Annotated in this window: 104 protein-coding genes, 1 tRNA gene, 1 other RNA gene and 1 riboswitch (1 of these 107 cut by a window edge); of the genes, 44 read left to right on the top strand and 62 right to left on the bottom strand. The window is 60.6% G+C overall.

Going from position 1 to position 113,853, the window contains the following annotated elements:
- The 4 genes from IEX27_RS12200 to IEX27_RS12215 all read left to right on the top strand — a co-directional run.
- Positions 1-1,188, top strand: partial view of an NADP-dependent malic enzyme gene (locus tag IEX27_RS12200; RefSeq protein ID WP_188721343.1) — the 3' portion only. 1,125 nt of this gene lie to the left of the window's left edge; 1,188 of the gene's 2,313 nt are visible here — the last part of the coding sequence; the start codon falls outside the window, past its left edge; it ends in the stop codon at positions 1,186-1,188.
- Between the two features lie 142 nt (positions 1,189-1,330).
- Positions 1,331-1,876 carry an SspB family protein gene (locus IEX27_RS12205; RefSeq protein WP_188721533.1) on the top strand — a complete coding sequence of 182 codons (546 nt, stop codon included), beginning with the start codon at positions 1,331-1,333 and terminating at the stop codon, positions 1,874-1,876.
- 2 nt (positions 1,877-1,878) lie between these two features.
- The gene (locus IEX27_RS12210; protein WP_188721344.1) at positions 1,879-2,085 is read left to right on the top strand and encodes a DUF4169 family protein; all 207 of its coding nucleotides are present in this window, start codon (positions 1,879-1,881) and stop codon (positions 2,083-2,085) included.
- Between the two features lie 2 nt (positions 2,086-2,087).
- Positions 2,088-2,315: a ribbon-helix-helix domain-containing protein gene (locus IEX27_RS12215; protein WP_188721534.1), complete on the top strand. Its 228-nt coding sequence runs from the start codon at positions 2,088-2,090 to the stop codon at positions 2,313-2,315.
- Here IEX27_RS12215 and IEX27_RS12220 read toward each other — a convergent pair.
- Positions 2,302-6,117 carry an AsmA family protein gene (locus IEX27_RS12220; RefSeq protein ID WP_280516490.1) on the bottom strand — a complete coding sequence of 1,272 codons (3,816 nt, stop codon included), beginning with the start codon at positions 6,115-6,117 and terminating at the stop codon, positions 2,302-2,304. The two genes, IEX27_RS12215 and IEX27_RS12220, sit on opposite strands and share 14 nt — an antisense overlap.
- Before the next feature lie 470 nt (positions 6,118-6,587).
- On the opposite strand from IEX27_RS12220, the gene IEX27_RS12225 reads away from it, so the two are divergent.
- Positions 6,588-6,800, top strand: coding sequence for a hypothetical protein (locus IEX27_RS12225; RefSeq protein WP_188721346.1), 213 nt, complete (start codon positions 6,588-6,590; stop codon positions 6,798-6,800).
- A gap of 249 nt (positions 6,801-7,049) precedes the next feature.
- Positions 7,050-9,560, top strand: coding sequence for an ATP-dependent helicase (locus IEX27_RS12230; RefSeq protein ID WP_188721347.1), 2,511 nt, complete (start codon positions 7,050-7,052; stop codon positions 9,558-9,560).
- Positions 9,561-9,836: 276 nt separating this feature from the next.
- Here the strand turns inward: IEX27_RS12230 and IEX27_RS12235 are convergent, their stop codons facing one another.
- Positions 9,837-10,319, bottom strand: coding sequence for a hypothetical protein (locus tag IEX27_RS12235; protein WP_188721348.1), 483 nt, complete (start codon positions 10,317-10,319; stop codon positions 9,837-9,839).
- A 604-nt stretch (positions 10,320-10,923) separates the two neighbouring features.
- Entirely contained in the window at positions 10,924-11,550 is a 627-nt protein-coding gene (locus IEX27_RS12240) for a DapH/DapD/GlmU-related protein (protein WP_188721349.1), read from the bottom strand.
- A gap of 158 nt (positions 11,551-11,708) precedes the next feature.
- Between IEX27_RS12240 and IEX27_RS12245 the strand changes: the two genes are divergently transcribed.
- Genes IEX27_RS12245 through IEX27_RS12255 form a run of 3 tightly spaced genes read left to right on the top strand, consistent with a single transcriptional unit; the run spans position 11,709 to position 13,355 of the window.
- Entirely contained in the window at positions 11,709-11,852 is a 144-nt protein-coding gene (locus tag IEX27_RS12245) for a hypothetical protein (RefSeq protein WP_188721350.1), read from the top strand.
- A 28-nt stretch (positions 11,853-11,880) separates the two neighbouring features.
- Complete coding sequence (locus IEX27_RS12250) at positions 11,881-12,459, top strand: SCO family protein (protein WP_188721351.1); 579 nt, start codon at positions 11,881-11,883, stop codon at positions 12,457-12,459.
- Positions 12,460-12,479: 20 nt separating this feature from the next.
- Complete coding sequence (locus IEX27_RS12255) at positions 12,480-13,355, top strand: 50S ribosomal protein L11 methyltransferase (protein WP_188721352.1); 876 nt, start codon at positions 12,480-12,482, stop codon at positions 13,353-13,355.
- Between the two features lie 148 nt (positions 13,356-13,503).
- Here IEX27_RS12255 and IEX27_RS12260 read toward each other — a convergent pair whose 3' ends face one another.
- A complete protein-coding gene (locus IEX27_RS12260; RefSeq protein ID WP_188721353.1) occupies positions 13,504-13,647 on the bottom strand; it encodes a hypothetical protein in 144 nt (47 codons plus the stop codon).
- A 296-nt stretch (positions 13,648-13,943) separates the two neighbouring features.
- Between IEX27_RS12260 and IEX27_RS12265 the strand changes: the two genes are divergently transcribed.
- Positions 13,944-15,770: an aminopeptidase P family protein gene (locus tag IEX27_RS12265; RefSeq protein WP_188721354.1), complete on the top strand. Its 1,827-nt coding sequence runs from the start codon at positions 13,944-13,946 to the stop codon at positions 15,768-15,770.
- 12 nt (positions 15,771-15,782) lie between these two features.
- Here the strand turns inward: IEX27_RS12265 and IEX27_RS12270 are convergent, their stop codons facing one another.
- The 29 genes from IEX27_RS12270 to IEX27_RS12405 form a co-directional block, all read right to left on the bottom strand.
- Entirely contained in the window at positions 15,783-16,082 is a 300-nt protein-coding gene (locus tag IEX27_RS12270; RefSeq protein ID WP_188721355.1) for an AzlD family protein, read from the bottom strand.
- Positions 16,079-16,825: an AzlC family ABC transporter permease gene (locus IEX27_RS12275; protein WP_188721356.1), complete on the bottom strand. Its 747-nt coding sequence runs from the start codon at positions 16,823-16,825 to the stop codon at positions 16,079-16,081. Before IEX27_RS12275 ends, IEX27_RS12270 begins: the two co-directional genes overlap by 4 nt.
- 95 nt (positions 16,826-16,920) lie before the next feature.
- Entirely contained in the window at positions 16,921-17,412 is a 492-nt protein-coding gene (locus IEX27_RS12280) for a GNAT family N-acetyltransferase (protein WP_244630349.1), read from the bottom strand.
- A 38-nt stretch (positions 17,413-17,450) separates the two neighbouring features.
- Positions 17,451-19,613 carry an NAD-dependent DNA ligase LigA gene (gene ligA, locus IEX27_RS12285; protein ID WP_188721358.1) on the bottom strand — a complete coding sequence of 721 codons (2,163 nt, stop codon included), beginning with the start codon at positions 19,611-19,613 and terminating at the stop codon, positions 17,451-17,453.
- Between the two features lie 61 nt (positions 19,614-19,674).
- On the bottom strand, positions 19,675-21,351 hold the full coding sequence (gene recN, locus IEX27_RS12290) for a DNA repair protein RecN (protein WP_188721359.1): 1,677 nt from the start codon (positions 21,349-21,351) through the stop codon (positions 19,675-19,677).
- A gap of 13 nt (positions 21,352-21,364) precedes the next feature.
- Positions 21,365-22,231 carry an outer membrane protein assembly factor BamD gene (locus IEX27_RS12295; RefSeq protein WP_188721360.1) on the bottom strand — a complete coding sequence of 289 codons (867 nt, stop codon included), beginning with the start codon at positions 22,229-22,231 and terminating at the stop codon, positions 21,365-21,367.
- A gap of 247 nt (positions 22,232-22,478) precedes the next feature.
- Entirely contained in the window at positions 22,479-23,393 is a 915-nt protein-coding gene (lpxC, locus tag IEX27_RS12300; protein WP_188721535.1) for a UDP-3-O-acyl-N-acetylglucosamine deacetylase, read from the bottom strand.
- A gap of 149 nt (positions 23,394-23,542) precedes the next feature.
- Positions 23,543-25,282: a cell division protein FtsZ gene (ftsZ, locus tag IEX27_RS12305; RefSeq protein ID WP_188721361.1), complete on the bottom strand. Its 1,740-nt coding sequence runs from the start codon at positions 25,280-25,282 to the stop codon at positions 23,543-23,545.
- A 54-nt stretch (positions 25,283-25,336) separates the two neighbouring features.
- Complete coding sequence (gene ftsA, locus IEX27_RS12310; RefSeq protein ID WP_188721362.1) at positions 25,337-26,647, bottom strand: cell division protein FtsA; 1,311 nt, start codon at positions 26,645-26,647, stop codon at positions 25,337-25,339.
- Positions 26,644-27,543: a cell division protein FtsQ/DivIB gene (locus IEX27_RS12315; protein WP_244630350.1), complete on the bottom strand. Its 900-nt coding sequence runs from the start codon at positions 27,541-27,543 to the stop codon at positions 26,644-26,646. The genes ftsA and IEX27_RS12315 overlap by 4 nt, the downstream gene beginning before the upstream one ends.
- The gene (locus IEX27_RS12320) at positions 27,531-28,457 is read right to left on the bottom strand and encodes a D-alanine--D-alanine ligase (RefSeq protein ID WP_188721363.1); all 927 of its coding nucleotides are present in this window, start codon (positions 28,455-28,457) and stop codon (positions 27,531-27,533) included. The genes IEX27_RS12315 and IEX27_RS12320 overlap by 13 nt, the downstream gene beginning before the upstream one ends.
- Positions 28,458-28,848: 391 nt before the next feature.
- The gene (gene murB, locus IEX27_RS12325) at positions 28,849-29,814 is read right to left on the bottom strand and encodes a UDP-N-acetylmuramate dehydrogenase (protein ID WP_188721364.1); all 966 of its coding nucleotides are present in this window, start codon (positions 29,812-29,814) and stop codon (positions 28,849-28,851) included.
- A complete protein-coding gene (murC, locus tag IEX27_RS12330) occupies positions 29,811-31,208 on the bottom strand; it encodes a UDP-N-acetylmuramate--L-alanine ligase (RefSeq protein ID WP_188721365.1) in 1,398 nt (465 codons plus the stop codon). The genes murB and murC overlap by 4 nt, the downstream gene beginning before the upstream one ends.
- On the bottom strand, positions 31,205-32,329 hold the full coding sequence (gene murG / locus IEX27_RS12335; RefSeq protein ID WP_188721366.1) for an undecaprenyldiphospho-muramoylpentapeptide beta-N-acetylglucosaminyltransferase: 1,125 nt from the start codon (positions 32,327-32,329) through the stop codon (positions 31,205-31,207). The genes murC and murG overlap by 4 nt, the downstream gene beginning before the upstream one ends.
- A 2-nt stretch (positions 32,330-32,331) precedes the next feature.
- A complete protein-coding gene (gene ftsW, locus IEX27_RS12340; protein ID WP_188721537.1) occupies positions 32,332-33,489 on the bottom strand; it encodes a putative lipid II flippase FtsW in 1,158 nt (385 codons plus the stop codon).
- The gene (gene murD / locus IEX27_RS12345) at positions 33,489-34,889 is read right to left on the bottom strand and encodes a UDP-N-acetylmuramoyl-L-alanine--D-glutamate ligase (RefSeq protein ID WP_188721367.1); all 1,401 of its coding nucleotides are present in this window, start codon (positions 34,887-34,889) and stop codon (positions 33,489-33,491) included. Before murD ends, ftsW begins: the two co-directional genes overlap by 1 nt.
- A 26-nt stretch (positions 34,890-34,915) precedes the next feature.
- Complete coding sequence (mraY, locus tag IEX27_RS12350; protein ID WP_188721368.1) at positions 34,916-35,998, bottom strand: phospho-N-acetylmuramoyl-pentapeptide-transferase; 1,083 nt, start codon at positions 35,996-35,998, stop codon at positions 34,916-34,918.
- Positions 35,999-36,025: 27 nt separating this feature from the next.
- On the bottom strand, positions 36,026-37,459 hold the full coding sequence (locus IEX27_RS12355; protein ID WP_188721369.1) for a UDP-N-acetylmuramoylalanyl-D-glutamyl-2,6-diaminopimelate--D-alanyl-D-alanine ligase: 1,434 nt from the start codon (positions 37,457-37,459) through the stop codon (positions 36,026-36,028).
- Entirely contained in the window at positions 37,456-38,910 is a 1,455-nt protein-coding gene (locus tag IEX27_RS12360) for a UDP-N-acetylmuramoyl-L-alanyl-D-glutamate--2,6-diaminopimelate ligase (protein WP_373869881.1), read from the bottom strand. Before IEX27_RS12360 ends, IEX27_RS12355 begins: the two co-directional genes overlap by 4 nt.
- 48 nt (positions 38,911-38,958) lie before the next feature.
- Positions 38,959-40,671, bottom strand: a complete 1,713-nt coding sequence (locus IEX27_RS12365; RefSeq protein WP_188721370.1) for a peptidoglycan D,D-transpeptidase FtsI family protein — start codon at positions 40,669-40,671, stop codon at positions 38,959-38,961.
- Entirely contained in the window at positions 40,668-41,030 is a 363-nt protein-coding gene (gene ftsL, locus IEX27_RS12370) for a cell division protein FtsL (RefSeq protein WP_188721371.1), read from the bottom strand. The genes IEX27_RS12365 and ftsL overlap by 4 nt, the downstream gene beginning before the upstream one ends.
- A gap of 1 nt (position 41,031) precedes the next feature.
- Positions 41,032-42,051 carry a 16S rRNA (cytosine(1402)-N(4))-methyltransferase RsmH gene (rsmH, locus tag IEX27_RS12375; RefSeq protein ID WP_244630352.1) on the bottom strand — a complete coding sequence of 340 codons (1,020 nt, stop codon included), beginning with the start codon at positions 42,049-42,051 and terminating at the stop codon, positions 41,032-41,034.
- The gene (gene mraZ, locus IEX27_RS21385; protein ID WP_244630353.1) at positions 42,048-42,512 is read right to left on the bottom strand and encodes a division/cell wall cluster transcriptional repressor MraZ; all 465 of its coding nucleotides are present in this window, start codon (positions 42,510-42,512) and stop codon (positions 42,048-42,050) included. The genes rsmH and mraZ overlap by 4 nt, the downstream gene beginning before the upstream one ends.
- 426 nt (positions 42,513-42,938) lie before the next feature.
- Positions 42,939-43,330, bottom strand: an RNA gene (gene rnpB, locus IEX27_RS12380) — RNase P RNA component class A.
- Positions 43,331-43,411: 81 nt separating this feature from the next.
- The gene (locus tag IEX27_RS12385) at positions 43,412-44,083 is read right to left on the bottom strand and encodes a lytic transglycosylase domain-containing protein (RefSeq protein ID WP_188721373.1); all 672 of its coding nucleotides are present in this window, start codon (positions 44,081-44,083) and stop codon (positions 43,412-43,414) included.
- Positions 44,084-44,253: 170 nt separating this feature from the next.
- The gene (locus IEX27_RS12390; RefSeq protein ID WP_188721374.1) at positions 44,254-45,015 is read right to left on the bottom strand and encodes an N-acetylmuramoyl-L-alanine amidase; all 762 of its coding nucleotides are present in this window, start codon (positions 45,013-45,015) and stop codon (positions 44,254-44,256) included.
- Positions 45,000-45,707, bottom strand: coding sequence for a J domain-containing protein (locus tag IEX27_RS12395; protein WP_188721375.1), 708 nt, complete (start codon positions 45,705-45,707; stop codon positions 45,000-45,002). The genes IEX27_RS12390 and IEX27_RS12395 overlap by 16 nt, the downstream gene beginning before the upstream one ends.
- Before the next feature lie 119 nt (positions 45,708-45,826).
- Positions 45,827-46,027 carry a hypothetical protein gene (locus tag IEX27_RS12400; RefSeq protein WP_188721376.1) on the bottom strand — a complete coding sequence of 67 codons (201 nt, stop codon included), beginning with the start codon at positions 46,025-46,027 and terminating at the stop codon, positions 45,827-45,829.
- A gap of 236 nt (positions 46,028-46,263) precedes the next feature.
- Entirely contained in the window at positions 46,264-48,582 is a 2,319-nt protein-coding gene (locus tag IEX27_RS12405; protein WP_188721377.1) for a Tex family protein, read from the bottom strand.
- 310 nt (positions 48,583-48,892) lie between these two features.
- On the opposite strand from IEX27_RS12405, the gene IEX27_RS12410 reads away from it, so the two are divergent.
- Positions 48,893-49,702 carry a glycoside hydrolase family 25 protein gene (locus IEX27_RS12410; RefSeq protein WP_373869880.1) on the top strand — a complete coding sequence of 270 codons (810 nt, stop codon included), beginning with the start codon at positions 48,893-48,895 and terminating at the stop codon, positions 49,700-49,702.
- Between the two features lie 107 nt (positions 49,703-49,809).
- A complete protein-coding gene (locus IEX27_RS12415) occupies positions 49,810-50,751 on the top strand; it encodes a DMT family transporter (RefSeq protein WP_188721378.1) in 942 nt (313 codons plus the stop codon).
- A 347-nt stretch (positions 50,752-51,098) separates the two neighbouring features.
- Here IEX27_RS12415 and metF read toward each other — a convergent pair whose 3' ends face one another.
- The gene (gene metF / locus IEX27_RS12420; RefSeq protein WP_188721379.1) at positions 51,099-52,016 is read right to left on the bottom strand and encodes a methylenetetrahydrofolate reductase [NAD(P)H]; all 918 of its coding nucleotides are present in this window, start codon (positions 52,014-52,016) and stop codon (positions 51,099-51,101) included.
- The gene (locus tag IEX27_RS12425; protein WP_188721540.1) at positions 52,016-53,002 is read right to left on the bottom strand and encodes an ArsR/SmtB family transcription factor; all 987 of its coding nucleotides are present in this window, start codon (positions 53,000-53,002) and stop codon (positions 52,016-52,018) included. Before IEX27_RS12425 ends, metF begins: the two co-directional genes overlap by 1 nt.
- A 127-nt stretch (positions 53,003-53,129) precedes the next feature.
- Between IEX27_RS12425 and IEX27_RS12430 the strand changes: the two genes are divergently transcribed.
- On the top strand, positions 53,130-53,450 hold the full coding sequence (locus IEX27_RS12430) for a DUF2293 domain-containing protein (RefSeq protein WP_188721380.1): 321 nt from the start codon (positions 53,130-53,132) through the stop codon (positions 53,448-53,450).
- Between the two features lie 26 nt (positions 53,451-53,476).
- Here the strand turns inward: IEX27_RS12430 and IEX27_RS12435 are convergent, their stop codons facing one another.
- Positions 53,477-53,842: a response regulator gene (locus IEX27_RS12435; protein WP_244630354.1), complete on the bottom strand. Its 366-nt coding sequence runs from the start codon at positions 53,840-53,842 to the stop codon at positions 53,477-53,479.
- 149 nt (positions 53,843-53,991) lie between these two features.
- On the bottom strand, positions 53,992-55,641 hold the full coding sequence (gene ettA / locus IEX27_RS12440) for an energy-dependent translational throttle protein EttA (protein ID WP_188721381.1): 1,650 nt from the start codon (positions 55,639-55,641) through the stop codon (positions 53,992-53,994).
- A gap of 176 nt (positions 55,642-55,817) precedes the next feature.
- On the opposite strand from ettA, the gene IEX27_RS12445 reads away from it, so the two are divergent.
- From IEX27_RS12445 to IEX27_RS12455, 3 genes are all read left to right on the top strand, one after another.
- On the top strand, positions 55,818-56,459 hold the full coding sequence (locus IEX27_RS12445) for an alpha/beta hydrolase (RefSeq protein ID WP_188721382.1): 642 nt from the start codon (positions 55,818-55,820) through the stop codon (positions 56,457-56,459).
- Between the two features lie 82 nt (positions 56,460-56,541).
- Positions 56,542-57,870, top strand: coding sequence for an omega-aminotransferase AptA (gene aptA / locus IEX27_RS12450; RefSeq protein WP_188721383.1), 1,329 nt, complete (start codon positions 56,542-56,544; stop codon positions 57,868-57,870).
- Positions 57,871-58,283: 413 nt separating this feature from the next.
- Positions 58,284-58,517 carry a hypothetical protein gene (locus IEX27_RS12455; RefSeq protein ID WP_188721384.1) on the top strand — a complete coding sequence of 78 codons (234 nt, stop codon included), beginning with the start codon at positions 58,284-58,286 and terminating at the stop codon, positions 58,515-58,517.
- A 7-nt stretch (positions 58,518-58,524) separates the two neighbouring features.
- Here IEX27_RS12455 and IEX27_RS12460 read toward each other — a convergent pair whose 3' ends face one another.
- Positions 58,525-59,457, bottom strand: coding sequence for a helix-turn-helix domain-containing protein (locus IEX27_RS12460; protein WP_188721385.1), 933 nt, complete (start codon positions 59,455-59,457; stop codon positions 58,525-58,527).
- Positions 59,458-59,565: 108 nt separating this feature from the next.
- Here IEX27_RS12460 and pobA point away from each other — a divergent pair, with 108 nt between their 5' ends.
- The 10 genes from pobA to IEX27_RS12510 all read left to right on the top strand — a co-directional run bounded on the left by pobA (position 59,566) and on the right by IEX27_RS12510 (position 69,627).
- The gene (gene pobA / locus IEX27_RS12465; RefSeq protein ID WP_188721386.1) at positions 59,566-60,735 is read left to right on the top strand and encodes a 4-hydroxybenzoate 3-monooxygenase; all 1,170 of its coding nucleotides are present in this window, start codon (positions 59,566-59,568) and stop codon (positions 60,733-60,735) included.
- Between the two features lie 31 nt (positions 60,736-60,766).
- The gene (pcaC, locus tag IEX27_RS12470) at positions 60,767-61,180 is read left to right on the top strand and encodes a 4-carboxymuconolactone decarboxylase (protein WP_188721387.1); all 414 of its coding nucleotides are present in this window, start codon (positions 60,767-60,769) and stop codon (positions 61,178-61,180) included.
- A 37-nt stretch (positions 61,181-61,217) separates the two neighbouring features.
- Complete coding sequence (gene pcaH, locus IEX27_RS12475) at positions 61,218-61,958, top strand: protocatechuate 3,4-dioxygenase subunit beta (RefSeq protein WP_188721388.1); 741 nt, start codon at positions 61,218-61,220, stop codon at positions 61,956-61,958.
- Positions 61,959-61,960: 2 nt separating this feature from the next.
- Complete coding sequence (gene pcaG, locus IEX27_RS12480) at positions 61,961-62,575, top strand: protocatechuate 3,4-dioxygenase subunit alpha (protein WP_188721389.1); 615 nt, start codon at positions 61,961-61,963, stop codon at positions 62,573-62,575.
- 149 nt (positions 62,576-62,724) lie between these two features.
- Positions 62,725-63,795, top strand: a complete 1,071-nt coding sequence (locus IEX27_RS12485) for a 3-carboxy-cis,cis-muconate cycloisomerase (protein ID WP_188721390.1) — start codon at positions 62,725-62,727, stop codon at positions 63,793-63,795.
- A gap of 38 nt (positions 63,796-63,833) precedes the next feature.
- Positions 63,834-64,032: riboswitch (cobalamin riboswitch) on the top strand.
- A 121-nt stretch (positions 64,033-64,153) separates the two neighbouring features.
- Entirely contained in the window at positions 64,154-66,037 is a 1,884-nt protein-coding gene (locus tag IEX27_RS12490; protein WP_188721391.1) for a TonB-dependent receptor plug domain-containing protein, read from the top strand.
- Positions 66,038-66,047: 10 nt separating this feature from the next.
- Positions 66,048-66,929, top strand: coding sequence for an ABC transporter substrate-binding protein (locus tag IEX27_RS12495; RefSeq protein ID WP_188721392.1), 882 nt, complete (start codon positions 66,048-66,050; stop codon positions 66,927-66,929).
- Positions 66,926-67,915, top strand: a complete 990-nt coding sequence (locus IEX27_RS12500) for a FecCD family ABC transporter permease (protein WP_188721393.1) — start codon at positions 66,926-66,928, stop codon at positions 67,913-67,915. Before IEX27_RS12495 ends, IEX27_RS12500 begins: the two co-directional genes overlap by 4 nt.
- A complete protein-coding gene (locus tag IEX27_RS12505; protein WP_244630355.1) occupies positions 67,915-68,685 on the top strand; it encodes an ABC transporter ATP-binding protein in 771 nt (256 codons plus the stop codon). The genes IEX27_RS12500 and IEX27_RS12505 overlap by 1 nt, the downstream gene beginning before the upstream one ends.
- A 222-nt stretch (positions 68,686-68,907) precedes the next feature.
- Positions 68,908-69,627 (top strand): outer membrane protein, encoded by a 720-nt coding sequence (locus IEX27_RS12510; RefSeq protein WP_188721395.1) that lies wholly within the window; start codon positions 68,908-68,910, stop codon positions 69,625-69,627.
- A 74-nt stretch (positions 69,628-69,701) separates the two neighbouring features.
- Here IEX27_RS12510 and IEX27_RS12515 read toward each other — a convergent pair whose 3' ends face one another.
- Complete coding sequence (locus tag IEX27_RS12515; protein WP_188721396.1) at positions 69,702-70,304, bottom strand: hypothetical protein; 603 nt, start codon at positions 70,302-70,304, stop codon at positions 69,702-69,704.
- Positions 70,305-70,554: 250 nt separating this feature from the next.
- Complete coding sequence (locus tag IEX27_RS12520; protein ID WP_188721397.1) at positions 70,555-72,585, bottom strand: OmpA family protein; 2,031 nt, start codon at positions 72,583-72,585, stop codon at positions 70,555-70,557.
- Positions 72,586-72,700: 115 nt separating this feature from the next.
- On the opposite strand from IEX27_RS12520, the gene IEX27_RS12525 reads away from it, so the two are divergent.
- The 3 genes from IEX27_RS12525 (at position 72,701) to IEX27_RS12535 (ending at position 73,998) form a co-directional block, all read left to right on the top strand.
- Positions 72,701-73,147 (top strand): YcgN family cysteine cluster protein, encoded by a 447-nt coding sequence (locus IEX27_RS12525; RefSeq protein ID WP_188721542.1) that lies wholly within the window; start codon positions 72,701-72,703, stop codon positions 73,145-73,147.
- Positions 73,144-73,551, top strand: a complete 408-nt coding sequence (locus IEX27_RS12530) for a ketosteroid isomerase-related protein (RefSeq protein WP_188721398.1) — start codon at positions 73,144-73,146, stop codon at positions 73,549-73,551. Before IEX27_RS12525 ends, IEX27_RS12530 begins: the two co-directional genes overlap by 4 nt.
- An 87-nt stretch (positions 73,552-73,638) precedes the next feature.
- Positions 73,639-73,998 (top strand): hypothetical protein, encoded by a 360-nt coding sequence (locus IEX27_RS12535; protein ID WP_188721399.1) that lies wholly within the window; start codon positions 73,639-73,641, stop codon positions 73,996-73,998.
- Positions 73,999-74,073: 75 nt separating this feature from the next.
- Here IEX27_RS12535 and IEX27_RS12540 read toward each other — a convergent pair whose 3' ends face one another.
- The gene (locus IEX27_RS12540; protein ID WP_188721400.1) at positions 74,074-74,838 is read right to left on the bottom strand and encodes an SIMPL domain-containing protein; all 765 of its coding nucleotides are present in this window, start codon (positions 74,836-74,838) and stop codon (positions 74,074-74,076) included.
- A 122-nt stretch (positions 74,839-74,960) separates the two neighbouring features.
- Here IEX27_RS12540 and IEX27_RS12545 point away from each other — a divergent pair.
- A tRNA-Ile gene (locus IEX27_RS12545) sits at positions 74,961-75,036 on the top strand.
- 259 nt (positions 75,037-75,295) lie between these two features.
- On the opposite strand, the gene IEX27_RS12550 is transcribed toward IEX27_RS12545, so the two are convergent.
- A complete protein-coding gene (locus tag IEX27_RS12550; RefSeq protein ID WP_188721401.1) occupies positions 75,296-76,060 on the bottom strand; it encodes an outer membrane protein in 765 nt (254 codons plus the stop codon).
- A gap of 510 nt (positions 76,061-76,570) precedes the next feature.
- Here IEX27_RS12550 and IEX27_RS12555 point away from each other — a divergent pair.
- Positions 76,571-77,605 (top strand): polysaccharide deacetylase family protein, encoded by a 1,035-nt coding sequence (locus tag IEX27_RS12555; protein ID WP_188721402.1) that lies wholly within the window; start codon positions 76,571-76,573, stop codon positions 77,603-77,605.
- Between the two features lie 10 nt (positions 77,606-77,615).
- Here IEX27_RS12555 and IEX27_RS12560 read toward each other — a convergent pair whose 3' ends face one another.
- Both IEX27_RS12560 and IEX27_RS12565 read right to left on the bottom strand, forming a co-directional pair.
- On the bottom strand, positions 77,616-79,007 hold the full coding sequence (locus IEX27_RS12560) for a basic amino acid/polyamine antiporter (protein ID WP_280516487.1): 1,392 nt from the start codon (positions 79,005-79,007) through the stop codon (positions 77,616-77,618).
- 121 nt (positions 79,008-79,128) lie between these two features.
- Positions 79,129-80,547, bottom strand: a complete 1,419-nt coding sequence (locus IEX27_RS12565) for a helix-turn-helix domain-containing protein (RefSeq protein WP_188721403.1) — start codon at positions 80,545-80,547, stop codon at positions 79,129-79,131.
- Positions 80,548-80,799: 252 nt separating this feature from the next.
- Between IEX27_RS12565 and IEX27_RS12570 the strand changes: the two genes are divergently transcribed.
- Positions 80,800-81,045: an SMc00767 family acetate metabolism repressor gene (locus tag IEX27_RS12570; protein WP_188721404.1), complete on the top strand. Its 246-nt coding sequence runs from the start codon at positions 80,800-80,802 to the stop codon at positions 81,043-81,045.
- Positions 81,046-81,147: 102 nt separating this feature from the next.
- Here IEX27_RS12570 and IEX27_RS12575 read toward each other — a convergent pair whose 3' ends face one another.
- Both IEX27_RS12575 and pyrC read right to left on the bottom strand, forming a co-directional pair.
- Complete coding sequence (locus IEX27_RS12575; protein WP_188721405.1) at positions 81,148-81,849, bottom strand: orotate phosphoribosyltransferase; 702 nt, start codon at positions 81,847-81,849, stop codon at positions 81,148-81,150.
- Positions 81,850-81,876: 27 nt separating this feature from the next.
- Positions 81,877-82,923, bottom strand: coding sequence for a dihydroorotase (pyrC, locus tag IEX27_RS12580; protein WP_188721406.1), 1,047 nt, complete (start codon positions 82,921-82,923; stop codon positions 81,877-81,879).
- Between the two features lie 139 nt (positions 82,924-83,062).
- Between pyrC and IEX27_RS12585 the strand changes: the two genes are divergently transcribed.
- The 4 genes from IEX27_RS12585 (at position 83,063) to IEX27_RS12600 (ending at position 85,890) form a co-directional block, all read left to right on the top strand.
- The gene (locus tag IEX27_RS12585; protein ID WP_188721407.1) at positions 83,063-83,437 is read left to right on the top strand and encodes a YciI family protein; all 375 of its coding nucleotides are present in this window, start codon (positions 83,063-83,065) and stop codon (positions 83,435-83,437) included.
- Entirely contained in the window at positions 83,434-84,690 is a 1,257-nt protein-coding gene (locus IEX27_RS12590) for an RNA polymerase sigma factor (protein ID WP_188721408.1), read from the top strand. The genes IEX27_RS12585 and IEX27_RS12590 overlap by 4 nt, the downstream gene beginning before the upstream one ends.
- Positions 84,691-84,767: 77 nt before the next feature.
- Positions 84,768-85,181 carry a VOC family protein gene (locus tag IEX27_RS12595; protein ID WP_188721409.1) on the top strand — a complete coding sequence of 138 codons (414 nt, stop codon included), beginning with the start codon at positions 84,768-84,770 and terminating at the stop codon, positions 85,179-85,181.
- Positions 85,182-85,431: 250 nt separating this feature from the next.
- On the top strand, positions 85,432-85,890 hold the full coding sequence (locus tag IEX27_RS12600) for an FKBP-type peptidyl-prolyl cis-trans isomerase (RefSeq protein WP_188721410.1): 459 nt from the start codon (positions 85,432-85,434) through the stop codon (positions 85,888-85,890).
- A gap of 73 nt (positions 85,891-85,963) precedes the next feature.
- Here the strand turns inward: IEX27_RS12600 and IEX27_RS12605 are convergent, their stop codons facing one another.
- Positions 85,964-86,374 (bottom strand): VOC family protein, encoded by a 411-nt coding sequence (locus IEX27_RS12605; protein ID WP_188721411.1) that lies wholly within the window; start codon positions 86,372-86,374, stop codon positions 85,964-85,966.
- Between the two features lie 71 nt (positions 86,375-86,445).
- Between IEX27_RS12605 and IEX27_RS12610 the strand changes: the two genes are divergently transcribed.
- Positions 86,446-87,045, top strand: coding sequence for a TetR/AcrR family transcriptional regulator (locus IEX27_RS12610; RefSeq protein WP_188721412.1), 600 nt, complete (start codon positions 86,446-86,448; stop codon positions 87,043-87,045).
- Between the two features lie 11 nt (positions 87,046-87,056).
- Here IEX27_RS12610 and IEX27_RS12615 read toward each other — a convergent pair whose 3' ends face one another.
- From IEX27_RS12615 to IEX27_RS12635, 5 genes are all read right to left on the bottom strand, one after another.
- Complete coding sequence (locus IEX27_RS12615) at positions 87,057-87,353, bottom strand: HlyU family transcriptional regulator (protein ID WP_188721413.1); 297 nt, start codon at positions 87,351-87,353, stop codon at positions 87,057-87,059.
- Positions 87,354-87,413: 60 nt separating this feature from the next.
- On the bottom strand, positions 87,414-87,836 hold the full coding sequence (locus IEX27_RS12620) for a secondary thiamine-phosphate synthase enzyme YjbQ (RefSeq protein WP_188721414.1): 423 nt from the start codon (positions 87,834-87,836) through the stop codon (positions 87,414-87,416).
- 72 nt (positions 87,837-87,908) lie between these two features.
- Positions 87,909-89,915, bottom strand: a complete 2,007-nt coding sequence (gene rpoD / locus IEX27_RS12625) for an RNA polymerase sigma factor RpoD (RefSeq protein WP_188721415.1) — start codon at positions 89,913-89,915, stop codon at positions 87,909-87,911.
- Positions 89,916-90,205: 290 nt separating this feature from the next.
- Positions 90,206-92,152 (bottom strand): DNA primase, encoded by a 1,947-nt coding sequence (gene dnaG, locus IEX27_RS12630; RefSeq protein WP_188721544.1) that lies wholly within the window; start codon positions 92,150-92,152, stop codon positions 90,206-90,208.
- 165 nt (positions 92,153-92,317) lie between these two features.
- The gene (locus IEX27_RS12635; RefSeq protein WP_188721545.1) at positions 92,318-92,767 is read right to left on the bottom strand and encodes a GatB/YqeY domain-containing protein; all 450 of its coding nucleotides are present in this window, start codon (positions 92,765-92,767) and stop codon (positions 92,318-92,320) included.
- Positions 92,768-93,053: 286 nt separating this feature from the next.
- Between IEX27_RS12635 and carA the strand changes: the two genes are divergently transcribed.
- The gene (gene carA / locus IEX27_RS12640) at positions 93,054-94,253 is read left to right on the top strand and encodes a glutamine-hydrolyzing carbamoyl-phosphate synthase small subunit (RefSeq protein WP_188721416.1); all 1,200 of its coding nucleotides are present in this window, start codon (positions 93,054-93,056) and stop codon (positions 94,251-94,253) included.
- Positions 94,254-94,268: 15 nt separating this feature from the next.
- Here carA and IEX27_RS12645 read toward each other — a convergent pair whose 3' ends face one another.
- Complete coding sequence (locus IEX27_RS12645; RefSeq protein WP_244630356.1) at positions 94,269-94,757, bottom strand: DUF2937 family protein; 489 nt, start codon at positions 94,755-94,757, stop codon at positions 94,269-94,271.
- Positions 94,758-94,787: 30 nt separating this feature from the next.
- Positions 94,788-95,675 carry a KPN_02809 family neutral zinc metallopeptidase gene (ypfJ, locus tag IEX27_RS12650; protein ID WP_188721418.1) on the bottom strand — a complete coding sequence of 296 codons (888 nt, stop codon included), beginning with the start codon at positions 95,673-95,675 and terminating at the stop codon, positions 94,788-94,790.
- 238 nt (positions 95,676-95,913) lie between these two features.
- On the opposite strand from ypfJ, the gene IEX27_RS12655 reads away from it, so the two are divergent.
- Entirely contained in the window at positions 95,914-96,924 is a 1,011-nt protein-coding gene (locus IEX27_RS12655) for an ATP-binding cassette domain-containing protein (RefSeq protein ID WP_188721419.1), read from the top strand.
- Positions 96,921-97,724, top strand: coding sequence for an ABC transporter permease (locus IEX27_RS12660; RefSeq protein WP_188721420.1), 804 nt, complete (start codon positions 96,921-96,923; stop codon positions 97,722-97,724). The genes IEX27_RS12655 and IEX27_RS12660 overlap by 4 nt, the downstream gene beginning before the upstream one ends.
- Here IEX27_RS12660 and IEX27_RS12665 read toward each other — a convergent pair.
- The 3 genes from IEX27_RS12665 to IEX27_RS12675 all read right to left on the bottom strand — a co-directional run bounded on the left by IEX27_RS12665 (position 97,706) and on the right by IEX27_RS12675 (position 104,073).
- Positions 97,706-99,166 (bottom strand): ArnT family glycosyltransferase, encoded by a 1,461-nt coding sequence (locus IEX27_RS12665; protein ID WP_188721421.1) that lies wholly within the window; start codon positions 99,164-99,166, stop codon positions 97,706-97,708. The genes IEX27_RS12660 and IEX27_RS12665 overlap by 19 nt on opposite strands.
- Positions 99,167-99,461: 295 nt before the next feature.
- The gene (carB, locus tag IEX27_RS12670) at positions 99,462-102,962 is read right to left on the bottom strand and encodes a carbamoyl-phosphate synthase large subunit (RefSeq protein ID WP_188721422.1); all 3,501 of its coding nucleotides are present in this window, start codon (positions 102,960-102,962) and stop codon (positions 99,462-99,464) included.
- A 196-nt stretch (positions 102,963-103,158) separates the two neighbouring features.
- Positions 103,159-104,073 (bottom strand): transglycosylase SLT domain-containing protein, encoded by a 915-nt coding sequence (locus tag IEX27_RS12675; RefSeq protein WP_308642616.1) that lies wholly within the window; start codon positions 104,071-104,073, stop codon positions 103,159-103,161.
- 298 nt (positions 104,074-104,371) lie between these two features.
- On the opposite strand from IEX27_RS12675, the gene IEX27_RS12680 reads away from it, so the two are divergent.
- Complete coding sequence (locus IEX27_RS12680; RefSeq protein WP_188721423.1) at positions 104,372-104,605, top strand: hypothetical protein; 234 nt, start codon at positions 104,372-104,374, stop codon at positions 104,603-104,605.
- Here IEX27_RS12680 and IEX27_RS12685 read toward each other — a convergent pair.
- Both IEX27_RS12685 and IEX27_RS12690 read right to left on the bottom strand, forming a co-directional pair.
- A complete protein-coding gene (locus IEX27_RS12685; RefSeq protein ID WP_188721424.1) occupies positions 104,602-105,240 on the bottom strand; it encodes a glutathione S-transferase family protein in 639 nt (212 codons plus the stop codon). The genes IEX27_RS12680 and IEX27_RS12685 overlap by 4 nt on opposite strands.
- Positions 105,241-105,319: 79 nt before the next feature.
- Positions 105,320-106,210, bottom strand: a complete 891-nt coding sequence (locus tag IEX27_RS12690) for an EAL domain-containing protein (protein ID WP_188721425.1) — start codon at positions 106,208-106,210, stop codon at positions 105,320-105,322.
- A 248-nt stretch (positions 106,211-106,458) separates the two neighbouring features.
- Between IEX27_RS12690 and IEX27_RS12695 the strand changes: the two genes are divergently transcribed.
- The gene (locus IEX27_RS12695; protein ID WP_188721426.1) at positions 106,459-107,661 is read left to right on the top strand and encodes a pyridoxal phosphate-dependent aminotransferase; all 1,203 of its coding nucleotides are present in this window, start codon (positions 106,459-106,461) and stop codon (positions 107,659-107,661) included.
- A gap of 209 nt (positions 107,662-107,870) precedes the next feature.
- Positions 107,871-109,880, top strand: a complete 2,010-nt coding sequence (locus IEX27_RS12700; protein ID WP_188721427.1) for an elongation factor G — start codon at positions 107,871-107,873, stop codon at positions 109,878-109,880.
- A gap of 403 nt (positions 109,881-110,283) precedes the next feature.
- Here IEX27_RS12700 and IEX27_RS12705 read toward each other — a convergent pair whose 3' ends face one another.
- Both IEX27_RS12705 and trxB read right to left on the bottom strand, forming a co-directional pair.
- Complete coding sequence (locus tag IEX27_RS12705) at positions 110,284-111,174, bottom strand: LysR family transcriptional regulator (RefSeq protein WP_188721428.1); 891 nt, start codon at positions 111,172-111,174, stop codon at positions 110,284-110,286.
- Positions 111,175-111,324: 150 nt separating this feature from the next.
- On the bottom strand, positions 111,325-112,299 hold the full coding sequence (gene trxB / locus IEX27_RS12710; protein WP_188721429.1) for a thioredoxin-disulfide reductase: 975 nt from the start codon (positions 112,297-112,299) through the stop codon (positions 111,325-111,327).
- Positions 112,300-112,534: 235 nt separating this feature from the next.
- On the opposite strand from trxB, the gene IEX27_RS12715 reads away from it, so the two are divergent.
- A complete protein-coding gene (locus tag IEX27_RS12715) occupies positions 112,535-113,008 on the top strand; it encodes an Lrp/AsnC family transcriptional regulator (protein ID WP_188721430.1) in 474 nt (157 codons plus the stop codon).
- 11 nt (positions 113,009-113,019) lie between these two features.
- Here the strand turns inward: IEX27_RS12715 and IEX27_RS12720 are convergent, their stop codons facing one another.
- Positions 113,020-113,823, bottom strand: a complete 804-nt coding sequence (locus IEX27_RS12720; RefSeq protein ID WP_188721431.1) for a glycosyltransferase family 25 protein — start codon at positions 113,821-113,823, stop codon at positions 113,020-113,022.
- Positions 113,824-113,853 lie beyond the last annotated feature (30 nt).

The following is a 113,853-nucleotide window of genomic DNA, read 5'->3' on the forward strand; positions in this document are numbered from 1 at the left end:
TCAGGCGAGACGCCGATCTTCGGACCGGAGTTCCTGATCCCCTCGCCCTTCGATCCACGTCTCATCCTGCGCGTTGCACCGGCTGTCGCCAAGGCTGCAATGGAAACCGGCGTCGCCACGCGCCCGATCGAGGACATGGACGCCTATCTGGACAAGCTCAACCGCTTTGTGTTCCGCACCGGCTTCGTGATGAAGCCCGTGTTCTCGGCCGCCAAGCAGGCCAATCGCCAGCGCGTCATCTATGCGGATGGCGAGGACGAGCGCGTGCTGCGCGCCGCGCAGGTCGCACACGAAGAAGGCATCGCCTATCCGGTACTGATCGGCCGTCCGCATGTCATCGAGACGCGTCTCAAGCGCTATGGCCTGAAGATACGCGCGGGCAGCGAGTTCGACATCATCAACCCCGAGGACGATCCGCGCTACCGCGACTATGTGGAGCTGCTCATCCGCCTGACCGGGCGTCGCGGCGTCAACACGGAAGCAGCCCGCCTGCTGGTGCGCACCAACAACACGGTGATCGCCGCACTTGCCATGATGCGCGACGAAGCCGACGCGATGCTCTGCGGCCTGGAAGGCCGGTTCGAACGGCACCTGCGCTATGTCGACATGATCATCGGTCGCGGCGAAGGGGTGAAGGAACTCTCGGCCCTTTCCATGCTGATCATGCAGCGCGGTGTTACATTCTTCACCGACACTTTCGTGACGCACAATCCGACAGCCGAAGAAATCGTCGAGATGACGCTGCTCGCGGCCAAGGAGATCCGCCGCTTCGGCATCGAACCCAAGGCAGCGCTGCTGTCGCATTCCAACTTCGGCTCGCGCGATTCCGAAAGCGCGCTCAAGATGCGCCGCGCGGTGAGCACGCTGCACCAGGTGGCGCCGGAACTGGCCGTCGAAGGCGAGATGAACGGCGATGCCGCGCTGAACGAGGCGTTGCGTCAGCGCATCTATCCGCATGCGAACATGAGCGGCGAAGCGAACCTGCTCGTCTTCCCCGACCTCGATTCAGCGAACATCACGCTTACGACGGTGAAGACGATGACGGATGCGCTCCATGTGGGCCCGATCCTGCTCGGCGTGGCGAAGCCAGCGCATATCCTCACCCCGTCGGTCACCTCGCGCGGCATCGTGAACATGACGGCTTTCGCAGCCGTTGAAGCCTGGAACGCAAAAAACGGCGTGGCTTAAGAAGCGGACCGGATGGAAACCAGCTGGCGATATACCCAAATAATCGCCAGCTGTGCTTCTCACCAATTAACCGGTTTACGTCTTCTGCAAGCTTCTTTAGAGCTATTCGCGAAGACAACGCGTGAAAGAGACTGCTGTAATTATGGCCGACGATCGCATCCGCTACGACATTCTTGTGCAGGAAGCTGCACGCGGCGTCATACGCAAAGTGCTGCAGGAAACAGCGCAGGCTGGCCTGCCGGGCGAGCATCATTTCTTCATTACCTTCGTCACGACGGCGCCGGGTGTGCGCATTTCCAGCGCGTTGCGCGAGCGTTACCCCGAGCAGATGACAATCGTCATCCAGCACCAGTACTGGGACCTGAAGGCGCACGAAAAGGGTTTCGAGATCGTGCTTTCCTTCTCCGACGTTCCGGAGAAGCTCGAGATCCCCTACTCGGCCATCCGCGGCTTCTACGATCCGCATGCGAACTTCGAGATGGAGTTCGACGACGTCCGTCCGGCTGTTGCCGACGAGGCTCCCGTGCAGGAATTCCAGCCGCGTGACGCTGAGGCTGGCAAGGCCGCTGACAAGCCCAAGAAGGCGAAGCAGCCGAAGAAAGCGGACGCTGAAGACAAACCTGATGCGGACGGTTCCGGCAACAAGGGCGCCGAAGTCGTCTCATTGGATGCCTTCCGGAAGAAATAAGGATGGGCGAAGTCGTCAACCTCAGGGCACGACGAAAGGCCAAGGCGCGGTCTGACAAGGAACGTCAGGCCGAGGAGAACCGGATCAAGTTCGGCCGCACGCTCGCCGAGCGTGATCGCGCCAAAAAACTAAGTGAAATCGAGAAGAAGAGGCTCGATTCTCACCTTCTGCAGGAAGACACCCCACCCGAGGACGACGCTGAGAAATGAGCCTGCAGCGCAAACGTTCGGTGACCCTTCACGGCCACCGCACGAGCTTTTCGCTTGAGGATGAATTCTTCGAGGAAATCCAGCGTATCGCGCGTGAGCGCAGTCAGGCCGTCGCTGCCCTGATCGCGGAGATCGACGATGCCCGTCCCCGCGAAATCAACCTCTCGTCCGCCCTGCGCCTCTTCGTGCTCAACGACCTAAAGGCGAAGGTCTCCGTCAACGCGAATTGAACAGCTCGAAAAGCCGGCGGCGGTTCTCGTCAGGCGTCAGCCTGCGGGTGCCCTGCGTTTCGCCGGAGTTGTAGTTGAGCATGGAGTTGGACCCACCCCCAGCCGGCGATGGAGTGACGGGTGCAACAAGGCCCTGGGGCGGGATCCTGATCTGGGGGATCTGCTGCTGCTCCCGCTCCATCTGCTTCTGGACTTCCAGCCGACGCTTTTCCTCAGCAGCCCGACGCGCTGCCTCCGCCGCCTTGCGCTTTTCTTCTGCAGCGCGGCGTTCTGCCTCCTCGCGCTGCCGGCGCGCCTCTTCCGCCGCCTTGCGGCTACGTTCGGCCTCGCGCTCAATGCGGATACGCTCAGCCTCTTCCGCCGCACGGATCGCCGCCTGCTGCTCATAATAGCGCTGTTCACGGCGCAGCCGCTGCGTCTCCAGCAGAACCGCCTGCATGTGTTCGACGCGGTCCTGCTCGCGCTCCAGAGCGCGCTGGGTCAGGAACTGAGCGAGCGGCTCGGTGTCGAGCGTGCTGGCCGCTTCTCCCAGCGGGCCGGACAGGCTGAAGCGTACGGTCGGGTCCGCACCTGCCACCGCATCGATACCCGGTTCAAAGGTGAGACTTCCCGAGGCAGAAACGCTGCGGTCGCGGAAGTTTGCCGACCCTTCAACGCTCATGCGTGCCCCTTCGTTGGCGAGCTGCAGCGGCGGGAAACGGGCAACGCCATTGGCCACAGTGAAGGCAAGTTCGGCTGAGCCCGCCTCGAATTTACCGTTCCTGATGATGTCAGGTGCGAAGGTTTCGATATGAGATGCATCGACCTCGGGGCCAAGCTCATCGGCCTTTTCGAGCAACAGCTTGAACGCCTGTGGGTTAAGGCCTGAGATGGCTATATCCTTGAGCGTGGCCGACCCCGAGCCGGACAGCGCTACAACGAGCGCGTTGACCGATTTGCCGGTGGCGCTGACGGTCGCATTCACGTTGGCGGAACCGGACAGACCACTCTCCGGCAGCAGCTTCAAGAGCGGCACTTCTTCGAGCTCGAACTGGGCAGAGAGAAGCCCGGTTCCCTGATCATTGCGCAGCTCCGTCAGTCCCTTCACGCGGCCACCAAAAAGCGTACCGGACACGTTGGAAAGCGCCAGGCGTTCGGTGTCGAGCCGCAGCTGCATGTTGGCAGACTCAGCGGCTGTCCAGTCGCCCAGCCAAAGGCGCTCGGTCGTCAGATCCACATCGGCCGTGAAGGGCATGCTCGGCTGGCGTTGAAGCGAGGCTTCGGGCCATGTACCCTCCCCCGGTTGCAGCGCCTCGCTACCGGTCACCATCTCCACGGCAAGCGCAAGATCAAGCGTGCCCAGGTGGAGCTCGCCGGTGACGTGCGGGATGCTGTTGCGCATCTCGGCGTTGAGATCCCCGTGAAGGCTCGAACCGGCGATCTGGCCCGTCACATCGCTGATTACGGCGAGCTTCTCGCCCACGTCGATCGAGGCTCTGATTTCCGCCGGAAGACCATAGCCAAAGCCCGGCAACGCAATGCCGGCAGCAGACAGCCAAGGTTCCAGGTCTCCGGATCTTAGCTCCACTTCGCCACGGGAGTTGAACTGGTCCTCGTCGCGGGCCACCGTGCCGTTAAACGTCGCGGCAAGATCCTCGCCCTTGAAGGTCACCGTGGTAGCCGCACCGTCTGCGAGCTTTCCGGAAAGGCTTGCTTCAAGCGTGGCGTCCCCAGCAAATCCCAAGGGCAGTCCCGGCAGACCCACCAGCGCGTAGAGATTTGCAGGCTCGGCATTGCGTGCCGTCAGCTGCAGTTCAATCGGTGTATCAGCGCCAAGGGCAAGATCCTGCGCGCTTCCGTTCAGCGTGAAGTCGGTGCCGCCCGCGACACCTTTCACAGTCAGATTGCTGGAGCCATCGACAGAACGGCCAGCGAGAATGTCCACCTTCCCCTCTTCCAGCAGGCCCGGATAGAGGGAGGCATTGCGCGCGAGGAGCTGGATCGGCCGGACATCCGGCAGGTTCTGGGCAAGCAGACTCACGAAGGGAGCTAGATCGACGGCGACGATGGTGGCGTCGACGCTGCCGGCGGGATTCGCCGAGAGGGTCTCGATGCGTCCCGTGGCGCTGACATTTGCGCCCGCCAGGCCGGTTGCGGAGAAGCGATCAATTTCCAGCACCTGCTCGCGCAGGCGAAGCTCCGTCTCGATACGCTCGGCTTCAATGCCGCGCGACACGACGGGTCCGGCAGCAAACTCTACGTCGACATCGTGATCGGCGACGCGGTTCTGCCCCTGTTCATCGATGAAAAGCGAGGCAAAGGCCCGCAGCCCGTCGACATCCAGACGTCCGCCATCGAGCGAGACGAGGATCGATGCACGGCGATCAGCCGGACTCTGCCGCTCCAGACGCCCGCCAAACCGTGCTTCGCCCAGGATGAGCTCAAGGTTCTCGAAAGTCTGCTGGGTGGCGCTCAGCGTCACATCGGCGCTGAAGCCAGCGGCCGGAAGACGGCGGATTGCGTCATCCACATCGCGGGCCACCCACATGGCAAACCCCGAGGGCTGGGAGATGGCGAGCAACATCTTGCCGGCAAACGAGACCTCGTCACCTACGGCGAGAAGCCCCTTGCCTTCAAAGCGGGTGCGGCCCGGCAGGGTCGCGGCGACGGAGCTGATGCTCCAGCCTTCCGCCACAGGTTCGGCCTGAACCTTGATGTCTCGGATTGTCGTATCGCCCGCCACGATCGCCGGGAGGTTGACCGAAACGGTGCCCGGGATGGACGGCTTCGGCAGGCCAGACACGAAATTCGCAAAGGCAGCGATGCGTTCACCCGCCGTGATCAACGACTTGTCCGCCTGATCGGCCGAACCCTCCCAGCGCAACTGCGCCCCGTCCGCGACAATCGAGAAGGATGGATCGATGCCGAAGGCAAGCTCTGCATGACCATCCGCCGTATAAGGATCTTCTGCCGTTCCCGAAACCAGTCGGAACTCGTCAATGCCCAGGCGTTGGTGGCTGAGGTTGAACTTGCCGGTCACTCGGTTCGCTATCACCGGTGGCGCTGGATTTTCCGCGTTTGTCTGAACATCGGCAAAGGAGCGCAGATCGAAATTGCCCGCATATTGGGCCTTGCCTTCGCTGACGCTTGCCTGACCGTCGACATCCAGCGCGAAAGGCAGGCCCTCCGGCTGGGCCGAAACGCGAATGCGGATGCCCTCGGCGCTTCCTGTTCCGGTGGAACCCGAGACCCTCATTGGCAGTCCGTCAACCTTCAACTGGCCCTGCACCCGCCATGGCCCTGCGAGAGAGCGAGCGGAGAGTTCGCTGTTGATGTCGCTCAGCACGATACTACGCTGGTTGGCGCCACGATGAACCGTAATGCTTCCGTCAGTTACGGTCAGCCGCTCCAGGCTTACCTGCTGCGGATCGAAGGGCGAGGATGGCCGCATGGCCCAATCAACGCGCCCTTCGTCGTCGATGCGGATGTTGGCGCGGGGCCGTACCAAGCGCATGTCGAAGATCAGCACCTCACCGCTCAGGAATGGAGCGAGCTCCGCATCCATCGAAAATTCTTCGATGGTCATTGCTGGCTCGTCAGGCGTCGTACCGGCAACGACCACGTCGCTGAAGGTGACAGAAGGGAATGGCAGGAGCCGTGCGCGGGCAGACCCTTCCACGCGAACGTCACGGCCCAGGATGATCCCGGCCTGGCGTTCGAAGTCGGCACGGTAATTGGCCCAATCGATGAAATAGGGAGCCACGAGCGCAGCTGTCAGCAGCAGCACCACAAGCCCGCCTAAGAAGACGAAGAGCCTAGCCAGTTTTCAACTCCCTACGTTTCATCACCACGCAAGCGCACTGCGAATTTTTCAGTACGACAAGACTAACAGCAATCCTGGGCCACAACGAGACAAACCAAAGAGGGTTCACCATCCGCGAAAAATGTGTTGGCCCCGATATAGCGGCACAGATGCAGTTGTGCAGCCTCTGAACAATTATCCCACAACGAGTTATATTTTGGTGCGAATTGCCATTCTGAACAATCGTGGATTTTACGCAGCTACAGGCCTGATCAGAACAAAGCACGGCATTCGGCACCCATAAGCCAGTAGCAACACATAAACACTCGCGGGTCACGTTTCCTAGGCCAGCAGTTACGGCAACATTGGCTGTCAGCTAACCATAAACGCCTTTGCAACCCGCGACCGCTGGGTTTCACTCAACCTGACAGGACATGCGCCGCTCCACGGAGGAGCTATGCCATGCGAGTTGGAGCTGACCGGAGGCAACGGTGAAGATTGACGTGCAGAAGATGTCGCAGAACCTCGCCGAGGACCCCCGCATCAGCAACTACAAGCTTGCACGCGCCTTCAAGCGCCTGGATGAAGAGCTGAGAGCCATCAAGGGGCGGAACGGGGCAATACCGATGGAAATCATTTTTGCCCGGGCCATCCTGCGCCGCGCCCGGGAATTGCGCACCAACGACGAGCGCAAGCAGCAGTAGGCGCAGCCCCCCCAATCGCAAGACTACCCTCCTTTCTGGCCGGCGCCTGCCATTGAAGGCTCGGGTCTCCGCGTCTATCTACGTCGCACCGGAGCGCCATCGAAGCGCCACGGGAACGTGCGAACAATTGCCCTGACCACTTCCAACTAAGCTTCGTGGATTTCGACGTTAAGCCTTGGCCCGGATGCCACAAACCGGTACAAAAGGAAAACGTCGTGCCGTCTCGGCCGAAAACTAGATGCGGAATACATGACAGGTTACCCGGACGATCTGCCGTTTTTCGGCGATGAAGACAATTTCGTACCAGCCGCGCCGGCACCGCGCCAAGGCGGCATCGCAGCCCGCGCCATGGCGGCGCGCAATGCTGCGCCGCGCTATCTCGACGGGCTCAACCAGGAGCAGCGGCAGGCGGTCGAAACGACCGAAGGACCAGTTCTTGTGCTCGCAGGTGCTGGAACGGGCAAGACCCGTGTGCTCACCACGCGTATTGCGCATATTCTGGCCACCGGACGCGCCTATCCTTCGCAGATCCTCGCGGTGACCTTTACCAACAAGGCCGCACGCGAAATGAAGGTGCGTATCGGCGTTCTCGTCGGCGAAGCCGTCGAAGGCATGCCCTGGCTCGGCACCTTCCACTCGATCGGCGTGAAGATCCTTCGCCGCCATGCGGAGCTCGTCGGTCTCTCCTCCACATTCTCGATCCTTGATACCGACGACCAGATCCGGCTCCTGAAGCAGCTCATCCAGGCTGAGGGCCTGGACGACAAGCGCTGGCCCGCTCGCCAGATGGCGGGGCTCATCGACGGCTGGAAAAACAAGGGACTCGCCCCCGCAGAAATCCCGGAAGGCGACGCGCGCGCATTCGGCAACGGCAAGGGCCGCCTGCTCTACCAGGCTTACCAGGACCGGCTGAAGACCCTCAACGCTACAGATTTCGGCGACCTGCTGATGCTGCCGATTCGCATCTTCCGCGAACATCCGGACGTGCTACGCGAGTATCATTCGAAATTCCGCTACATCCTGGTGGATGAGTATCAGGACACCAATACGGCTCAGTACATGTGGCTGCGCCTGCTCGCCCAGCGGCGACAGGCCGATGACGGCAGCCGCATGCCGGTCAACATCTGCTGCGTCGGTGACGACGACCAGTCGATCTACGGCTGGCGCGGCGCGGAGGTGGACAACATCCTGCGCTTCGAGAAGGATTTTCCGGGTGCGACCGTCATCCGCCTGGAACGCAATTACCGTTCGACCGCGCACATACTTGGCGCGGCGTCCCACCTGATTGCGCACAACGAGGGCCGTCTCGGGAAGACGCTGTTCACGGAACGCAGCGATCCCGACGATGCACGCGTCAAGGTTCATGCCGCCTGGGATTCCGACGAGGAGGCCCGCGCCATCGGCGAAGAGGTCGAGGCCCTGCAGAGCAAGAGCCATGCGCTGAATGACATGGCGATCCTCGTGCGCGCTTCCTTCCAGATGCGCGCCTTCGAAGATCGCTTCGTCACGCTCGGCCTTAACTATCGCGTCATAGGCGGTCCCCGCTTCTATGAGCGGCAGGAAATCCGCGATGCCCTGGCCTATTTCCGCGTGGTTGCGCAGGGAGCCGATGATCTGGCGCTCGAACGCATCATCAACGTGCCGAAGCGCGGGCTTGGTGAGGCTGCTCTCCGCCTGATGCACGATACCGCTCGCGCCCGTGGGACCACCTTGCTGCAGGCAGCGCGCGATCTCATCGGCACCGAGGAAATGAAGCCGAAGCCGCGCGCCGCGCTGAGAAACCTCGTGGAATCGTTTGAGCGTTGGCAGGGGCTGATCGACCGCACGCCGCATACGGAACTGGCCGAGCTGATCCTCGAAGAGTCCGGCTACGTGGACATGTGGAAGAACGATCGCACCCCGGAGGCACCGGGACGGCTCGAGAACCTCAAGGAGCTCATCACCAATATGGAGAGCTATGAGAGCCTGCGAGCGTTCCTCGAACACGTCTCACTGGTGATGGACGCCGAGCAGAACGACGAGCAGGACGCGATCAGCCTGATGACGCTCCACTCGGCTAAAGGTCTCGAGTTCGACACCGTCTTCCTGCCTGGCTGGGAGGAAGGCCTTTTCCCGCACCAGAGGGCGCTCGACGAGGGCGGCCGTACAGGTCTCGAGGAAGAGCGGCGGCTCGCCTATGTGGGCGTTACCCGCGCCAAGAAGAACCTGCACATCTGGTTTACCTCAAACCGGCGTATCCATGGTCTGTGGCAGTCGACCATACCCTCGCGGTTCCTGGACGAGCTTCCAGAAAGTCACGTGGAAGTGGTCGAGGCCGGCGGCGCCTATGGCGGATACGGCCATTCCGGCTATCCCGGAAGGCCAAACCCATACGGCGCTTCGCGTTTCGATGATGCGAGCCCGGCCTTTTCAAACACATACAGCACGCCCGGCTGGCAGCGCGCGCAAAAGAACCGCAACGAGGCCACGTCCCGCAACTGGGGGTCACGCTCAGGCCATCAGGTGGAGCGCATTGGCTACGGCGAAACGGATTCCGGCTATGGCGCAGGCCGCGGCTCGGTCAAAGGCAAGACGATCGATGGTGAACTCGTCGCCAAGTCGGTTGCGACGGAGCCCTCCCGCTTCAAGGTGGGTGACAGGGTATTCCACCTGAAATTCGGCAATGGAAACATCGCCTCGATCGAAGGTAACAAGCTTACCATCGACTTCGACAAGGCGGGCCAGAAGCGGGTTCTGGACGGGTTCGTGGAGCCTGTTTGAGGCTTGTTCGCACTATCTCTCACTGTGAGCTGCACAAATCTCACAGTGAGAACGGCCAAGCTCGCGCCGCCGGCAAGTCGTCTGTTAACCCGTTTTCCATCCGCGGGCTGCGCCATCCGCGCACGTCCGGAAAGAGCGATCAGTCGTAGCCTGACGTACCTGTCGGCACCGGCCCCTGAAGGGCCGAGTGGGTCCAATCGCAATTAAACCTACGATCCGCCGAGCGACCTGGCGGATATCCATTCGATGCCGATGGCCTTAACCGAAAGCTTAAGCCTACTTGAAATAGGCGAACTTTCCTTCGGCGTTCTTGTCCCGCTTCAGTACTCCGCTGGCCGCATAGCGCGAAAGCGGTCCGGAGAAGGCGTTAGATTTGTAGCGCACGCCAAAATCTTCTTCACACTTCTTCACAACGTCGCCAATCGTCCGCTTCTCGGTGAAGAAGTCGCTATCGACCAACCGAGCCAGTGCGGCAACGGCGCCGCTGGCGCTCGGCGTGGCCGCTTCGCCACCGCGCTTGCCTCCCCCACGTGACTGGCCACGCGACGGGGATGAAGCCGGAGCGCTCCTCGGCTCCGCGACTGGGCCAGCTTCATAGGAATTGGCCTCCTCGGCCATTCCCGAAGTTCCGACTGTACCCGATGTCTGGTTGAACAACAGCTCGACGATCCGCAATTGCACTGCTTCAGAGTCGAACCTGTTTATCGTTTCCGACAGTTCATTCAGCTGCTGTTTCAGTTCAACAAAGTTCTTGTTCATGACGGCGCCCCAACCTAGTTACATGCCTTAAAGGCTGTAATCCTGCGCATTTGGCTACATAATCGATCGCGGTGTCAATACTCGCCATGCGCCAGTAAGTATCCACTCCGGGCTGCCCCGAAATACAGCCACAACCAAGGCGTGCAGTTCGATAACATATATTATGATTTTCTGAATTTCCCGATATTTATAGCATAATTGAATACTTCAAAGTAAGTATGTATCAACAACAAATTGATGCTTTCCATATCAATTTGCTGCTCTAAAGCACGAATGATCATTCCACAGCTGTTTCTCTGGCGATCAAAGACAGACGGGCGCGAAGCTGTATTTGATAACACGTTCACTACCTGAAGACTCCCTAGAATAGATTTTCGCAATCAATCTTGCCTCCGAGCCATCTCTATCAACTGTCGCCAGTTCAATATCCAGCACAGATACTCAACCAGGTACACCTGCAAGTTGCGGTAAAAATAAATGAACTTTTAACACTATACCGCTTTAACTGTGAACACGTGACCCTGCCTATCGGACACGAATCGCGGAAACGCGATGACCTCCAGTCCCTTCCGCTGCCGTTCAGCGGAAGGGAACTTCCGAAAGACTAGGCGTCAGTCCACTTCGCGACGAACTCTTCAGCAGACAGCGTCTGCATATCCGGGACGGCAGTAAACAGCTTTTCTAACGGCCAGTCCCACCATGCCAGGCCCATGAGCTTTCTGGCCGTCTCCGGTGCAAAACGAGGGCGGATTACCCGCGCCGGCACTCCCCCAACCACCGTATAGGGTGCAACGTCGCGGGTAACCACCGCATTTGCTCCTATCACGGCACCGTCGCCGATCGTCACACCCGGCATGATGACCGCACCGTGGCCTATCCAGACATCATTGCCGATGGTGACGGGCTTCTCCATGCGGCGCCTGCGGAAGTCCGCATCCAGCTTCTGAAAGCGGAAATACTCATTCGGCCGATAGCTCACCTTGTGGGTGGTGATGCGTTCCATCGGGTGCTCGAGCGCATTGATGCGGACGTTGGCCGCTATCGAACAGAACTTGCCGATGGTGGCGTATATCCCTTCGGAATGACGCTGGATGTAGCTGAAGTCGCCCATGGTTACATTGGCGAGGCTCACGCGCTCTCCAACTGAGCAATAGCGCCCCATGCGGCACCCCCGCAACTCGGCCGTCGTATGGATCTTGGGCTGCGGGTCTGTAAAGCGGGTGTCTTCCATGGCGTCCTTCCGAGCGCGGCTACCGGTGCGGATCCGACCGGTCATGTGTGGTCTAGGGTCGCCAGCGAAGAGACGCAAGCTGTTCACGCATTTGCGACCGTTTGCACCTTTGCTTATTAGACAGCAAAGACTATCTTGAAGCCATGAGAACCGCCCAGTTGACATATCCAACCCTCTTCAAGATCGCCGCCGCAGGGATCGTGCTGGCCATGATCGGCGGCTGGGGGATGGGCATGTGGTTCGAGCGCGGCGCCGCTCTGTTTCTCGCCCTGGCGGAAACGGGCCTTGCCTGGTGCCTTTGACAATCCTCTTCCTCGGGTCTGAAGAACAATGCGTTATATCGTACTGTGCGTGACTGCAGTTCTGGTGCTTGCCGCAGGCGTGGCCACCTATCTGTGGACGCAGTCGGGTTCCTCCAAGGTTGTCGCCTTCGGCGCACCGTTCGAGCTGGTTGACCACAACGGGGAAAAGATCACCGAGCAGGCTTTCCGCGGCAAGCCGACGGCTGTGTTCTTCGGCTTCACGCATTGCCCGGAAGTCTGCCCCACGACGCTCTTCGAGCTCGGCGGCTGGATCGAGCAGCTCGGCTCCGACGCCGACAAGATGGGCGCCTATTTCGTTTCCATCGACCCGGAGCGTGATACGCCAGAGGTGATGAAAGCCTATCTCGGAAACTTTTCCGGCCACATCACAGGCATCACCGGCGAGCCTGCCAAGGTGATGGAGATGGCGAAAGACTTCCGCATCTTCGCCAAGAAGGTTGAGCTGGAAAACGGTGACTACACCATGGATCACACCGCATCGGTGCTGCTGCTGGACAGCGATGGCGACTTCTTCGGCACGATCGCCTACCAGGAAAATCCTGAAACAGCTTTAGCGAAGCTCAAGAGGCTGATAAGGGAAGGCTGATTCAACCGGACCTTACGACCATGCCGCAGACCCGTCTCTTCTTCCAAGCTCTCGGCCCTCAGGCCACGCAGGCATTCCAGCATCTGGAAAGGGCACTCGAGGAAGACGGGGTTCCGATTTCCATGTGGGAGGTCGATGAAGACGCCGACCTGCACGAGGTCTCGGTCTATGTGCTCGATGGCGACACCCAGCCGCTCCGCACCCGGATGCAAAGCCTGCTGGCCGACCTCCCCTTCTCTGTCAAGATCGGCGAAGAAGAAGTGCCCGACATCGACTGGGTCACTCATTCGCTGGAGGGTCTGCATGCAGTCCGCGCCGGCCGCTTCTTCATCCATGGGTCGCATGATAGCGACAAGGTGAACTCGGGAGATCTGGCCATCCAGATCGACGCGGGTTTGGCGTTCGGCACCGGGCATCATGGCACCACGTCCGGATGCCTTGAAATGATTGACCGGGTGCTGAAGCGTGAGAACCCGCGTAATGCGCTCGACCTCGGCACGGGCAGCGCCGTGCTCGCCATTGCCATCGCGAAGCTGCGCCGCATTCCGGTGCTCGCAACCGACATCGATCCCGTTGCCGTCCGGGTGGCGCGTGAAAATGTTGCCATCAATGAAGTGTCCGCTTGGGTGGAGACCGCGACTGCGCCGGGCTTTCACAACCCGATCTTCGGTCAGCGAAAGCCGTTCGGACTGATCGTCGCCAATATTCTCGCGCGCCCGCTGATGAAGCTTGCGCCGGATATGGCCCGCCACCTGAAGCCAGGCGGCTCGATCATTCTGTCAGGGATATTGGACAAGCAGCGCGATCAGGTGGTCGCGGCCTATGTCGGCCAGGGATTCCGTCACATCACGACCCTTCATCGCGAAGGCTGGGTGACGATCCACATGAAGCGCTGAGCTTTTTAAGGGAGAGCGGGAAAAGGTTTCCCGTAGATACTTCCATCGAGAACCGGGGCTGTGCCCTCTCAGTTCTTCTGCCGGAGCCTGCCGCAACCCATGAGTTACCGGTTGCGGCCTAGCATTTTTCCGGCCTGCGCATATCAGATTATTTCTGCTTGGCTGCGCGGGTCTGCTGCATGTCGTTGTCGAGCATGGCGCGAGCCTGACGGACGTAACGGGCTGCCTGTGCTTCGCGTGCTGCGATCATCGAGTCCAGCATGGACCGAAAAATTCCCTTAGAATTGGCCATTTTGCATTCTCCTTCTCTGTTGTCTGCATCATCAATATAGGTAGACGAGCTGCCGGTAACCAACGATTTCGCTGCATGGCAGCATTGTTATTTTGCATTGCACAAAACGCCGCAACTTCAGACGCTTCCGCAGAGAAATAAAACTGAGATCAGGCCGCGGGCGTCGTTTCCATTCGGGTGCGAAATGGTCTAAGTTTCACGCCCTGCATCACCGTTCTGGATCACGGGTCCAACGGCGAAAATCCTGATCCGACCTTCTGGGTCTTCTCGCTCTAAGCTTTCGTGCGGAGTAGCAAATGTTCCAATCCTTCAAGACAACCTCCGATCCGTCCCAGGCCAAGCCGCGCCTCGCAAGGCTGCGTGCACTTATGGCCGAAGAAGGGCTGGATGCGCTTCTCGTGCCGCGCGCTGATCAGCACCAGGGTGAGTACGTCGCCCCCTGCTCCGAACGTCTCGCCTGGATCACCGGCTTCACCGGGTCGGCAGGCGCCGCCGTTATCCTGAAGGATCGCGCCGTTCTCTTCGTTGACGGACGCTATACGGTTCAGGCCGGTGAGCAGACCGATCCGGCCCTCTTCGAGGTCGATAGCCTTGTCGACAACCCGCCGCGCGAGTGGATGAAGAGCAATCTTTCCACGGGAGCGAAGGTTGGCTTCGACCCCTGGCTGCACACCGTTGGCGAAGTGCGCGCCCTGCAGAAGGCGCTGGCAAAGGCTGGAGCTTCAGCCGTTCCGCTCAAGCGCAACCTGATCGATGCCGTCTGGGAGGATCGTCCAGACGAGCCTGTCGGCCCGGTCATCGTCCACCCGCTGAAATATGCCGGTGTTGCCGCCGAGGAAAAGCTCGCGACGTTGGCAGGCAAGCTCAAGGCAGAGGGCGTGGACCACACGGTGCTGACCGATCCGGCGTCGCTTGCCTGGGCCTTCAACATCCGCGGCAGTGACGTACCGCACACGCCGCTGGCATTGGGCTTTGTCATCCTGTCGGCTTCGGCCAAGCCCAAGCTCTTCCTGGACGAGCGGAAGCTTGATCAGGAGGCGAAGGCTCACCTCACCAGCCTCGCGGAGCTATATGCGCCATCCGCGCTCACCACCGAGCTGGCAGCCCTTGCGAAGGCCGGAGCCAAGGTCGGCCTGGACGAGAACCTGGCGGCGGATCTGCTGCGGGAAGTCGTTGAGGAGAACGGCGGAACGGTCGTTCACTTTGCTGATCCGGCGGCCCTTCCCCGCGCCATGAAGAACGAGACGGAACTCGCCGGTACGCGCAAGGCGCATGTGCGCGATGGTGCAGCAATTACCGAGTTCCTTGCCTGGCTGGATGCGCAGGATGCCGGTTCGCTCACCGAGATCAAGGTGGTCGAGCAGCTTGAGGCAATTCGCGTGAAGGTGGGTGAAGCGATGCAGATGCCGCTGAAGGATATCTCCTTTGGCACGATCTGCGGCGAGGGTCCGAACGCCGCCCTGCCCCACTACCGCGTGACCGAGCAGAGCAACCGCAAGTCAGCGCCCGGCGAACTGCTGCTGGTCGATTCCGGCGGCCAGTTCTTCGATGGCACCACCGACATCACGCGCACCGTCGCCGTGGGCCAGCCGACCGAAGAGATGCGCAAGCGCTTCACGCTGGTGCTCAAGGGCATGATCGCCATCTCGCTCCTGCGTTTCCCCGAGGGCACGCGCGGAGCGGACATCGACGCGTTCGCGCGCAATGCGCTCTGGCGGCATGGCCTCGACTACAACCACGGCACCGGCCACGGCGTCGGCTCCTACCTCTCCGTGCATGAAGGCCCACAGCGTATTGCCAAGACCGGTGTGACCAAGCTTGCGCCCGGCATGATCCTTTCGAATGAGCCCGGCTACTACAAGCCCGGCCACTACGGCATCCGCATCGAGAATCTGATCATCGTCTCACCGGCAGAGCCCGTCGAAGGCGGCGACATCCCGATGCATTCGTTCGAGACGCTGACGCTGGCGCCCATCGACCGCAGGCTCATTGAGCCAGCGCTGCTGACGGAAGAAGAGCGGGCATGGCTCAACGCCTACCACCGCCGGGTCTATCAGGAGATCTCGCCGTTGGTCGCGCCAGAGACAGCCAAGTGGCTGGAACAGGCAACTGCCGTCATCTGACGGCAGTGCGCTCTAACCGAAGAACTGACGCAGGATCACGAGCAGTCCTGCGCCGACCAGGAACATGAGGAGGAAGCTGCCGCCGGTGAAAGCAATCACGGCGGCGGCCGCAAGGGCGATCCACTCCGCCGGGCCACCTTCCACGACAGCGGGCGCGAAAAGCGTCGTCAGAACCGCGACGGGCACCGCGTTCAATCCGGCTTCGACGCGCGGATGAAGCCGCTCGAAACGCGAAATCACGAGATGACCGCCGATGCGGGTCAGGTAGGTCAGCACCCCCCCGGCCAAGATGATCCAGAATGTGGTGCTCACGGATTACGCTCTCCGGTGTGGTCGTGCTCGGCTGCTTCGTCTTTCGCGGCAACGGGCGGAAGGAAGGCGCCGACGAAAACGCCAACGAAGGCGCCCACCGTTACATGCCAGGGCGAGCCGATGGTCTTGTAACCCAGAATGGCGCCCAATGCGCTTGACGCGGCTATCGGGAACCAGTTGTGGCGCGTGCGCAACGTCAGCACGATGCAGAAGAAATAGATCGTCAGAAGGAAATCGATGCCAAACACGTGAGGATCGGGGATGAACTGCCCGAACACGGCACCGAGATAGGTGGAGATGAGCCATGTGACGTAAACGGTCAGCGCCATCCCCATGTACCAGGCGAAGTGCAGCGGAACCCCGCTCGATGTCCGCCGCTCCGACTCCGCGAACAGCTGATCGACCAGAAAGAAGTATCCAATGATCTGCTTGCCGATCGGCCAGCGCGCCAGATAGCGCCCCACGGCCGCTGAATAGAGCACGAGCCGGAAGTTCACGGCAAAGATGGACAGCACGATCAACCATGGCGCGACGTGGGAACCGAACAGTTCTATACCCACCAGCTGGCTTGCGCCCGCATAGATGAATGCGCTCATGAACATGGCCTCGCCCACCGAGAAATTGTGTTCGACGGCCAGCATTCCAAACAATGCACCAAAGGGTGCCACACCAACGAGAACTGGAAGGCTGAGTGCGATACCTTCCAGAAACTGGTCACGTGGGGTTGCCTGTTGTGCCGACATCCCGACTCCTGCCGTTTCGATTTCACACGCATTGCTAGCGAAAGACCCGTCCGCTAGCCATGGCTGATTTCAAAACGTCTGATCAGTTATTTTGATCAAGCAGGATTTTCTGCAAGTATCCTCGTCATATAGACCGCGTCGCATCCATAAGTCTCGAGCTTGGCGGCCAGTTCGGGTACCTGAAAGATCCGGAACCCCTGCTGCACCCAAAACCCCGTCGAATTGTTTACGGAGACAAGCGCCATCCGTTCAAATCCAAGCTCACGCGCATGCGCCTCAATCATCCGAGATGCAGTGTGCCCGGCCCGCAGTCCTCGAGCAGCAGGCAGAAGGGCAATGTCGTGGATGTAGTAGACTTCGGGCTCAGGCAACTCGCCAATGAGCCTATCCAGGTCCGGGGCATCCGCAGCCTTCCAAGGGTGGCTGAACAGATATCCGAGTGTCGTACCATCAGCCGAATTTGACAGGATGAAACAGCCCTCCGGGTGCAGCTTCAGCTTTTCCGCAAGAACATCCCGGTCCTCGGGTAACCCGGGGTGGACGATCTGCGCGATCCTGTCCACCTCATCCACGTCCTCAGGTGTCATCGCCCTCCAATGTGCAGATTCAACACTGCCAACCATAGTTACTCTTCTCCAACAAGAAGGAACCAGGCATCCTCGTCGATGACCTCAATGCCGAGTTCCTGCGCCTTAGCAAGCTTAGACCCAGCCCCCGGCCCCGCTACCAGCAGATCCGTCTTCTTGGAGACGGACCCTGCAGTCTTCGCCCCGTAGCGCTCGGCCATGGCCTTGGCCTCGTCACGGGACATTCGTTCAAGCGACCCGGTGAAGACAATCGTCTTGCCAGCCACGGGAGAACCTTCCGCCACCTCCAGCTTTTCATCCTGCGGCGTCACTTCCTGCAGCAGGGCGTCCAGCACTTCCCGGTTGTGCGGCTCGTTAAAGAATTCGACAACGGCTTCCGCCACGACGGAGCCGATCCCTTCCACGCCGATCAACTCCTGCCAGGCCTCGTTGCCCCGGTCGGTGCGATTACCCTCGCTCGGCGGCATCGCATCGCGCGCCACACGCTCAAAGGCCGCATAGGAGCCGAAGGCGCGGGCAAAGCGCTTCGCGTTCACCTCGCCCACGTGGCGCATGCCAAGGGCGTAAAGGAAGCGGCTCAGCGCGATCGACCGGCGCGCGTCGATGGCTTCATAGAGCTTCCGGACCGACACCGTGCCGAAGCCGTCGATCTTTTCCAGCTTGCGCAGCGACGCCTGCTGGCGCTTCTGCAAGGTGAAGATGTCGGCGGGTGTGCGGATCGACAGTGATGGATCATCGGCGTTGAAGAAGAACTCGACCTGCTTTTCGCCCAGGCCCTCGATGTCGAAGGCATTGCGCGACACGAAGTGGCGGATGCGCTCCACCGCCTGCGCCGAGCAGATGAGACCCCCCGTGCAGCGGCGCACCGCCTCGCCTTCCTCGCGCACCGCATGGCTTCCGCAGACCGGACAGGTGCGCGGGAATTCATAGGGCTTCGCTTCGCTCGGGCGCTTCTCCAGCACCACGTCAACGATCTGCGGGATCACGTCACCAGCCCGCTGGACGATGACGGTATCACCGACGCGGATATCGCGGCCCTCGCGGATGGGCTGGCCGTTCAGGCCGATGCCCTTGATGTAATCCTCGTTGTGGAGCGTCGCATTGGTGACGACCACACCGCCGACGGTGATGGGTTCCAGACGCGCCACGGGCGTCAGCGCGCCGGTACGGCCAACCTGAATGTCGATGCCGCGCAGAATCGTGAAAGCCTGCTCTGCGGGAAACTTGTGCGCGATCGCCCAACGCGGGCTGCGCGAGCGGAAGCCAAGGCGGTTCTGCAGATCGAGACGGTCAACCTTGTAGACGACGCCATCGATGTCATAATCGAGCTTCGGGCGCTCAAGCCCAATCTCGCGGTAGTGTTCGAGGAGTTCCTGAACGCTGCTGACACGCTTCATCAGCGGATTGACCGGGAAGCCCCAGGACTTGAACGTCTCCACAAAGCCCATCTGGGTATCCGCCAGCGTTTCAGACATCTCGCCCCAGGCGTAGGCGAAGAAGCGAAGCTTGCGGCCTGCCGTCACGCGGGCATCGAGCTGGCGAAGCGATCCCGCCGCCGTGTTGCGCGGATTGACGAAGGTCTGCTTGCCTTGAGCCGCCAGCTGCTCGTTCAGAGCCAGGAAGTCGCTCTTGGCCATATAGATTTCGCCGCGCACCTCGACGACATCCGGCGCGCCCTTAGGTAGCCGCTTCGGGATCTCGTTGATGGTCAGAATATTGGCCGTCACGTTTTCGCCGGTGGCACCATCGCCACGCGTGGCGGCGCGAACCAGAATGCCGTTCTCGTAGCGGATCGACATGGAAAGGCCGTCGATCTTCGGCTCTGCCGTAAACACGATGGAGTTGTCCGGCAGCATGCCCAGAAAGCGGTAGACGCTGCCGACAAAGTCCTGCACGTCCTCATCGCTGAAGGCGTTGCCAAGCGATAACATCGGGCGCGAATGGGTTACCGGCGCAAAGGTTGGCAACGGCGCAGCACCCACGCGGAGCGACGGGCTGTCCGGCCGCACCAGATGCGGGAAGCGCAGTTCGATGGCCTCGTTGCGCGCTTTCAGCGCATCATATTCCGCGTCGGAAATGACCGGCGCATCTTCCCCATGATAGTGCTTGTCATGCACGGCGATCTCTGCGGCCAGACGGGCAAGCTCTTCCCTAGCTTGTTCCTCGGTCAACTGATCGACAGCTATCTGTGATGTGCTCATAAGGAAGAATCCTACAACGGCCTGCATTCTAGTGGGTGCGAAGCAGGCGGGGATAAACCGCCTAGCTGGCTACGGCAAGGTTCTCGCGCAGCAGACGTTCCGCCGCAGCCCGCGCTTCATCGGTAACAGTGGCGCCGGCGAGCATGCGGGCAATCTCTTCCTGCCGCGCCTCAATATCCATCACGGCGACGCGGGTGGTCACCAGATCCTCGTTGCCAGCCTTCGAGATCAGGTAGTGGGTGCGGGCACGGGCTGCGACCTGCGGCGCGTGCGTGACCGCCAGCACCTGCACATTGGCGGAAAGACGAGCGAGACGCTGGCCGATCGCATCGGCTACAGCACCGCCCACGCCGGTATCGATCTCGTCGAAGACCAGCGTCGGGGCCGAGCCGCGATCCGCGAGCGCCACCTTGAGAGCCAACAGAAAACGCGAGAGCTCGCCACCGGAAGCGACCTTCATCATAGAACCGGGGCGCGTGCCAGGGTTCGTCTGCACCCAGAATTCGACGATGTCGATACCGCTTTCCTGACGCTCTTCCGCATTGGTCTCGATGTGAACGATGAAGCGGGCACGCTCAAGTTTCAGCGCCGGCAACTCTGCCATGACGGCATCAGCCAAAGCGCTTGAAGCTGCGTGCCGGGCCTCGGAAAGAGACGCGGCGGCCGCATCATATGCGACGCGCAGGTCTTCAACTGCCTTTTCGAGCGCGATAAGGCGTTCCTCGCCTGCGTCGAGATCGGCAAGATCTGCATCCATCCGGTCGCGCAGCGCCGGCAGTTCCGAAACAGGGACGCTGTACTTGCGGCCAGCGGCACGCAGCGCGAACAGACGCTCCTCGGCCTGCTCCAGACGCTTCGGGTCAAACTCGGTCGCACGCATGGCAGTGTCGACTGCGCTCTGCGCAGCGTCGAGGTTGAGCATGGCTACGTCGAGGCACTGGATGATCTCGTCCAGAAGACCCGGCACCTCAGCTGCCTTGCGCTGCAGACGACGCAGCAGGCTCGAAAGAGCCGGCACAGGAGAACTCTGTCCAGACAGAACTTCCTCTGCGTCTGAAATGTCGGAAGCGATCTTTTCCGCGCGCATCATCTTGGCGCGCTCTTCGGCGAGTTCGTCTTCCTCGCCTGGCTGAGGGTCGAGCTTGCCCAGTTCTTCCACGGAAGCCCTGAGGTAGTCCGCCTCACGCGCCGCAGCCTCGACGCGGGCGCGGTGGCGGGAAAGCTCCTGCACTGCGCTGCGATAGCCGCGATAGGCGTTCGCGACCTCTTCCGTCAGCGCCTTGAGCCCGCCAAAGGCGTCGAGCAGATCGCGATGAGCGTCAGCTTCCACCAGCGCGCGGTCGTCGTGCTGACCATGGATCTCGACCAGATGATGGCCGATCTGGCGCAGCAGCGAAACGCTTGATGGCTGGTCGTTGATGAAGACGCGTGAGCGGCCGTCGCCGCTCTGGATGCGGCGAAGGATGATGTCGCCATCGTCCTCCATGCCGTTTTCGCGCAGGAGTTCGCGTGCGGGGTGATCCATCGGCACGTCGAAGACGGCCGTCACCTGCCCCTGCTGGGCTCCATGGCGTACGAGCGAAGCGTCGCCGCGCGCGCCAAGCGCCAGCGAAAGCGAATCGAGCAGAATCGACTTGCCGGCACCCGTTTCACCGGTGAGGACCGAGAGACCCGTGGCGAAATCAATATCGAGCCGTTCAATCAGGACAATGTCACGGATCGAGATGTGGGAAAGCATTCCCTGCCCCTGGTCAGCTTCCTACGACTGATTTGACCGCCTTGGAGATCCAGGAGCCGCGGTTCTCGCGTGGCTCCAGACCGCCCGACTGCAGCAGCTTGTAGGAATCCTTGTACCACTGGCTGTCGGGATAGTTGTGGCCGAGCACGGCAGCCGCGGTCTGTGCTTCCGACGAGATGCCCATCGCGAGATAGGTTTCCGTCAGGCGGGCGAGCGCCTCTTCCACGTGGCGGGTATTGCCGTAGTTTTCGACAACGCCACGGAAACGGCGAATCGCAGCGATATATTCATGGCGCTCGAGATAGTAGCGGCCAACCTGCATTTCCTTGCCGGCGAGCTGATCGCGAGCAACGCGGATCTTGTCCTTTGCGTCGGCGACGTACTGGGAGTCCGGCCAGCGCTGCACCACCTCTTCCATCGCCTCGATGGTGCGGCGGGCATCGCCCTGGTCTTGCGTCACGTCCTTGATCTGACGGAAGTAGCTCAGACCAATCAGGTACTGCGCATAAGCCGCATCCTGATCGCTCGGGTAGAGGTTCACGAAGCGCTTGCCGCTGTTGATCGCCTCAACATACTTGCCCTGGCGGTAATTGGTGAAGGTGCCCATGATGAGCGCCTTGCGCGCATATTCCGAATAGGGATGCTGCTTGTCGACCGCCTCGAACTTCTTCGAAGCTTCGGTCAGGCGACCGGCCTCAAGATTGGCGAGTGCCTGGTTGTAGAGAACGTCCGCTGGTTCCGTGCTCTCAACGTAGGACGAAAGATCGAGATCCTTCTCCGCGTTGCAACCTGCAAGGAACAGTGGAACTGCAATAGCCGCTGTCGCCAACTTCGCAAAGTTAAGCGGAAGATGGATCTTGGCTGCGCGTCTAAAACTCATTCTCAATCGCCCTCTCGGCGTTAGGACAAACACTTCCGCATGCGCTTATGCAATACGCATAATCGGGAACCCCGGCAATGCTATCCTTGCCCAATCGCACATTTTTAAGGCGGATGACAACAGGCACAAGGCTTTGAGCCACATATCCACCTTCCATAAGCCTGCAGGCAAAGCAAACGTCAGGCTTCGTTTCCGCTGAACTTCGGATATTGCAGAACCTGCAAAGTGATTCCCGAAGTTTTCGAGCCTATTCTGCGCGCGTAATGTCCTCGTAGCCAGTCCCTGCCCTGCGGGCTTCCACAATCTCAAAGGCAGATGGATCGGCGAGCACTTCCTTCACGACCGTTCCGTTCAGCCGGTGGCCGCTTCGGTAGGAGCGGAAGCAGCCGATGATCGGTCCGCCAATCACAGCCAGATCGCCGATGGCATCAAGCGTCTTGTGGCGGACGAATTCGTCCGGGTAGCGCAGCCCCGCGGCGTTGACGACGCGATCGTCCTCGCCGATCACAACCGAATTCTCGAGCGACGAGCCGAGCGCCAGGCCTGCCGCCCAGAGCCATTCGACATCCTTGATGAAGCCGAAGGTGCGGGCATGGGAGATTTCTCGCGAGTAGATTCTTGCGCTAAGATCGAGGCCGATCTTCTGCCGGCCAATGGCCGGCGTTGCAAAGTCGATCTCAACTTCAAAGCGCGTGCCATTATAGGGAACAAGCTCGGCCCATGCCTCGCCAGCTTCGACCCGCACGGGCTTCAGGATGCGGATGAAACGCCGGCTGGCTGGCAGGGTCTCGATCCCTGCCTCCACAAACGCATCGAGGAACATGATCGAACTGCCATCGAGAATCGGAACCTCGGAGTTGTCGATCTCAATCAGGAGATTGTCGATGCCAAGCCCGGACACGGCGGACATCAGGTGCTCGATGGTCATCACCTGGTCGCCATCGTTGTTTCCGATCACGGTGCAGAGGTCGGTCTTGGCGACTTGCGAAGCGTGAGCACGGATCAAGCGTCCCTCGGCGCCCGAATCGACGCGCTTGAAGACGATGCCCTCGCCCGCCGTGGCAGGGTTGAAATGGACAGTGACCGGTTTGCCGCTATGTACGCCGACGCCGGACAGGCTGACGCGCTTCTTCAATGTTGTCTGCTGATCCACGGTACCGATCCTGTGTCTGTCATCGATCTGTGGACGTCATAAACCCAAAATCGGGCAGGACGCAAAAGGCGGAAGAAAATAGTCGGCCGCGATAATGGAAAAAGAAATGGGCGCCGAGGCGCCCACTTCAAAATCAAGCGGAAAAGATAGCAGCGGTACTAGTTGGCCTGACGGCGCAGGAATGCGGGGATCTCCAGCTGATCCTCTTCCTGCTGGTGGCGCGTCTGCTGAACCAGACGGCCCTGGTCGTCGAGCTGGCCGCGAGCCGGTGCATAGAACTGGCTCTCCTGACGGCGCGGCTCGGCCTGACGCAGGCGCGGCTCCGGCGGCGTTGCGGTGTGGTCGTCTTCTTCGCGGCGGGACAGACCAGCCGTCAGGCGCTTCAGGAGACCCATCGGACCACGGTCTTCATGCTCGGGAGCCGGGGCCGGCGCACGGTTGATCTCAGCCTGAACCTGCGGCGGGAAATCGGTGACCTGCGGCATGCGCGGCTGCTGCTGCTGTACGGGAGCCTGATGGTGCTGCGGCTGCGGAGCTGCGGCGACCGGCTGCTGCTGCGGAGCAACGGCGGCGGGACGCAGAACCTGCGGCTGAACCGGCTGCTGCACGTGCTGCTGCGGCTGTACCTGCTGTACCTGCGGCTGAACCGGAGCGCGCGGTGCTACTTCCGGCTGAACCGGACGGAATAGGTTGCTCTGCGGCTGGAAGGCCGGTGCGGCAGGCTGGTGAGCCGGCTGAACCGAACGGGCAACTTCCTCGATCTGCTGCTCGATGAGCGAAGCTTCGCTCGGCTCAGGCTGGAAGGCTGCGGGGCGAACCGGAACCTGCGGCTGCTGTGCAACCTGAACAGCAGGCTTCGGCTGCGGCTGCATCTGTACGGCCGGACGCGGGGTGGCGCGGATAGCCGTCGGAGCTGCAGCAATGTCGGCAGCCGACTTGTCGATGCCGGTGGCGACAACCGACACGCGGATAACGCCCTCGAGGTCTTCGTCGAAAGTCGCACCGAGGATGATGTTGGCGTCCGGATCGACCTCTTCGCGGATGCGGGTTGCTGCTTCGTCGACCTCGAACAGGGTCATGTCGCGACCACCGGTGATCGAGATCAGGAGGCCCTTGGCGCCCTTCATTGACGTCTCGTCGAGCAGCGGGTTGGCGATCGCAGCCTCAGCCGCAGCCATTGCACGACCGCTGCCGGAAGCTTCGCCGGTGCCCATCATGGCCTTGCCCATCTCGCGCATTACCGAACGAACGTCGGCGAAGTCGAGGTTGATCAGGCCTTCCTTGACCATCAGGTCGGTGATGCAGGCAACGCCCGAGTAGAGCACCTGGTCGGCCATCGCGAATGCGTCGGCGAAGGTGGTCTTGTCGTTGGCGATGCGGAACAGGTTCTGGTTCGGGATGACGATCAGGGTGTCGACGCAAGCCTGAAGCTCTTCGATGCCCTGCTCTGCAGTGCGCATGCGGCGCTGGCCTTCAAAGTGGAAAGGCTTGGTCACAACGCCGACGGTCAGAATGCCACGCTCACGGGCTGCGCGAGCGACGACCGGAGCCGCACCCGTACCCGTACCACCACCCATGCCGGCGGTGACGAAGCACATGTGCGTGCTTGTCAGCTGGTCAAGGATCTCGTCAATGCATTCTTCGGCAGCAGCACGGCCCACTTCCGGCTGGGATCCGGCGCCCAGGCCTTCCGTCACGTTCGCACCGAGCTGGATTACCCGCTCTGCCTTGGACATGGCCAAAGCCTGCGCATCGGTGTTTGCGCAGACAAATTCCACGCCGCGCAAACCGGCGTTGATCATGTTGTTTACGGCGTTACCGCCGCCGCCTCCAACGCCAAAAACCGTGATCCTCGGCTTTAGCTCGGTTATGTCCGGCTTCCGCAAGTTGATCGTCATTATCCTCGTCCTTTCCGCCTTTTCTGCCGGGCCCGCTGCTGGCCGTCCCCCGGATCAAAAACTGTCACGCAACCACTGACTCACACGCTGAAGGCGACCACCCGTCCCGGTGGCGCGCATCAGGAAACCACCCCGAACGTTGCGGCTCTCGAAGCCTGCAACCTGCGGGTAAATAAGAAGACCGACCGGAGCCGCGAAAGCTGCACCCTTGGCAGCTTCAGGCAGGCCGGTAACGCCCAGCGGACGACCGAGGCGAACATTCCGCCCCATCAGACGACGCGCCGCTTCGGGAAGTCCCGCAAGCTGGCTCGCACCACCCGTCAACACCACACGACGTCCTACAAGATGACCGTAGCCCGAACGGTTCAGCCGATCGCGAACCAGTTCAAGCGTCTCTTCAACACGCGCCCTGATGATCCGCGACATGACCGAGCGCGGCACCTGCAGGGGCTGATCATGCTCATCCGCACCCATGGGCAGGATCGAAACAACGCTGCGATCGTCGGCGCTCGCCGGCAGGGCCGAACCGTGCATGACCTTCAGCCGCTCTGCATCATCGAGGCGGGTCGACAGGCCACGCGCCAGATCCATCGTCACGTGATTGCCGCCGATCGGAAGCGCGTCGGCATGAACAAACTTGCCTTCAACGAAGACCGAAATCGTGGTCGTGCCGCCGCCCATATCGATGCAGGCAGCGCCCATCTCGGTCTCGTCATCGACCAGGGTCGCCAGTCCGCTCGCATAGGGCGTGGCCACCATCGTCTCGACCGCCAGATGGGCCCGGTTGACGCACAGTTCGATGTTACGCAGCGGGACTGAATCAGCGGTGACGACATGCATGTCGACACCAAGCTGGTCACCGACCATTCCGCGCGGATCGCGAATGCCGCGTTCGGTGTCGAGGGCGAAACCGACCGCCAGCGAGTGTACAACCTCACGCTCGGCACGCAATGCCTGACGCGCACCGGCAACAAGCACCTTGTTAACGTCGGACTTGGATACCTGATGACCACCGAGGCTGATTGCGGCCGTTGCCGGCTCACTCTTCAGCCTGCCCGCGGATACGTTGATGATCAACGAGTCCACGGTGAGCCCGGCCATTCTCTCTGCGGCGTCGACCGCGAGGCGAATAGCCTGCTCAGCCTTCTCCAGGTTTACGATAACGCCGGACTTTACGCCTTCGGACTTCTGATGTCCGATACCAATGACCTTGATGCGGTGCGTGCGGTGCGACAGCGCGACGCCACCTTCATTCGGCAGGAGCTTTGCAATGATGCAGCAAACCTTGCTGGAACCAATATCCAGCACGGTAATGATACCAGAACGGCGCTGTGGGGAATTGCTGTCGCCGAGCAACCAGTTCATATTCTCGCCCCCTTCTTACGCGCTGCCATCATCTTCTTGAAAGCGTCATTATGTGACTCGGCGGCTTCCGGCGAGAGGGCAACTGTAATGCGATCTTCAAGCCTCATATCCACGACGCTCAGGTCGCGCTCGAACAGCGCGTACTCGACATCGAGACGGGCAACTTCTGCAAGCGCTGCCGCTACATTCGCTTCCGGCAGGCGGACGGTGACCCCGTTGTAGAGACGCAGATCCCAGCGGCGATCGGCCACACGAATGTAGGCCGTAACGCGAGACGCGAGCTGCGGATGGGCAGCGACAGCCTCAATGATGGCCGGACCCGCCTTGTCGGCACCCGCACCGATCACCCGCGGCAGCGCCGCCAGGCGACCGCCGTAGAACGGAGCAATCACAGCGCCATTCGCCTCGACAACCCGGAGCTCCTGTCCGAACTGCCAGATGGCGTAGGGCTTGCGCTCGTTGATCTGGACCTCAACACGCGCCGGATAAATCTTGCGAACTTCCACGCTATCAACCCACGGAAGCTCGGCGATACGCTGACGGGCATTCTCGACATCGAAGCCAACCATCGAGGTCCAGCCATCGAGGCCGATCTGCTGAAGAACGTCGATCTCGGACGTCTCCACGTTACCCGTAATGTTTACATCCTCGATCGCGAAACCCGCCCGAGAGGTAACCAGCTGGATGACTGCCTCAGAATGACCGCCCTGTACACCCCCGTAAAGGAGCACGAAACCGAAAAGCGCGCCGGTGGAAATTGACGCGCCAAAGCGGGGATAGCGGATATCTTCAATGCGCAGCCGGCCCAACGCGCGCGCCGGCCGTCGCAGCCAGCGCGGCAGAGCCACACCGCCAAAAGTCAGGGCAGAGCCCCTATCCGATTTCAACGCGAACAAGACGCGTCCTCCACCATCCAACGCAACAACTCACCAAAACTGATACCCGCCGCAGCGGCGATATCAGGAACCAAAGACGTCGGGGTCATGCCCGGCTGGGTGTTAACCTCAAGCCAGATCAGCCCCTGATCATCCGGAAGCCGGTCATCAAAACGAAAATCGGAGCGACTAACCCCGCGACAACCAAGCGCCAGATGCGCCTCAACAGCCAATTGTTCTATTTTTTGGTAAATATTCAGTGAAAGCTTTGCAGGACATTCGTGCTTTGAGCCGCCCGGAGCGTATTTTGAATCATAATCATAGAATGCATGGCCAACCGGGATGATCTCGCAGACACCCAGCGAACGATCGCCCATCACCGCGCAGGTAAACTCGCGACCGGGGACATATTTCTCAACCATGACGCGGTCGCCGTACTTCCAGTCATCCGACTGCAAGACCTGCGGCGGATGCGACTGGTCTTCACGCACGATCACGACGCCAAAGCTGGAGCCCTCGTTGACCGGCTTCACAACATAGGGCGGCTCCATCGGATGCTCGCCGACGATGTCGAAGCGATTCATAATCAGCGACTGAGCAACCGGAACACCGACACCGGCGACAATCGTCTTGGCCAGCGCCTTGTCCATGGAGAGCGCGGAAGAAAGTACGCCCGAGTGCGTGTAGGGAATTTCGAGATATTCAAGAATACCCTGGATACGGCCATCCTCGCCGTACGGGCCATGCAGCGCGTTGAAGGCGACGTCCGGACGAAGCTCGGTCAGCACCTGGCCGATGTCGCGACCAACATCCACGCGAGATACTTTGTAGCCCTGTTGCTCCAGCGCATCGGCGCAAGCAGATCCAGAAGACAGACTAACTGGCCGCTCTGACGAGAACCCTCCCATCAATACAGCAACATGCTTCTGCATCATAACCTGCAGCCCTTTCCGCCACTCACAGCGGTGCAAAACTTGAATGAACACAAAGAAAGGGCTGGCCCTTCCCTACTCAACGCCGCCGACTCAAATCAGGGAACGTAGAGCCTAAAGAATCAGGAAGTTGATTCACTGACAAGCCCTTGAGATTCAACCTGATTCAATTTTTCGGTAAATTTGATAGAAGTGGCCACAATGCTACATGCGATGTTATCGGAATGCCCCCATTTGGGGCGCATCGAATGCCATCAACAGGGCGCGGAATCCTGTTGCCAGCTAAGCAACTGAGGTTCTTGCTTAACGTAGAAAAAGCAGCGCCTTATGCCCGAGTCGGGAGCCGGAGCCGGGTACCCATAGAAGGCCCCGGCTAGCTAGATCTAAGAAGATGCTAAGCGCGCGCACCGAGGAAAGGCTCGATCACTTTTCCTCTCTCGAAGTCGCCGAGGCGCTTGATCTCCCACTCGAGCCTGATGCCCGAATTTTCGAGCACACGGGAGCGGACCGTCTCGCCCAGAGATTCCAGATCGTAGCCGGTCGCAGTGCCGGTATTGATCATGAAATTGCAGTGCATGGTGGACATCTGCGCGCCACCGATGGTCAAACCACGACAGCCGACCTTGTCGATTTCCTTCCAGGCAGAGGTCCCTTCCGGGTTCTTGAAGGTGGAGCCGCCGGTCTTCTCGCGGATCGGCTGAACCGTCTCGCGGTGGTGCTGAACCTCATCCATCTTCGTGCGGATGACATCCACGTCCTCCGCGTATCCATCGAGGATCGCGGACGTGAAGATCAGGTCCTTTGACGCTTCCGAGTGGCGATAGGAATAGCCCATGTCGGCGTTCGTCAGAATATGGACGCTACCCTGTCGGTCGAGCGCACGGACTTCAACGACGCGCTCGCGGGTTTCGACTCCATTCGCACCCGCATTCATACGCAGTGCGCCGCCAAGAGCGCCGGGGATGCCATGGTAGAAGTGGAAACCGCCAATACCCGCTTCGAGCGCGACGGCTGCCAGACGCTTGTCTGGAATTGCCGCGCCTGCCCTGATCTGCGTTGGCGATATCGCTTCAGCTGTGCCAAAGCCCTTGGCCGACAGGCGAACCACGAAGCCACGGATGCCACCATCGCGGACGAGCAGGTTCGAGCCGACACCTACCACCAGCACCGGGATCTCTTCCGGAACGGCGCGAAGGAATGCCGCCAGATCTTCCTCATCCTGCGGCTGGAACAGTGCATCAGCCGGACCGCCCGCGCGGAACCAGGTCACCGTGTCCATGCCGACATTGGGCGTCAGCCGACCGCGCAGGCCGGACAGACGATCCCCCAGCTGTTCGATGAGGTTCTGATCGGAGCTCATCCCTCGAGTTCCTTCGGCAGAGCATAGGCCCATTGCGTGATGTTGCCGGCGCCGAGGAACACGACATAGTCGCCGTCCTGCGCCAGTTCCTTCACCAGAGGTGCGATTTCCTGCGGACCGGAGATGAAGCGGGCATCGCGATGGCCTGCGGCGCGCAGGCCCGCGACCAGCGCTTCCGACGAGACGCCGTCGATCGGTGCTTCGCCTGCCGAGTAGACCGGGGCGATCATCACCACATCCGCGTCGTTGAAGCAGGAGGAGAACTCGTCGAACAGGTCGCGCAGGCGCGTGTAGCGGTGCGGCTGTGCAATCGCGATGACGCGACCATTCGTGGCGCCGCGCGCAGCGCTGAGCACCGACGAGATCTCGACCGGGTGATGGCCGTAGTCGTCGAAGATGCTGACGCCATCGACCGTACCCGTGTGGGTGAAGCGGCGCTTGACGCCACTGAAGGATGCCAGACCCTTGCGGATGGCGTCCTCACCGATCCCGAGTTCGGAGGCGACCGCGATTGCAGCTGTGGCGTTGGACACGTTGTGGCGACCCGGCATCGGCAGGACCAGGCCCTCGAAGACCACTTCTTCCGAATGCTTGCGTCCACGAAGGGTCACATCGAAGATCGACTTCCCGCCCTCTACGCGGTGGTTGGAGAAGCGGACATCGGCCTGAAGGTTTGCACCATAGGTGACGATCCGGCGGTCATCGATGCGGGCGACGAGCGACTGCACTTCCGGATGGTCGATGCACATGACGCCGAAGCCGTAGAACGGCACATTCTCGACGAACTGACGGAAGGCCTCGCGGACCTTGTCGAACGAGCCGTAGTGGTCGAGATGCTCGGGATCGATGTTGGTGACGATGGCAATGTCTGCCGGAAGCTTCAGGAAGGTGCCGTCGCTTTCGTCAGCCTCAACCACCATCCAGTCACCCTGTCCCATGCGGGCGTTGGTGCCGTAGGCATTGATGATGCCGCCGTTGATCACGGTTGGATCAAAGCTGCCCGCGTCGAGCAGTGCGCCGACGAGCGACGTGGTCGTGGTCTTGCCGTGCGTGCCGCCAACGGCAATCGCCTGACGGAAACGCATCAGTTCGGCCAGCATCTCGGCGCGCCGGACGATCGGCAGCAGCTTGTTCTTCGCTGCCTGATATTCCGGATTGTCCTTCCTGATGGCCGACGAGATGACGACCACTTCGGCATCGCCCAGATTCGCCGCATCATGGCCAACGAAAACGTTGATCCCCTTTTCGCGCAGACGCTGGACGTTCGCGTTCTCGGACTGGTCGGAGCCCTGAACCTGGTAGCCGAGCGTGTGCAGCGCTTCCGCGATGCCGCTCATGCCAATCCCGCCGATGCCGATAAAGTGCACGACACCAATCGTCTGGGGCATCTTCATGGGATCATTCTCCGTTTGAACTCTTTGAGTGATTCGCCCGAGGAAATAGCCTCCACGACGTTCGCAAGCAATGCCGTTGCGTTCGGACGGCCAACACTTCTTGACGCATTCGCCATAGCGGCGAGCTTTTCCGGCATGTTCATGGCGATCTCTATCATGCCGCGCAGGCGTTCCGCCGTCAGCTTGTCCTGCGTGATGATCTCGGCACCACCCGCCTTCTGAAGCGCAGCCGCATTCGCCGCCTGATCGTGATCCAACGCATGCGGATATGGCACCAGCAGTGCCGGACGGCCGATAACCGCTATCTCCGATACCGTCGACGCACCCGATCGTGAGATCACGAAGCTCGCGCGCGCGATGCGATCAGCCATGTCGGTGAAGAAGGTCGCAACCTCGGCCTCGACGCCCATGTTCGCGTAGGCCTGCTTCACGGCTGCCTCGTCCTCGGGGCGAGCCTGCTGAACGATGCGCAGTCGCGAACGCTTGGCCTCAGGCAACAGCCGGATGGCTTCAGGAAGAACCTGCGAGAAATATTGCGCGCCCTGGCTTCCGCCAAACACCAGCAGTTGGAACGGCTTCGTGCCCGTCACCGGCTCGTACGGCACTTCCGCAGCCTTGAGGACTGCAGGGCGGACCGGGTTGCCGGTCGTGATGATCTTTTCGGCAAACTCACCTTGCTCTGGCAGGAAGCCGCCGGCAATGGCGGTGACCCTCTGGGCCAGCGCCTTGTTCGCGCGCCCCATCACGGCGTTCTGCTCGTGCACCATCGTCGGCACACGGCGACGCGTGGCGGCGAACACAGGCGGCAGCGTCGGATAGCCACCGAAGCCTACGACCGCACTCGCCTCGATCCGGCCGATCAGCGCGGAAGCCTGGCGGACGCCGCTCCAGATCTTCAGGCCCGACCGGATCAGCGAAATCGGGTTCCGGGAGCCGAAGGTTGCGGAGTTGATCCGGTGGATCTCCTCTGCGGGGAAGTTGGAGGCGAAGCGTTCAGCGCGCGAGTCTGTCGCCAGATGGACCGACCAGCCTCGGCTGATCAGTTCATGTGCGAGGGCCTCGGCAGGAAAAAGGTGGCCACCAGTGCCACCTGCGCAAAGTAGAGCAGTCCGTTTTTTCATACTCAGCTGACCGTTGTGGCCCCGTCCGGAAGAGTTGTGAGGCTGACAGCCCGGCGCCGCTCAGGCCGCTTGCGCGACAGGGCAAGCACGAAGCCCATGGATATCGCCATCGCGATCAGCGAGGAACCACCGTAGGAGATGAACGGAAGCGTCATGCCCTTCGCCGGCAGCAGGTTCACGTTCACGCCCATGTTAATGATCGACTGGAAGCCGAACAGCATGACGAGCCCGGAGAGAGCGTAGCGGGTGAAGTCATCGCCGTCATCGCGGCGGGCGATGGCCAGACCACGCAGAACGACGAAGGCAAAGATCGACATGATCAGCAGGCAGAGGATGAGGCCGAACTCCTCACCGGCAACGGCGAAGACAAAGTCGGTGTGGCTGTCGGGCAGGATGCGCTTCACCGAGCCCTCGCCCGGGCCCTGACCGAGCCAGCCGCCGCGCGTCAGCGCTTCAAGGCTCATGTCCACCTGGTAGGTGTCGCCCTCGCCCGTCAGGAAGCGGTCGATACGACCGGCCACGTGCGGGAAGATCGTGTAGGCCGCGAGACCGAAGACAACGCCGAAGCCACCCAGCACCGCGATCCAGAGCCAGGGCATTCCGGCGATGAAGAACATCGCACCCCAGGTACCGAGGATCAGAATAGTCTGACCGAGGTCCGGTTGAGCGACCAGCAGCGCGACCACAAGGCCGAGCAGGATCAGGGCAAAGAGGTTGCCGGGGATTTCCGGCTGGCGGCTATGCTCGGCGAAAAGCCAGGCGCAGACGACCACGAAAGCCGGCTTCATGTATTCGGAAGGCTGGATCGACAGGCCGAAGATGTGGATCCAGCGCTTTGCACCCTTGGCTTCCATACCGACGAAGAGCGTCGCCACCATCAGCACAAGAGAGCCCACCAGCATGAGCAGCGCCACGCGGCGGAGCAAACGCTGGTCAAGGAAAGAGATGCCGATCATGACCAGCACTGCTGGCACCATGAAGACGATCTGGCGGGTGACGAAGTGGAAGCTTTCAAGGCCGATGCGTTCGGCCACGGCCGGGCTTGCCGCGAAGGACAGGACGATGCCCAGGCCCATCAACATCAGAAATGCGGATAGAAACCAGCGATCAACCGTCCACCACCAGGTGGCAACGGGACTGCGATCTGTGCGGCTCAATATCATTTCGTCCCTCCGACCGGCTGCACTCCATCAAGCGCTGACACGAGCTCGCGGAATGCATCACCCCTGACCTCGAAATTCCTGAACTGGTCAAAGCTTGCGCAGGCGGGTGACAGGAGAACGACCGGTTCTCCATCAGCCTCAAGAGAGGCGTCCCGGCTGGCATGCTCTACAGCTGCCGCAAGCGTACCCGAAATTTCATAAGGGACTCTTTCACCAAGAGTGACCGCGAAAGCAGGTGCGGCCTCGCCGATCAGATAGGCCTTGGCGATGCGCGGGAAAAAGGAGGTCAGGCTTTCGATGCCGCCCGCCTTGGGCAGACCGCCGGCAATCCAGTAGATGCGCTCGAAACTGGCCAGTGCCGGAGCTGAGGCTTCCGCATTGGTCGCCTTGGAGTCGTTGACGAACAACACGTTCCCCTTGCGACCCACCTGCTCCATGCGGTGGGCCAAGCCCGGGAAGGATGCGAAGCCTGTCGCGATCTCTTCCCTCGAAAGGCCGGACGCGAGGCAGGCAGCAAGCGCGGCAAGCGCATTCTGGGCATTGTGGCGGCCGCGAAGCGAGCCGATGCCTTCGAGCGACAGGAGTTCTTCGGCCTTTCCATCCACGGCGCGCATCAGCTTCGAGCCATCCGCATAGAGACCGTTCGCCAGAGTTTCCCTGACGGATATACGAATGACCTTGCGGCCAGCCTTCTCAAGGCGGTCTGCGATGGCGCGGCAGTATTCGTCGTCGACGCCGATTATGGCGGTGCCGCTCTTTGCAACCAGACGCTCCTTGACGGCCGCGTAATGCTCCATCGTCCCATGACGGTCGATGTGGTCGGGCGTCAGGTTGAGCAGGATGCCGACCGAGGGATTCAGGCCCGGCGCAAGGTCGATCTGGTAAGACGAGCACTCGACCACATAATGGCGATGGACCGCCGGAGCCTCCAGCGTCATGATCGCGGTGCCGATGTTGCCGCCTAGCTGGGTGTCCCTGCCCGAGGAGCGCACCACATGGGCGATCAGTGCCGTGGTGGTGGACTTGCCGTTGGTGCCGGTGATGGCAATGAACGGAGCGGAAGGGGCGTGCTCGTTCCGCTCACGGGTGAAGAGCTCGATGTCGCCGATGATCTCGACGCCTGCCGCCTGCGCCAGCTCCACCGTCCAGTGGGGATGCGGGTGGGTCAGCGGAACACCCGGGGAAAGAACCAGCGCATCAACGGAAGCCCAGTCCAGTTCGCGCATGTTGCGCGTTGGAATGGCTTGCGCATCGGCCTTGGCAACGTTGTCAGGATTGTCATCCCAGGCGACCACATCAGCGCCGCCAGCGACCAGCGCCTGCGCGGTGGCAAGCCCGGAGCCGCCCAGGCCAAACACGGCAATCTTCTTGTTCTTGCAGGTGGTTGCCGGGATCACTTACGGACGCTCCTTAGGCAGTGATGTTAGCGCAGCTTCAGGGTGGAGAGGCCAACGAGGGCGAGAACCACGGCGATGATCCAGAAGCGGATCACGACCTGGCTTTCGGTCCAGCCGAGCTTTTCGAAATGGTGGTGGATGGGTGCCATCAGGAAGACGCGCTTGCCAGTCATCTTGAAGACAGCGACCTGAATGATCACCGAGAAGATTTCGACCACGAACAGACCGCCGATGATGGCAAGGACGATCTCGTGCTTCGTCGCAACGGCGACGGTACCAATCAGGCCGCCGAGGGCCAGAGAACCGGTGTCGCCCATGAAGATTGCCGCAGGCGGTGCGTTGAACCAGAGGAAGCCGAGGCCAGCGCCAATGACCGCACCAAGGACTACAGCGAGTTCACCGGTGCCCGGAACGAAGTGGATCTGCAGGTAGTCTGCGAAAATGGCGTTACCGGACAGGTAGGCGATCACGCCGAAGGAGGCTGCCGCGACCATCACCGGAACGATCGCCAAACCGTCGAGGCCGTCCGTCAGGTTCACCGCATTGCCGGCCCCCACAATCACGAAAGCGGCAAAGGGGATGAAGAAGAGGCCAAGGTTGAGCAGGAATTCCTTGAAGAACGGGAAGGTCAGCGTCGAGGAGAACGGAGCCTGACCGTTCTGCATGATGATCCAGGCGGCGACGCCGGCAATCAGGAATTCAAGCGCCAATCGCACCTTGCCGGAGACGCCAAGGTGCGATTGCTTCGTCACCTTCATGTAGTCGTCGTAGAAGCCGATGGCGCCAAAGCCGACGGTCACCATCAGCGTGACCAGCACATAAACGCTGGCCAGATTGGCCCAGAGAAGGCAGGAACCCAGGATGCCGCTCAGGATCATCAGGCCGCCCATGGTGGGTGTGCCGGCCTTCTTGAAGTGCGTCTGCGGACCGTCAGCCCGGATCGGCTGACCCTTGCCCTGACGAACCCGCAGAGAATTGATGATCGTTGGTCCAAACAGGAAGACGATGAAGGCCGCAGTGATCAGCGCGCCGCCGGTGCGGAACGTGATGTAGCGGAAGACGTTGAAGGCCGAGACAGAGTCCGACAGCTGGACCAGTAGCATTAGCATCTAAGTTATTCCCCGCCCTTCTTCCTCTTACGCATCCGCCGCGGCATCTGCAGCCGGGAAATGCTTGAGGAGGGCTTCCACGAGTTTTGAAAAGCCAGCTGACTTCGACGATTTGACCACAATGATGTCGCCCGGCTTTACAGCCTGAAGGACCAGAGGTTCAAGCTCGGCGACTGTGGGTCTGTACTCCACTTCCGTACCAGAAGGCGACCTGGCGGCAAGCGCCTGCATCTCCTCACCAGCGATAAAGAGCAGATCCGTCTTGGCGGCAGAAACGAGTTCGCCAAGCGCCTCATGAAGGCGGGCCGAGTGTTCGCCCAGTTCCAGCATGTCGCCAAGCACGGCAATGCGGCGCGCGCCTTCCGGAATGGAAGCTGCGCTCAACAGATGAAGGGCAGCGCGCATGGAAGCCGGATTGGCGTTGTAGCTCTCGTCAATCACCGTGAAGGTGCCGCCCTCGGGGTGCTTCAGGCGGAAACGCTGGCCCCGGCCCTCAGCAGGCTTGAAGCGGGAGAGCGCGTCCAGCATCTGCTGCACGTCGGCGCCGACAAGGTAGCCAGCGCCCAGAACGGCAAGCGCATTCTGCACCATATGACGGCCCGGCGCGCCGATCTGGCCGGTGATTTCCTGGCCTGCGATCCGGACGGTCAGGGACGAACCATTCTCGCCCGGCTCCCAGGAGACCAGACGGAACTGCGCCCGGGGATTTTCGCCGAAGCCCCAGACGTTCTGGATGCCCGCGTCCATCGCCATCTTGGCAAGCAGGTTCCACCGCGCATCATCGCGGTTGATGATCGCCTGCCCCCCGCTGATGACGCCTGAAAAGATCTCGCCCTTGGCCTTCGCAATCTCTTCCAGACTGGAGAAGTGACCGAGATGAGCGCCCGCCACCATGGTGACAATCGCGACATGGGGCTGAACCAGCTTCACCAGCGGCTCGATCTCGCCCGGGTGGTTCATGCCGATTTCAAAGACGCCGAACTTGGCGTCGACCGGTAGGCGCGCCAGCGTCAGCGGCACGCCCCAATGATTGTTGAAGGAGTTCTCGGCGGCATGGACCGGGCCGGCGCTCTCAAGCGCCAGGCGCAGCATTTCCTTAGTCGTGGTCTTACCGGCCGAACCGGTCACCGCAATGATGCGGGCGCGGCTGCGTGCACGGGCGGCGAGCGCCACATCCTGCAGCGCCTTCAGCACGTCCGGCACCACGATCTTCGGGATCGCCAGACGGCCCAGAGCCGGCAGGCGATCTTCCGAAACGACCATCACCGCCGCGCCGGCGGCCATGGCAGCTGTTGCGAAATCGTGACCGTCGAAGCGATCGCCCTTTATCGCAAAGAACGCTTCTCCCCGCTTCATGGTACGCGTGTCGATCGAGACGCCTGTCACACCTTCGGGCAGATTTCCGAACGGACGCCCACCCGTGGCCGCGATCAGCTCCTCACTACTCCATAGCAAAGTCACGAGCCCAATCCCTCCAAGGCTTTGCTGACCTCCTCATGATCGGAGAACGGATACTTCGTTCCCGCAATCTCCTGGCCGTGTTCATGCCCCTTGCCAGCGACGATCAGCGTATCGCCAGTCCGAAGCATTGCTATTGCCGATCGGATGGCTTCGCGACGGTCCCCAATCTCCTGCGCGTCCGGAATGGCAGCCATGATCTCGGCACGGATAGCGGATGCATCCTCGGACCGCGGGTTATCGTCTGTGACAATGGCGACATCCGCCAGTCGCCTTGCTATGTCGCCCATGATGGGCCGCTTGCCACGGTCGCGGTCCCCCCCGCATCCGAAGACAAGAAAAACGCGGCCCGTGGTAAACGGACGAACCGCCTTCAGTACGTTTTCAAGAGCTTCCGGCTTGTGCGCATAGTCGACGTAGATCTGCGCACCTTCGGGGGTCGTACCCGTCAGCTCGAGGCGACCGGATGCACCCTTGATGTACTTAAAAGCCTTGAACGCAATCGCCGGGTCAAGGCCGGTGGCAATGGCTAGGCCAGCTGCGACGAGCGCATTGCTCAGCTGAAACTCTCCGGCGAGCGGCAGATCGATCTCATAGATCCGGCCGTCATGCTCCACTTCGCCATGCTGGCGATGACGTTCATGCTCGGCACGCTTGATGGTGATGTAGGTGCCGTTGCGGCCAACGGTGAGAAGCTCCCTGCCCGCCTTGCGGACGGCTTCCATGGTCGCTTCCGACCATGCATCGTCGGCAAAGACGACAGCAGGCGCACCAACGGGCAGAAGCGTATCGAACAGACGCATCTTGGTCTGGTGGTATTCCTCGACCGTCGGATGATAATCCATGTGGTCGCGGCCGAGATTGGTGAAGCCGCCTGCGGCAAGCTTCACGCCATCAAGACGGCGCTGTGACAGGCCGTGGCTCGACGCTTCCATGGCGCCGTGGGTGACGCCTGAGGCCGCCAGTTCGCTCAGCAGCTTGTGCAGCGAGATGGGATCGGGCGTGGTGAGCTCGCCATATTCGTCACGGCCCGGCGCAACAACACCGGTGGTGCCGATGGAGGCTGCAGAGAGACCCGCATACTCCCAGATCTGGCGGGTAAAGGATGCTACCGACGTCTTGCCGCTCGTGCCCGTCACCGCAACCATGGTGGCCGGCTGACCGGCATAGAAGCGGGCAGCAGCCTGCGCCAGCGCCAGCCGCGGATCATCGACCTCGCTCAGCGGAACAGAAATCTCGCCCGTGACGGAACCCTTGCGCGCGACAACGGCAGAAGCACCGCGCTGGATGGCATCCGCAATGAAGGCAGCGCCATCCGCCTTGGTGCCGGCAAGGGCGAAAAACAGATTGCCGGGTTCAACCCGGCGAGAATCAGAAGCGAGACCGGTGATATCCATATCACCGGGTATTGATGCCACATGTGGCAGGATATCGGCAAAAGCGGCCAGCTTGATCATGATCCAGAATCTTTCTTGGCCATTCCCATCAACCTTCGAGGGGAATCACTGGTACGAAACCAGAAGAGCCCCACTTTCATGGCTGAAATCCGGCTCTACGCCAAGTAGCGCCGCCGTTCTGCGGATCACATTGCCAGCTATCGGTGCAGCATTGAGACCCGACGTAGCGGCCATGCCCGGCTTCTCACCCTCTGGCTCGTCAACGACGATGGCAACCACATAGTCGGGATCATTGGACGGATAGGCTGCGATGAAGGCGTTGAAGCGCTTGTTGTTCGAGTAGCGGCCGTTCACCACCTTTTCCGCCGTGCCGGTCTTGCCGCCAACATAGTAGCCCTGCGCCTCCGCGCGCTTGCCGGAACCCGTCTCCACGTTCAAACGGAAAAGATACCGTATCTTTGCGCTCGTCTCCGGGGAAATGACCTGCTGGGCGATCTGCTCGGCCTCTTCCTCGGTCCTCGGAAGGAAGGTCGGCGGGAACAGCTTGCCACCGTTGACCATGGCAGCAGCTGCGACAGCCGTCTGGAGCGGTGTCGTCGCTACACCATGACCGTAAGAAATTGTGATGGAGTGAAGGCGCTTCCATTCCTTCGGCTCGGTCGGGGTAGCGACCTCGGGCAGCTCTGTCTGCATGCGATCAAGCAGGCCCGCCTTCTTGAGGAATGCACGATGGCCCTCGACGCCAATGACCTCGGCCATCTTCGCCGTGCCGATGTTGGACGAATAGATGAAGATCTCCGGCACGGAGAGCACGCGGCGCTTGCCGTGGAAGTCGTTGATGGTGAAGCCGCCGATACGCATCGGCTTCGATGCGTCGAAGGTGCTGTTGAGCCCGATCTTGCCGGAGTCGAGCGCCATCGCCGTCGTGAACAGCTTGAAGGTCGAGCCCATTTCGAACACGCCAGCTGAGACGCGGTTCAGCCTGTCCTTCTCCAGCGCGTTGTAGGGGTTGTTCGGGTCGTAATCCGGCAGCGACGCCATCGCGAGGATCTCGCCGGTGCGCGCGTTGATCACCGCGCCCGCAGCCGCAATCGCATGATAGCGCTCAAGAGCGTCGGCAAGTTCATCGTGCAGCACGTGCTGGGCGCGCAGATCGATCGAGAGCTTCACCGGCTCAAGCGTATCCGGGCCAGCGAGACCAAGCGCCTGCAAATCGGCCAGACCCTGATCGTCGATGTACTTCTCCATGCCCGCGATACCCTTGTTGTCGATATTCACGAGGCCAAGGATGTGGGACGCGGTGGAGCCTCCCGGGTAGAAGCGGCGCTTTTCGGTGCGGAAACCCATGCCTGGAATGCCGAGAGCGAGGATGTCGGCCTGCTGGCGCGGCGACAGCTGGCGGCGCAGCCAGACGAACCCTGCCTGGCTGTCGAGCTTCCGATAGGTTTGGGTGTAATCGAGGTCCGGCAGGACAGTCTGCAGCTTCTCGATCGCCTCGTCGATGTCGACGATGCGGCGCGGCTCGGCAAAGAGCGAAGCGGTCTTGATGTCGGTCGCCAGGACCTGGCCGTTGCGATCCAGAATGTCCGGACGGGAAGCGGTCGGACGGGTCTGCGGGAGCGCCACGACCGGCTCGCCAGTCATGCCCAGCTGGACCAGGCGTCCACCGATGGTTCCGTAGACGGCAAAGACAACGCCCATGGCCAGCATGATGCGGCTGCGCGAACGCACGCTGCCGCTCTTGGCCTTTACCTGGATGCCCTGCTTCCCAGCATCGGCACCGCGCATACGGAGCTTGAAGGGATTAAGCACGCTCATCGCTCCACTCCACCGGTAATCGTCAGGTCTTTTCCAATTTCTTCCGCAACCACATCGTCAATGGGTCGCAGCGGGATTTCACGAAGGCGCTGCATGGAGATGATCTGCTGCGGCTCCATGAGCCTCAGGTTCAGTTCCTCCTGATGCGCCTCGGCCAGCTTCTGCATCCGCCCCGGCTGGGTAAGCAGGCTCCAGTCCGCCTTCAGCACGTCCATCGCATCCTTCTCGGCCTGGATCTGAGACTGCAGGCTGTAGATGCGGCTGCGCATGGCTTCGGCGTCGTGCTTGGTCTTGTAGGTAAAGGCTGCGGCTGAAAGCATGACTGCGATCATCGCAATATCTCTGGTCCTGAACAGCATGTTACCTACCTCCGCTACCTTCCCCGGTCAGGGAAAGGGCCGGCATGGAAAAGATGGATAGATCAGCGCGTCCGGCTCGTGCTGACGTGCGCACCGCCGAACGAAGGCGGGCGGAACGCGCCCGCGGATTGGCATCGACTTCCGCTTGGGATGGCTCGACAGCCTTGGCGGGCTTCTCGAAGGTCGCCGTGACTGCATGTGCCGCCGGCAGATGGCGAGAGCCCCCCGAGCCACCGGAGCGCTCTGCAAAGAAGCGCTTCACCATGCGATCTTCGAGGGAATGGAAGGTCACGACAGAAAGGATACCGCCGGGCTTCAGGATTTGCTCTGCTGCAAACAGCGCGCGGCCAAGCTCGCCAAGCTCGTCGTTGACGAAGATGCGCAGACCCTGAAATACGCGAGTTGCCGGATGGATCTTGTCGCCGGGCTTGCGGCCGATCGTCTTCTCGACCAGCTCCGCCAGCTGAGAGGTCGTCTCGAAGGGACGCTCCGCCCTCACCTTCTCTATGGCGCGAGCGATGCGGCCCGCATGACGCTCTTCGCCCAGCATGCCGAAGATGCGGGTCAGATCCGAAACCTTGAAGCGGTTGACGACATCGGCGGCGGAGAGACCCGCCTGCGCCATGCGCATGTCGAGCGGACCGTCAAAGCGGAAGGAGAAGCCGCGCTCGGCCTCATCCAGCTGCATGGATGAGACGCCGATGTCTAGCACGACACCGTCAACGCTCTCACCGACCAGCTCTTCCATCTGTGAGAAGGGTCCGTGCTCCAGACGCAGATGCCCCTTGAAGCGCTCCACGAGTGTCGCGCCCGCTGCGATGGCATCCGGGTCACGATCGATCGCGACGACATCCGCGCCCTGCTCCAGGATCGCCGTCGTATAGCCGCCCGCACCGAAGGTGCCGTCGACGATCACCTGGCCGGCGCGCGGCTGGAGGGAGGCAAGGACGGGTTCAAGCAGAACCGGGATATGGCGTTGGCGGCCCTGATCGCTGCCCTTGTTTTCCGAAGCAGCGTTCATTGCACGTCTTCCTTTACTCCAACGGAGGCTTGCTGGCGCAACTTCATGAGACGCGCGCGCACTTCCGCACCATAGGCCTTGAGCCGTTCCGGCTCCCACATCTGAAAAAACAGCCCGCGGCCCACGAAAGCCACCTCGTTGGTGATGCCCGTATGCTCGCGGATGAAATCGGTCATGGTGATGCGCCCGTCCTGGTCGAGCTTCAGGAACGCTCCATCGCCATGAATGAAGAAGGACATGTCGTCCGCCGTCTGAAGAAACGGATCCTCGGCTGCAATGCGCTGCTCGTAGCGATCCAGCAGATCCAGCCCGCCAACGTCCATCGCCGGAATATCCAGCGCCCGCAGGGCGTAGAGCTCGGTATATCCGCGCTTCTGAACGACGGCGCGAAAATGCGCAGGTACGGAGACCCGGCCTTTCGCGTCGATCCTGTTCACTGCACTGGAAAGAAACCGATCCATACCCTGCAACAACCGTCCATGGGGCTACGCCCCTCCGCACCATGATGATCGTGCACTCACACGCCCACCGGTTGCCAACCCGGCTCGAAAGAACGGCAAAACACCCTCGACGCGCACCGGCAAGGCCAGCGTCGCAACCGATTGAATCCCCGATAACAAGATAAGCAAACTGATTTGCTGGGATAACATGGGGTACTATGGGCGTCAATGGGATCATCCCGTACGGAGGGCACTCGAAGCTTCGTCACATGTGGAATTGTTATCGCCTGTTAAGACTAACGAATGGTTGAGATCCCGGACGCTCCCGCCCCCTCTTCGCAGAAATGATGGAGGCCTTCCGTGGAAGCCTCAGGAGCGCGACAAAAGGACTCCGACCCATGCACGCCTGAGAGTGCGAAGGACCCGTAATCCGTCGATTAAAATGAAAATGCCAGCTGGCCTGTAAGCCGGGTTCTGTAAGGCCGCCACCCGAAGGTGGCGACGTGACGACCATTCATCTGGGATCAGCGTCGCCGCTGACCTCAAGCAACCTACCCGAATGACCCGGCCGGAACAGCCTGAAGGTTTCCCTTCGTGTCATCCCTATTCGGTTTTGCTCCCGATGGGGTTTACCATGCCGCTCCTGTTACCAGTCGCGCGGTGGGCTCTTACCCCACCCTTTCACCCTTACCCCGAGAAGTCGGGGCGGTTTACTTTCTGTGGCACTGTCCCTGGGGTTGCCCCCGCCGGGCGTTACCCGGCATCGTGTTCCATGGAGCCCGGACTTTCCTCGCACGCGGCCTTTCGACACTTGCGCGCGCGGCCGTCCGGCCAGCTGGCATGCTGCAGATAAGGGAGCCCACACAACCATTGCAATCCCCAAAAGCGGAATTGCAGGCATATTTACGGGAAACACGCAGTTACTTCTGCAGCAACCGCTTCACCTTCGCACAATATGCGGAGGAGATGGGGTTCATGCGCTTTGCGCCATGGCCCGCATTATACTTGAGCACCGCGCCGCAGGTGGTCTTACCGCCGAGCTTATAGGCAGCCGCCAGATACTTCATGCCGAACTTGATGTTCGTTTCCGGATGAAAGAGACCGCTCCTGGAGCCCTTGTATCCCATGCCGCGGGCCGTCGCCGGCTTGATCTGCATGAGACCGACCTCACCCGCGCCGCCCTGCGCCTTGGGGTAGTAGTTGCTTTCAACGGTCACGATGGCATTCGCCAGATCGACCGGAACGTTATATTCGCGGGCAAAGTTGGACACCAGCGTCTTGTACTCAGCGACATCCGGCGCGGGCACCGGCGCCACACCATTTCCGCGACGCCTGCGCACTTTTCGCTGCGCGGAAGGAGCGTTCCGCTTCGGCCGCTTGACCTTGGATTGAGCGGCATTGATGGAAGTCTGATCGGGAGCTACCGTGCGGCGCTGAGCAGGCTGAGCCCAAGGCAGACGCGAAGCCGCAGGTTCCTGCCGAGAAACGCTCGCCGGAGCAGCCTGCGCGTCAGAGTATGGAACAAACGAAGCAAAGGTGATGCATGGCAGGGCCACAACCGCTGCCAGCACAAACAGTTTTTTATTATGCATTGGCCTGACTTTACGAACTTCTCAGTTTGAGAAATGCAACCGGCTAAGTGGTTGCGCGGGAGCCCCCCGTTCGGAGGCCGGCCATTTGCTTAATAATCTTCTCCAAATAAAGGCAAAGTCAGTAAAAACTTATTTTAGAAATTAATATGGAAAATTATACAGCTAAACTGTTAGCGCAATTTCTGTATAACCCACCGCAAAGTCTCCATCGTTGCAGCATCGGCCATGCCATCGACTTTTGCGGGCCGGAACCGTCGTTGAAATGCTTTCGTAACGATCCCGGTCTCCGCGTCATAGGTTCCGGTGACTGAGATACCGTAGCCCACACACGCCAGGTCGCGCTGAAACTGCGCCACGGCCTCCCCCTCGTCGCCTGGTGATAGTACTTCGCCGCCTTCGCACGTACTCGGCTCGACGAAAAACGCGACGCCCGCTTCGCCAAGCCGTCTCCATGGAAACTTCTCGCCTGGGTCGATCTTGCGCGAGGGGGCGATGTCGGAATGGGCAAGCACACGCTCCACCGGAATGGACCAACGGGCCATGATGTCGCGACAGAGATCGATCACCGCGTCGATCTGAGCGTCAGGGAAATCGGTGTAGCCGAAGTCATGGCCAGGATTGACAATCTCGATGCCGACCGAGCGCGAATTCAGATCCGTCTCACCTTGCCAGTAGCTTTTGCCGGCATGCCAGGCGCGCGCCTTCTCCGGCACCATCTGGACAGTCGCACCATCCTCATAGACTAGATAATGGGAGGAAACCTGGCTGCGCGTGTCGCACAGCCAGTCCTCAGCACCCTTGGCCGTTGCCATGCCGGTGTAGTGCAGGATGACCGTATCCGGGCTGATCCCGTCGCGGCGCTCGCCGAAGTTCGGCGAAGGCCGCACGCGGGCCTTCCGGTAGTCTGCCTGGAAGCTCACTTCTTCCGCCATGTCAGCTCCAGCCGCTCATAGGCATTGTTGAGAGCCGCCAGACGTCCATTGGCAATGATGATGAACTCTTCCGGCACGCCGCGGGCGATCAGCCGGTCGGGATGATTTTCAGCGACCAGCTGGCGGTAGCGCTTCTTGACCTCGTCGACGGTCGCACCAGAAGGAAGTCCGAGCAGGACATAGGGGTCCGCCTCGCCATCCAGAATGTGGCGTGCCTGGATCTGCGCGAAATGGGTTTCGTCGATCTCGAAGATTTCGGCGATGCGAGCGAGATAGTTCTGCTCCCGCTCATGCACCACGCCGTCAGCCTTGGCGACGTGGTAGAGCGCATCCAGCACGTCTTCCAGCATGGCACACTCGTGGGCTTCGCCACGGCAGAGGCCCGCCATCTGTTTTGCGTACGCCTCGAATCCGGCGATATCCTGCTGGGCAAGATTATAGAGACGCGCCACGTTGCGCATCTCATGCGGAGGAACGGCGAAGAACTCGTGAAAAGCCTTCACCTCATTTGTTGTCACCACGCCGTCAGCCTTGGCCATCTTCGCGGAAAGCGCAATCAGCGCAACCGAAAAGGCCACCTTGCGGCGCAGCTCAGGGTCGGACCGAAATAGATCACGGATGGCTGCAACGAGGCTTTGTACGCCTCCAGATGCACGCGCGAGAATGTCAGAGATGTGTTCCAAGATCGTCATGAATCACAGTCTAGAACGATCTGGAAATCAATACGAGATTTAATCAATACGAAGGCAAGCAAAGGCCAGCTGGTTAGCCGGCACTCTGCTTGCGTGGAGACGCCGAAGCGCCTCAATCGTTACTGCGCTGGGGTGCTTCCACCCATACCACCGGTATCTGCCGGAGGCGGCGTCGTGCTTGGCGGGGTCGTGTCCGGAGCGGCTGCCGGCGGCGGCGTCGTTCCGTCAACGCCCTGCGTGGTGGTCGAGTCAGTGTCGCCACATGCGGCCAGCCCCAAGAGAGCCACACCCGCAATCATACCAGATAAGACTTTACTCATCGCACTTACTCCTTTTCATGCAAGCCCGAGACTATTCTGCGGTCGTGGTGAAAATGTGCGTTTACTGCCTTTTGTTTCGTAACATTGGATGTCAGATCGTTATATTTCAGAGTGTTACGAACAATAACCATGCTGACTACTAAGCTATATCCAATGTACTGCGTAGTGTTCCGGCTATTCTTCAATAAAAAAGGGCGCCCGGTGAGGCGCCCTTTCGTGAGGAGGATTCTTTGTGGCTATTTCCGCTTGTCCGCGCCCGAAAGCGCCTTTGAGAATGCGGCACCGAAGGCGTTCTGGGTCTGCGGCTTGCTCTGCTTCTGGGGAGCGCCGCGCGAACGTTGGTCTGGCGCGGAACTGCGATCCCTCGGCTCGGGCGCACCGCCGCCATCCTTGCGCATGGTAAGGGCAATTCGGTTGCGCTTCAGGTCCACTTCGACGACGCGAACCTTCACGATGTCGCCCGCCTTCACCACCTCGTGCGGATCCTTCACGAAACGGTCCGCCAGCTGCGAAATATGCACGAGCCCGTCCTGGTGGACGCCGATATCGACGAAGGCGCCAAAGGCTGCGACATTCGTCACGGTGCCTTCCAGCAGCATGCCCACCTTCAGGTCTTTCACCTCTTCGACGCCATCGGCAAATGTCGCAGTCTTGAAGGCCGGACGGGGGTCGCGACCCGGCTTTTCAAGCTCGGCCATGATGTCCTTGACCGTTGGCAGGCCGAAGCGCTCGTCGGTGAACTGGCGCGGGTCGAGCTTCTTCAGCACCGAGCCGTCGCTCATGATGGAGCGAAGGTCGCGACCGCAGGCGGCGACGATCTTGCGCGCGACGTCATAGGCTTCGGGATGGACGGCCGAGGCATCGAGCGGCTCATCGCCATCGGGGATGCGCAGGAAGCCCGCGGCCTGCTCGAAAGTGCGCTGCCCGAGACGGGCAACCTTCAACAGGTCCTTGCGCGTGCGGAACGCGCCATTGGCATTGCGATGCGCAACGATAGCCTCGGCCAGCGTCGGCCCAAGACCCGAAACGCGGGCGAGCAAGGGGACGGACGCCATGTTGAGGTCGACGCCAACGGCGTTCACCGCATCTTCCACCACCGCGTCCAGCGCCTTGGCCAGACGGAACTGGTCGACGTCATGCTGGTACTGGCCGACACCGATGGACTTCGGCTCGATTTTCACGAGTTCGGCCAGCGGGTCCTGCAGACGGCGGGCGATCGAAACTGCACCGCGCAGCGAGACGTCGAGGTCCGGGAACTCGGCCGCTGCCAACGCGGACGCGGAATAGACGGATGCGCCGGCTTCCGAGACGATCACCTTGGTAGGCTTCGGGGCTGGAAGCTTTGCGAGCAAGTCGGCCACGAGGCGTTCAGTCTCGCGGCTTGCCGTGCCGTTGCCGATCGCGATCAGCTGCACATTGTGCTGGCGGATGAGCTTCGACAGTTCCGCCTGCGCGCCATGCAGATCGTTTCGCGGCTGGAAGGGATAAACCGTCGAGGTGGCGAGAAGCTTGCCAGTCTCATCCACGACGGCAACCTTCACGCCGGTACGGATGCCGGGGTCGAGGCCCATGGTAGAGCGTGAACCGGCTGGGGCTGCCAGCAGCAGGTCCTTCAGGTTGCGGGCGAAGACGCGGATCGCCTCTTCCTCGGCGCGCTCGCGCAGCTCGCCCATCAGGTCGAGCACCAGGCGGAGCGACAACTTCACGCGCCAGGTCCAGGATGCAACATCGCGGAGCCAGCGGTCGCCCGGAAGCGTCCCGCCGATGCTGAACGCAGCTGCAATCATCGCCTCGACCGGACTTGCAGCCGAAGCGCCACCCTCGCCTTCCGGCAGTTCAATATCGAGCGACAGTACTTCCTCGTTACGGCCACGGAACATGGCGAGCGCGCGGTGGCTCGGCACATTTTTCCATGCTTCGGAATGAGCGAAGTAGTCGGAGAACTTCGCGCCCTGCTCTTCCTTGCCTTCCACAACGCGGGCACGGACGATGCCGTAATCCTTCATGTGGGTGCGGAGCCTGCCCACGAGTTCAGCATTTTCGGAGATCACTTCCGAGATGATGTCGCGCGCGCCTTCAAGTGCGGCCTTGGTGTCCGGCACTTCGTCAGTGATGAAGCCTTCGGCGAGCTTTGCAGGCTCGACCGACCGGTTCTCCATGATCGCGTCGACGAGCGGACCGAGGCCGCGCTCGCGTGCGATCTGCGCACGGGTCCGCCGCTTCGGCTTATAGGGAAGATAGAGATCTTCAACCTCCGCCTTGGTCGTCGCCGTGAGGATGCTCTTCTCGAGCTCGTCCGTCAGCTTGCCCTGCTCGCGGATCGAGTTCAGAACCGTCTCGCGCCGCTGGTCGAGCTCACGCAGATAGGAGAGCCGCTCCGACAGGTTGCGGAGCTGCGTATCATCGAGCCCGCCGGTGACCTCCTTGCGGTATCGCGCAATGAATGGAACCGTGGCGCCCTCATCAAGAAGACCGATGGCTGCCAGAACCTGATTTGCACCGGCGCTGATTTCCTGGCCGATAATCGCCGCATGGCGTTGCAGAAAGTGTTGCATGCTACCTCATTCCTGAAGCGCGCGAAGATAGCCCCGAAAGCGGCAGTCACAAGGCCGAGCTCCAAAACTTCTGTGCATTTCAGTTCACGTTCGGCGAGCGGCGCGCGCCGCGCTCAAGCTGAATCAATGCGCGAGGTTGATGAATCAGATCGTCAGCAACCTCCGGCAAGTCATTGCAGTCATTGAGCGAGGCCAGAGGACCCGAGCCAGGACTGCATAGCCGGATGGCCATTTCACTCTGGCAATCGTTCTCGGCATGCCCTACTCCCTGAACTGTCATTCAGCACAATGATTCGGGGCTTTGCCAGTCATGATCCAATCCATGCGCCTGGTGGCATTGTCGCTTGGCATAGCACTTACCCTGACTGGCTGCGCCACCATGCGTCTCGACGATCTCGCGCCGACGTCCCCCGCCCCGCAGCTTGGCTCCGGACCACGGTTCGAAGACCGCAAGCCTCACCCGTGGGGAGCAGGCCATGCTCCCTGGAACTATCCCGTCCACGGCACGGACGTTTCCAAGTACCAGGCCGAAGTCGACTGGAGCACGCTCCGGCGCAACGGTATCTCCTTCGCCTTCATCAAGGCAACCGAAGGCGGCGACCGGTTCGACGATTACTTTGAGCGGAACTGGGACGGGGCCAGGAAGGCAGGCATCCCGCGTGGCGCCTATCACTTCTATTATTTCTGCCGCCCCGCGTCCGAGCAGGCCGCATGGTTCATCCGGCACGTGCCGCGCGATCCTTCGGCTCTGCCGCCCGTGCTCGACATGGAGTGGAACCATCTTTCGCCCAGCTGCAAACTCCGGCCGGACCCGGAAACAGTCCGGTCCGAAATGCGCATCTTCCTGAACATGCTGGAGCGGCACTACGGCAAGCGGCCGATCATCTACACCACGATCGACTTCTTCGATAAAAACGAGCTCGCGCAGTTCCGGGGTTATCCATTCTGGCTCCGATCGGTGGCCGCTCATCCCGATGACCTCTACGGAAAACATCCGTGGACCTTCTGGCAATACACGGGAACGGGCTCTCTGCCAGGTATCCGAGGCGACGCCGACATCAATGTCTTCAACGGCAGCGCGAGCACCTGGCAGAGCTGGCTCAAGAACCACACACGCTGAGTGCTTTTCGGGTGGCAGGAGCTTGCAGGAGGCCCTAGGGCGAGCAGCTGCATTCCGTTGCCCGCATCACCGTTTTGGGGTACCGCTTGCCGCGATTGGAGAGGTCAATGACCGAATTGAAGAACGCCGCCGCAGTACAGAGGCCTACCGCCGCAACCGTATCGCTCAAGCACTGGGGACTTATCCTGCTGCTCGGATCCATTTGGGGTGGTTCGTTCTTCTTCGCCCGTGTCGCCGTGGCCGAGATTGCGCCGCTCACCCTCGTCATGTTTCGGGTGACGCTGGCGGCGATCGCCTTGCAATGCTGGCTGCTCATTGCAGGTCCGAGCTTCCGGCTTGCCCTACCGATGGCCGGCAGCTTCTTCATCCTGGCGCTGATCAACAGCATACTCCCCTGGACGCTGATGTTCCTTGGGCAAACGGAGATCGGCGCCGGGCTTGCCTCGATCCTCAACGCGACGACGCCGTTCTGGACTGCCATCCTCGCACAGGCTTTCCGTGTTGAAGCTCGCCTGACCACAGCCAAGATCGTTGGCATCGGGCTAGGCATCATCGGCACTGGCGTGATGATCGGACCCGGACTAGCCGACAGTCTCGGCGGACCGCTCTGGGCCAAGCTGGCGCTGATCGGCACGTCCATCTCCTACGGGCTTGGCTTCATGTATGCCCGCCGGTTCAGCCACATCCCAGCGCCTGTGGTGGCGACAGGTCAGTTCACCGCTGCAGCGATCATCATGGTGCCCACCATCCTGATCGTCTACGGAACGGATGGGTTGTTCACCCACAGCCTTCCCGTGTGGGGCGCCGTGCTGGGCCTCGCGCTTCTGGCAACAGCCTTCGGTTACATCATCTATTTCGTTCTGTTCCAGTCGGTGGGAGCAACCAACACCTCGCTGGTGACGCTCATCGTACCCGCAAGCGCGATACTTCTTGGTGCACTGTTCCTCGGCGAGCATCTGGAATGGTTCGAAATCGCGGGAATGCTGCTGATCGGATTCGGCCTTCTCGTCATTGACGGACGCATAAGACTTAACCTGTCGCGCGATTAACCAATTGTGAACCACAAAAAGTGGGAATGGTTAATCTCAGGAACTTCAATGTCTTGGAGGCAATTCCATTCCTGGAAGCCCTCACTTCCGCAAATAATTTTCTTGGCAAACCGCGTTCACGCGTTAGAATCCCGCCATAGTCTGCAAAAGGAGGCAAACTATATGGGCCTAACACGTCCGTTAAACGTGCTTGCGATCTGCGCCGCTTTCGCTTTTGTCGGTGCACTCATAATGGGGGTCCTGCCTTAAAGCAGCAGTTGGGAACAAGATGTTCTGGGTAACAGAAGGGCCGGATCACTGATCCGGCCCTTTCTGCTTCTATCTTCTTGTAAGGTACTTTTCGGCCGTCACGCAGCGACAGAATGGGCAACGGCCTCAGGCGTAGGGCGGATGCCGATCATCTGGCAGACGGCCAGCGGCAGCCCAGCCCGGTTCAGTGTGTAGATGTGGAAATCCTGCACGCCGCGCTCCACCAGATCCAGAACCTGCTCGGCTGCCACGGCGGCGGCGACCAGCTGGTGGGTCTCCGGATCATTCTCCAGCCCCTGGAAGCGGTCAGCCAGCCATGCAGGGATGTGCGCGCCACAACGCTTGGCGAAGTTGGTCAACTGCTTGAAGCTGTGCACCGTCTGAATGCCCGGGACGATCGGGATGTAGATGCCGGCACGGCGCACACGCTCGACGTAACGCTCGTAGACGTCGTTGTCGAAGAAGAACTGGGTGATCGCGCGCGTCGCGCCATTGTCCACCTTGCGCTTCAGCATGTCGATGTCGGTCGCGAAGTCCGGGCTCTCCGGATGCTTCTCCGGGTAAGCGGAGACGGTGATGTCGAAATCGCCCTGGCGCGCGAGTGCGGCCACGAGATCGGCGGCATTGGTGTAGCCTTCCGGATGCGGACGATAGGCCTGGCCCACGCCATCCGGGGAATCGCCGCGCAACGCCACGAAGCGCTTGACACCCATGGCCGCGAATTCCCTGATCACGCCGTCCACCTGCTCGCGCGAAGCGTCAACGCAGGTCAGGTGCGCTGCAGGCGTCAAGTTGGTCTCGTTCAGAATACGCTGAACGGTGTGCAGGGTACGCTCACGGGTGGAGCCGCCTGCCCCATAGGTGACCGACACGAATTCGGGTTTCAGCGGAGCAAGGCGTACGACGGTTTCCCAGAGGCGCGCTTCCATCTCCTCGGTCTTCGGCGGGAAGAACTCGAAGGAGACCTTGAGATTGCCGCCAGAGTCCGGGCGGCGGGAGAAGCGATAGTTGGACATCAAGCCAATTCCTTGCTTTCGGCATGTGTAGTATCGGGGCCTGCGATCTGGATGCGGGGATCGCGTGCAAGCCAGAGCTTGACGGTCAAACCGTTCTCGACATCGCTGCCGGGGGCTATCTCGCGCGAGGCCTCAAGCTCCAGTTCGGCCTGTTCCAGCCACTCGACAATCTGCCGGTCGCTGAAGCCAAGCCGCAGGTGGGCATGCTCCTCACGGAGAAATTCGTGGTCGTGCGGCGCGAAGTCGACGATGACCAATCGTCCGCCGGGACGCAGCAACCGGGCTGCCTCATAGATCGCCGTCGCCGGGTCGTCCAGATAGTGCAGAACCTGATGCATCGTCACCAGATCGTTGCAGTTGCGGTCAACCGGAGGCGTGTAAAGATCGCCAAGCCGCACCTGCGCATGGGCAACCCCTGCCCTGTCCAGGTTCGCACGCGCCACCGCCAGCATCTCGCGGGAAAGATCAATTCCCACCGCGCGGCGATAAAGCGGCGCGAACAATTCCAAGAGGCGGCCTGTGCCTGTGCCAAGATCGACCATGGACTGGAACGACTTCTCGCCAACCAGCGACCGCAGCTCATTCTCTATGGCTGTGTCAGGCACGTGAAGCGAGCGAATTTCATCCCAACTGGAGGCATTGCGGGAAAAATATTCCGCAGCCTTTTCCTGCCGGCGGCGCTTGGTCGCCTCAAGGCGCTCCAGATCGCGGGAGATAATCGGATCCGCGGGATCAAGGCGGTTGATCAACCCGTGCACCAGCGCGCGGCTCTCGTCGCTGTCAAAGAGCCGGAAGAAGGCCCAGGAACCTTCCTGATAACGGGAGATGAGATTGGCCTCCAGCAGCAGCTTCAGGTGGCGCGAAACGCGTGGCTGCGACTGGCCGAGAATCTCGGTAAGATCGGAAACTGTCAGGTCCGTCTGATTCAGGAGAACAAGAATGCGCAGCCGGCTCTGTTCAGCCGCCGACTTCAGTACATCCACCATTGCTTCAAGTCTGAGTGTTTGCCGCACAGACCGATCTCCATTCAGAAAGACATAAAGATATCTTTATGTCAGAAAGAGGGAAAAGGCAAGTGTGGATGAGCGGTGTGTTGCGATTGCGGGGAATACGATGAAGGGTGTGTCGACCAACCGGCAGAAGGCCGTCGCCAAGGCGCTGACAACGCTGCTGCCTCAAGCGCCCTACGCCGATATCGAGCAGATTCGAGCTGCTTCGAATGATCGCAAGCTGCGGACGCTGCCACCGGGAATTGCCGTGTGGCTCGCAGCCATCACGCATATCCGGCACAACCACAGCGACTATGACGCCCTGCTGGAGGATGGCTACGATAGGGATTCAGCGCGCTATTTCGTGGTCGATCAGATCAACGAAGTGCTGACCAGCTGGCGCGCGACGCGGCTCCTCGATCCCGAGGACCTCGATCAGGAATAGGATTGCCATTGGGGCGGCCGGCAGTCTTACGCGAGTGCCTGTTTCAGTGCCTTCTCGACATCTTCAAGCGTATAGGGCTTGCGCACCGCAGGGTTGGCCGACCATTTTTCGGGAAAGCCGGTCTGGTCATAGCCGGTGGCAAATACCATCGGAATGCCGAGTTCGCCCAGTTTTTCCGCGAGGGGGAAGACTTCCCGGCCGGCAACGTTCACGTCAAGGATTGCCGCGTCTGCCTTTACGCCATCGTCCACCATCGCAAGCGCCTTGTCGAAACGCATCGCAGGCCCGACGACCTGACAGCCCAGGTCTTCCAGGATCATCTCGAGATTCATGGCGACGAGCGCCTCGTCCTCAACAACAAAAATACGCAGGTTGTTCAATGATGAATGCAATGTCCGTTATCCAGTCTGCAAAGGAAGCAAGTGAGATGGGCGTCTAGCTCAACTTCCAGCACTGGACCTCCCCCAAACAAGTTACAATCGGCACCAAACGACATCGGGCGGAAAAATGTTCCGCCCGACGATGATTATTTTTTCGACCGTTAGCGCGTCAGGCGCTTGTAGGTCACCCGCTTGGGGTTGACTGAATCCGGGCCGAGACGGCGGATCTTGTCAGCCTCGTATTCCTGGAAGTTACCCTCGAACCACTCAACATGGCTGTCGCCTTCAAAGGCGAGGATATGGGTGGCAAGACGGTCGAGGAACATACGATCGTGGGAGATGATAACGGCGCAGCCGGCGAAGTTTTCCAGCGCGTCTTCGAGCGCTGCCAGCGTTTCGGTATCCAGGTCGTTCGTCGGCTCGTCGAGGAGAAGAACGTTGCCGCCTTCCTTCAGGAGCTTGGCCAGATGGACGCGGTTGCGCTGACCGCCGGAGAGCGAGCCAACCTTCTGCTGCTGGTCGCCGCCACGGAAGTTGAACGACGAGCAATAGGCGCGCGAGTTCACTTCGTGCTTGCCGAGCTTGATCACGTCAGCGCCACCGGACACTTCTTCCCAGATGGTCTTGTTAGGATCGAGCGAGTCACGCGACTGGTCGACGTAGGACAGGTGAACCGTCTCACCGATGCGGATCGAACCCTGGTCCGGCTGTTCCTGGCCGGTCAGCATGCGGAACAGGGTCGTCTTACCGGCACCGTTCGGACCGATCACACCGACGATGCCGCCGGGGGGAAGCTTGAAGTTCAGGTCGTCGATCAGCAGGCGATCACCATAACCCTTGGTGAGGTTCTCGACATCGATCACCACGTCGCCAAGGCGCTCGCCGGTCGGGATGACGATCTGCGCGTCGCCAGGACGACGGTCGTTTGCAGAGCGAACCAGCTCGTCATAGGCCTTGATACGGGCCTTGGACTTCGCCTGACGGGCCTTGGGGCTCGATGAAATCCACTCCTGTTCGCGGGCAATAGCCTTCTGGCGGGAAGCCTCCTCGCGATTTTCCTGCGCCATGCGCTTGGCCTTGGCCTGCAGGTAGGCGGTGTAGTTGCCCTCGTAGGGGATGCCGCGACCGCGGTCGAGCTCGAGAATCCAGCCCGTGACGTTGTCGAGGAAGTAACGATCGTGGGTGATGATCAGCACGGCGCCGGGATATTCGCGCAGGTGCTTTTCCAGCCACGCGGTGGTCTCGGCGTCGAGATGGTTGGTCGGCTCGTCGAGGAGCAGCAGGTCGGGCTGGCGCAGAAGCAGCTGGCAGAGAGCCACGCGGCGCTTTTCACCACCGGAAAGCTTGGAGACGTCCGCATCGCCCGGAGGGCAGCGCAGCGCTTCCATCGCCATCTCGACCTGGGAATCCAGATCCCACAGGTTCTGGCTGTCGATCTCGTCCTGAAGCTTGGCAGCCTCGTCCGCCGTCTCATCCGAGTAGTTCATCATGAGCTCGTTGTAGCGGTCGAGAACGGCCTTCTTGGCCTCCACGCCGAGCATCACGTTGCCGAGCACGTCGAGCGAAGGGTCGAGCTGCGGCTCCTGCGGCAGGTATCCGCAGGTTGCACCTTCAGCTAGCCAGGCTTCGCCGGTGAACTCCTTGTCGAGGCCGGCCATGATGCGCAGAACGGTCGACTTACCTGCACCGTTGGGACCGAGGATACCGATCTTGGCGTCAGGGTAGAAAGACAGGTGGACGTTATCGAGGACCTTCTTGGCCCCGTAGGCCTTGCTCAGGCCCGACATGTGATAAATGAATTGACGCGCCATAGGGCAGGTACGCTCCAGTGTTGTGAACAAGAGCAAGGCTGGTCGTGAAACCTATTGGCAAATAAGCCGATTTCTCTAGGCCTGCTCCCGGATCAGGAAATCTGCCGCGTATGTAGGCGAAAGCGTCGCCCGGAGCAACGTCACCGATGCAGCCAAGACTGAAAGATGAACACAGAATGGCTGAAAGCGGCCTCGAAATGCTGCAAGACGCGAGGGCGGTTGTGCATATCATTGCCCTGCCGATCGAGCAGGAGCGCCTCGCCGCCCTCACCTCCGGGCTCAAAGCTCGCGGGCTGATCCCCTGGGTGGAGAAGTCATTTGTCACCAACGGGCCGATCTCCACGTCGACCGAAGCTCTGCTCAAGAGGATAGAGACCAGCAGAGAAGCAATTGCCAGCGAGTATTCAGGCCTGCCGGTCGTGCTGCTCGGCCTCGACTACGGCGCCATGATCGCTGCGTCTTTGGCGCATCGGTTGCCGGGGCAATATCGCGCAGTCGGTTTTTGCGGCACGCCGAACCTCTCAGCTGCAAAGCGCGCCCTGCTCCTTGCCCTACTCTACTGGGAGCGGTTTCGGCTCGGATCAGATGTTCCAAGCCAAGTTCTGCGAAGGTCCGGCGAAGCTCCCATGCCTATTGGGCTCGCGATTGCCGCGCTTCGACCCGGACGCTGCGCAAAGGCTTTTTCCGACTCCGGTTCAACGAGTTACGTCGCGAAACGGACTCTATCAATGAGCAACTTGAATCAGAATCTGAGCGAAGAAATCGCCGACTGGATCCAGAGCATGCTCGCCGACAGGAGCGATGATCAGGTCGCTTGACCGACTGTCTTGGCATGATACCGTCGGGCAAAGGCGGCGCTAGAGGGACGCGCCGATCACTTTTGTTCGAGGAGACCTGATCATGCTGGACCGCGCTAGACCTAACGACCTCAGAGCATTCTGGATGCCGTTCACTGCCAACCGGCAATTCAAGCAGGCTCCCCGCTTGCTCGTCGCGGCAAAGGACATGCACTACACCACGGACGATGGGCGGATGGTGCTCGACGCCACATCCGGGCTCTGGTGCGTGAACGCCGGACATGGCCGGCCGAAGATCACCCAGGCGATCCAGCAGCAGGCGGCCGAGATGGACTATGCGCCGCCCTTCCAGATGGGCCACCCGCTGGCCTTCGAGCTGGCGAACCGGCTTGTCGAGATCGCGCCGAAGGGCATGGACCACGTGTTCTTCACGAACTCGGGTTCTGAGTCCGTCGAGACGGCGCTGAAGATCGCGCTTGCCTATCACCGGGTTCGCGGCGAAGGCGCGCGCACCAGGCTCATCGGCCGTGAACGCGGCTATCATGGCGTGAACTTCGGCGGCACCGCCGTCGGCGGCATCGTCGGAAACCGCAAGATGTACGGCACCCTGGTGGGTGGCGTGGATCACCTGCCGCATACCCACCTGCCCGACCGCAACGCGTTCAGCCGCGGGGAGCCGGAGCACGGCGGCGAAGATCTCGCCAATACCCTGGAGCGGCTCGTCGGCCTGCACGATGCCTCGACCATTGCAGCCGTGATCGTGGAGCCGGTCGCTGGCTCGACTGGCGTCCTGATCCCGCCGAAGGGCTATCTCCAGCGCCTGCGCGAGATCTGCGACAAGCACGGCATCCTGCTGATATTCGATGAGGTCATCACGGGCTTTGGCCGCCTGGGAACGCCGTTTGCGGCGGACGCCTTCGGGGTAACGCCAGACATCATCACAGCAGCCAAGGGCGTTACCAACGGTGCGGTTCCCATGGGTGCCGTGTTCGTGAAGAAGGAAATCTACGACACTTTCATGACCGGGCCGGAGCATCTGATCGAGTTCGCCCACGGCTACACCTATTCTGCCCATCCGCTCGCCTGCGCAGCCGGTGTCGCCACCATGGAGACGTACAAGGACGAGGGGCTGCTCACGCGCGGATCGGGTGAAATCGGCAAGTACTGGGAAGATGCGCTGCACTCGCTCAAGGATGCTCCGCACGTGATCGACATCCGCAACATAGGCCTTGTCGGCGCAATAGAGCTGGAGCCGATCGACGGGCAGCCGACCAAGCGGGCGTTTTCTGCCTTCCTCAAGGCTTTCGAGAAGAACCTGCTGATCCGCACGACCGGTGACATCATCGCCATGTCGCCACCGCTGATCGTGGAGAAGGAACATATCGACCAGATCGTCACCATCCTGCGCGAGGTGCTGACCTCGGTCGAGTAGCGTCGTCAGGATTGCGGTTAACCAGCTAAAAATCAACCATCGTTTGGATTTGGTTCCCTTCTTGTCTACCAATGGGCGGGAGGGGGACCTTAGCGATGAGTGAGCCTGACGCGCTGTCCAAGACCATCGAAAGCCTTACCGCGACAGAATTTCATCTGCAGGATCAATGAAGCAAGATCGAAGAGGCGATTGAGCAGGCGAGGGTTTTCAGTACATTTCTTGCGGGAGTAGCATCCGCGATCTTCGCCGGCGGCGTGGTTGCACCGCTCATCGGATGGCTGCTGGAACAGACAAGAACTGATAGCTGGATAATCCTCTGGAGCGGTCTTCTTTGCACGTGTAGCGCAGCCCTGTTATATGTATGGGCAGAGAATGAAGTCGAAGCCGCTTACGCACTGAAAAGGAGCTGAGTGATGCAGGCTTGGGAATTCGCTCTTGTACAAGCAGTCATCGTCGCCAGTGCGCTATCGTTCTTTGGCTACAAAACGTGGCGCCATCATCAGCGCTTCGAGCGGCTCCGCGCGGAAATGGTTGCACTCGAAACCAAGCGGGCCGAGCTGCTTGCCAAGGTAGAGCGTATCAAAGCTGACGACCGCCGCAGCGGCAAGGCAAGGACCCGCTCCAACCCTGCGACTGCGGCGAGCTAGCTCGTCGCTATTCTGCGAGCGCCATTATCTTCGGCGGTTGACCGCCGGCCAATCTGCGACGTTCCAATTCCCTATACTGTCCCGGCGTCATTCCTGTCTCGCGCTTGAAGAAGCGGTTGAAGTAGGCCGGATCCTGGAAGCCCAGCGCGTAGGCGATGCTGGAAATGGACGCGGTGGTAAAGACCAGCTCACGCTTGGCAAAGCGCACCAGATGGAAGGCGGCCAGCTCCTGCACGCTGGCGCGGGCCTCATTCCTGGCGATGCGGTTCAGGTGGGGAACCGAAAGTCCAAGCTTTTCTGCATAGAAGCTCACCGGTTTATGCTCCCGGCAGTGGGCGCTCAACAGCGACATCAGCAGATGCATGCGGCGACGGTCGCGCTCCCTGCTCGTCGGCGACGGATCACCATGCTCGTGGTTCACCTGGAGACGAGCCAGCCGCAGCATCAGCTCGGTGACCATAGCTTCCAGCAGCAGATTTCCACCCGGCCTGACACCTTGAACCTCGTCGTGGATACGGTCCGAGAGGTCCATGAGCAGCAGCTGCTCACCAGAATTTGGGCTAAACGGGACTGTCCGCGACTGCGCCAGAAACTCGGCTATCGCCGGATCAGCCGCACCAATTGGCGTCAGCCTATCCTCAAGAACGGTGAAAACGAGCCCTTCCGAGCCCTGGACGTATTGAAATCCGTGCACGGCGCCGGGTGCGATATAGATGGCGCAGGGCGCGGAAAAAGGACGACGGCGCTCACCCTCCAGCAGTTCGCCCTCACCCTGCTGCAGCACAAAGACCTGGAACAGGCCCTCGTGGCGATGAAGCGAAATCTCCCAATTGTGCAACTGGCTGCGCTGCGAAAGCGTCTCTCCGTGCAACCAGAAGTCACCCGAGTCCTCCGTTCCCTGCCGGTACAGCCGGTAACTTGGTACTTTGCTGCTACTCATATGTCTCCCCCAGGCATATGATCAGAAAGTGCAGCAATTCGCCAATTTTGTCCATTGTGAAGGCGACATAACCGTTCCAGACTGGCCGCAGCATTGAAGGAGGAGACAATGCGAACCCAGGTTGTAATCATAGGGTCGGGTCCGTCCGGCTTGTTGCTCGGGCAGCTGCTCACCAATGCCGGGATCGACAACATCATCCTGGAGCGGGCGTCGAAGGACTATGTCCTGAACCGTATCCGCGCAGGCGTGCTGGAAGAAGGCATGGCCGACATGCTGGATGAGGCAGGTGTGGGCGCCCGCATGCGCGAAATCGGCCTCCCCCACGACGGCTTCGAGATCGCCTTCGATGAGCGATGCCACCGCCTCGACCTGCACGAACTCACCGGCAAACGGGTCATCATCTATGGCCAGACCGAGGTCACCCAGGACCTCATGGACAAGCGTGAGGCGACCGGCGGCGTGACAATCTATGAGGCGGCCAATGTGGAGCCGCATGATTTCGATGGTGACAAGCCCTATGTCACCTATGAGAAAGACGGCGTAACGCACCGGATTGATTGCGATTTCATTGCAGGCTGCGACGGCTATCACGGCGTCAGCCGCCGTTCGGTTCCTGAGAAGGCAATCGCCACCTACGAGCGGATCTACCCCTTCGGCTGGCTCGGCATCATTGCCGACGTGGAGCCGGTCAGCCACGAGCTCATCTACGCCAATCATCCGCGCGGATTTGCGCTCTGCTCCATGCGCTCGATGACGCGCATCCGGTACTATGTCCAGGTGGCGCTGGACGAGAAGATCGAGGACTGGTCGGACGATCGCTTCTGGGACGAAATCCGCCGCCGCCTTCCGCGCGAACAGGCGGAGCGGATGAAGACGGCCCCCTCCATCGAAAAATCGATCGCGCCCCTCCGGTCCTTCGTTGCCGAGCCGCTGCGCTTCGGCCGGCTTTTCCTGGCGGGGGACGCCGGCCATATCGTACCGCCCACCGGTGCAAAGGGATTGAATCTGGCTGCGAGCGACGTCCGTTATCTCTTTGACGGACTTAGGGAATACTACGCTGAAGGTTCGAGCGCCGGAATAGACAATTATTCCCAGAAGGCGCTGCAACGCGTCTGGAAAGCTGAGCGGTTCTCCTGGTGGATGACCCAGACGCTCCACCGTCTTCCGGAGGAAGGCGCATTTGGCCAGAAGATCCAGCACGCAGAGCTCGACTATCTGTTCGAATCCGTTGCGGCCCGGACGGCGCTCGCCGAAAATTACGTTGGCCTGCCCTACTGAGGCTGCGATCTGAAAACCCAAGCGAGGAACAATGAGCGAGAAATCCAAGCGATATGAGCAGGGCATGGCCACGCGGCGCTCGGTGCTGGGCGATGCCTGGGTCGACCGCGCGGAGGCCAACAAGACGGAATTCGATGCGCCGTTTCAGGAGCTCATCACGGAAGCCGCCTGGAGCCACGTCTGGTCGCGCCCCAACTGGACCAAGCGGGAACGCTCGATCGTGACCATCGCCCTTCTCGCCGCCCTCGGTCAGCACGAAGAGCTGGCGATGCACGTGCGCGCGACGGTGAACACGGGTGCGACGCCCGAGGACCTGCGCGAGGCCATGCTGCATGTCGCCATCTATGGCGGTGTTCCGGCTGCCAATCACGCGATCAAGATCATCAAGCAGACTCTCGCAGACATGGGCGAGGATCTGGGAAAAACATCGGGGACGCAGGCCTGACAGCCGCTTCTCGACAGGAATTGAATGGAGGACATGCATGAAGAATTCACTGCCCGAGGTGCACGGCTTCTTCCAGCGCGACCGTAGCTGGCATCCGCCGGCATTCGCGCCGGGCTATCGCAGCACCGTCGTTCGCTCGCCGCAGCGCGCACCGATCTCGTTTCCGAACACGTTGTCGGAAGTGACCGGGCCGGTCTTCGGCCACGCCCTGCTGGGCGAACTCGACAACGACCTGACGATCAACTACGCCAAGGCTGGCGAGAGCGCCATCGGTCCGCGCATCGTCGTCTATGGTCGCGTATTGGACGAGAATGGCCGTCCGGTTCCCAACTCGCTTGTGGAGTTCTGGCAGGCCAATGCCGGTGGACGATATCGCCACAAGAAGGACACCTATCTCGCGCCGCTCGATCCCAACTTCGGTGGTTGCGGACGCGCGGTCACGGACGCGGAAGGACGCTACTGGTTCCGCACCGTTCAGCCGGGCGCCTATCCCTGGCCGAACGGCGTCAACGACTGGCGCCCGGCGCACATCCACTTTTCGGTCTTCGGACCCGGCTTCGTGCAGCGCCTGATCACCCAGATGTATTTCGAGGGCGACCCGATGATCTGGAAGTGTCCGATCGTGCGGACCATTCCGGACGAGCGCGCCATTGAGCGGCTTATCGCCAAGCTGGACATGGAAGCGACGCAGCCATTCGACTCGCGTCTCTACAAGTTCGACATCGTGCTGCGTGGAAGCAATTCCACCCTGTTTGAAAATCGCAAGGAGGGCAACTGATCATGGCGCAGGAGCTCAACAGACTGAAGGAATCGCCTTCGCAGACCGCAGGCCCCTACGTTCATATCGGCCTCACGCCCAATTTCCTGGGCATCGAAGGGGTGTTCCCGGTCGATCTCGGCCGCGAGATGGTGAACGACGAGACCATTGGCGAGCGCATCGACGTCGTCGTTCGTGTGTTCGACGGGACGGGCACGGTCCTCAAGGACGTGCTGGTGGAGATCTGGCAGGCCGATGCGAAGGGGCTCTACAATTCGCCCAACGAGCCGCGCGGCAAGGCTGATCCCAACTTCACCGGCTGGGGGCGCATGGCCTCGGACATGGAGAACGGCGAATGCGTGTTCCGCACCATCAAGCCGGGTCAGGTTCCCTTCAACGACGGGCGCATGCAGGCTCCGCACATCAGCCTGTGGATCGTTGCCCGTGGCATCAATCTGGGCCTGCAGACGCGGATGTATTTTGCCGACGAAGATGCAGCAAACCGGGTCGACCCCGTTCTGACGCGGCTTGAGCATCAGAACCGTGTCCCTACGCTCATTGCACCGCGCGAAGGAAACACTTACAAGTTCGATATCCACCTGCAGGGTGAGAAGGAAACTGTTTTCTTCGACATTTGATGCCCCCGGGCATCCCCAGGGAGCGGGATGAGGAAAAGTGTGAAGCGGTTTTCCGCCCGCATCCCGCTCTATCTCTTTGTAGTAGATCGCGTCTATAAAGTCGGGTCTATCTGAACCGACTTCATCGCGATCCAGAGCGAGGGACCCTCATGAGCGCCGCTGCCATCGACCACCCATTCTTTACAAAACTGGTTGGAGATGAAGAGGCGGCGGCGCTTTTTTCGGTCGAAGCCGAGGTCGATGCGCTGTTGCGTTTCGAGCTCGCACTTGCCCGCGCGGAAAGCCGGCATGGCATCATTCCGGCGGAAGCCGTACCCGCCATCGAAGCAGCCCTCAACGGCTTCACGCCCGACGTGGAAGCAATTGCCACTGGTCTCGGCAACGACGGTGTGGTGATCCCTGCCCTGCTCAAGCAGCTGAGGGCGAAGCTCAGCGACGACCTCCGCCCGCATCTGCATTTCGGAGCAACCAGTCAGGATGCGATCGATACGGCGCTGGCACTTCGGCTTGCCAAGGCGATCGTCCTTCTGGACGAGCGGCTGGAACAGGTCATCAACGCCCTTGACGCACTCGAAGACCGCGACGGGGCGGTGGAAGTGATGGGGCACACCCGCATGCAGGCTGCAATTCCCGTTGCCGCTCGCCGCAAGATCCGCTCCTGGAGTGATCCGCTCCTGCGCGACCGCGCGCGGCTCAAGGCAGTCGGTACAGACGTCGAGGTGCTACACCTCGGCGGCGCCGCAGGAACTCTCGAAAAGTTCGACGGCAAGGGCAACCTCGTCGCCGCCGACATGGCAGCAGAACTCAAGCTCCGGCCGGTCGACCAGCCGCGCCACACCGAGCGCGACGGTATTGCCGCCTTCGCGTCGGTGCTGTCGCTCATCACGGGAAGCCTCGGCAAGTTCGGGCAGGACGTGGCGCTGATGGCGCAGAACGAGGTCGGCGAGATCAACCTCGCAACAGGCGGCGGATCGTCCGCCATGCCGCACAAGAAGAACCCGGTTCCAGCCGAGGTGCTGGTGACACTTGCGCGCTTCAACGCAACGCTTCTGTCCGGCATGCACCACTCGGTCGTGCATGAGAACGAGCGCTCGGGAGCTGCCTGGACGCTGGAATGGATGCTCCTGCCCCAGATGGTGGTGGCAACCGCAGCGGCACTGCGGCTGGCCAGCAACCTTGCACAGAACATCTCGTTCAACGGGGTCAATCGCTCAGTTTAGCAAGAAGGGCGCATTGACCGCGTGATAGCGCATTGGTTATATCGCATTTCACTCAAGGTGCCGCTCGTTTCGCGAGCGGTTAAAAGGGAATACGGAGGGCAATAGCCCGCATACCGTAGCTGCTCCCGCAACTGTGAGCGTGGAGGTCTCTCCAATTGCCACTGGACGACAAGTCCGGGAAGGCGGGGAAACCGTTGAAACGCGAGCCAGGAAACCTGCCTTGGGCGTCACCTACCGGATGCGGGATGCTTCCGGGGCTGTGGTCTTCGCAGTGGTGACGGAAGTCATCGCTGGCGGACCTGGGGCGCAACACCCCTCCCACCAGCACACGTGTGTCTGTCGTTCGGAGGGGCTATCCATGTCCTCGCGCTATCTATGGCTTATTTTCTCGGCCACATCGGCCATTTCACTCTGCACTGCTTCACTGCCCGCACTGGCGCAGGAACTGAGGCTCGATACAATCGTCGTGTCGCCCAACCGCGCACCGACGAAGGTCAGCGAAACGGGATCTTCCGTCACCGTAATCGATGAGCAAACGATCGAAGAGCAGTCCCAGCCGCTGGTGCTCGACTATCTGGCGACTGTGCCGGGCGTTTCGCTCGCCACCCCGGGTGGCGCAGGAACGGAGACGAGCCTGTCGCTGCGCGGTGCTCCGCGCCGCTACGTGAAGACGCTCTACAACGGCATCGATCTTGCCGACATAACAGCGCCCCAGGTGCAGACCTCGTACCAGTACCTGCTGACGGGCGGCATCACCTCGATGGAAGTGCTGCGCGGTTCGCAGAGCACGCTCTACGGATCCGATGCCATCGCGGGTGTCATCAGCGTCGATACGCTGGGCGACATCCGGCCCGGCATCACCCACATCATCGGCGCGGAAGGCGGATCTTTCGGCACTGCCTCGGGAATCTATGGTCTGCGCGCAGCCAATGACGCAGGCAAGTTCGCCGCGAATATCGTGGGCTTCCATACTGATGGAATTTCTGCTGCGGCGGCCGGTACTGAACGCGACGGCTACCAGAACCTGACCGGCGATTTCAACGGTGAGTATCGGTTCAATGACGTGTTCTCAGTCTTTGCCAGCGGTTTCATCATCGATGCGGAGGCCGAGTTCGATCAAGATAGTCCGAAGCCGCCCATTGATGATCCCACTTCCGAAAATCTCAACAAGACCCGCCATGTGGCCGGTCGTGTGGGCTTCAACATGGATTTCATGGACGGACGCCTCAAGAACACCTTCTCAGTACAGGGAATGAAGTTCGACCGCCGACTGCACAGCGTCCACACCACTCTCGGTGAGTATGACGCCAGGTATGAGGGAGGGCGCACCAAGTTCGATTATCAGGGCTCGTTCGAGGCTACGGACTGGCTGACGCTCCGCTATGGCGCTGATCATGAGCGGCAGAATGCGGTTTTCAGTGACGATTCCGGTTCGCTGCCCACCGATGACCGGATGCACGATACCGGTATCTGGCTGCAGGGCGACCTGCAGCCGATCGAGAACCTGTTCCTGTCAGCCGGCCTCCGCCGTGACGAACATAACCGCTACGGCGACGAGACGACCTACCGCCTCTCCGGCACCTATCTCTTCGATCAGACCGGCACCCGCCTGCATTCATCCTACGGCACCGGCTTCCGCGCGCCGAGCCTCTACGAGCTCTATGCGCCCTTCGCTGGCGACCCAACGCTACGGCCAGAGACCAGCAAGAGCTTCGACATCGGCGTTGAACAGGAGTTCCTGGATGGCGCGCTGGTTGCCGACCTCACCTACTTCAACCTGCAGATCGAAAACCTCATCATCTACAACAATGCAACTTGGGGATATGAGCAGATCGACGGGCGCTCGCGCATGAGCGGTGTCGAGGCGTCCGTGAGCTACGACGTCAATGACCAGCTGAAGCTCGGCGGTTCCTACACCTACACGGATGCCGTGGATCAGTACGACGTGCGCCTGCCACAGGTGGCCCGCCACATGGTTGGACTGACCGCCACCTACAAGCCCGCCGAAAAGTGGACTGTATCCGGAACCGGAAGGATCGCGCTCGACACCACCGCGATCGACGGCAGCGAACTCGACGATTATTTCCTGCTGAACGCCAAGGTTGCCTACAAGCCGGATGAGGACAAGGAACTCTATCTGCGCGTAGAGAACCTGCTCGATCAGGACTACCAGACGGTGCGCGGGTTCAACAATCCGGGCATTGGCGTATTCGCTGGCTTCAAGATGGCCTTTCAGCCGTGAGTGAATACTGATGACAACGGGCGGCCTCCTCAAGCGATCGACCGGCCTTGCGCTGGTGGCGCTGGCGGCTGCCCTGTTCGCGCCTGCACCCGACGCAGAGGCACAGCAGTCGCTGCCCAAGGTAATGTCGCTCAACCTCTGCACGGATCAGCTGGCGATGGCGCTTGCTGATCCGGAGCAGCTCATGTCTGTCTCTTTTCTCGCCAGGGACCGGACCATCTCGCCCATGTGGCGGGAGGCGCAGAACTTTCCCGTCAACCACGGGATTGCGGAGGAGGTGTTTCTGGAGCAGCCGGATCTCGTCGTCACCGGCACCTTCTCGCAGCACAATACAACGTTCCTGCTGCGGCGCGTTGGCCTGCCTGTCGAAGAGTTCGACTTCGCCATGACGCTCGAAACCATTCCCGGCGAAATCCGGCGCATGGGCGCGCTGCTGCATCAGCAGGAAAAGGCGGAGAAGCTTGCCTCCGATTTCGCGGCCTCGCTCGACGCGATCGAAAAGCAGCAGTGCGAGCCGAAGCCGACCATCCTTGCCTTTGAGCAAAACGGGATTTCGCCCGGCAGGGACACGCTCGCCGACTCCGTGTTCCGGGCAGCCGGCTTCCGCAACCTGGCGGCAGAAGCCGGGTTGGTGGGTGCCGCCCCCTTCCCGCTCGAGCTGGTTGTTGCGCAGGAGCCGGACGTGATCGTGGTGCAGGCGAGCGAGGACGAAGCGCCAACGCTCGGCGCCTATGTGCTGCGCCACCCGGCGATGAAGCATCTCAATTCGCGCATCGATGCCTTTCTTCCACCCGGATCATGGGCATGCAATGGGCCGCTCATCATCGATGCTGTGAAGGCGCTGGCAGAATTGAGACAGAAGGTTGCGCCCTGCGCGGAGACGACCGAATGAGACCAGCCTTGCTGAACGTAGGTCTCACGGCGATCGTGCTCGTTGCAGCCCTGCTCTCGCTTGCCGTTGGCCCGGCTGGCCTCGGCGTGACCGAGAGCGTCACCGGCATCGTGGCCGGAGGCTCTGACGTCGGTGCGATCATCCTGCGAGAAATCCGCCTGCCGCGCACCATTCTGGCGCTGGCGATCGGCTCGACGCTAGGGCTCTCAGGAGCGGTGCTGCAGGGGTTTCTGCGCAATCCGCTGGCGGAACCGGGGCTCATCGGCGTCTCCGGCATGGCGTCGCTCGGCGCAGTACTCCTGTTCTATTTCGGCGTGGCGGGAAGCGCGCTCTATGTTCTTCCGGCGGGTGCGCTGCTTGGAGCTCTCATCGCCGTAGTCCTGCTCCTGGTGCTCGCCGCCCGCAGCAACTCGACGCTGACGTTGATCCTCGCGGGTGTTGCGCTCTCAAGCCTTGCCGGGGCGCTCACCTCACTGGTCCTCAGTCTCTCGCCCAACCCATTTGCAAGCTACGAGATCATCTTCTGGCTGCTTGGATCACTCAAGGACCGCTCCATGGAGCATGTCTGGCTGGCGCTGCCGCTGATGATCGCCGGATGGCTGCTCATCGCGCTTGCTGGCCGGGCCATCAACGCTCTTTCGCTGGGAGAGGAAGCTGCGGCCACCATGGGCATCAATCTATCCCGTGCGCGCACGGTGATCGTTCTCGGTGTTGCGCTCAGCGTCGGCGCGGCTACGGCAGTCGCGGGCGCGATCGGCTTCATCGGCCTGATGGTGCCGCACCTGCTTCGGCCCTTCACGAGCGGTATGCCACGCCAGCTGCTGCTGCCATCGGCGCTTGGCGGCGGTGCGCTGCTTCTTGTTGCGGATACCGTTTGCCGTGTGGTTCTTCCGGCGAGCGAGCTCAATGTCGGCGTCGTCACCGCCTTGATCGGTGCGCCGTTCTTCCTGTGGCTGGTCGTGCGTACACGGCGGGAGGTGGCGTGATGCTCGACGTCAAGAACCTCTCGGTCGTGCTCTCCAAGCGGCGGGTCTTGCACGCGCTGAACTTCACTATCCGCAATGGCGAGGTCGTCGGCCTGCTCGGCCCCAATGGCGCCGGCAAATCGACGCTGATGCGCGCACTTTCGGGACAATATCCGATCGAAGGCGCGATCAAGCTCGACGAGCATGACCTGCCCAGCCTCTCCATAGCAGAACGCGCACGGAACCTCGCCTATCTGCCCCAAACCCGCATCATCGGCTGGCCAATGCGGGTGCGTGACGTGGTGGCGCTCGGTCGTCTGCCCTGGCGTGCACTTGGCCAGCGCAGCAGCGCAGCCGACGCAGAGGCAGTTCAGCACGCGCTCGATCTCATGGACGTTGCCCATCTGGCGGATCGCACCGCGACGGAACTTTCAGGCGGTGAGCAGGCCCGCGTGCTCGCGGCCCGTGCAGTCGCTCAGGATACCCGTCTGCTCATCGCGGACGAGCCTGCTTCCGGCCTCGATCCGGCGCATCAGATCATGATGATGGAAGCCCTTCGGCGGATTGCCCGACAGGGACGGATGGTTTTCGTCTCGCTACACGACCTGACGCTCGCCGCACGCTGGTGCGATCGTGTCATCATGCTCAAAGATGGTGAGATCGCCGGTGACGGTAGCCCAGGCCTGATGATGCAGCCGCAGAGGCTCGCCCATGTCTTCGGGGTTCGCGCGCATTTCGCACTCGACACAGAAGGGCTGATCCTCGCCCCGACCGGACTCATCCAGCGGTAATTTCAGTATTCCTTGAATTATATCAGTCCCACCCGCAGCACTTCGAGGATGGCTGAGGAAGCGCTGATCTACGAATTAACCCGCAGTCGAAGCAGCATCTAAAATACAGCCTACTTAATTAACATCTGAAGCAGATGTTCTCAATTTGTTATGCATAGGAACGAACCATATATTAATCCAAGTATTTCTAGATATACTTTCTGACTGCAAATGGGGGTTTGAATGAAAGTTGCAATACTTGCCTCAGCTGCCTTTATTTTCTCGAATGCAGCTTACGCCGCTGATACCTACAGCTATTCTGATGCCGCACCGTCAGCTTCGGTCAACAACTGGACCGGCTTCTATCTTTACGGATTAGCCGGATACGAGCGCGCATCCAGCCATAACGTTCATCTAAATCAGAGTTCATTCGGAGGCCCAGGCGGCACGTTTGACCACAAGGGCGACGGCTTCATCTATGGCGCCGCTGCCGGCTACAACATGCAATTCGACAATGGTTTCGTGCTGGGCGCGGAAGTTGGCATCCGCTCGGGCAGAGACATCGACGACGGCAACGCCTATGCGCAGTACAACAACTTCACAGACACTTCGCTGAAGTATCTTGGCACGGCCAAAGCCCGTCTGGGCATGAATGCCGGCCAGTGGATGCCGTATATCACCGCCGGTGTGGCCCACGGAAAGCTTTCCAGCAGGCAGCTTATCGCATCGACCCCCTCGCAGGCATGGGAAGGCAAGAAATCCGAAACGGGATACGTCCTCGGCGGAGGCGCTGATTTCAAGGTCAATGACCAGGTCTTTGTTGGAGTAGAATACAACTACACCGATCTCGGCAAGACCACGTTCTCAGCACCGGATCCAGATCAGGCCTTGTTCGATACCACGAATATTCAGGGTCACTACAAATCCCATTCGGTCTTTGGAAAGATCGGCTACCGCTTCTAACCAAGACGTTGGAACGACACAGGCGCCACAACCAATAAGCAGGTTGTGGCGCCTGTTCATTTTCATGGAAATACTTAGTTCGGCGGCCTGCGCCCAATCACCAGCCTGCCGACGAGCGGATCCTGGTCCAGTTTGGCTGCGATCGCATCGTATGTGGTTCCGTCTTCAGCCGGGATACTCACCCGATAGACACCGCCCGGCAATGGGCCGCTTTCGATCTCCACACCAAGGGCCTGAAGTGAGCGGGTGATCTGCGCCATCGTCGCCCGGTCATCGAAACTGACGAGAACGAAGGGCCGCATGTTTTCCACCCCCGACGCCGTTGCCTCGGCAGCGGGCGAAGAGAGCTGCGGCTGTTCCCCCAAGAAGGCAAAGCCTGCCCAAGTCCCAAGCAGCGCCAGCGCAATTGCACCACCAGTGATAGCGGGCCAAAGCTTCCACAAGGACGCCTCACCACCTTCTTCAGCCTCGGCGCTTGCGGCATCGAGCCTCGCCAGCGCTTCGTCGGTGGAGATACGGCTTGAAGCTTGTTCGAACCTGGATGCGGCTTCTCGAAGGGCGAAGCCTGAAGCTGCGCCGCCTTCGGCCATTGGCTGGCCTTGAGAAGAAGACCACTCTCCGGTGGAACTGATAGATCTTGAGGCCGGACGTGGTCCGGCCTGTTGGTTCGTGCTCATCATCGTCCTCGCAGACAGCGCGGAGTCCTAGATAGGCACAGCGTGCCTCCATCCCGCTAGCATCTCGAGGGCCGAGTTTGCGAGAGCACACTCACGTAACGGCACCAAGAGGAAAATGAAGATTGTAAGTCTTCATAACAATCAAGTTATACCCTTTATGTGAAACCTCCAAGAAAATTGTGAGTCGGCGAAAAAAACGGCCCGCCGGAGCGGACCGTTTTTCATGCGTTTGAGACGAATATTCTTTGGATCAGCGCTTTGCGACCGGCGTCACCAGAGGAGTAATACGACGGACGGCAACACGGCGGTTTTCCCGCTCAGGTTCCTGCGTGTTGACCTTAAGGTACTGCTCGCCATAGCCCTGGGTCACAAGGTTTTCCGGCGGGATGTTAAAAACGTTCGTCAGTGCAACGGCCACTGCCTCGGCCCGTCGATCCGATAGCGCGAGGTTCGCGTTCTCGGAGCCAACCGCATCCGTGTGGCCCTCAAGGAGGAAGGTCTCGCCCGGGTTCTTCTCGAGCATTTCCGTGATCGCGTTGGCAAGGCTTTCCAGACGAGCGATTTCGCTGTCGGCGATCGTGGCTGCACCAAATTCGAACTGGATCGTGTCCAGGTCGATACGACGAACCTTGTCGCGGATACGCGCCGAGTAACGAACCTCATCGATGGAGTAGAGACGCTCGACCGGCTCGACCGGCGGCTCGGCGAGGAAGGTGTAATAAGCCTGCGGATCGCTCACCCGCTCTGCGTCCAGGATATATTCGTCAGCGGGGATGGTTAGCCGCAGCGGCGGCAGATCAAGACCCGGATCCCGGAACGGCTCCATGCGGTCGAAGCGATCCTCCGGCACATAGACCATCACATATTCCTGGCCATCCGGCTGAACGCGAACGCGGCGGACGACATCACCATAGCGGTTGCGGATGGTGATCAGGCGCGATCCGTCGCGACGTTCAACGACTTCGCGAACGCGGCCGTTGCGGAGTTCCTCGTAATAGACGGTATCATCACGACGCACGAGGCGGTCGTAGTCAGAGCTTCGGACATAGACCTGGTTGTTGATCTCGACGATCGTACGGTTGTCATTGAACTCCTGAACAACGTTCGCATCAGGCGGGCGCTGGAAAATTTCCGCGCGACGGAAGGCGCGGTCCTGCGGCGTCTGGCCGATGTCGATGCGCTGGCCCTGCTCTTCAACGATCGAGCGGATGTCCTGCTGGACCTGTTCCGGCTGGACCTGAAGCTGCTGGGCTTCCGCATCAGACTGCGGCAGCGGTACCGGTTCGGCTGGCACGGGCTGCGCCTGCTGGTCCTGCGGCTGGCCTGCCGGGGGCTGCTGCTGATCGCCGGGCTGAGCCTGATCGGGAGCACCCTTCTGGCTGTCGAGGATGGGGGCAGCGTTTTCAGGCAGGGCTTCCTGTCCCTGTTCAGGGGCCGGCTGTCCTTCGACCGGAGGCATTTGCTGGCCTGCATCAGGCTGTGCACCACTTGGAAGCTGCGGTGCTCCGTCTGAAGGCGCAGGGGCTGGAGCGCCGTCAGCCGGAGCCTCGGCTGGAGCCTCAGGCGCTGGCGCAGGTGCTTCGCCTGCTGGCGGAGCGGCTGGGGCTTGCTCAGGCGCAGGTGCTTCCTGTGCGGGAGCCTGTTCGGCCGGAGCCTCGCCCGCAGGCTGTTCTGCCGGCGCGGCATCGGAGGGCTGTTCGGCTGGCGCAGATTCTTCGGCAGGTGCGGATTCCTCAGGTTCAGCTTCTCCTGCCGGAGCTTCCTGCGTTTCAGCTGGCCTTTCGGCAGGTTGTTCCTGTTGAGCGGGAGCTTCTTCCGCAGGCGCTTCTGGAGCGGACTGCTCAGGAGCAGGCTGCTCTGCCGGTGCTTCTTGAGGAGCTGGCGCTTCCTCGGCAGGTGGAGCTGCTTCCCGCTCGCTCGGCTGCTCGGGTTCGGCGGGAGCCTCCTGAGGCTGTTCTGCTGCCGGTGGTTCCTCGGCGGCTGGTTCCTCAGCGGATGGCGCCTCTTCAGCAGGAGCTTCCTCCTGCGGCGGAGCGGCTTCTTCCGGCGGGGCTGCAGGCGGTTGCGCGGGTCCCTGCGCGGGAACACAGCCGTCGGCGGAAGCCGTCGTACCCGGCGGGCATTCGGCGGCAGGAGCCTGGCCGCCATCGGCCTGCGCCAGGATCAGTGGAGCACTGGTGCCCGCCGAGCTTCTGGCGTCCAGGGTATCGGCAAATGCAGATGGCGCAGCCATCAGCAGGCAGATAGCCGACCCTGTCAGAAAGCGATTGGAAAGTCTCATCTTCTTCTCCCGTGGGAATCCCTTCGAGCAACAAACCACCCGCACCATGTTTGGTTCCAGTAACGGCGGCGCGCAGGACCTTGACGGGGCCATTTCCAGGGTCCACATGCGGCGGATGAATGAACCGTTCTGGAAGACCAAGACACTTGAAGCGATGACCCCAGAGGAATGGGAATCCCTCTGTGACGGTTGCGGAAAGTGCTGCCTGGCAAAGCTTGAAGACGAAGACACCGGCGAGATCTATTGGACCTCCGTTGGATGCCGTCTGTTTAATTCCGAAACCTGCCGCTGCAACGATTACGAAAATCGCCTGAAAACGGTGACGGACTGCGTGCAGCTGACGCCTGAAAAAGTGCGCACGCTCTCCTGGCTGCCATCCACCTGCGCCTACAAGCTGGTGGCGGAGGGCCGCGATCTCTACTGGTGGCACCATCTCGTTTCGGGCGACCGCGAGACAATCCACCAGGCCGGCATGTCGATGCGCTCCCGCGTGGACGTCCTGGAGACGGAACTCAACGAGCCTGAAGACTATTTCGAGTACATGCTGGAGGAAGAGCCATGAACGACGTGAAGTCCCTGATCGAACGCTACTTTGCCGCCCTCAACGCCGGTGACAAGGAAGCAGTGCTCGCGCTTCTCGATGACGATGTCGTGCTCGACACGAGGGCGGGCATCCGTCACGTCGGCAAGGACCAGTTCCGCTCCACGCTCAGCCAGATGAACGTCAATTTCCGGGAAAGCTACCGTGACGTTGTCATCATGGTAGAGCCAAACGGCATCCGCGGCGCAGCCGAGTGCACTCTTTCCGGAACATATGAGCAGACCAAGGAAGGTTTGCCTGAGGCAAACGGCCAGAGCTACAGCGTACCCGGGGGCATGTTCTTCGAGGTTGAGGACGGTCTCATTACGCGTGTAACCGCGTATCATAACCCGATGCTCTGGGACGCAGCGTTGCGCAACAGGTGAACTGAAGATTAACGATCGGTTCGCATTCGGTTCAGGACCGGTTTGGCATGATCACACCATCGAACACAAACCAGATGGGAGCCGATCATGTTCAGCAAAATCAAGACCCTCACCCTCGCAGCCGTTGTCGGACTGAGCTCGCTCGCAGCCGTTCCCTCCGCACAGGCTGACGGTATTTACTTCAGCATTGGCCAGGGCGGCGCAACCGTTACCGTAGGCGACCACGACCGCCGCCACCGCGGTCCTGCTTGGGATCGTCGCCATCACCACGCTCCGGCCTGTTCCCCTCGCCAGGCCATCAGCAAGGCACACGACATGGGCCTGCGCCGCGCCCGCATCATCCGCGAGGATCGCCGCACGGTGCACGTGGCAGGCCACTCCCGCTATGGCCGCGGGATCGTTGTCTTCGCCCGCGCGCCGCACTGCCCGGTGATCCGCAGGATGTAGTCTCCACGCAGAACCGACATGCAAAAGCCGCCGGGGTTGAACCCGGCGGCTTTTTTTGGCCCGTTTTGAGCTGGCTTATTTGGCGTCCTTCTGACTGGCGTCGTCCTGCTTACCCTGCTTCTGAACCAGCTCGAAGGTCACGTTTACCTGAACCGTATAGGTGTTTTCGCCGGCCTCGATCGGGACCGAGGCTTCCGCGACCATGCCCTGAGCGCGCATCGACTTCATCATCGGCATCGGCGCGGGCATGCCGCCGCCCTCGGTGATCCGCAGCACGCTGCCGAGCCCGACGCCGGCGGCCTCGGCAAGCGTTTTCGCCTTGGCCATCGCGTTTTCAACCGCATCCTTGCGGGCTTCGCTCATCGCCTCGGCGGTATCGTCATTCGTGAAGACGATGTTGCCGCCCTGGTTGACACCGAGCGAAACCGAACGATCGATCACCCCGCCAACCTTGGCAAGATCACGCACGCGTACCGTCAGCGAATTGGTCACCTGATAGCCGGTGATGCGCGGCTTTTCCGCAGGGTCCTTGCCGTCCGGATAAACCCATTGGGGGTTGATGGAGAGACCGCCGGTCTGCAGGTCTTTGGCAGCAATGCCCTCTTCCTTGAGGGCTGCAATCACGGCCGCCATGGCTGAATTGTTCTGGTCCATTGCCTCGCGGGCGGTCGGAGCCTCCTTGAGGACAGCCAGCGTCACGATCGCCATATCGGGGCTGACGCGGGCCTCACCCTCGCCCAGAACTTCGATCTTTGGACGCATATCAACTTCCTGTGCAAATACCGGCGCAGCGGCAACAAGGGGTAAGACGAGGGCAAGCGCAACTAGGGACCGCGACATTCGATTGCTCCAAAAAACTTAAAACAGACTCGCTTTAAGTTGTGATTATGGACCGAATGGGGCGCGGCTGTCTCCTGCCCCCTCTTGTCTATAATTGCGAAAACATCTAAGCAGACTTGACCGGGCCTGTAGCTCAATGGTTAGAGCCGGCGGCTCATAACCGCTTGGTTGGGGGTTCGAGTCCCTCCGGGCCCACCAGTTTTTGTTACCCGTTGATTTTGCCGAGCGTTTTCCGGTAGTTCCGCACCAAACGCAGTAAGCTGCGATTCCGGTTTTCGCCAGTCTTCAGACCACATCGATGATGAAGCCGGCTACACACCTCAAGAGCGGTCTTAATGACCGATATTGCCTGAAGTACAGCTGCCCGACGCGGCATGGCAAGTGCAGTGAGATCCGGGCGTCCAGCGTAGTTTACCCGGCAGCAGCTTGCTTGAAGCCGTTGCCGGGAGTAACGCGATTAGAACTTGTAGTTGATGCCGAGTTTGATCGTGTGGGCGCTCAGGTCTCCGTCGACGTGGAGCAGCTGACCCTCATATTCGCCACCTCCAGTGACCACGTCTGACGGCTTTGACGAACCAAAGTCGAGATAGGCGTACTCAAGCTTGACGGTCCAGTGGTTGTTGAGTGCGTGCTCGACACCAGCACCAACCTGGTAGCCCCAGCCAATACGGTCCCAGGCGTCGAACAGGCTCGGGCCGCATCCCGGAGGATCTATAAAGTCGCTGCTGCAGCTGTCCACGTAACCGAACTTGCCTGCCGAATAAACAGCACCACCCTTGAGGTAGAATAGTGTGTGATCGCTGGCGTAACCGAGGCGCGCAGCAAGACCAGCGTACCAGCCGCCCTTCGTGATGCCGTAGGTGTCGTAAGGGTCACCCGTAGGATCCAGACCTGGCCAGCCGCTGCCTTTCAGGTTCAGATAACCGAGATCGCCTTCCAGGCCGTAAACCAGGTTGCCACGCTGCCAGTTGTGGCCGAACTGCAGGCCGCCCAGCATACCCTTCGAGTCGAAGTCAAAGCTGAAAGGTGGAAAAGTCGGCAAATATACGTTGTACTCGGAGTCATGGATCGTGGACGTGCCCCACCCATAGCCGATGTTTGCGCCGATATAGCTTCCGTCCCAGGAAAATGCCTCTTCACCGATCGCGACTACAGGATCGGCAGCGTGTGCCAGACCCATCGAAGCAAGGATCAGAGCACCCGCAAATAGCTGAATTTTCATGATTGCCCCTCACATTAACGATGTTGCATAACATGATGCACAAGCGTGATCTGTAGCAGTGTCGCAACACTTGGAGCATAATAGTCAACTAACGGGGTCTTGCCTGCATTGCCCTTGCGGCTACACTTTTTAGTTCAGACCGTTACCCGAGCTTTCGTTTATGCCTTCGCCACCTCCTCCGATTCCCGTGGGGTTTAGGGGCTCGACCCAGGCGTCATGCTGTGGCATCTTCCGCCCGCAAAAGGGGCTGGGGGTTGAAGTGCGGAGATTCATTGCACCGGGATGCAGCTTCCGGCATGTGCTTAGCACAGCCCTTGCGCGCGCCGGTAGGTTCCCCAGTTTCAACCTCGCCTCTTCTGGTTGCAGTCTTCACCTTGCATCCCGAAGTGGTGGTTTTTTCTCCCTGCATTCGGCAGTTGTTAGGAAAAGGGACATAGGAGTGGGTCACGCGGACCTGAGCGCAGATCCGCCTCGCCTTGTTGGAACGTGCAGTCAGGAGTTTGCCCCCGTATGGTCGGTCTGAAGCGTTTGAAATACGCCCTGATCCGAGCAGGTTTCGAGGGCATTTCGCTGCTGGGTTCCCTTGCCCATTCCACCAAGGCCCGCGGGCGCGGCATCATCTTCACGCTTCACCACGTGCGGCCAGACAGCAATGAAGAATTCCAGCCAAACCGGATCCTTTCGGTTACGCCCCAGTTCCTGGAAGAGGCTATCGAAGCTTCGCTCGAGTGCGGGCTGACCCCGGTTGCCGCCGAAGACCTCCCAGCTCTCCTCGCAGATCCTTCCGATAACCGTCGCTTTGTGAGCTTCACGCTCGATGACGGCTACAAGAACAATGCCGAGTATGCAGCTCCTATCTTCGGCAAGTACAATGTGCCTTATACAATCTTCCTCACATCCGGGTTTGTAGAGCGCACCCGTTCGTTATGGTGGGAGACTGCCGAAGCGTTGCTGCGGAAACTGGATCGCATCGAGTTCGATTTCGGACAGGGTGTAGAAACCGTTCAGCTCAAGACGAAGCGCCAGAAGCTGAAGGCCTTCGACCGGTTCGCACTTTTTACTGCCACCGAGAATGAAAATGCAGCCGTCGCAAGGCTCGATACAGCGGCAAGAGTCCACGGCATTGATCCGCTCGGCCTCGCGGCTGAGCTGACGATGGACCAGGCTGAGTTGCGGGAACTGGCCGAAGATCCGCTGGCAAATTTCGGTGCGCACACAGTGACCCATCGCAACATGCGACGCCTGAGCGACGAGGAACTCCGCGAAGAGATCGTAGAGTCTGCCGCCGCAGTCGAGCGTTATGTCGACAAGGCGCCGCGCATTTTTGCCTACCCCTACGGGTTCCGCGCAGCCGTTGGCGAGCGTGAAATCCAGGCCGTGGCGGACGCCGGCATTCCGATGGCGGTGACGACGCAGCCGAGCATCCTGCGTTGCGAAAACCTGAAGAGGCCCACCGCCTTCCACCGCGTATCGCTCAACGGATCTTCGCAAAAGCAGCGTTACGTGAAGGCGATGATCTCCGGTCTGGCGTTCAAGTTCGTGTAAGCGGTCTGCTTCAGAGACTGATCGTGCCTCGGCAGAGGCCGAGCACCCCGGCCATCCCCCCCAGAACCACCAGAGCGCAAAGCATCGATTCGCTCATGGAAAAGACGCGGCCTCGCTGCTCACGCCTGATCACTACGTAGAGGATCGTCCCCGGCGCGTAGAATACCAGCGACAGGAGCAGGATCGGGAGGCCGCCCGCGTAGACCATGCCGATCGTGTAGAGCAGCGCGATGCATGCAAGCAGCCGGCAGCGCAGGTCATTCCCACCTTCCCCACGGATGACGAGCTTGCAGGCGAAGGCCGCCACCAGGAAATAGGGCGTGAGCGCCATGGAAGCGGAGAGCTCCACCAGGAGCTGGATCGCATCATCCGCATACCAGGCGATAAACAGCAGCGCCTGCACGGTGAGTGTCGTGAACCATAGCGATGCAGATGGTACACCACGCGCGTTCTCGCGCGCGAGCATACGTGGCATATCTCCATTTTTGGCTGCGACGAACAGCACTTCGATGGCGAGCAATGTCCAGGCAAGATAAGCGCCGAGGATCGATATGATCAGTCCGAGGCTGATAAGGATCGCGCCCCATGGGCCAACGACCGCCTTCAGCAGCGAAGCCATGGACGGTTGCGTCAGGGCCGCGATTTCCGCACGTGGAAAATGCCCATAGGGCAAAAGCGTTACCAGCAGCATCAAGGCCAGCACAAGCAGGAACGCGGTAATTGTCGCGCGTCCGACATCCGCCCTGCGTTTGGCGTAACGGGAATAGACGTTCGCTCCCTCGACCCCGACAAAGACGAAGACGGTGATCAGCATCGTCGCGCGGATCTGCTGGAAGATGCCCTCCTCCGGCTGCTCCCCGCCGACCCAAAAGTTGTCGTCAAAGGTGGCCGGTTCGAAAGAGAGCGCCAGCAGGATGATGAAGAGCAGGATGGGAATGACCTTTGCGACGGTCGCAACTGCATTGACCGATGCAGCGCCCTTGACGCCCGCCAGGATCAGGAAATGAAAGCCCCAGATCCCAGCGGTCGCCAGGATCATAGACGGAAAGGTGTTTCCCTCGCCGAAGGCGGGAAAGAAATGGCCAAGCGTTGCCGTCAGCAAGCACCAGTAGGCGACATCGCCGATGCAGGCCACGAGCCAATAGCCAAGGACCGCTAGAAACCCGGCGTAATTGCCAAAACCTTCCTTCCCATAGGCATAGATGCCTGCATCAAGATCGGGCCTGACGGTTGAAAGCCATTGAAGCACGCGAGCGAGCGCGTACATTCCAAATCCGGTGATCGCCCAGGCGACAAGAGCACCCGCGGGACCAGTGCTCGCACCAAAACTGCGCGGCAGAGTGAAGATGCCTGCGCCTACCATCGAACCAACGGCAACGGCGGTCAGGGCCAGATAAGACAATCCAGGGTTCGGGCCGGGACCCAAGGCAATATCCAAACTATAAAATTAAAAAAAGGACTTTTGCCCAGCAACACTGGTTTATGCAAGCCCCTTCTGGAGAGTGAGCTGATCCATGACGTGACTACTGGAAGTCGAAGGCGCTGAAGCCTGTCACCATCTCATCCAACCCAAGCGGCCTTGTTACCGGCGGTTCTGCACGGGAAAGGCAGCCCTGACGCTCGCAGAGCCGACAGGCGCGGCCAATCGGAAGCGGGGTCTCCAGTGACGCCCTGCTCAGCGCCTGGCCGTAGATGGTTTGGCCAACGAATGAAAGATCACAGCCCAACAGGATGGCTGTGCGGCGAGGCCGGGCGTCAAAACCAGCGTGGGGGCCGTCGACGGTGCGCGAGATCGTGAGAAACCTTTCACCATCGGGCATTTCTGCTGCTTCTGGAAGGATACGACCGGGTTCGGCGAAGGCCGCAAAGGCTGCGAGCTTCGGGCATGCGCCGCCGAAGCGGGCATGCGGAAAGCCTTCCGCGCCCATGCGCCTGATGCGATTGCCGGCGTTATCGACCTCCAGCAGGAAGAAGGGGATGCCGCTTGCCCCTTCGCGCGCAAGGGTGGTGAGGCGTGTCGCCGCCTGTTCGAATGAGACGCGGAAGCGGGCAGCGAGGACATCGATGTCATAGCGCTGGCGCTCGGCCGCGTTGAGAAACGCCGCATAGGGCATCATCAGCGCATGGGCTGCGTAGCGCGCCAGCTCGAAGCGAGCGAGACGCCGGGCCTCATCCGACGACAGCTTGAGAGCGTCGATTTCGGCTGCGATCGCTGCGCGCATGCGGATGAGTGAAGCTTCGATTGCGAGCTCGCGCAGCTGGTCGGCCGGAGATAGCCGTTCGGAAAGAAAGAGCCGATGGGAATGCCGATCATAGCGGCGGCGCCAGTTCGGCATGACCGAGACAGGCAGCACGCGCACCGCAATGCCGTGCTCCTGTTGGAGCCAGTTCTTTAGCGCAGCGGCCAGGTCGTCGCCCGCATTCAGCACCTTGTGGAAGGCATCCGCCTCTTCCTCCAGCGAAGCGAAATGGAATGGCCGGGATTCCAGCACGTCGCGCACTTCATTCGCGGGAAGACGTGGCGCGGCCACCGTGCCACCGCCCGAAGCCATGACGTCAGACAGGTCCGTCAGGCGCTCGGCCTGCTCGCGGTAGGCGCGGTAGAGCTTTACAAGAGCTGCCGCCGCGTTAGGCGTTGCTTCGGCAAGTTCGACCAGCTCGTGTTCGCCGGGAAGTTCACCGGAGAGTAACGGATCGGCAAAAACCTCACGCAGCGACGCCAGAGAAGCAGTCCCCTCGCCATAAAGTTCCTCCGGATCCACCTTGTAGACGGAGGCGAGCTTCAAAATCAGCTGTACTGTGAGCGGGCGCTGGTTGCGCTCGATCAGGTTGAGATACGACGGCGAGATACCCAAGCCATCCGCCATGGAGGTCTGGGTGAGCCCCTTCGAAATCCTGATGCGGCGGATGCGGGCACCCGCAAAAATCTTCTGCGTGCTCATCTCTCACACGATCCCAGCTTCAGGCTCCATTTTTTACATTTTTTACAATTTGACAAGAGTGGTTTGACAGGACGCGACAGGGCAACTCGAAACCTGGCTCTAAAAGGCGGATTGTAGCTGACGAAGGAAACCGCGCGCGGTAAATCCTGTTACAAGATCTACCGAGCCAAGACGCCATGACAGTGTTTTACAGGCTGAGCCGGAAGCAACCATTGGCGCCTTGAAGGCAACAGAACACGGAGCAGGAGAACCATGATGCCGCGAACCCACGTCAAGGAACGTGCTGAAGAGCAGACGATGACCATGGACCAAGATCAGCAGGCGGCTGTCCGCACGCTCGCCAACGAGCTGCATCGCCTGAACCAGTCTGTCATGAAGGCCGTCGAGATGGGGCTTACGGTGGAGCTGGTCCGCTCTTCTCGCTTCCACGGCGGTGAAGGCAGCTGGGGTGACCTCCTGGTCCCGGTGTTCGTGACCAAGGGCCCCTCGGCTCACTGACCTTTTTTAGAAGCCGGTAGCCATAGTGCTCGGCGGGATCGACGCAAAAAGCCGCCCGGGGGCGGCTCTCTTAATCAGGCCTTACCTGAAGGCTCTACCCGATCAGTCCTTGCGCGTCGGCAGTTCGGAGATGCCGCCATTGGCTGCGGACCATTCCAGCGGAGCCTTGAGGAAGGCTTCCGCCTGCTCGAGCTGGCCGGGGAACAGTCCGTCCTTGCGGCAGACCTCCAGCACATGCCACCAGGTCGACAGGTAGTGCAGCTTCATGCCAGCGGCCTGCAAACGGTCCGGCGTATCCTTGAAGATGTCGTAGTAGAACGGCGCGAAGGTGTGCTCCACCGTGGCGCCCGCGTTGCGGATGGCCTCGGCAAACTTGATCTTGCTGCCGCCGTCCGTCGTCAGGTCTTCCACCAGAAGAACGCGAGCGCCTTCCTTCAGATCGCCCTCGATCTGGGCGTTGCGGCCAAAGCCCTTCGGCTTCTTGCGGATGTAGAGCATGGGCAGGCCCATGCGGTCCGCGATCCAGGCAGCGTAGGGAATGCCTGCGGTCTCACCACCGGCGATCGCGTCGAACTGCTCGAAGCCTGCGTCGCGAAGAATGACCGAGACGCCGAAATCAATGATCGCCGAGCGAACGCGCGGGTAGGAGATGATCTTGCGGCAGTCGGTGTAGACCGGGCTGCGCAGACCAGAGGTGAACGTGTACGGCTCGTTCGCCCGAATGTGGACGGCGCCGATTTCCAGCAGCATCCGTGCGACGGTTTCGGCGATCAGCGCCTTGTCCGGAAAGGTGTTGGCGAACATGGAAGTCTCCCGTGCCTGGAATTGCCTTTAATTGCTTTCTTCAACCGACCAGTGGATCGGGAACATCGGATCAAAGATCGTGATCTCGTCTTCCCCAGCCAGGATCTTCGACGGCAGCGCTTCGACCGGCACGTCGTGACGGACCAGCGTGATGCGCTTCTCGTTCACTGGCAGGCGGTAGAATGCCGGACCGTTCAGCGAAGCGAAAGCCTCGAGCCGATCAAGCGCATTCTCCTGCTCGAACACCTCTGCAAGGCAGGCGACCGTGTTCGGCGCATTGAAGACGCCAGCGCAGCCGCAGGCGCATTCCTTCAGCGGATCGACGTGCGGCGCGGAGTCGGTGCCGAGGAAGAATGTCCCCTCGCCCGAAGTCGCAGCGGCGCGCAGCGCCAGGCGGTGCTTCTCGCGCTTGGCCACCGGCAGGCAGTAGTAGTGCGGGCGAATGCCACCGACAAGGATCGCGTTGCGATTGATGATCAGGTGGTGCGGCGTGATGCTGCCAGCGATCGCACCATTCTGCGCGCGCACGAAATCCACGCCGTCGCTGGTCGTGACGTGCTCCATCACGATGCGCAGCTCGGGGATACGCTTGCGCAGCGGCGCCAGAACGCGCTCGATGAACACGGCCTCGCGGTCGAAGATATCCACTTCCGGATCAGTCACTTCGCCGTGCACGCAAAGCGTCATGCCGATCTCGGCCATGCGCTCCAGGATGGGCATGACCTTCTCGATGTCGCGCACGCCCCCGTGGGAGTTGGTCGTCGCGCCAGCCGGGTAGAGCTTCACGGCGGTGACCAGACCATCCCGGAAGCCCGCGGCGATGTCGTCAGCCGAGCTTGCCTCGGTGAGGTAAAGCGTCATCAGCGGCTTGAAGCTGCTGCCTTCAGGCAGTGCCGCAAGGATACGCTCGCGGTAGGCAGCCGCGTCGGCCGTGGTCACGACCGGCGGGACAAGGTTTGGCATGATGATGGCGCGGCCAAAATGGGCGGTAAAGGGCGCCACGGCCTTCAGCACGGTGCCATCACGAAGGTGCAGATGCCAGTCGTCGGGCTGGCGAATAGTGATCGTTTTCATGAGGCCAAACACATAGCCGGATTCCGCTGACACGCAAGGAGAAAGCAGATCTCCGCCCTTGATCTGCGTGGAAAATGCTAGGCACCCCTGTCGGTTTGCGGCATCCTCCTTCGTCTATCCAGTGAAAGGGATGTCTCAGATGCTCTACGCAATTCTTTGCTACCACAATGAAGACGTCGTCACTTCCTGGTCGAAGGAGGAGGACGATGCGGTTCTGGCCAAGCGCAGCAAGGTCACGAACGAGCTGGCAGCGCGCGGCAAGATGGGCCCGGCGATCCGGCTCATGCCCACTTCGGCTGCAACGACCATCCGCGGCGACGTGGTGCTCGACGGTCCCTTCGCCGAGACGAAGGAGCAGTTGCTTGGCTTCTACATCCTCGAAGGCGACAACCTGGATGAGGTGATCGAAGCGGCCAAGCGTATCAAGGAGGGCGAGAACTGCACCTTCGAGATCCGGCCCATCAGCATTTTCAAGCAGGGCGTCGTTGAGGCGGAGCTGGAAGCAACATCATGAGTGACATCGCCTGGATCGAGAGAACGCTTACGGGTGCAAGGCCGCAGGTTGTGAGCGCGTTGCTGCGGTACTTCCGGGATCTCGACCGGGCGGAAGAAGCGTTTCAGGAAGCCTGCCTCAGGGCATTGCGAACCTGGCCGGACAAGGGGCCGCCACGCGACCCTGCGGCATGGCTGATCTTTGTCGGCCGCAACGCCGTTCTCGACACGGTTCGGCGCGACAGCCGAAACACCCAATTGCCTGACGATGCAGCGATTTCAGATCTGGATGACGCGGAAACGCAGATGTCGGACCGGCTCGACAATGCGCATTACCGGGACGACATTCTCCGGCTGATGTTCATCTGCTGCCATCCGGACCTACCCGCGACCCAGCAGATTGCGCTTGCGCTGCGCATCGTCTCTGGGTTGTCGGTGAAGGAGATCGCGGCGGCATTCCTCGTCAACGAGAAGGCGATGGAACAGCGGATCACGCGCGCCAAGCGCCGCGTCATGGATGCCGACGTGCCGTTCGAGGCCCCCGGCCCTGCCGAGCGGGCGGAGCGCGTTGGCGCGGTGGCGGCGATGATCTACCTGCTCTTCAACGAGGGATATTCAGCAAGCGGCGGTGAGGTACATCTGCGCGCGCCGCTCTGCGAAGAACCAATACGGCTCGCACGCCTGTTGCTGCGGCTCTATCCTTCCGAGCCAGAGATCATGGGGCTGCTCGCGCTGATGCTGCTGCAGCACGCACGCACACCAAGCCGCCTCGATGCCGAGGGAAACATCGTTCTTCTGGAAAACCAGGACCGCACTCGCTGGAACCGCGAACAGATTGGCGAGGGTCTGGCGCTTATCGACAAGGCCGTGCGCCATCGCGCTCCCGGGCCCTACCAGATCCAGGCAGCAATAGCCGCCCTGCATGATCAGGCGCCCAATGCCGAGGCAACGGACTGGACGCAGATCAGCCTCCTCTATCTGACGCTTGAGCGCATGACGCCCTCGCCTGTCATCACGCTCAACCGGGCGGTCGCCGTTTTCAAGGCATCCGGCGCAAAACAGGCGCTGGAGCTGGTGAAACCGCTCGAAGACAGGCTCGGCAGTTATTTCTATTTTCATGGCGTCCATGGTGCGCTGCTCAAGGAGCTTGGGCAGGTGGATGAAGCGCGGCAGGCATTCAACAAGGCGATCTCGCTCGCGCGAACGCCAGCAGAAGCCGCCCACATCCGCCAGCAGCTCGACGCACTCGCAGGCCCAATGAAGGCCGCGCAATAGCGAAAACTTTCCTCGGCTATGTCGGCTAGCGGCAGAGATATTCGTCCTGAGTGAGATCCAACAATGGAGGGAGAAAGATGTCAGTCGTTCAAGTTGCACCGGGCGAAACCGGAGAAGTTCGTGGCGGGGTGATCGCCTATCTGCAAGTCGACGGGGCTGTCAAAGCTGCGGACTACTACGCCCGCGCCTTCGGCGCTCGCGAGGTTGCCCGTGCGCCGCTCGACGAGAAGGGCCGCACCATGCACCTGCACCTCTACATCAACGAGGGATCGTTGATGCTCTGCGATGTCTATGAAGAGCACGGCCATCCGCTGGAAAAGCCGGGCGGCATGACCCTCACCCTCAACGTTACAGATCCGGACATGTGGTGGGAACGCGCAACAAAGGCCGAAGGCACCGTTGTCGAGGTCGAGTTGCAGGAGATGTTCTGGGGTTCGCGTTGGGGCCAGGTGCGTGATCCGTTCGGCTTCAGCTGGGCGATTACAGGTTAAGCAACGCATTCGCACAGGTTAAGGGTTCGGCTGCCCATCTGCACCGGACCGGATTGGAACTCGTCCACAAGGCACTGCACAAGATCGGTGCAGTGCCTTCTTCTGGATGAGGCCATACCCCAAGTTTATGACCCTATAGCCTTTACCTCCGATCCTTCCGCCCTATCCTTCTATGGTCCGGTCAGTTAAGACGCGGAAGAGCGCGGCTTGTAGCCAGCATTTCAGTCCGAACTATTGAAGGGAGCACTATATGGCACAGGCACAGAGCGGAGATATTGTACGCGTTCACTATCGCGGCACACTATCGGACGGCACAGAATTTGATTCGTCCCGCGGCCGTGAGCCACTAGAATTCCAGGTCGGCAGCGGCCAGGTGATCCCAGGCTTCGAACGTCAGGTGGAAGGCATGGCGGTCGGCGAGACTTCCGTCGTGACCATCCCGGCCGACGAGGCCTATGGCCAGCGCGACGAGCGCCAGATCCAGGAAATCCCGCGGAACGCCATGCCCGAAGACCTGATCCTCGAAGTTGGCGCAGGGCTCACTGCAACGACGCGCGATGGCAAGGAGATCCCGCTTACAGTGGTGGCGCTCACCGACGATACCGTGACGGTGGACGGCAACCATCCTTTGGCTGGACGCGACCTCACGTTCGAGCTTGAACTCGTCGAGATCGTTGCTTCGCCGAACAAATCCGGCTTCGGGGTTTAAGCGCCCACGAACTTCAGAAGGGCTGAGTGGCCAGCGTGAGGAAACTCGCCACGGCCACGCAGCTCTTTTTGTTTCAGCCGAGATACTGGCTGGCAAATTCCGGCGATGGCTCTATCGGAGTGATTACGTCGATCAGGATTCCGTTTGGGTCCGCGGTAATGAAGTGGCGCTGCCCGAAAGGTTCGTCTTTCAACTCAAGCAGCATGGGCAGCCCTGCCCCCTTGAGACGCTCATACTCGCCGTCAACGTTCTCAACCTCAAAGTTCAGGATCAGCGCGTTTGTCCTGCCGCGCGCGCTGGCCGGAATTGTCTCGTGGCTGCCGTCCAGGATCGCCAGATTGACGTTCTCATTCACTTCGGACTGAAGATGCACGTACCAGTCGCTCGTGAAGCGAGGCGCAAACCGGAAGTGCTTTTGCCAGAACTCTGCCGTGCCCTGCACATCGGCTGTCATGATGACGGGGTAGTAGCTGGTGATCTTCACGGCACTTCCCTTTCCTTCAAAACAAATATACAATCTGCATGTTTGTTCTTATTAACATACAGGCTGCATGTATGCAACAAGGAAGCACCCGCCGAACCAACCGCGAGCGGTCAGATGAAAGCAAGGCCCGGCTTATGGCGGCTGCCCGGACGCTCTTCATTGAAAAAGGATATGCGGAAACCAGCACGCCAGAGATCGTGGCGGCAGCGGGGCTTACGCGCGGCGCCCTCTATCATCACTTCACCGACAAGCAGGCGCTGTTTCGCGCCGTTGTCGAACAGGAGTCCGCAACCGTCGCTGCGGAAATAGAGGCAGGCGCTTCCAACGAGACGCCCTCAGCCATCGATGCGCTGATGGAGGGGAGCCGCGCCTACTTCGATGCCATGATAAGACCCGGGCGGGCAAAGCTCCTGCTGCTTGAAGGTCCTGCCGTCCTTGGCCGAAAATCAATGGACGAGATCGACGCCGAGCACGGCGCCCGTACGTTGCTTGAAGGCCTGACTGAAGCGCTGGCTGAGACTAATCGGCAGGGCCTGCCGCTAGGGCCCCTGTCGGAGATGCTCAGTGCAGCCTTTGATCGCGCTGCTCTTGCGATATCCGAAGGCGCCGATCCCCGCCCCTATCAGGAGGGTATCGAGGCGCTTCTCTCAGGGCTGATCCGTCAAAGCTAACAGCGCCACGCTTACAGGAAAATCCGGTCGCCCTGCTCGTCGATAATCTGCATGCCCTTGCGGATTGCTACGTCGGCCGCCGCGTCCTCGGACTGGAAGCGGTCTGCACGGATGAAGCGATGCTCCTTCACCACGCCGTCCACTTCCTTAGAGATGACGCCGCAGGTCTGGAACTGCCCGCCTTCCTTGAAAGGCGTGGCGCGGATGGAAAAGCCCTTGTGCTCGACAACCTCGCCGACCGTGCGCTCACCGCCCGAATTGTCGCTGACCTTCGAGCCGCCGCCGAACAAGCGCTTCAAGAATGACATAGCCGTGCTCCCCTTGTGATTGAGGCTCAATAGCCCAGACGTCGTCGGATGATCAATCGCTTATGCGATATGAAGTACGATCTCCCGGCGGTGCGAATGATCGCGATGCTCGAAGAGGTAGATGCCCTGCCAGGTTCCCAACAGCAGCTCTCCGTCAGCGATGGGAACTGAGAGGGACGTCTGGAGCAACGCAGCCTTGATGTGCGCTGGCATGTCGTCCGGGCCTTCCATCGTGTGCGTCACCCATTTCATCGAAGGATCGTTCGACGGAGGGATGAGCCTCTGGAAGAAGGCCTTGAGATCGCGCTGGACGTCCGGATCGGCATTCTCCTGGATCAGGAGCGAACAGGAGGTGTGGCGGACAAAGACCGTCAGAAGCGCGGTGCCAGCCCCGGACTCGCGCACGAAGCTACAGACTTCATCCGTGAACTCGTAGAGCCCCTGCCCTCTGGTGGAAATGTTCAGACGTGTCTGGCTTGCCATTCCTGCTTTCTCCCAAGCTGAAACGAAAAAAGCCGGACATGAGCCCGGCTTCTTCAGAATTTTATGGACCGCTTAGCTGTCCAGGAACGAGCGCAGCTTGCGGCTGCGGCTCGGGTGCTTCAGCTTGCGCAGCGCCTTCGCCTCGATCTGGCGGATACGTTCGCGCGTCACCGAGAACTGCTGACCCACTTCCTCAAGGGTGTGGTCGGTGTTCATGCCGATGCCGAAGCGCATGCGCAGCACACGCTCTTCACGCGGCGTCAGCGAAGCCAGAACGCGCGTGGTGGTCTCGCGCAGGTTCGCCTGGATCGCAGCGTCGATCGGCAGGATCGCCATCTTGTCCTCGATGAAATCGCCGAGATGTGAATCTTCCTCGTCGCCCACAGGCGTTTCGAGGGAGATCGGCTCCTTGGCGATCTTCAGGACCTTGCGGACCTTTTCGAGCGGCATAGCCAGCTTCTCTGCCAGCTCTTCCGGGGTCGGCTCGCGGCCGATCTCGTGCAGCATCTGGCGCGACGTGCGGACGATCTTGTTGATCGTCTCTATCATGTGCACCGGAATACGGATGGTGCGGGCCTGATCAGCGATCGAACGGGTGATAGCCTGACGAATCCACCAGGTCGCGTAGGTCGAGAACTTGTAACCGCGACGGTACTCGAACTTGTCGACTGCCTTCATCAGGCCGATATTGCCTTCCTGGATAAGATCGAGGAACTGCAGGCCACGGTTCGTGTACTTCTTGGCGATCGAGATGACGAGGCGGAGGTTGGCTTCCACCATCTCCTTCTTCGCGATCGCAGCCTCGCGCTCGCCCTTCTGGACCTGATTCACGATGCGGCGGAACTCGCCGATCGAGATACCAGTTTCCTGGGCGAGGTTCTGGATCTCGGCCCGCAGGTCCTCGATCGCGCGGAGTTCACGCTCGACAAACTGCTTCCAGCCGCGCTCCGGCAGCTCGGATACCATCTTGGCCCAGTTCGGGTGAAGCTCGGAGCCCTGATAGGCGCGCAGGAAATCCTCACGGCGAACGCCGTGCTTGTCAGCCAGACGCAGCAGCTTGCCTTCGTTCTGAACAAGGCGCTTGTTGATGTCGTAGAGCTGCTCGACCAGCGTTTCGATACGCTGATTGTTGAGCGACAGCGACTTCACGGACTTGATCAGCTCGTCCTTGAGCTGCTTGGCGCGGAACTGCTGGGCGGTCGACAGGTCGTTGTCGCCATCGGCAAGACGGCTCTCGACCTGCTGATCCTGGAACTTGCGCAGCTTGGCGTAGGTCTCGGCGATGAAGTCGAGGGTCTCCATGACGCTGGGCTTGAGCTCAGCTTCCATGGCTGCGAGCGACAGGTTTGCCTCGTCCTCGTCTTCCTCTTCTTCTTCCTCACGCATTTCGCCGCCGACGTTGGTGACGTCGTCGTCATCGGAACGGCGGGCGCGGCCCGACTTCTCAGGCGCAGCCGGCTTCTCGTCCTCTTCAGGACGGGTGATCATCGGAGCCTGGCGGGCTTCCGGACCTGCATAGGTAGCTTCGAGATCGATGATCTCGCGCAGCAGGATCTTGCCTTCGTTGAGCTCGTCGCGCCAGATGATCAGAGCCTGGAAGGTCAGCGGGCTTTCGCAAAGCCCGGCGATCATCGTCTCGCGACCAGCCTCAATGCGCTTGGCGATGGCGATTTCGCCTTCGCGCGACAGAAGCTCGACGGAACCCATTTCGCGCAGGTACATGCGGACCGGATCGTCCGTACGATCGGTCGGTTCCTTCTTCTGCGTAACGGCAACGGCGGTTCCGGTGGCGTCAGCAAGCTCGGTGCCCGTCTCGTCGTCGTCAGAGGAGTCAGCGTCTTCGCCGGCCTCTTCATCTTCGACAACGTTGATGCCCATGTCAGACAACATGGCCATCGTGTCCTCGATCTGCTCGGAAGACACTTCACCGGATGGAAGAACTGCGTTGAGCTCATCCATGGTCACATAGCCGCGCTTCTTGGCGACCTTGATCATTTTCTTGACTGCGTCATCAGAAAGGTCCAGCAGCGGGCTATCCTCGCGCTCGGTCTCGACCTCTTCCTTTTCCTTTGTCGCCATGCCTTGTAATCTCCTACCGGCCGAGCCGGACAGTCTCACTGGATGCGCGCAGCCGAGTCGCGCATGTGTAGCCTCTACCGCGGTCCCGTAAACGCACGATTAACCTTGTCATCTAATGCGAAGTTTCGAACCGTCCATGTCTTGTGATATGGGTTTCTTCTACATTTTCGAGCGAGCAGCGCTCCGACAGCGTTCGAATCAAACTTGATTCCTTCATTCGCGACCAAGGTCAAGCTGCTCTGACATGATTCGGTACAAAAAAGCGAATCAATCTGCCGCATTGCACTTAGCTACGACCGCCCGGAAACACGCCCAGACGCTATACCAAAGCCATCGATCAGGGCGTTGGTGGCGTCGATATTATGCAGTTCAGCCTGAATTTCTGCCAGGTGGCGGGCATCCTCTTCGGTCCAGACCTCGGCCACGGCCATTTCAGCCTCTGCTGCTCTCAGCTCTCTATGTAGAGAGCGAACGCGTCTATGCAAGTGCAGCAGCTGCGTGAACGCCTCTCGCGCATCTTCAAGCGCGGCATTTTGCAACGCGGGCCACATGTATGCGGCCTTAACCCGCAATTCCGCATCAGCCCAGATAGTGCCGAGCCCAGCTTCTTCAATAGCGCCGATCAGTTTTTCGCGCGTGAGGGCCGGATCGAAGGCGAACTGGTCCAGAATGATGCGCCTCAGCAACACCAGATCATTGCTGGTTAACTCCAGCGGCTCCACCGCGTCAAAATGCTCCTCGATCAACATAGGGTGGTTGACGAGCGTCACGACGATGGTTGCCTCACGCAGCGGCATCGCGGCACCTGCGCTCGCCCTCACCAGCGAGGAACGCGCAAGACTCTGCGAAACGGGCATTCGTCCCGATGCTGCCCCCGGACGCGCGCCGTGACGACCGCCACCGCGACCGCCACCGAACTGGCCTCCCCGCTCGGCATTCCGACCCTGCGGCTTGGGCGAGCCGAAAAAGCTCTGCATCCGGTCGCGCATTTCCTGCGCATAGTGGCGGCGGACGTTCTCGTCCTTGATCTGGTTGGTGAGGTTGCGCAGCCGCTCCTCAAGCTCGGCGCGGCGCTCCGGCGTGTCATAGGAGGAACCGGAGGTTTCGCGCATCCAGATGAGATCGGCGAGCGGGAGCGCCTGAGACATGATCGCATCGAAGGGCTGACGTCCGCCCTCCTTTACGATGTCGTCCGGGTCCTTGCCGTCCGGAAGCAGCGCGAAGCGGACGGTCCGCCCGGGCTGAACGGAAGGAAGCACAAGATCGGCCGCACGCCAGGCAGCACGCAGGCCCGCATTATCACCATCGAAGCAGAGGATCGGCTCCTGCGAGACGCGCCAGAGCAGTTCCAGCTGGTTTTCAGTGAGGGCCGTTCCAAGCGGGGCGACTGCCGTGTCGATGCCAGCCTGAGCCAGGGCGATGACGTCCATATAGCCTTCGACGACGATCAGGCCTGCGTCCTTGGCGTTCTTGCGTGCACGGCCAAGGTTGTAGAGCACGTTGCCCTTGTGGAAGAGCTCGGTATCGGGCGAGTTCAGGTACTTGGCCGGAACGTCAGACGACATGGCGCGGCCGCCAAAGGCGATCACGCGGCCACGGGTATCCTCGATCGGGAACATGATGCGACCGCGGAAACGGTCGAACGCCACCGGGATATCCGGACCCGTGTAGATCAGGCCGCAGGCATCCATCTGCTCCAGCGTCACGCCCTTGGAGGCCAGATGCTCTCTAAGTGCGTTGCGTGAATCCGGCGCAAAGCCGATGCGGAACGTCTGCTGGGTGACCGACGTAATCCCGCGCCCGCGCAGGTACGCCCTCGCCTCCGCCCCTACAGCCTCCTGCAGGCAGTTCTGGAAGAAGCGCGCGGCCATTTCCATGACGTCGGTGAGGCTTGCGCGGGCCTGTTCCTTGCGCTCGGCCTCGGGGTCGCGCGCAGGCATGGAAATGCCCGCCATCTCGGCCACGATTTCGACAGCCTCAGGGAAAGCAATCCCATCGAGTTCCGCAAGAAAGCGGAAATGGTCACCGGAAACGCCGCAGCCAAAGCAATGGTAGCGGCCCTTGCGGTCTTCGCAGTGGAAGCTCGGCGATTTTTCGCCGTGGAAGGGGCAGCAGGCCCAGTAGTCGCCACGGGCGGCATTGGTCTTGCGCTTGTCAAACGAAACCCTTGTGCCAACCACCTGGGAGATGGGCACCCGGTCACGGATTTCATCGAGGAAACTTTGGGAAAAGCGCATGGTCAAGGCTTTCTCACGAACCACACCCTAAAGCAAACGCCGCTCACCTAAAGATGCACGCGAGTCACAAGAGCGGTGGGAAGCGGGCTATATTCTACCCGCTATTCCCGTTGTTCACAGCTTGTGGAAAAGGAGGTGCGGCGTATTTCCGGCACCTGCCGGGCGTCAGCGCAGAAGATCGCGGACCACACCGCTAGCCTTGCTGAAGTCCATGCGGCCCGGGAACTTTTCCTTGAGCGCGTTCATGCACTTGCCCATGTCGCGCAGGCCTTCGGCACCTACTTCCTTGACGACCTCGGCGCATGCCTGACGCATGTCCTGCTCGTCCAGCGGCTTGGGCAGGAACTCCATGATGATGGCAATTTCCTGCAGTTCCTCTTCGGCCAGCTCCGCCCGAGCATTCTCCTGGTAGATGCGCGCCGATTCGTTGCGCTGCTTCACCATGCGCGTCAGTATTTCGAGGATGTCCTCGTCGTTTACCGGGTCCTTGCCCGCGCCGCGATGCGCGATGTCCCGGTCCTTGATGGCAGCCTGGATGAGCCGAAGCGTCGACGTCCGGCGCTTGTCCTGGTTCTTGAGTGCACTCACCAGTGCCTGAGCGATTTTCTCGCGGATTTGCATTTCAGTTCTCCAAAGCGGAACGGACACATAATCCGGAATTGGCAAATTCGATAGATGCTGCCGTTAAACAGAGTGGATTGATCAACGCGTCAATTCATGCCGGTTGTGCACCGCGTCAATTGACCACGCGTGCTGTCTCAACTATTGTCCGCCACCTGCAAGCATATTAACTAACAGAAACGCTGGCTGGTTGCGGGCCGCGCTACCTTTACGCGCACGTGAATCATGGTAGACACCGCACCTGATCGTTACGGCTGCCTCTGTAAGATGGAGATTTTATATGACAACTGCAAGCGGCCCTTGGATCGCTCCCAAGGTCACGGCTCTTCTTGTGCTGGCAGATGGGACGGTCATCGAGGGTACGGGGCTTGGCGCCACGGGAAGCGCCGTCGGTGAAGTGTGCTTCAACACAGCGCTGACCGGCTATGAAGAAATCCTGACTGACCCCTCCTACAGCGGGCAGATTGTCACCTTCACCTTCCCGCATATCGGCAATGTCGGCGCAAATGAGGAAGATATCGAGGATCTGCACCCGGCGGCCCGAGCAGGTGCCGTTGGCGCGATCTTCCGCGCAGATGTGACGGAACCTTCGAACTACCGCGCAGCAGAGCACCTCGACGCCTGGCTGAAGCGCCGTGGCGTCGTTGCCCTGTCCGGCATCGACACTCGCGCGCTCACCGTGCTCATCCGTGAAAAGGGTGCGCCGAACGCCGTGATCGCCCATTCGCCGGACGGCAAGTTCGATATCGAAGACCTGAAGAAGCAGGCTCGCGAGTGGAGCGGCCTTCTCGGTCTCGACCTCGCCAAGGAAGTCACCTCCGGCCAGTCCATGGTCTGGAGCGAGACGCCTTGGGTCTGGAACGAAGGTCATGGCGAAGCTACCGAACAGCCGTATCACGTTGTTGCCGTCGACTACGGTGTGAAGCGCAACATCCTGCGACTGCTCGCCGGTCTCGGCGCGAAGGTGACTGTCGTTCCGGCCACCTCCACCGCTGAAGACATTCTGGCGCTCAACCCCGACGGCGTGTTCCTGTCCAACGGTCCTGGCGACCCGGCTGCCACCGGCGAATACGCCGTGCCGATGATCAAGGACGTTCTGAAGGCCGACATCCCGCTCTTCGGCATCTGCCTCGGCCACCAGCTGCTTGGCATCGCCCTCGGCGGCAAGACGCTGAAGATGGACCAGGGCCATCGCGGCGCGAACCATCCGGTCAAGGATTTCACCACCGGCAAGGTGGAGATCGTGTCCATGAACCACGGCTTCGCGGTGGACGCCAAGTCGCTGCCGGAAGGCGTGAAGGAAACCCACGTGTCGCTCTTCGACGGTTCGAACTGCGGCTTGACGGTTGTTGGCAAGCCGGTGTTCTCGGTGCAGCATCACCCGGAAGCTTCGCCCGGTCCGCAGGACTCGCACTACCTGTTCCGGCGCTTCATCAACCTCATCCGTGAGCGCAAGGGCGAACCGGCTCTCGCCGAGTAGTTCCTGAGACCAGTTTTATCGAACGAGATGGCGGGCATTTGCCCGCCTTTTTCGTCTGAACGGCAGCCCGAACAGCTTGGCAATCAGATAGGCCAGCAACGCCCCTGCCCCGGTCCAGACCGCACCATGAGGCGTGACGGGAACGGCGGGCTCAAAATCGCGCAGAGTGCCGTCGAGCAGGCGTTGATCCGGACCATAAGCAATAGCCACCGGCCTCAGTAGCGGCGGCAGCGTCTCGAACTCCTTCGCCTGAAGTGACAGGCGGTCGAGACGCCGGATCGCCGTTTCCATCGAGACGCCGCGATCTTTCAGGAACGGCTCCTGCGCGCGACGGTGAACGTCGAGCGCCTGCTCGCGGTTCAGGTTGTTGCGTGTGGCATCCGCGTCAAAGTCGGCGATGACGACCGCGAGCTCTTCAATCGCACCGCCAAGCCGCTGGCGGTACTGCTGCGCAAACTCAGGCGCCTGCGAGGCCAGCACCGCACCGGCGCAAACGGTCAGCAATGTCAGTATACGCCCCGGCCTCATCTGCGATCAGATGTCGCCGCTGAAGGTATCGCAGCTATCTTCGTCACCGGACTGGTAGCCTTTCAGGAACCAGCGTTTGCGCTGTGCAGACGTGCCATGATTAAAGCTTTCCGGCACGACATAGCCCTGCGAACGCTTCTGCAGCGTGTCGTCGCCGATCTGGAAAGCGGCATTCAGTGCCTCATCAAGGTCACCCGCTTCTAGCAGACCCTTCTGGTCCGTATGGTTGGCCCAGACGCCTGCATAGCAGTCGGCCTGAAGCTCGACGCGCACCGACATGGCGTTGGCATCCGCCTGGTTCATGCGCTGGCGCGCCTGGTTGAATTTCGGGAGCACGCCCGTGAGGTTCTGAACATGGTGGCCAACTTCATGGGCGATGACATAGGCCTGGGCGAAGTCGCCGGAAGCGCCGAAGCGGTTGGCAAGTTCATCGAAGAAGTCGAGGTCGATGTAGACCTGCTTGTCGCCGGGGCAATAGAACGGGCCGCTCGCAGCGGATGCAAAGCCGCAGGCTGACTGGACCTGACCGGAGAAGACCACCATGCGCGGCTCCTGGTACTGGACGCCAGCAGCCTGGAAGACGCCGTTCCAGACGTCCTCCGTCTCCGCCAGCACAACGCTTACGAACTGCATGGCCTCGTCATTGGCGGCCGTGCGTTCCGTCCGGCTGGTGGTGGTCGTGGTTGGAGAACCCGTGAGGATCTCCATAGGGTCGATACCCAGCGCGCGCGCGCCGATGAAAAGCACCGCAATTATGATGATGGTGGAGATTCCGCCACCGCCGCGACCTATCGGTAGACGAACTGGGATGCCCCGGTTCATGCCGGGAATGCCTCCCCCGCGCCCCCGCTGGTCGCTAACGTTGCTGCTTTCCCGACGGCCTCTCCAACGCATGAAGTTCCTCGCAGTTTATGGAAATGGGGCTCATGTTAACCAGATAGGCTAGTTGAAGTTCCCAGCAATGTCATTGACCGAAATGGTTCATCCTCTTCTGTCACCTTGTGGCAGGAGCCAATCATCCTGCCGAGCATCCTGCTTCAAAATGACGCAAAATTGATATATGCAGACCAGCCGCTGTCGGGGATGGGGCGACAGATCCGTCTTTCAGGCACTGCAAACACACGAGGTGGCCATGAACAGGACAGCACCTGCGAGTAGCTTTGTTTCCGAGTCAGCAGCGTTTCCGTTCGCCATAACCGCGCGCGGTCTCGTCAAGCATTTCGGCGCGGTGAAGGCGCTCGACGGCATCGATCTCGACGTGCCACGCGGCATGATCTTCGCCGTGCTGGGGCCGAACGGTGCCGGCAAGACCACCCTGATCCGCACGCTGGCGACACTCACCAAGGCGGACGCCGGGATAGCAAACCTGATGGGGCACGACCTCGCCACGGATCCCCAAGGGGTGCGCAGCGAAATCGCGCTCACCGGGCAATTCGCATCGCTGGATGAGGACCTTACCGGACGCGACAATCTCATCATGCTTGCGCGGCTCTGGGGCTTCAAAGGTCGTGCGGCCAAGGACCGGGCAGATGAGCTACTCGCTGCCTTCGACCTTTCCGACGCGGCGAAGAAGCAGGTGAAATCCTATTCCGGCGGCATGCGGCGCAGGCTCGACATCGCCGCCTCGCTGGTCGTCACGCCCGGCGTCCTGTTCCTTGATGAGCCGACCACCGGACTTGATCCAACCGCCCGTCAGGGCGTGTGGCGCATGATCCGCGAGTTGGCGGCCGCCGGTGTCACGATCCTGCTCACCACGCAATATCTGGACGAGGCGGATCAGCTGGCAGCCCGTATCGCTGTTATCGACAAGGGTCGGAAGATTGCGGAAGGCACCAGTCGCGAGCTCAAGGCCCAGATCGGGTCCGGCTATCTCCATGTCGCTCCGGCCAATCCGCTCGATCTCGAAAAGGCAGCCGCCCTGCTCGAGCAGAGGCTCGGCAACAACGTCCACCGCAATGCGGAAGGCGGACAGCTTTCCGTCATCGCCGCATCCCCGCACGATGCCAACGAAGCGCTGACGGCGCTGATCGACGCAGGAATCGAGCTCACGGACTTCTCCATGGGTTCGCCCAGCCTCGACGAGGTCTTCTTCGCGTTGACCGGAAATGCAGATCCAGACAGCACGAGGGAGGCTGCACAATGAGCGAGATCACCGCCAATACGATCAAGGTCGCCCGCCCGCCCCAGCCTTCGGCGTTTTCCAATGCGCTCGTGTTCGGGTGGCGTGCAATCCTGAAGTTCCGCCATGTACCGGAGCAGATGTTTGACCTGGTAATGACGCCAATCATGTTCACGCTGCTGTTCACATTCGTGTTCGGCGGTGCTCTGGCTGGTTCGCCGGGCGGATATCTGCAGTTCCTGCTGCCCGGCATCCTGGTGCAGACGGTGGTGTTCAACTCCGTCTACTCGGGAATGGGGCTGTCGACTGACCTTTCCAAGGGCCTGTTCGAACGGTTCCGGTCGCTGCCGATCTGGTCGCTGGCACCCTTTGCGGGCCTGATGGTGGGTGATGTACTGCGCCACTTCATTGCCGGGCTCATCATTCTCACCATCGGCCTCATTCTCGGCTACCGTCCGGAAGGCGGGACTGTCGGTGTTGCCGGTGCATTTCTCCTGCTGTTCACCATCGGATTTGGTGTGGGCTGGATCTTCCTCGTTCTGGGCCTTCTCATCCGCTCGCCCATGACGGTGATGACCTTCGGCTTCACTCTCATCATGCCGCTCACCTTCGCATCGAACATCATGGTGCGGCCGGAGACCATGCCGGGGTGGCTTGAAGCCTTCGTGGTGCGCAATCCGGTCACCCACATGGCAACCGCCATCCGCGGCCTGATGAACGGCACGGCCACGATGCCCGACGTGCTGCTTGCGCTGGCGGCGCCCTTGGTTCTGACGCTCGTTCTTTCGCCGGTCACGCTGTGGCTCTACCGGCGCGGCAACTGATCAATGCGGTGTACGCGCAGCAAACGGAACCTGCCGTAGTCACCGGCAGGTTCCTCGACCACGCCGGAAGGAAGCTTCGGTGGCTGAGCATTCTTCGGATAAGCGATGAACCCACTCTTTCCAGACAGGGCGGATTCCAGTTCTTCCGGTCTCAGCTGACGCGCGGCGTTTTCACTATAGAAGCTCGCCGAAAAGGGCCTGCTTTGCAGGAAGTACAGGGTTTCGCCTGACTGCCGCCGTCCGAGATAAGCGACGGAAACCGCCTTGGCTGTTGCCCCATCCAGAAGATGCGGGAAAAACATGGCGCCCGCCCCTGCCCCCACCGTCAGAGCGAACATGATCGCAAGTCCGCCCGCCACCCAAAGCTCTGCCCGGCGCGACCGTGCGGCAAGCCATCCGCCCATGAACAGGCTTGCAGCCGGCAATGACGGCAGCGCATAGGTCCAGATGATATTACGCGAGGCGGTGAAGAAGACGAGCGGCATCAACGCCCAGAGCAGCGTATAGCGCACCCAGGAGCGATCCCTCGCCTCGACCTGTTTACCGCGCGATTCCCATTTGACGACGAGGAAGGTAAACGGCCACGGCAAGAATGCGATGAGGGCAAACAGCCAGATTGTACCAAGGGGGAAATTGTGGGCGCGGCCATAAAGGTCACCCGTCCAGCCCGGCTCCACAAAGCGTTTGAAGTGCTCGCCGATGAGGAAATAATCGAGGAAGCCCGGCGTCTTCTGTTCGGCAAACCAATACCAGGGAAGCACGAGAACCGCGACCAACAGGATACCTGAGATCCAGGGGATGCCAGTCAGCACGGTTTTCCAACGTCGTTCCAGCAGTATCCAGAGGCTGATCGGCAGGCCTGCAAGCACCAGCACGAGCGGTCCCTTGGCGAGCAGCCCTATGGCGAGGCCAACGAAGAAGATCAGGCTGCCATTGCTTCGCGCGCTGCTCGTGGAACCGTGGATGCCCGTCCAGAAACCATAAAGGGCAGCTGTTGTACCTAGCACGAGCGCCATGTCAGTCATCACGGCACCTGAGGAGACGAGGAAGAGGGCCGAGCCCGCCAGTACTGAAATAGCGAGCACTGCCGTCCGCCTTCCCTCCTGGCGCAGGGCCATATCCCATACCAGGAAGCCGATAAACAGGGCGCAGAGAAAATGTGGAATTCGCGCGGAAAACTCCGATACTCCGAAAGAAAACAAGGTTGCCGCGGTCAGCCAGAACGAGAGCGGTGGTTTACCCCAGAAGGGTAAATTGTCGTCTGCCCAGGGGGTTATCCAGTCGCCAAGAACGACCATCTTTCTGGCTATCTCGGCATAGCGGGCTTCAGTGGTGTCCATGAGCGGCAAAACCGCCATGGAAACCAACCGCGCAAGCACCAGAAGAATGATCAACAAGACGAGAGTACGCGCAGCCTGATGCTGCGCAGAAAAGAGCTTCATCTTATCCAGCCCAAATCCGCAGAACCGACGTTATTCAGTTCTGCATCCCCAAGTTATATTATGATATCAAGTAATCATATTAATTAATAAGAACGCTTGTTAAATGCACATGCATTAACAGCGCTATTTATTGCAAACTCTACAGAATAATCAAGTATAGAAAAAAACGGGCGGCGGTGCTTTCGCACCACCGCCCGTTTCTAAGGCATCCAACCAGCTTTTTATCTCAAGCTACCAGATCATTGTCCGGTCGCAGTTCCCGACGGAGAACCGGGTCCCACTTTGCCTGGAACTACTATTTCACGAAGTAGCTCTGCAACGGACGAACCTCGAGGTTACCGGCCTTCAACGCGGCGATTGCCTGAACAACTGCATCGCAGCCGGCCATCGTCGTGTAGTACGGCACCTTCTGCATCAGCGTTGCACGGCGCAAGGACTTGGAGTCCGAAACCGCCTTCTGGCCGTCCGTCGTGTTGAACACGATCTGAACCTGACGGTTGCGGATGGCGTCCTCGATATGCGGACGGCCTTCCAGCACCTTGTTGACCTTCTCGGCCTCAACGCCATTCTCACGCAGGAAGCGCGCGGTACCGCTCGTTGCCATGACCTTGAAGCCAAGCTCAGCGAGCTTGCGGACGGCCGGCAGAACGCGCGGCTTGTCCTCATCGCGAACGGCGACGAACAGCGCGCCCGAGAGCGGCAGGTCCACACCAGCGCCGAGCTGCGCCTTCGCAAAGGCCAGAGCGTAGTCGTGGTCCAGACCCATGACCTCGCCGGTCGACTTCATCTCAGGTCCAAGCAGCGTGTCGACGCCCGGGAAGCGGGCGAACGGGAACACGGCTTCCTTGACCGCAATGTGGCCGAGTTTGCTGATGTCAGGCAGCTGGCCATAGGTGCCAAACGTTTCCTGCAGGCTCTCGCCTGCCATGACGCGGGCCGCAATCTTGGCGATCGGGCGTCCGATGGTCTTCGCCACGAAGGGCACCGTACGGGAGGCGCGTGGGTTGACCTCCAGCACGTAGATCTCACCGTCCTTGACGGCGTACTGCACGTTCATCAGGCCGCCAACGTTGAGGGCCTTCGCCAGCGCCTTCGTCTGACGCTCGACCTCAGCGATGATTTCGCGGGGCAGAGAATGTTCCGGAAGCGAGCAGGCAGAGTCGCCGGAGTGGATACCAGCTTCCTCGATGTGCTCCATGATGCCGCAGACATAGGACTCGTTGCCGTCCGACAGGCAGTCCACATCGAGCTCGATCGCTTCGGACAGGTAGGTGTCGAACAGAAGCGGGTTCTTCGAGAGCAGCGTGTTGATCTGGCCGGTCTTGTCGGCCGGGTACTTCTGGCGGATCTCTTCGGGAACCAGGCCCGGCACCGTGTCGAGCAGGTAGCTCTGCAGGCGGGCATCGTCATGGATGATCTGCATGGCGCGGCCACCCAGAACGTAGGACGGACGCACGACCAGCGGGAAGCCGAGTTCGGCCGCAACGACGCGAGCCTGCTCGACCGAGTAGGCGATACCGTTCTTCGGCTGTTTGAGGCCAAGCTTGATGAGAAGCTTCTGGAAGCGGTCACGGTCTTCGGCAAGGTCGATTGCGTCCGGCGAGGTGCCGAGGATCGGAATGCCCTCACGCTCCAGCGCGTCGGCAAGCTTCAGCGGGGTCTGGCCACCGAACTGCACGATCACGCCGACGAGCTCGCCCTTGGCCTTCTCGGCGCGCAGGATTTCCAGCACGTCCTCTTCGGTCAGCGGCTCGAAGTACAACCGGTCGGAGGTGTCGTAGTCGGTCGACACGGTTTCCGGGTTGCAGTTGATCATGATGGATTCATAACCAGCTTCGGCCAGCGCGAAGGCAGCATGGCAGCAGCAGTAGTCGAACTCGATGCCCTGGCCGATACGGTTCGGGCCACCGCCGAGGATGACGACCTTCTTGCGATCCGAAACGTGTGCTTCGTCTGCCAGCTGGCCAGCAAAGGGCGTCTCGTAGGTCGAGTACATGTAGGCTGTGGGCGAAGCGAACTCGGCAGCGCAGGTGTCGATGCGCTTGTAGACCGGGTGAACGTCCAGCTTCTCACGCAGCTTGCGGACGCTGTGAGCGTCGGCACCGGTGAGCGAAGCAAGGCGCTGATCCGAGAAGCCCATGCCCTTCAGCATGCGCAGGTTGTAGGCGTCCTGCGGCAGGCCATTGTCACGAATGCGCTTTTCCATCTCGATGATGCCGGCGATCTGCTCGAGGAACCACGGGTCGATGTGGCACATCGAGTGGACCTCTTCCTGCGAAACGCCAAGGCGGAGCGCCTGCGCGACCATGCGCAGACGGTTCGGCGTCGGCGTGCCGAGGGCGGCGCGGATCGCGTTCTTGTTCTCGGAAGCGTCGCCAGCAGCGTCGTAGCCCGGGATCTCGATGTCATCGAGGCCGTTCAGGCCGGTCTCAAGTCCGCGCAGCGCCTTCTGAAGCGATTCAGCAAAGGTACGGCCGATTGCCATCACCTCGCCGACCGACTTCATGGCGGTCGTCAGCGTGTTGTCGGTGCCCGGGAACTTCTCGAACGCAAAGCGCGGGATCTTGGTGACGACATAGTCGATCGACGGCTCGAAGGAAGCCGGCGTTGCGCCACCGGTAATCTCGTTCTCAAGCTCGTCGAGCGTGTAGCCGATGGCGAGCTTGGCCGCCACGCGGGCGATCGGAAAGCCCGTTGCCTTGGAAGCAAGCGCCGACGAACGCGACACGCGCGGGTTCATCTCGATGACGACCAGGCGGCCGTCAGCCGGGTTCACAGCAAACTGAACGTTCGATCCGCCGGTCTCCACACCGATCTCGCGCAGCACCGCGATCGATGCGTTACGCATGATCTGGTACTCCTTGTCGGTGAGGGTAAGCGCGGGTGCAACGGTGATCGAGTCGCCCGTGTGAACGCCCATCGGATCGAGGTTCTCGATCGAGCAGATGATGATGCAGTTGTCCGCGCGGTCGCGGACCACTTCCATCTCGTATTCCTTCCAGCCTAGCACCGATTCTTCGATGAGCACTTCGGTGGTGGGCGATGCGTCGAGTCCACGCTCGACGATCTCGAAGAACTCGGAGCGGTTGTAGGCGATGCCGCCACCGGTGCCGCCAAGCGTAAAGGACGGACGGATGATGGCCGGCAGGCCGACGTGCTCGATGCCCTGTGCAGCCAATGCCAATGCATGTGCCATGTAGCGCTGCTTGCGATCCCCCTCGCCGCGCTGCCACTCAGCTTCCAATGCATCAAGTGCGGCGTCGAGTTCCGCGCCGCTCAGCTTGCTACGCAGCTCCTCACGCTCGGCGTCGTGCTTCCGGCGATCCGCTTCCTTCACTTCCGTAGCATTCGCCAAGACGGAGCGCGGCGTCTCAAGGCCGATGCGAGCCATGGCCTCGCGGAACAGGGCGCGGTCTTCAGCCATGTCGATGGCCTCGGCGTTGGCGCCGATCATCTCGACGTTATAACGCTCCAGCACACCCATGCGACGCAGCGAGAGAGCGGTGTTGAGCGCGGTCTGGCCACCCATGGTGGGCAGAATCGCGTCCGGGCGCTCCTTGGCGATGATCTTGGCAACGACTTCCGGCGTGATCGGCTCGATGTAGGTCGCATCGGCCAATTCCGGATCGGTCATGATGGTGGCCGGATTGGAATTGACAAGGATGACGCGGTAGCCCTCTTCCTTCAGCGCCTTTACGGCCTGGGTGCCGGAGTAGTCGAACTCGCAGGCCTGGCCGATGACGATGGGGCCGGCCCCGATTATCAGGATCGACTTAAGGTCGGTACGTTTGGGCATTTCTTTAGCGTCCGTTAGTGGCTCAGGCGAAAACACCTCACCGAAAAAGGGAGGAGCCGCCGGGAGCGAATTCGTATGGGGGCTAAGCGAGCCTTATAGGCAATGGAGGTTCCGTTAGGAACCCCGAAAATAGCGGTGTAATGCCGCTTTTTGTTGGATAACCAAACATATGTGAAGGCCCCAAGGGCGCAACACCTCAGGGACGCAGGCCGGTAACCTGCAGCAGACCCTTGCGCTTGGCATCATAGTAATAGCCACGGGAATAGAAGCGAACCGCCTGATCCTCATTGCCGCCGGCCGTCAGGTAGGCGCCGCGAAGGTACTTTACCGCGTATTTCAGGTTGGTTTCAGCATCGAGCAGGCCGTGCGGAGCGCCGGTATAGCCCATGGTGCGGGCGGTATCGTGCCGGATCTGCATCAGGCCCCAGTAGATCTTGTTGCGGGCGGTCGGATCGAAATTGCTCTCGCGCTTCACGACGCGGCGAACGAGCGATTCCGGAACCTGGTAGTGTGCCGCATAGCGGGAGATCAGCGCATGAAGCTCAGGGCTGTTGGCAGCGACAGCCTTGCCGCTCGGCGCAGGCTCAAGTGCAACAGTAGCAAGCGGAGCGGTGTTCTTCTGCTCGGCAAAGGCGTTCACCGGCACTTCCGAAGCCTGGACGGCAAGGCTGGGGCGCGGCGTGGGGAGAGCGGATGTCACGGATGCATCGAGCGAAGCGACGGCAACCTGCTGGGACGTTTCTGCTGCATCCACCGCGGCAGCTACGCGATCATTGGCGGCAGCTTCGGCAACCGCCTCAGCGACAGCCCGATTTCCCTCACCGGACTTCGCCACATCAGCCTGAGCAACCACCAGGTTTGCCTGTGGTGCAGCTGCGTCAGTCTCAGCGACCTTGGTAGCCTCGGTCTTGGCAGCCTCAGGCTTGCGCGCCTTGGCAGACTTGTTGCCCGGTGTGGCTGCAGCGGTTTGGGAAGGTGTGGAAGCGCTTTCCTTCACGGGAAGATCGGTCGCGATCACATCAAGACCACCCGTCGTACTACTGCACGCACCTAGAAATGCACTTACAAGCGAAATCACAGCGGCGCGGCAATAGAATGTACGAGGCGTCAAACCGTAGCTCCCAAATCGTTTCCCCTGCCCGGCGAAATACGTCCGGGTGAATCGGTTTTTAACCTGTTCAAAGTTTTCCCTGCAAGCCCGCACAAAATGGTGCGCGGCAGGGTGCTCTCTGTAACAGGCAAATCAACTCGCCCCTTAACGTGGCAACGCCAATTTATGGCAGATGTTCGCCCCATTCTTGAATTCACTTTCTGCTAACCATCTTTAACTATAGTCATCCTGCACCCGAGAAGACCACGGGACGCGAGCTAAATCACTGATTTTACTGTATGTGAAACGGATAGAGACGATGGGCTACAGCCGTACGGACAGTCTCAAGCTACGCCTAACCGAGCGCGAGCAGCTTGCCTCCGCAGTGCAGAAGTTAATGGCAGCCGGAATCGATGAGGACCTCATCCCGACTCATCTCGTCCGCGCTTTCTATGTCGACATGGACGAGCTGAACTCGATCCTGCGCGCGACGGCGCAGGCAGAGCGGGATCACGCGGCCTCTATGGACGCGCTGCTGCAGCAGTCAGCCTAGCTTATCCTGACGCGATCCGCAGCCAGTATCCGAGGGTCACGCATCGGCACATGACGAGGCTCAGCGGCAACGCGCTCGAGCCAGGCAGTGACCGCCGGATAATCGCCCAGGTTGAACCCGCCCACCTCCGCATCGTGCGTATAGGCATAGAGCGAGATGTCGGCGGCGGTCAGCGCATGGCCAACCAGGAACGGCGTCTTCTTCAGCTGCTGTTCCATGACGCTGAGCGCGTGATTGCCGCCGGCAAGGGTCTGGGCCAAACGCTCGGGCGTGGCCTGCTCTGCCCGCTCAGGATAGGTCTTCAGCGCACGGCGAACCGCGACATTCGGCTCGTGGCTGTATTGTTCAAAGAACAGCCACTGGTAGAGCTTCGCCCGGTCGTAGCGATCCTCGGGTATAAAGGGCGATCCGTCGGCCAGATAGAGCAGGATCGCATTGGACTCTGCCAGAAACCGGCCGTCGTCCAGTTCAAGCAGCGGCACCTTGCCGATCGGGTTCCTGGCCAGAAATTCAGGGGTCCTGGTCGAGCCATCGCGTGAGCTTGTGGCGATGTGCTCATAGGGAAGGACCAGTTTTGCAAGCAGCAACCGCACCTTATAGGAGTTGCCGCTGTCGATCATGCTGTAGAGTTTCACTGGCTCATCCCTCCGCTATCATTGCGGAGGATAAGTTACGCGGGCCCAGGCAGCCAATGAGTAAATCTGATGCGATTGATCAGCGCTGTTGAGGCATGTCACGCTGGCCGCGCGCCGTCGAGATGAAGCGTACGACGTTCTCGCTGCCTGACAGGAGCGCTGCGAGATTGACAGGCGACATGTCCATCACGACACCCGCCTGGCGAGCCGCGCGCAGCAGGCTTCCTTCAAGCAGGTTCGCGCCCATGTCCACCGCGACGCGGAGCTGGTCCGCCGTCTCGATGCCGGTGATCAGAACCTGCCGCCCGTCCCGCTGCAGGCGCTCGACGATCGATGTCATCAGGCGCACCGCAATGGGCACGCCGGCGAGCCGCGCGAACATGCTGCTTTCCAGCTTCACCACTTTCGGCCCCAGCGTCTCCAGCCGAGAAAGCGAGGCCTGCTCGGTGCCGAAGTCGCTCAGAGCAGTCTGGAGTCCACGGAACTTCAGTTCCAGCGCGATACTGGTGAAGATGTCCTCCGTCACCTCGTTGCCAACCGCAAAGTAGACCAGCGAAGGCTCGACCCAGACATCGGCAATCGCCTGGACGAGCGCATCCATGCAGGCCACCGCCGTCTCGGTTCTCCGGTAGACCGGCGACTCGAAGCTTACGAGCATCGCCAGGCCATCGATGCCGAGGTTCAGATAGTTGCGCATCGGCAGGAGACCGCGCAGCGCGGCAACCATGGGTTCGTCGTCGGTGTCCGTGCTGGCGCGAAAAGCCTCGTCCGGGAATGGCTTGCTGCCAAGCATTGCCTGGACACGCCCCTCAACGCCCCACGGCACAGCCGCCTCCCTGCCCTCGCGCAGGAAGATCGGATGATAGATCGTACGCAGCCGGAAATCCCCGTAGAGGCCCGTCTCAAGACCGACCTCGTCCACGTGGATTGCATTCAGAATATCGTCGGGAAGGAGCCTGCCAGATGCCATCGTCAGCACCACGCCAATCGCGAAAACTCCGAGCAGCTGAAAATGCCGAAAAAGAATGAGTAGGGCTTCATGGTCAGATCGGTCTTAATTTCAATCATTCCACTATGCCACCGAACAATTGACCCTGCGTTAATGCATTGACCTCTTAACAGACACTTGCGGTTTTGCCCATGATCATACATTAAGGCGTCGTCCGCGAGCAGGCACATTTCGCGGCGAGCGTAACAATCCCTATGGAGCTCCTTATCATGGCTTTCCTTGCCGATGCCCTCTCACGTGTGAAGCCTTCTGCCACCATCGCCGTTTCCCAGAAAAAACGCGAGCTGGAAGCACAGGGTCTGAAAGTGATCGGCCTGGAGATGGGCGAGCCGGATTTCGATACGCCTGACAACGTCAAGGAAGCAGCGATCGCCGCAATCCGCCGGGGTGAGACAAAGTACACGCCTGTCTCGGGCATCAAGCCGCTGCGCGAAGCCATCGCCGCCAAGTTCAAGCGCGAGAACAACCTCGACTACGACTGGACGCAGACGATCGTCGGCACCGGCGGCAAGCACATCCTGTTCAACGCGCTGATGGCGACGCTGAACCCGGGCGATGAAGTCGTCATCCCCTCGCCGTACTGGGTGAGCTACCCGGAAATGGTCGCGCTCTGCGGTGGTACCCCGGTGTTCGCCCAGACGACGCTCGAAGACAACTTCAAGCTGAAGGCTGAGGCGCTCGAAGCTGCGATCACGCCGAAGACCAAGTGGCTGATCCTGAACTCGCCGTCGAACCCCTCAGGCGCTGCCTACACGGGCGACGAGCTCAAGGTGATCGCCGACGTGCTGCTGAAGCATCCGCAGGTCTGGGTTCTGACCGACGACATGTACGAGCACCTGATCTACGGTGACTTCCAGTACCGCACGATCGCCGAGGTGGAGCCGAAGCTTATCGACCGCACGCTCACCATGAACGGTGTGTCCAAGGCCTACGCAATGACCGGCTGGCGCATCGGCTATGCTGCTGGTCCGATCGAGCTGATCAAGGCCATGGACAAGATCCAGAGCCAGCAGACCTCGGGCACCAGCTCCGTTTCCCAGTGGGCTGCCGTCGAGGCGCTCAATGGACCGCAGGACTTTGTGGCCAAGAACAAGGCGATCTTCCAGTCGCGCCGCGACCTGGTTGTCTCCATGCTGAACCAGGCTACCGGCATCAACTGCCCGACGCCGGAAGGCGCGTTCTACGTCTACCCGTCCTGCGCTGGCCTGATCGGCAAGAAGACGGAGAGCGGCAAGGTTATCGAGACCGACGAAGACTTCGTGACCGAACTTCTCCTGAGCGAGCAGGTTGCCGTCGTTCACGGTTCCGCCTTCGGCCTTGGACCGAACTTCCGCATCTCCTACGCCACGTCGGAAGAGCTGCTGGAAGAGGCCTGCAAGCGTATCCAGCGCTTCGCTGCGTCACTGCGCTAATCTTCGCAAATTCAGAAACGAGCCGCCCGGGAGCGATCCCGCGGCGGCTTTTTCTTTGCCTCTCGGAAGCTCTTCCTTTTCCCGCTTGCTCTCTTTCGCCCGTCATGGGACGATAACTGCAAGGATGTGCCACAGAAGCACCCTCGGAATGTGCGACGGCTGAAGGGGCCGGCCGCCGCTCGGCTAACGCTGGAGAGGAGGTCGTCGGCATGGAAAACCGTGCGAGCACGAGATTTACCGGGCCCAAATGCATTGCCATTGTGGGCCCCTTGGAAAGCGGCAAGAGTACGCTTTTCGACGCAATTCTAGCCCGGACCGGCGCACAGGCGCAGCCCAACGGCAACCAAGCATCCCCCCGATCAATGAGCACAGAGGCAAGTTTCGCCACAACAAGTTTCATGGGCGAGAGCATGACCTTCATCGATTGTCCCGGCTCGGTGGAATTTTCCCAGGAAGCTCCGCCTGTGGTTGCTGCCGCTGACGTGGCGGTGGTGGTCGCAGACGCAGATGACAAGAAGCTGCCGCAGCTGCAGCTGATGTTGCGGGAGCTGGAGGCGCTTGGCATTCCGCGTATCCTGTTCCTCAACAAGATCGACAAGAGCTCGGCTGGCGTACGCGAGACGCTGAAGACGCTGCAACCTGTCAGTTCTACCCCTCTCCTGCTCCGGCAGATCCCGCTGCGCAAGGATGGCATCGTGGTCGGATCGATCGATCTCGCCCTCGAGCGGGCCTACATCTATCAGGAGCATGCACCAAGCGAGATCGCTCCCATTCCAGACGAGGAAAAGGCGCGGGAAATTGAGGCGCGCTATTCCATGCTCGAGACGCTCGCCGATCAGGATGATGTCCTGATGGAGCAGCTGCTGGAGGAAATCGAGCCACCCAAAGACGCAATCTTCAATGATCTGGCTGCAGACCTCCGCCAAGGTTCCGTCACGCCTGTGCTGATCGGGAATGCCGAGAAGGGCCATGGTGTCCTCCGCCTCCTCAAGGCGCTTCGGCACGACGCTCCGGATGTCACGGCAACCCGCGAGAGGCTGGGCGTCGAAAGCAATGGCTCCGCGTTGATGCAGGTGATGAAGACTCTGCACACCGGCCACGGCGGCAAGGTTTCCATCGCCCGCGTGCTCGCCGGTCAGGTGAGCGACGGGACGGAACTCGGGTCGATTGGACGTGTCTCCGGCATCTACAGGATGAACGGCAAGGAGCAGACCAAGGTGCCGTCGGCTGCGGAAGGCGAGATCGTCGCGCTCGGCAAGCTCGATCGCGCCAATACCGGGGATCTGCTCTGCTCCGGTAAGAACGCCGTGGAGCGCGTCATCGAGCTCAAGCGACCGGATCCGGTGTTCTCCATGGCGGTGCGTCCCACCGACCGCAAGGATGAGGCAAAGCTGTCAGTCTGCCTGCAGAAGCTGATCGAGGAGGATCCGTCGCTCGCCATCATCCAACGGCGGGAAACGGGCGAGACGCTGCTTGCCGGCCAGGGCGAAATGCACCTGCGGAACGCCAAGTCGATGCTTGAAGGCCGCTACCAGATCAACGTCGACATGCGTCCGCCCGTCGTGCCCTATCTGGAGACGATCCGTCGCGAGGTGACGCAGCGCGGGCGGCACAAGAAGCAGTCGGGCGGTCATGGCCAATTCGGTGATGTCGTCCTGCAGATCAGCCCCCTGCTCCGTGGCAGCGGTTTCGAGTTCACCGAGACCATCACTGGTGGCGTAGTGCCGAAGCAGTACATCCCCTCCGTGGAGACCGGCGTGCGTGAAGCTCTGCAGCGGGGTCCGCTTGGCTTCCCCGTGGTGGACATAAAGGTCAATCTGGCCGACGGCTCCTATCACACGGTCGACTCGTCGGATATGGCTTTCCAGATGGCAGCGAAACTTGCCATGCGCGAGGGACTGCCGCTTGCAGGTCCGGTGCTGCTCGAGCCGATCCTGAAGGTGCAGGTGGACACACCATCCGAGGCTACCGCGCGTGTGACCGCGATCCTGTCGCAGCGGCGCGGCCAGATCATGGGCTTCGAGACGCGTACGGACCTTGCCGGTTGGGATGTTGTCGAGGCGCTCGTACCGGAAGCCGAGATGGGCAACCTCATCATCGAACTTCGTTCGGCCACCGCCGGAGCTGCCACGTACCGTGCGCAACTCGACCATATGGCTGAGTTGACCGGACGACTGGCCGATGATGTGCTTGCTGCTCAGGGGAAGACAGCTGCCTGATATTGAAGAACGGACATCTGACGGTCGCAATTCCGGACGGAAAACCGGTGCCCACTTTTCCTGAAATTGCTTCAGGCAAAAAAAGAGCCGGATCAAATGACCCGGCTTGAGTTTATTGGAGTGCCGTTAGGCAAAACCTCCAGAGGGGAACACTCGCGGAGGAAAATGGGAGGAGAACACCTCCGTGAGTGCCCCTCATATGGGCTCGATCTGATTAAATAACAAGCACTAGGTTGCGCAATTCAGCCATGCATTTTTGCATTAGAATGGAAAAGCACCGAGCTAGCCATGCGATTTTGATGCAAAAATATTATGTTTTATTATATACTTAGCGAACATTAGAGGAACCGGTGTCTTAGCTTTCTGGCAAAGGAAAAATCGTTGTTTACGGTATTTTCCTGCGTCAGAATGACCAGCTGCGCGATTTCGAAATGAGAAAATCCCGAAAAACTTGCAGCTTTGCCTGATTTTTCATCGCATCCGGATAGCAGAAATAGGTGTCGAAGGACGGTACTTCCGTCTCCGGCATAACCTGGACCAGCCCGCTGTTTTCGTCGACTACGTAGTCCGGCAGGATGGCGATGCCGGCGCCACGCTGGACGGCGAGCTTTATGGCAGGAATGCTGTTGATCTGCAGCGCGGTGGGGCGCTTCGAACCCTCAGGGCGACCAGCCGTCTCCAGCCAGTTCATGTCGCTCAGGTGCGGCGGAACCGTCTCGCCGAAGATCACCAGGCGGTGACGGTCAAGGTCATCGACGGAACTGGGCTTGCCATAGCGACTGATATAGGACGGCGCGACATAGAGGTGGAAGTGCACCGTAAACATCTTGCGCTGGATCAGATCCGGCTGCTGGGGCTGGCGCATGCGGATGGCGCAGTCGGCCTGGCGCATCGTCAGATCGAGCTCGTCGTCATCGAGGATCAGCTGCAGCTGGATGTCCGGATAGAGCTCGCCGAACTCCGGTACACGCTCGGCCAGCCAGCCGGTGCCAAGACCGACCGTGGTGGAGACGCGGAGCGTGCCGGACGGCCGGTCCTTGGTCTCGGAAAGGCGCATCTTGACGCTCTCGAGCTTCATCAAGACTTCATGCGCGGTGCGGAAAAGGATCTCCCCCTGCTCCGTCAGGACGAGGCCGCGGGCATGCCGGTGGAACAGCGGAACACCAACTTCCTGCTCCAGCGCGCCTACCTGGCGTGAGATGGCCGATTGAGAAAGGTGCAATACCTCTGCAGCATGTGTGAAAGAGCCAGCCGAAGCGGCCGCGTGAAATACCCTAAGCTTATCCCAATCCAACGCCTGTTTCCCTCTGTGATTATGGCGAACGTCACGCGTCTATTGCTGACTTTCTAGTGACGTCCTGCTTCTTGTTTGTTGCTGTTGCCAGATGCCGACTGACCCATCCAAGCGCAAAATGCTTTCAACCGGCATCCGCTGAGGCAATGATTATTCTGCTGCTTCCCGTACCGTTTCCACCTCGGCCAGATATCGCTCGACTTCCAGGGCTGCCATGCATCCCAGGCCTGCAGCAGTGACCGCCTGACGGAATACATCGTCTGCCACGTCGCCCGCAGCAAAGACGCCCTCGACGCTGGTGCGGGTGGAGTTCGGTTCAGTCCAGAGATAGCCGCCGGGCTTCTGCTTCAGCTTGCCCTCGAAGAGGTCGACCGCCGGAGCATGACCGATCGCAACGAACACACCATGGGTGGAAAGTTCAGTCAGCTCGTTCGTCTTCACATTCCTTATGCGAATACCGGTGACGGACGGCGGCAGCGGGGCGCGACTGGTGTCACCCACGATCTCCTCCACGACGGAGTCCCACAGAACCTCGACATTGTCCTTCTGCAACAGGCGCTCCCGCAGGATGCGCTCGGAACGGAACTCGTCACGGCGGTGTACGATGGTGACCTTGCGCGCGATGTTGGCGAGGTAGAGCGCCTCTTCGACAGCCGTGTTGCCACCGCCGACGACGATCACGTCCTTGCCGCGATAGAAGAAGCCGTCGCAGGTGGCGCAGGCTGAAACGCCGTAACCCATGAAGGTCTGCTCGGACGGAATGCCGAGCCACTTCGCCTTCGCACCCGTGGCGATGATCAGCGCGTCGGCGGTGTAGACCGTGCCGGAGTCACCCGTGAGCCTGAACGGACGCGACGAAATGTCAGCGTCGACGATCAGGTCGTGCGCGATCTCGGCGCCAACGTGCTCGGCCTGCTGGCGCATCTGATCCATGAGCCAGGGACCCTGAATCGGCTCGGCGAAACCCGGATAGTTTTCCACATCCGTTGTAATCATCAGCTGACCGCCCTGCTCCAGACCGGCCACGATAAGCGGCTTCAGCATTGCGCGTGCTGCATAGATCGCCGCCGTGTATCCCGCCGGGCCCGATCCAATAATGAGGACAGGAGCGTGACGCGTTGTCATGTTTTTGTTCCTTTCGCACGGGTTCTAGCGGGCCGCTATCAGTTAAGTATTCCACATCCTCTGTTACAAGGCGTGGCAAGGAAATCCAATAGTTCTGGCAGAAGGTAGCATGCGCGTGCATAGCTGTGGAAAAGCCGGTTGCGCGGGGCTTATTGGCTCGGGGCTCCACATGCCTTAGCTTCCGGAACTGAACAAGGATAGATTCGCCCTGCTATGCAGGAAAAGTGAGGCTTCTATGCCGTTGAAGGCCGATCTGGACGCCATCGACTGGAAAATTTTGAAGGAACTGCAGAACAACGGGCGAATTACGAATGTCGAACTTTCACGCCGGGTCGGGATCTCCGCTCCGCCCTGCCTGCGCCGGGTGAAATGGCTGGAAGAAAGCGGCATCATTCGTGGCTATCGCGCACTTCTGAACAGTCCTGCTCTCGGGTTCGACGTCGTGGCCTTTTGTCTCATCGGCCTGAACCATCAGTCTGAAGCCGAGCTGAAGATCTTTTCCGAGAAGGCGAAGGCCTGGCCGATCGTGCGTCGCGCCTGGATGGTGTCGGGCGATTCCGATTTCATCCTGCATTGCGTGGCGCCTGACCTCATCACGTTCCAGACCTTCGTGATTGATCAGCTCACCTCCACGCCGAACGTGGATACCGTGCGCACAGCGCTCACCATTCGCCAGGTCAAGGATGAGGGACTGGTGGCGATCGACTAGATCTGAGAGGGCTAAACGCCCTCACAGTAAGGAAGGTCGTATTTAACAATCAGCCGCTGCCGGATACCGACCCATGTGCCGATCCGGTTCAGGCCTGAGTAGAGTTCGCGGAGGACCTTCTTTCTGCGCTTAAGCCGGCCCTTGAACTTCCTGTTGCCGATGTTTTCGATGTAGCTCTCGGGTCCCTCGATCGTATCGGGCGGCAGGACGTAGCGTTCCTGGGTGCAGATTGCCGGGACCATCTGATAGATCTGCAGGTCGTGGAAAATCGGCGAAACGACGTTGAACATGACCTCATCGACCGGAGCCGTGAAGATTTCGGTCTCTTTCAACAGCCGAGCAGCCACCGTCCTGCTCAAGATGTAACCGCCGGCGCAATAGTGGTTGAAGCACAAGCGATGAAGCCCTGTTCCTTCCGGCAGGGCGATCCGATGGCGGTCGATGAAGGTTGCAAAGGGCGCTGCATCGAGCTTCACGATATCCGCATCGGCAGGGATCCAGTCGATGTTCTTCAGCAGTTCGGCAGCGCGGGGGCTGACCAGAATGTCATCCTCAAACACTGCTCCGAATTCTGAAGGTCCATCGGCGATAGCCTGCCAGCACAGCCGGTGGCTCATGAAGCAGCCGACCTCTCCACGCGACAGCAATCCAAAGGTGCCAGCCTCGGGTTGATAGCGCTTGATCTCCTCGTCCGACAGCTGTGCTCCATCCACACCCGCGACACGGATGAATTCCAGCCCGAGCTGTGCAAATTCCCCGTTCATACGCTGAAGGCGTTCAGGTGCGCGGTCCAGATTGATCAGGTATGTATGCAATTATGAGACTCCAAAGGGTAGTGCGACAAC

Origin of the sequence: Nitratireductor aestuarii (assembly GCF_014641695.1) — a bacterium.
GTDB lineage: Bacteria > Pseudomonadota > Alphaproteobacteria > Rhizobiales > Rhizobiaceae > Chelativorans > Chelativorans aestuarii.

What these genes read in the sequence shown, in the direction of transcription:
- IEX27_RS12275 (WP_188721356.1), bottom strand. Translation starts at nt 16,825, where the DNA reads ATGTCGGCACAACAGGCAACCCCACGTGACCAGTTTCTGGAAGGTATC.
- IEX27_RS12490 (WP_188721391.1), top strand. Translation starts at nt 64,154, where the DNA reads ATGTCCTCGCGCTATCTATGGCTTATTTTCTCGGCCACATCGGCCATT.
- IEX27_RS12550 (WP_188721401.1), bottom strand. Translation starts at nt 76,060, where the DNA reads ATGAAAATTCAGCTATTTGCGGGTGCTCTGATCCTTGCTTCGATGGGT.
- IEX27_RS12405 (WP_188721377.1), bottom strand. Translation starts at nt 48,582, where the DNA reads ATGCAACACTTTCTGCAACGCCATGCGGCGATTATCGGCCAGGAAATC.
- IEX27_RS12365 (WP_188721370.1), bottom strand. Translation starts at nt 40,671, where the DNA reads ATGAGCGTGCTTAATCCCTTCAAGCTCCGTATGCGCGGTGCCGATGCT.
- IEX27_RS12395 (WP_188721375.1), bottom strand. Translation starts at nt 45,707, where the DNA reads ATGACGATCTTGGAACACATCTCTGACATTCTCGCGCGTGCATCTGGA.
- murG (WP_188721366.1), bottom strand. Translation starts at nt 32,329, where the DNA reads ATGAAAAAACGGACTGCTCTACTTTGCGCAGGTGGCACTGGTGGCCAC.
- IEX27_RS12205 (WP_188721533.1), top strand. Translation starts at nt 1,331, where the DNA reads ATGGCCGACGATCGCATCCGCTACGACATTCTTGTGCAGGAAGCTGCA.
- IEX27_RS12455 (WP_188721384.1), top strand. Translation starts at nt 58,284, where the DNA reads ATGCAGGCTTGGGAATTCGCTCTTGTACAAGCAGTCATCGTCGCCAGT.
- mraZ (WP_244630353.1), bottom strand. Translation starts at nt 42,512, where the DNA reads ATGGATCGGTTTCTTTCCAGTGCAGTGAACAGGATCGACGCGAAAGGC.
- IEX27_RS12415 (WP_188721378.1), top strand. Translation starts at nt 49,810, where the DNA reads ATGACCGAATTGAAGAACGCCGCCGCAGTACAGAGGCCTACCGCCGCA.
- IEX27_RS12425 (WP_188721540.1), bottom strand. Translation starts at nt 53,002, where the DNA reads ATGGTGGATGTACTGAAGTCGGCGGCTGAACAGAGCCGGCTGCGCATT.
- IEX27_RS12260 (WP_188721353.1), bottom strand. Translation starts at nt 13,647, where the DNA reads ATGGCCAATTCTAAGGGAATTTTTCGGTCCATGCTGGACTCGATGATC.
- mraY (WP_188721368.1), bottom strand. Translation starts at nt 35,998, where the DNA reads ATGCTAATGCTACTGGTCCAGCTGTCGGACTCTGTCTCGGCCTTCAAC.
- pcaH (WP_188721388.1), top strand. Translation starts at nt 61,218, where the DNA reads ATGAAGAATTCACTGCCCGAGGTGCACGGCTTCTTCCAGCGCGACCGT.
- IEX27_RS12540 (WP_188721400.1), bottom strand. Translation starts at nt 74,838, where the DNA reads ATGTCGCGGTCCCTAGTTGCGCTTGCCCTCGTCTTACCCCTTGTTGCC.
- IEX27_RS12570 (WP_188721404.1), top strand. Translation starts at nt 80,800, where the DNA reads ATGATGCCGCGAACCCACGTCAAGGAACGTGCTGAAGAGCAGACGATG.
- dnaG (WP_188721544.1), bottom strand. Translation starts at nt 92,152, where the DNA reads ATGCGCTTTTCCCAAAGTTTCCTCGATGAAATCCGTGACCGGGTGCCC.
- IEX27_RS12515 (WP_188721396.1), bottom strand. Translation starts at nt 70,304, where the DNA reads ATGAGCACGAACCAACAGGCCGGACCACGTCCGGCCTCAAGATCTATC.
- aptA (WP_188721383.1), top strand. Translation starts at nt 56,542, where the DNA reads ATGCTGGACCGCGCTAGACCTAACGACCTCAGAGCATTCTGGATGCCG.
- IEX27_RS12520 (WP_188721397.1), bottom strand. Translation starts at nt 72,585, where the DNA reads ATGAGACTTTCCAATCGCTTTCTGACAGGGTCGGCTATCTGCCTGCTG.
- IEX27_RS12610 (WP_188721412.1), top strand. Translation starts at nt 86,446, where the DNA reads ATGCAACAAGGAAGCACCCGCCGAACCAACCGCGAGCGGTCAGATGAA.
- IEX27_RS12615 (WP_188721413.1), bottom strand. Translation starts at nt 87,353, where the DNA reads ATGTCATTCTTGAAGCGCTTGTTCGGCGGCGGCTCGAAGGTCAGCGAC.
- IEX27_RS12250 (WP_188721351.1), top strand. Translation starts at nt 11,881, where the DNA reads ATGCGTTATATCGTACTGTGCGTGACTGCAGTTCTGGTGCTTGCCGCA.
- pcaG (WP_188721389.1), top strand. Translation starts at nt 61,961, where the DNA reads ATGGCGCAGGAGCTCAACAGACTGAAGGAATCGCCTTCGCAGACCGCA.
- IEX27_RS12555 (WP_188721402.1), top strand. Translation starts at nt 76,571, where the DNA reads ATGGTCGGTCTGAAGCGTTTGAAATACGCCCTGATCCGAGCAGGTTTC.
- IEX27_RS12210 (WP_188721344.1), top strand. Translation starts at nt 1,879, where the DNA reads ATGGGCGAAGTCGTCAACCTCAGGGCACGACGAAAGGCCAAGGCGCGG.
- pcaC (WP_188721387.1), top strand. Translation starts at nt 60,767, where the DNA reads ATGAGCGAGAAATCCAAGCGATATGAGCAGGGCATGGCCACGCGGCGC.
- IEX27_RS12590 (WP_188721408.1), top strand. Translation starts at nt 83,434, where the DNA reads ATGAGTGACATCGCCTGGATCGAGAGAACGCTTACGGGTGCAAGGCCG.
- IEX27_RS12430 (WP_188721380.1), top strand. Translation starts at nt 53,130, where the DNA reads ATGAAGGGTGTGTCGACCAACCGGCAGAAGGCCGTCGCCAAGGCGCTG.
- IEX27_RS12485 (WP_188721390.1), top strand. Translation starts at nt 62,725, where the DNA reads ATGAGCGCCGCTGCCATCGACCACCCATTCTTTACAAAACTGGTTGGA.
- pobA (WP_188721386.1), top strand. Translation starts at nt 59,566, where the DNA reads ATGCGAACCCAGGTTGTAATCATAGGGTCGGGTCCGTCCGGCTTGTTG.
- rpoD (WP_188721415.1), bottom strand. Translation starts at nt 89,915, where the DNA reads ATGGCGACAAAGGAAAAGGAAGAGGTCGAGACCGAGCGCGAGGATAGC.
- IEX27_RS12690 (WP_188721425.1), bottom strand. Translation starts at nt 106,210, where the DNA reads ATGGCATCTGGCAGGCTCCTTCCCGACGATATTCTGAATGCAATCCAC.
- IEX27_RS12265 (WP_188721354.1), top strand. Translation starts at nt 13,944, where the DNA reads ATGTTCCAATCCTTCAAGACAACCTCCGATCCGTCCCAGGCCAAGCCG.
- IEX27_RS12400 (WP_188721376.1), bottom strand. Translation starts at nt 46,027, where the DNA reads ATGAGTAAAGTCTTATCTGGTATGATTGCGGGTGTGGCTCTCTTGGGG.
- IEX27_RS12600 (WP_188721410.1), top strand. Translation starts at nt 85,432, where the DNA reads ATGGCACAGGCACAGAGCGGAGATATTGTACGCGTTCACTATCGCGGC.
- murC (WP_188721365.1), bottom strand. Translation starts at nt 31,208, where the DNA reads ATGAAGATGCCCCAGACGATTGGTGTCGTGCACTTTATCGGCATCGGC.
- murB (WP_188721364.1), bottom strand. Translation starts at nt 29,814, where the DNA reads ATGAGCTCCGATCAGAACCTCATCGAACAGCTGGGGGATCGTCTGTCC.
- IEX27_RS12530 (WP_188721398.1), top strand. Translation starts at nt 73,144, where the DNA reads ATGAACGACGTGAAGTCCCTGATCGAACGCTACTTTGCCGCCCTCAAC.
- ftsL (WP_188721371.1), bottom strand. Translation starts at nt 41,030, where the DNA reads ATGCTGTTCAGGACCAGAGATATTGCGATGATCGCAGTCATGCTTTCA.
- IEX27_RS12240 (WP_188721349.1), bottom strand. Translation starts at nt 11,550, where the DNA reads ATGGAAGACACCCGCTTTACAGACCCGCAGCCCAAGATCCATACGACG.
- IEX27_RS12460 (WP_188721385.1), bottom strand. Translation starts at nt 59,457, where the DNA reads ATGAGTAGCAGCAAAGTACCAAGTTACCGGCTGTACCGGCAGGGAACG.
- IEX27_RS12235 (WP_188721348.1), bottom strand. Translation starts at nt 10,319, where the DNA reads ATGAACAAGAACTTTGTTGAACTGAAACAGCAGCTGAATGAACTGTCG.
- IEX27_RS12680 (WP_188721423.1), top strand. Translation starts at nt 104,372, where the DNA reads ATGGGCTACAGCCGTACGGACAGTCTCAAGCTACGCCTAACCGAGCGC.
- ftsZ (WP_188721361.1), bottom strand. Translation starts at nt 25,282, where the DNA reads ATGACGATCAACTTGCGGAAGCCGGACATAACCGAGCTAAAGCCGAGG.
- IEX27_RS12655 (WP_188721419.1), top strand. Translation starts at nt 95,914, where the DNA reads ATGAACAGGACAGCACCTGCGAGTAGCTTTGTTTCCGAGTCAGCAGCG.
- IEX27_RS12715 (WP_188721430.1), top strand. Translation starts at nt 112,535, where the DNA reads ATGCCGTTGAAGGCCGATCTGGACGCCATCGACTGGAAAATTTTGAAG.
- ftsA (WP_188721362.1), bottom strand. Translation starts at nt 26,647, where the DNA reads ATGAACTGGTTGCTCGGCGACAGCAATTCCCCACAGCGCCGTTCTGGT.
- IEX27_RS12385 (WP_188721373.1), bottom strand. Translation starts at nt 44,083, where the DNA reads ATGCATAATAAAAAACTGTTTGTGCTGGCAGCGGTTGTGGCCCTGCCA.
- IEX27_RS12575 (WP_188721405.1), bottom strand. Translation starts at nt 81,849, where the DNA reads ATGTTCGCCAACACCTTTCCGGACAAGGCGCTGATCGCCGAAACCGTC.
- trxB (WP_188721429.1), bottom strand. Translation starts at nt 112,299, where the DNA reads ATGACAACGCGTCACGCTCCTGTCCTCATTATTGGATCGGGCCCGGCG.
- IEX27_RS12320 (WP_188721363.1), bottom strand. Translation starts at nt 28,457, where the DNA reads ATGATGCAGAAGCATGTTGCTGTATTGATGGGAGGGTTCTCGTCAGAG.
- carA (WP_188721416.1), top strand. Translation starts at nt 93,054, where the DNA reads ATGACAACTGCAAGCGGCCCTTGGATCGCTCCCAAGGTCACGGCTCTT.
- IEX27_RS12700 (WP_188721427.1), top strand. Translation starts at nt 107,871, where the DNA reads ATGGAAAACCGTGCGAGCACGAGATTTACCGGGCCCAAATGCATTGCC.
- IEX27_RS12535 (WP_188721399.1), top strand. Translation starts at nt 73,639, where the DNA reads ATGTTCAGCAAAATCAAGACCCTCACCCTCGCAGCCGTTGTCGGACTG.
- IEX27_RS12280 (WP_244630349.1), bottom strand. Translation starts at nt 17,412, where the DNA reads ATGACACCTGAGGACGTGGATGAGGTGGACAGGATCGCGCAGATCGTC.
- IEX27_RS12565 (WP_188721403.1), bottom strand. Translation starts at nt 80,547, where the DNA reads ATGAGCACGCAGAAGATTTTTGCGGGTGCCCGCATCCGCCGCATCAGG.
- IEX27_RS12525 (WP_188721542.1), top strand. Translation starts at nt 72,701, where the DNA reads ATGAATGAACCGTTCTGGAAGACCAAGACACTTGAAGCGATGACCCCA.
- IEX27_RS12585 (WP_188721407.1), top strand. Translation starts at nt 83,063, where the DNA reads ATGCTCTACGCAATTCTTTGCTACCACAATGAAGACGTCGTCACTTCC.
- pyrC (WP_188721406.1), bottom strand. Translation starts at nt 82,923, where the DNA reads ATGAAAACGATCACTATTCGCCAGCCCGACGACTGGCATCTGCACCTT.
- recN (WP_188721359.1), bottom strand. Translation starts at nt 21,351, where the DNA reads ATGCTTTCCCACATCTCGATCCGTGACATTGTCCTGATTGAACGGCTC.
- carB (WP_188721422.1), bottom strand. Translation starts at nt 102,962, where the DNA reads ATGCCCAAACGTACCGACCTTAAGTCGATCCTGATAATCGGGGCCGGC.
- IEX27_RS12445 (WP_188721382.1), top strand. Translation starts at nt 55,818, where the DNA reads ATGGCTGAAAGCGGCCTCGAAATGCTGCAAGACGCGAGGGCGGTTGTG.
- IEX27_RS12295 (WP_188721360.1), bottom strand. Translation starts at nt 22,231, where the DNA reads ATGAGTTTTAGACGCGCAGCCAAGATCCATCTTCCGCTTAACTTTGCG.
- IEX27_RS12665 (WP_188721421.1), bottom strand. Translation starts at nt 99,166, where the DNA reads ATGAAGCTCTTTTCTGCGCAGCATCAGGCTGCGCGTACTCTCGTCTTG.
- IEX27_RS12695 (WP_188721426.1), top strand. Translation starts at nt 106,459, where the DNA reads ATGGCTTTCCTTGCCGATGCCCTCTCACGTGTGAAGCCTTCTGCCACC.
- ypfJ (WP_188721418.1), bottom strand. Translation starts at nt 95,675, where the DNA reads ATGCGTTGGAGAGGCCGTCGGGAAAGCAGCAACGTTAGCGACCAGCGG.
- IEX27_RS12495 (WP_188721392.1), top strand. Translation starts at nt 66,048, where the DNA reads ATGACAACGGGCGGCCTCCTCAAGCGATCGACCGGCCTTGCGCTGGTG.
- ettA (WP_188721381.1), bottom strand. Translation starts at nt 55,641, where the DNA reads ATGGCGCGTCAATTCATTTATCACATGTCGGGCCTGAGCAAGGCCTAC.
- IEX27_RS12510 (WP_188721395.1), top strand. Translation starts at nt 68,908, where the DNA reads ATGAAAGTTGCAATACTTGCCTCAGCTGCCTTTATTTTCTCGAATGCA.
- IEX27_RS12390 (WP_188721374.1), bottom strand. Translation starts at nt 45,015, where the DNA reads ATGGCGGAAGAAGTGAGCTTCCAGGCAGACTACCGGAAGGCCCGCGTG.
- IEX27_RS12410 (WP_373869880.1), top strand. Translation starts at nt 48,893, where the DNA reads ATGATCCAATCCATGCGCCTGGTGGCATTGTCGCTTGGCATAGCACTT.
- IEX27_RS12500 (WP_188721393.1), top strand. Translation starts at nt 66,926, where the DNA reads ATGAGACCAGCCTTGCTGAACGTAGGTCTCACGGCGATCGTGCTCGTT.
- IEX27_RS12230 (WP_188721347.1), top strand. Translation starts at nt 7,050, where the DNA reads ATGACAGGTTACCCGGACGATCTGCCGTTTTTCGGCGATGAAGACAAT.
- rsmH (WP_244630352.1), bottom strand. Translation starts at nt 42,051, where the DNA reads ATGAACGCTGCTTCGGAAAACAAGGGCAGCGATCAGGGCCGCCAACGC.
- IEX27_RS12595 (WP_188721409.1), top strand. Translation starts at nt 84,768, where the DNA reads ATGTCAGTCGTTCAAGTTGCACCGGGCGAAACCGGAGAAGTTCGTGGC.
- IEX27_RS12660 (WP_188721420.1), top strand. Translation starts at nt 96,921, where the DNA reads ATGAGCGAGATCACCGCCAATACGATCAAGGTCGCCCGCCCGCCCCAG.
- IEX27_RS12505 (WP_244630355.1), top strand. Translation starts at nt 67,915, where the DNA reads ATGCTCGACGTCAAGAACCTCTCGGTCGTGCTCTCCAAGCGGCGGGTC.
- metF (WP_188721379.1), bottom strand. Translation starts at nt 52,016, where the DNA reads ATGTCCAACTATCGCTTCTCCCGCCGCCCGGACTCTGGCGGCAATCTC.
- ligA (WP_188721358.1), bottom strand. Translation starts at nt 19,613, where the DNA reads ATGAGCACATCACAGATAGCTGTCGATCAGTTGACCGAGGAACAAGCT.
- IEX27_RS12620 (WP_188721414.1), bottom strand. Translation starts at nt 87,836, where the DNA reads ATGGCAAGCCAGACACGTCTGAACATTTCCACCAGAGGGCAGGGGCTC.
- IEX27_RS12255 (WP_188721352.1), top strand. Translation starts at nt 12,480, where the DNA reads ATGCCGCAGACCCGTCTCTTCTTCCAAGCTCTCGGCCCTCAGGCCACG.